General features: G+C 65.2%; 76 protein-coding genes, 1 tRNA gene, 2 pseudogenes and 1 riboswitch. Of the genes and pseudogenes, 45 read left to right on the top strand and 34 right to left on the bottom strand.

Annotation, left to right across the window (positions count from 1 at the left end):
* From VAE53_RS07690 to VAE53_RS07675, 4 genes and pseudogenes are all read right to left on the bottom strand, one after another.
* Nucleotides 1-300: pseudogene (locus tag VAE53_RS07690) on the bottom strand (hypothetical protein); the annotation flags it as partial.
* A 51-nt stretch (nt 301-351) separates the two neighbouring features.
* Nucleotides 352-1116 carry an alpha/beta hydrolase gene (locus VAE53_RS07685; protein WP_322818784.1) on the bottom strand — a complete coding sequence of 255 codons (765 nt, stop codon included), beginning with the start codon at nt 1114-1116 and terminating at the stop codon, nt 352-354.
* A 9-nt stretch (nt 1117-1125) separates the two neighbouring features.
* The gene (locus tag VAE53_RS07680) at nt 1126-2538 is read right to left on the bottom strand and encodes an alpha/beta fold hydrolase (RefSeq protein WP_322818783.1); all 1413 of its coding nucleotides are present in this window, start codon (nt 2536-2538) and stop codon (nt 1126-1128) included.
* Between the two features lie 84 nt (nt 2539-2622).
* Nucleotides 2623-3258, bottom strand: coding sequence for a transglycosylase SLT domain-containing protein (locus VAE53_RS07675; RefSeq protein ID WP_322818782.1), 636 nt, complete (start codon nt 3256-3258; stop codon nt 2623-2625).
* A 117-nt stretch (nt 3259-3375) separates the two neighbouring features.
* Between VAE53_RS07675 and VAE53_RS07670 the strand changes: the two genes are divergently transcribed.
* Nucleotides 3376-3864: a DinB family protein gene (locus VAE53_RS07670; protein ID WP_322818781.1), complete on the top strand. Its 489-nt coding sequence runs from the start codon at nt 3376-3378 to the stop codon at nt 3862-3864.
* Nucleotides 3865-3871: 7 nt separating this feature from the next.
* Here the strand turns inward: VAE53_RS07670 and VAE53_RS07665 are convergent, their stop codons facing one another.
* The 6 genes from VAE53_RS07665 to VAE53_RS07640 form a co-directional block, all read right to left on the bottom strand.
* Entirely contained in the window at nt 3872-4456 is a 585-nt protein-coding gene (locus VAE53_RS07665; RefSeq protein ID WP_322818780.1) for a DUF6282 family protein, read from the bottom strand.
* A gap of 3 nt (nt 4457-4459) precedes the next feature.
* A complete protein-coding gene (locus VAE53_RS07660; protein WP_322818779.1) occupies nt 4460-5359 on the bottom strand; it encodes a LysR family transcriptional regulator in 900 nt (299 codons plus the stop codon).
* 115 nt (nt 5360-5474) lie between these two features.
* The gene (locus VAE53_RS07655; protein ID WP_322818778.1) at nt 5475-6005 is read right to left on the bottom strand and encodes a CBS domain-containing protein; all 531 of its coding nucleotides are present in this window, start codon (nt 6003-6005) and stop codon (nt 5475-5477) included.
* A gap of 97 nt (nt 6006-6102) precedes the next feature.
* Nucleotides 6103-7143: a 2-oxoacid:ferredoxin oxidoreductase subunit beta gene (locus tag VAE53_RS07650; protein WP_322818777.1), complete on the bottom strand. Its 1041-nt coding sequence runs from the start codon at nt 7141-7143 to the stop codon at nt 6103-6105.
* 1 nt (nt 7144) lies between these two features.
* Nucleotides 7145-9055, bottom strand: a complete 1911-nt coding sequence (locus VAE53_RS07645; protein WP_322818776.1) for a 2-oxoacid:acceptor oxidoreductase subunit alpha — start codon at nt 9053-9055, stop codon at nt 7145-7147.
* A 12-nt stretch (nt 9056-9067) separates the two neighbouring features.
* Nucleotides 9068-9541 (bottom strand): CBS domain-containing protein, encoded by a 474-nt coding sequence (locus VAE53_RS07640; RefSeq protein ID WP_322818775.1) that lies wholly within the window; start codon nt 9539-9541, stop codon nt 9068-9070.
* A gap of 250 nt (nt 9542-9791) precedes the next feature.
* Here VAE53_RS07640 and VAE53_RS07635 point away from each other — a divergent pair, with 250 nt between their 5' ends.
* From VAE53_RS07635 to VAE53_RS07615, 5 genes are all read left to right on the top strand, one after another.
* Nucleotides 9792-11135: an HD domain-containing phosphohydrolase gene (locus VAE53_RS07635; protein ID WP_322818774.1), complete on the top strand. Its 1344-nt coding sequence runs from the start codon at nt 9792-9794 to the stop codon at nt 11133-11135.
* A 137-nt stretch (nt 11136-11272) separates the two neighbouring features.
* Nucleotides 11273-11920, top strand: a complete 648-nt coding sequence (locus tag VAE53_RS07630; protein WP_322818773.1) for a cytidylate kinase-like family protein — start codon at nt 11273-11275, stop codon at nt 11918-11920.
* 191 nt (nt 11921-12111) lie between these two features.
* Nucleotides 12112-12459, top strand: a complete 348-nt coding sequence (locus VAE53_RS07625) for a hypothetical protein (protein WP_322818772.1) — start codon at nt 12112-12114, stop codon at nt 12457-12459.
* 40 nt (nt 12460-12499) lie between these two features.
* Nucleotides 12500-13786 carry a hypothetical protein gene (locus tag VAE53_RS07620; protein ID WP_322818771.1) on the top strand — a complete coding sequence of 429 codons (1287 nt, stop codon included), beginning with the start codon at nt 12500-12502 and terminating at the stop codon, nt 13784-13786.
* Nucleotides 13787-13859: 73 nt separating this feature from the next.
* Nucleotides 13860-15389, top strand: a complete 1530-nt coding sequence (locus VAE53_RS07615; RefSeq protein ID WP_322818770.1) for a YifB family Mg chelatase-like AAA ATPase — start codon at nt 13860-13862, stop codon at nt 15387-15389.
* Here the strand turns inward: VAE53_RS07615 and VAE53_RS07610 are convergent.
* Complete coding sequence (locus tag VAE53_RS07610) at nt 15386-15667, bottom strand: hypothetical protein (RefSeq protein WP_322818769.1); 282 nt, start codon at nt 15665-15667, stop codon at nt 15386-15388. The genes VAE53_RS07615 and VAE53_RS07610 overlap by 4 nt on opposite strands.
* Before the next feature lie 337 nt (nt 15668-16004).
* Nucleotides 16005-18269, bottom strand: coding sequence for a bifunctional (p)ppGpp synthetase/guanosine-3',5'-bis(diphosphate) 3'-pyrophosphohydrolase (locus tag VAE53_RS07605; protein WP_322818768.1), 2265 nt, complete (start codon nt 18267-18269; stop codon nt 16005-16007).
* On the opposite strand from VAE53_RS07605, the gene hisS reads away from it, so the two are divergent.
* Entirely contained in the window at nt 18169-19623 is a 1455-nt protein-coding gene (gene hisS / locus VAE53_RS07600; protein ID WP_322818767.1) for a histidine--tRNA ligase, read from the top strand. The two genes, VAE53_RS07605 and hisS, sit on opposite strands and share 101 nt — an antisense overlap.
* A gap of 48 nt (nt 19624-19671) precedes the next feature.
* Entirely contained in the window at nt 19672-20412 is a 741-nt protein-coding gene (locus tag VAE53_RS07595; RefSeq protein ID WP_322818766.1) for a DnaJ domain-containing protein, read from the top strand.
* 295 nt (nt 20413-20707) lie between these two features.
* On the opposite strand, the gene VAE53_RS07590 is transcribed toward VAE53_RS07595, so the two are convergent.
* Genes VAE53_RS07590 through fliM form a run of 3 tightly spaced genes read right to left on the bottom strand, consistent with a single transcriptional unit; the run spans nt 20708 to nt 22672 of the window.
* A complete protein-coding gene (locus VAE53_RS07590; RefSeq protein WP_322818765.1) occupies nt 20708-21229 on the bottom strand; it encodes a chemotaxis protein CheX in 522 nt (173 codons plus the stop codon).
* A gap of 50 nt (nt 21230-21279) precedes the next feature.
* Nucleotides 21280-21630 carry a hypothetical protein gene (locus tag VAE53_RS07585; protein ID WP_322818764.1) on the bottom strand — a complete coding sequence of 117 codons (351 nt, stop codon included), beginning with the start codon at nt 21628-21630 and terminating at the stop codon, nt 21280-21282.
* Complete coding sequence (fliM, locus tag VAE53_RS07580; RefSeq protein ID WP_322818763.1) at nt 21623-22672, bottom strand: flagellar motor switch protein FliM; 1050 nt, start codon at nt 22670-22672, stop codon at nt 21623-21625. Before fliM ends, VAE53_RS07585 begins: the two co-directional genes overlap by 8 nt.
* Before the next feature lie 221 nt (nt 22673-22893).
* On the opposite strand from fliM, the gene VAE53_RS07575 reads away from it, so the two are divergent.
* From VAE53_RS07575 to VAE53_RS07545, 7 genes are all read left to right on the top strand, one after another.
* Nucleotides 22894-23394, top strand: a complete 501-nt coding sequence (locus VAE53_RS07575) for a chemotaxis protein CheW (protein ID WP_322818762.1) — start codon at nt 22894-22896, stop codon at nt 23392-23394.
* A 69-nt stretch (nt 23395-23463) separates the two neighbouring features.
* Nucleotides 23464-25569 (top strand): chemotaxis protein CheA, encoded by a 2106-nt coding sequence (locus tag VAE53_RS07570; protein WP_322818761.1) that lies wholly within the window; start codon nt 23464-23466, stop codon nt 25567-25569.
* Between the two features lie 30 nt (nt 25570-25599).
* Nucleotides 25600-26193, top strand: coding sequence for a chemotaxis protein CheC (locus VAE53_RS07565; RefSeq protein WP_322818760.1), 594 nt, complete (start codon nt 25600-25602; stop codon nt 26191-26193).
* A complete protein-coding gene (locus VAE53_RS07560; RefSeq protein ID WP_322818759.1) occupies nt 26190-26696 on the top strand; it encodes a chemotaxis protein CheD in 507 nt (168 codons plus the stop codon). The genes VAE53_RS07565 and VAE53_RS07560 overlap by 4 nt, the downstream gene beginning before the upstream one ends.
* A gap of 10 nt (nt 26697-26706) precedes the next feature.
* Nucleotides 26707-27063, top strand: a complete 357-nt coding sequence (locus VAE53_RS07555; protein WP_322818758.1) for a response regulator — start codon at nt 26707-26709, stop codon at nt 27061-27063.
* A gap of 13 nt (nt 27064-27076) precedes the next feature.
* Complete coding sequence (locus VAE53_RS07550) at nt 27077-28156, top strand: chemotaxis response regulator protein-glutamate methylesterase (protein ID WP_322818757.1); 1080 nt, start codon at nt 27077-27079, stop codon at nt 28154-28156.
* Nucleotides 28153-28950: a protein-glutamate O-methyltransferase CheR gene (locus tag VAE53_RS07545; RefSeq protein ID WP_322818756.1), complete on the top strand. Its 798-nt coding sequence runs from the start codon at nt 28153-28155 to the stop codon at nt 28948-28950. Before VAE53_RS07550 ends, VAE53_RS07545 begins: the two co-directional genes overlap by 4 nt.
* On the opposite strand, the gene VAE53_RS07540 is transcribed toward VAE53_RS07545, so the two are convergent.
* Complete coding sequence (locus tag VAE53_RS07540) at nt 28925-29896, bottom strand: phosphatase PAP2 family protein (protein ID WP_322818755.1); 972 nt, start codon at nt 29894-29896, stop codon at nt 28925-28927. The genes VAE53_RS07545 and VAE53_RS07540 overlap by 26 nt on opposite strands.
* Nucleotides 29897-29967: 71 nt before the next feature.
* Here VAE53_RS07540 and VAE53_RS07535 point away from each other — a divergent pair, with 71 nt between their 5' ends.
* Nucleotides 29968-30987 (top strand): lysylphosphatidylglycerol synthase transmembrane domain-containing protein, encoded by a 1020-nt coding sequence (locus VAE53_RS07535; protein ID WP_322818754.1) that lies wholly within the window; start codon nt 29968-29970, stop codon nt 30985-30987.
* A 4-nt stretch (nt 30988-30991) separates the two neighbouring features.
* Here VAE53_RS07535 and VAE53_RS07530 read toward each other — a convergent pair whose 3' ends face one another.
* Nucleotides 30992-32461, bottom strand: coding sequence for an acetyl-CoA hydrolase/transferase C-terminal domain-containing protein (locus VAE53_RS07530; RefSeq protein ID WP_322818753.1), 1470 nt, complete (start codon nt 32459-32461; stop codon nt 30992-30994).
* Nucleotides 32462-32615: 154 nt separating this feature from the next.
* Here VAE53_RS07530 and VAE53_RS07525 point away from each other — a divergent pair, with 154 nt between their 5' ends.
* The 6 genes from VAE53_RS07525 (at nt 32616) to VAE53_RS07500 (ending at nt 40090) form a co-directional block, all read left to right on the top strand.
* Nucleotides 32616-33821: a CoA transferase gene (locus tag VAE53_RS07525; protein ID WP_322818752.1), complete on the top strand. Its 1206-nt coding sequence runs from the start codon at nt 32616-32618 to the stop codon at nt 33819-33821.
* Nucleotides 33818-35143 (top strand): CoA transferase, encoded by a 1326-nt coding sequence (locus VAE53_RS07520; RefSeq protein ID WP_322818751.1) that lies wholly within the window; start codon nt 33818-33820, stop codon nt 35141-35143. Before VAE53_RS07525 ends, VAE53_RS07520 begins: the two co-directional genes overlap by 4 nt.
* Before the next feature lie 70 nt (nt 35144-35213).
* Entirely contained in the window at nt 35214-37178 is a 1965-nt protein-coding gene (acs, locus tag VAE53_RS07515) for an acetate--CoA ligase (RefSeq protein WP_322818750.1), read from the top strand.
* Between the two features lie 12 nt (nt 37179-37190).
* Nucleotides 37191-38411: an acyl-CoA dehydrogenase family protein gene (locus tag VAE53_RS07510; protein ID WP_322818749.1), complete on the top strand. Its 1221-nt coding sequence runs from the start codon at nt 37191-37193 to the stop codon at nt 38409-38411.
* A gap of 249 nt (nt 38412-38660) precedes the next feature.
* Nucleotides 38661-39140 (top strand): hypothetical protein, encoded by a 480-nt coding sequence (locus VAE53_RS07505; RefSeq protein WP_322818748.1) that lies wholly within the window; start codon nt 38661-38663, stop codon nt 39138-39140.
* Between the two features lie 131 nt (nt 39141-39271).
* Complete coding sequence (locus VAE53_RS07500; protein ID WP_322818747.1) at nt 39272-40090, top strand: matrixin family metalloprotease; 819 nt, start codon at nt 39272-39274, stop codon at nt 40088-40090.
* Nucleotides 40091-40097: 7 nt separating this feature from the next.
* Here the strand turns inward: VAE53_RS07500 and VAE53_RS07495 are convergent, their stop codons facing one another.
* The 3 genes from VAE53_RS07495 to VAE53_RS07485 are packed head-to-tail and all read right to left on the bottom strand — an operon-like array spanning nt 40098 to nt 42160.
* On the bottom strand, nt 40098-40430 hold the full coding sequence (locus VAE53_RS07495) for a zinc ribbon domain-containing protein (RefSeq protein WP_322818746.1): 333 nt from the start codon (nt 40428-40430) through the stop codon (nt 40098-40100).
* Between the two features lie 31 nt (nt 40431-40461).
* Nucleotides 40462-41106, bottom strand: a complete 645-nt coding sequence (locus tag VAE53_RS07490; RefSeq protein ID WP_322818745.1) for a DUF402 domain-containing protein — start codon at nt 41104-41106, stop codon at nt 40462-40464.
* A 40-nt stretch (nt 41107-41146) separates the two neighbouring features.
* On the bottom strand, nt 41147-42160 hold the full coding sequence (locus VAE53_RS07485) for a peptidoglycan DD-metalloendopeptidase family protein (RefSeq protein WP_322818744.1): 1014 nt from the start codon (nt 42158-42160) through the stop codon (nt 41147-41149).
* Nucleotides 42161-42604: 444 nt separating this feature from the next.
* Here VAE53_RS07485 and VAE53_RS07480 point away from each other — a divergent pair, with 444 nt between their 5' ends.
* Both VAE53_RS07480 and VAE53_RS07475 read left to right on the top strand, forming a co-directional pair.
* Nucleotides 42605-43798 (top strand): LLM class flavin-dependent oxidoreductase, encoded by a 1194-nt coding sequence (locus VAE53_RS07480; protein WP_322818743.1) that lies wholly within the window; start codon nt 42605-42607, stop codon nt 43796-43798.
* A 56-nt stretch (nt 43799-43854) separates the two neighbouring features.
* A complete protein-coding gene (locus VAE53_RS07475) occupies nt 43855-44574 on the top strand; it encodes a TIGR01906 family membrane protein (RefSeq protein ID WP_322818742.1) in 720 nt (239 codons plus the stop codon).
* On the opposite strand, the gene VAE53_RS07470 is transcribed toward VAE53_RS07475, so the two are convergent.
* The 3 genes from VAE53_RS07470 to VAE53_RS07460 are packed head-to-tail and all read right to left on the bottom strand — an operon-like array spanning nt 44563 to nt 45898.
* Nucleotides 44563-44775 carry an FmdB family zinc ribbon protein gene (locus VAE53_RS07470; RefSeq protein ID WP_322818741.1) on the bottom strand — a complete coding sequence of 71 codons (213 nt, stop codon included), beginning with the start codon at nt 44773-44775 and terminating at the stop codon, nt 44563-44565. The genes VAE53_RS07475 and VAE53_RS07470 overlap by 12 nt on opposite strands.
* A gap of 29 nt (nt 44776-44804) precedes the next feature.
* Nucleotides 44805-45062 carry a hypothetical protein gene (locus VAE53_RS07465; protein ID WP_322818740.1) on the bottom strand — a complete coding sequence of 86 codons (258 nt, stop codon included), beginning with the start codon at nt 45060-45062 and terminating at the stop codon, nt 44805-44807.
* Between the two features lie 47 nt (nt 45063-45109).
* Complete coding sequence (locus VAE53_RS07460; RefSeq protein ID WP_322818739.1) at nt 45110-45898, bottom strand: alpha/beta fold hydrolase; 789 nt, start codon at nt 45896-45898, stop codon at nt 45110-45112.
* 87 nt (nt 45899-45985) lie between these two features.
* On the opposite strand from VAE53_RS07460, the gene VAE53_RS07455 reads away from it, so the two are divergent.
* The 4 genes from VAE53_RS07455 to VAE53_RS07440 all read left to right on the top strand — a co-directional run bounded on the left by VAE53_RS07455 (nt 45986) and on the right by VAE53_RS07440 (nt 51062).
* On the top strand, nt 45986-46918 hold the full coding sequence (locus VAE53_RS07455) for a TIGR03564 family F420-dependent LLM class oxidoreductase (protein ID WP_322818738.1): 933 nt from the start codon (nt 45986-45988) through the stop codon (nt 46916-46918).
* Between the two features lie 38 nt (nt 46919-46956).
* The gene (locus VAE53_RS07450; RefSeq protein WP_322818737.1) at nt 46957-49311 is read left to right on the top strand and encodes an endonuclease MutS2; all 2355 of its coding nucleotides are present in this window, start codon (nt 46957-46959) and stop codon (nt 49309-49311) included.
* Between the two features lie 76 nt (nt 49312-49387).
* Nucleotides 49388-50737, top strand: coding sequence for a replication-associated recombination protein A (locus tag VAE53_RS07445; protein WP_322818736.1), 1350 nt, complete (start codon nt 49388-49390; stop codon nt 50735-50737).
* Nucleotides 50721-51062, top strand: coding sequence for a hypothetical protein (locus VAE53_RS07440; protein WP_322818735.1), 342 nt, complete (start codon nt 50721-50723; stop codon nt 51060-51062). The genes VAE53_RS07445 and VAE53_RS07440 overlap by 17 nt, the downstream gene beginning before the upstream one ends.
* A gap of 138 nt (nt 51063-51200) precedes the next feature.
* Here VAE53_RS07440 and VAE53_RS07435 read toward each other — a convergent pair whose 3' ends face one another.
* The 6 genes from VAE53_RS07435 to VAE53_RS07410 all read right to left on the bottom strand — a co-directional run bounded on the left by VAE53_RS07435 (nt 51201) and on the right by VAE53_RS07410 (nt 57465).
* Nucleotides 51201-54440 (bottom strand): VWA domain-containing protein, encoded by a 3240-nt coding sequence (locus tag VAE53_RS07435; protein ID WP_322818734.1) that lies wholly within the window; start codon nt 54438-54440, stop codon nt 51201-51203.
* A gap of 72 nt (nt 54441-54512) precedes the next feature.
* A complete protein-coding gene (locus VAE53_RS07430; RefSeq protein WP_322818733.1) occupies nt 54513-55130 on the bottom strand; it encodes a YfcE family phosphodiesterase in 618 nt (205 codons plus the stop codon).
* Nucleotides 55131-55139: 9 nt separating this feature from the next.
* On the bottom strand, nt 55140-56027 hold the full coding sequence (locus tag VAE53_RS07425; protein WP_322818732.1) for a CbbQ/NirQ/NorQ/GpvN family protein: 888 nt from the start codon (nt 56025-56027) through the stop codon (nt 55140-55142).
* Nucleotides 56028-56030: 3 nt separating this feature from the next.
* A complete protein-coding gene (coaE, locus tag VAE53_RS07420) occupies nt 56031-56651 on the bottom strand; it encodes a dephospho-CoA kinase (protein ID WP_322818731.1) in 621 nt (206 codons plus the stop codon).
* A 69-nt stretch (nt 56652-56720) separates the two neighbouring features.
* Nucleotides 56721-56945, bottom strand: a complete 225-nt coding sequence (locus VAE53_RS07415; RefSeq protein ID WP_322818730.1) for a hypothetical protein — start codon at nt 56943-56945, stop codon at nt 56721-56723.
* A gap of 19 nt (nt 56946-56964) precedes the next feature.
* The gene (locus tag VAE53_RS07410; RefSeq protein WP_322818729.1) at nt 56965-57465 is read right to left on the bottom strand and encodes a DUF402 domain-containing protein; all 501 of its coding nucleotides are present in this window, start codon (nt 57463-57465) and stop codon (nt 56965-56967) included.
* Nucleotides 57466-57520: 55 nt separating this feature from the next.
* Here VAE53_RS07410 and VAE53_RS07405 point away from each other — a divergent pair, with 55 nt between their 5' ends.
* From VAE53_RS07405 to VAE53_RS07385, 5 genes are all read left to right on the top strand, one after another.
* Nucleotides 57521-58309, top strand: coding sequence for an enoyl-CoA hydratase-related protein (locus VAE53_RS07405; protein ID WP_322818728.1), 789 nt, complete (start codon nt 57521-57523; stop codon nt 58307-58309).
* 2 nt (nt 58310-58311) lie between these two features.
* Nucleotides 58312-59679, top strand: coding sequence for a hypothetical protein (locus tag VAE53_RS07400; RefSeq protein ID WP_322818727.1), 1368 nt, complete (start codon nt 58312-58314; stop codon nt 59677-59679).
* Between the two features lie 71 nt (nt 59680-59750).
* A riboswitch (SAM riboswitch) is annotated at nt 59751-59859 on the top strand.
* Between the two features lie 188 nt (nt 59860-60047).
* Nucleotides 60048-61292 carry a threonine synthase gene (gene thrC, locus VAE53_RS07395; protein WP_322818726.1) on the top strand — a complete coding sequence of 415 codons (1245 nt, stop codon included), beginning with the start codon at nt 60048-60050 and terminating at the stop codon, nt 61290-61292.
* A complete protein-coding gene (locus VAE53_RS07390) occupies nt 61292-61534 on the top strand; it encodes an NIL domain-containing protein (protein WP_322818725.1) in 243 nt (80 codons plus the stop codon). The genes thrC and VAE53_RS07390 overlap by 1 nt, the downstream gene beginning before the upstream one ends.
* A 57-nt stretch (nt 61535-61591) precedes the next feature.
* Nucleotides 61592-61873: a ubiquitin-like small modifier protein 1 gene (locus tag VAE53_RS07385; protein ID WP_322818724.1), complete on the top strand. Its 282-nt coding sequence runs from the start codon at nt 61592-61594 to the stop codon at nt 61871-61873.
* A 9-nt stretch (nt 61874-61882) separates the two neighbouring features.
* Here VAE53_RS07385 and VAE53_RS07380 read toward each other — a convergent pair whose 3' ends face one another.
* Both VAE53_RS07380 and VAE53_RS07375 read right to left on the bottom strand, forming a co-directional pair.
* A complete protein-coding gene (locus VAE53_RS07380; protein WP_322818723.1) occupies nt 61883-64333 on the bottom strand; it encodes an AMP-binding protein in 2451 nt (816 codons plus the stop codon).
* A complete protein-coding gene (locus tag VAE53_RS07375) occupies nt 64330-65100 on the bottom strand; it encodes an MBL fold metallo-hydrolase (RefSeq protein WP_322818722.1) in 771 nt (256 codons plus the stop codon). The genes VAE53_RS07380 and VAE53_RS07375 overlap by 4 nt, the downstream gene beginning before the upstream one ends.
* 311 nt (nt 65101-65411) lie before the next feature.
* On the opposite strand from VAE53_RS07375, the gene VAE53_RS07370 reads away from it, so the two are divergent.
* The 3 genes from VAE53_RS07370 to VAE53_RS07360 all read left to right on the top strand — a co-directional run bounded on the left by VAE53_RS07370 (nt 65412) and on the right by VAE53_RS07360 (nt 69404).
* On the top strand, nt 65412-66569 hold the full coding sequence (locus tag VAE53_RS07370; RefSeq protein ID WP_322818721.1) for an acyl-CoA dehydrogenase family protein: 1158 nt from the start codon (nt 65412-65414) through the stop codon (nt 66567-66569).
* 98 nt (nt 66570-66667) lie between these two features.
* Nucleotides 66668-67897 carry a glycosyltransferase family 2 protein gene (locus tag VAE53_RS07365; protein ID WP_322818720.1) on the top strand — a complete coding sequence of 410 codons (1230 nt, stop codon included), beginning with the start codon at nt 66668-66670 and terminating at the stop codon, nt 67895-67897.
* The gene (locus tag VAE53_RS07360; protein ID WP_322818719.1) at nt 67872-69404 is read left to right on the top strand and encodes a hypothetical protein; all 1533 of its coding nucleotides are present in this window, start codon (nt 67872-67874) and stop codon (nt 69402-69404) included. The genes VAE53_RS07365 and VAE53_RS07360 overlap by 26 nt, the downstream gene beginning before the upstream one ends.
* An 11-nt stretch (nt 69405-69415) precedes the next feature.
* Here VAE53_RS07360 and VAE53_RS07355 read toward each other — a convergent pair whose 3' ends face one another.
* Both VAE53_RS07355 and VAE53_RS07350 read right to left on the bottom strand, forming a co-directional pair.
* On the bottom strand, nt 69416-70723 hold the full coding sequence (locus VAE53_RS07355) for a polysaccharide biosynthesis C-terminal domain-containing protein (protein ID WP_322818718.1): 1308 nt from the start codon (nt 70721-70723) through the stop codon (nt 69416-69418).
* 25 nt (nt 70724-70748) lie between these two features.
* Nucleotides 70749-71843, bottom strand: coding sequence for a glycosyltransferase family 1 protein (locus VAE53_RS07350; RefSeq protein ID WP_322818717.1), 1095 nt, complete (start codon nt 71841-71843; stop codon nt 70749-70751).
* A gap of 92 nt (nt 71844-71935) precedes the next feature.
* Between VAE53_RS07350 and VAE53_RS07345 the strand changes: the two genes are divergently transcribed.
* A tRNA-Gly gene (locus VAE53_RS07345) sits at nt 71936-72009 on the top strand.
* Nucleotides 72010-72166: 157 nt separating this feature from the next.
* On the opposite strand, the gene VAE53_RS07340 is transcribed toward VAE53_RS07345, so the two are convergent.
* Entirely contained in the window at nt 72167-72751 is a 585-nt protein-coding gene (locus tag VAE53_RS07340) for an isoprenylcysteine carboxylmethyltransferase family protein (RefSeq protein WP_322818716.1), read from the bottom strand.
* Between the two features lie 403 nt (nt 72752-73154).
* Between VAE53_RS07340 and VAE53_RS07335 the strand changes: the two genes are divergently transcribed.
* From VAE53_RS07335 to VAE53_RS07300, 8 genes and pseudogenes are all read left to right on the top strand, one after another.
* A complete protein-coding gene (locus VAE53_RS07335; protein ID WP_322818715.1) occupies nt 73155-73340 on the top strand; it encodes a Flp family type IVb pilin in 186 nt (61 codons plus the stop codon).
* A 96-nt stretch (nt 73341-73436) separates the two neighbouring features.
* Entirely contained in the window at nt 73437-73943 is a 507-nt protein-coding gene (locus VAE53_RS07330) for a TadE/TadG family type IV pilus assembly protein (protein WP_322818714.1), read from the top strand.
* Nucleotides 73944-73977: 34 nt separating this feature from the next.
* Nucleotides 73978-75486, top strand: a complete 1509-nt coding sequence (locus VAE53_RS07325; protein ID WP_322818713.1) for a vWA domain-containing protein — start codon at nt 73978-73980, stop codon at nt 75484-75486.
* Nucleotides 75487-75617: 131 nt separating this feature from the next.
* On the top strand, nt 75618-76517 hold the full coding sequence (gene cpaB, locus VAE53_RS07320; RefSeq protein ID WP_322818712.1) for a Flp pilus assembly protein CpaB: 900 nt from the start codon (nt 75618-75620) through the stop codon (nt 76515-76517).
* Nucleotides 76518-76600: 83 nt separating this feature from the next.
* Nucleotides 76601-77860 carry a P-loop NTPase gene (locus tag VAE53_RS07315; RefSeq protein WP_322818711.1) on the top strand — a complete coding sequence of 420 codons (1260 nt, stop codon included), beginning with the start codon at nt 76601-76603 and terminating at the stop codon, nt 77858-77860.
* 446 nt (nt 77861-78306) lie between these two features.
* Complete coding sequence (locus VAE53_RS07310; protein ID WP_322818710.1) at nt 78307-79572, top strand: CpaF family protein; 1266 nt, start codon at nt 78307-78309, stop codon at nt 79570-79572.
* 5 nt (nt 79573-79577) lie between these two features.
* Nucleotides 79578-80528 carry a type II secretion system F family protein gene (locus VAE53_RS07305; protein WP_322818709.1) on the top strand — a complete coding sequence of 317 codons (951 nt, stop codon included), beginning with the start codon at nt 79578-79580 and terminating at the stop codon, nt 80526-80528.
* 4 nt (nt 80529-80532) lie between these two features.
* Nucleotides 80533-81144: pseudogene (locus tag VAE53_RS07300) on the top strand (hypothetical protein); the annotation flags it as partial.

The raw sequence follows: 81144 nt of genomic DNA, 5'->3' as shown, positions 1-81144 counted from the left end.
GGTCCCATCGAGCCCGGGGGTCGGCTTTGCGGTGGGCGATGGGGTGGGTGTCGGGTCAGCGGGGGTCGTGGCTGGAGGCGCGGCGGGGATCTGGCCGTCGATGCTACCGCTGGGTGGGCCGCCGGAGGAGGGGCCGCCGCTGCTGAGGCTATCGGCCGAGACGAAGACGAGGACGGCGATGGCCGCGATGACGGCGATGACCGATGCGAAGAAGAGGCCACGTCCGGCATTCGGGCTCGACTTCGCACCGACAGTTCGGTCTTTCCGCTCCGCGGGCCGCCTTCCTGAGCGCGCTGCCATGAGAGTTACCTTACTGCCGATCCCGCCGAGTGCCTACCGAAGCCAACCCGTTCACCGGATTCGCGGGTCGCTCGCGACGTCATCGAGGAACGCGCGGAGGAGGGCGATGGTGCGCTCTGGCTGCTCGAGTTGGAAAAAGTGACCGGTGCCGGGCAAGGGCTCCTGCCTGGCGAAGCGGCTGACGCGCCGGAGCCAGGCAGGGTCGCCGAGTGGGCGCTCCGCCCAGATTGCCATGAACGGTTTGGTATCGGCCGCTTGGATGAGCTGGGGCAAGCGGGACAGCACGTCGGGCGCATCTTCGAGCATTCCAATTGCAACTTCGGGTGGGCAGCTGTACATGACGCGCTCGGCGTACTCGCGGGCGGCTGGCGACGATTCCGGCGTGAAGAAGGATTCGATGAGTGGGCGCAGCCCTTCGCGGGTTCCGAACTCCTGGATCCGGTGGACGAGCGGGGCCGTGACTTCTCGGCGCGGCTCTGCGATGGGCGAGTCGCCGGTGACGATTCCGAGCACCAAATCGGGTCGAAGTTCGTTGATGACGAGTGCCGTGATGCCGCCGAGGCTGTGGCCGATCACCACGGCGGGGCCGACGCCCAATCGGTCGACGAGTTCGGCGATGTCGCGGGCGGCTTGTTGAATGCCGAACGGGGGGTGGGGTGGTGTTTCGCCCCGGCCACGTAGGTCGACGGCGATGCAGCGATGGTCGCGGCTGAGGTCGGCGACCTGCGGCTCCCATGCGTGTCGGTCACAGCAAAGGCCGTGGACAAAAACGATGGGGGGCACACCGGTGCCCGTATCGGAGTGGGAAAGGTGCACGCGCACAGGTTAGCGGAAGAGCGGAAGCCGACGCGAGCGCTCTCGCCGCCACGGTGCTGGGAGGAACCGGGAAACCCGGTCGACAAGCGCCCGTCGTCGACGGCGGCGGGTGGCGGCCTCCACTCGGTGGACGGTTTGGCGGACGGCCTCCGGCGCGTGGCGGCCCGTCTCCGAAAGGGCCGCGAGCACTTCGGCGGCAGCCGCGCGAGCTCGGGACAGGTCGACCTCGTCGATGCTCTTGCGCGCACGGCGAGCGCTGCGTGTGCCGACTTCGGCGAGCCGGGCGACGGTCTCGGCGGCGCGTGCCCGCGCGAGTTCGAGGTCGACGACGCTCGAGGCGGGGGTGGCCGAGCGGACGGCAGTTGTGACACGGCGCGACGGACGGCGCTTTTCTTCCCGTCGCTGGGCGGCAGCCTTGAGAAGGAAGCCCGCTGCGGCGAGTGCGATCACCGCGCCGGCACCGACGAGTACGAGGGCGAGTGTGCCCGGCCCGCGCCGGTCAGAGGATTCGTGTTCCGAGACGAGTTGGCGAAGGGCTGGCTCCGCGTCGGTGGTCTGCCGGGGGAATTCGCCCCGCTCTACTTCTGCGAGGAAGCTGGCGACGGCCTCGGTGAAGGCGTCGGGATTGTCGCCGGGAACGCTATGGCCAGCGCCCGGGATAGTGACGAGCCTCGCGGCCGGCATTTCGTGGACGACGCGTTCGGCGACTTCGGGAGCGAGGACGTCGCTTTCGGCGCCGCGAACGAGAAGGGTCGGCACGTCGATACCGCGGAACAGGCCCCACAGCTCGTCGCTGCTCAACTGCCAGCCGACGGTGAGTCCGCTATCGGGCTGACGGAAGCGACGGTCGAACTTCCAGGTCCATTTGCCGCTCTCCGTGGGTTTGAGGCGGTGTCGCATCCGTTCGCGGATGTTCTCGATGGTGCGACGCGGATTGAAGCGATGCGCCATCTGGACGAACTCTTCGAACTCGAGCTCGTCGGGACCGCGGGTGAAACGAACGATGTTGTCGACGCCTTCTTTCGAGGATTCGGGGCCGACATCGACGAGGACGAGTGCGGTGACGTGGCCGGGGTAGCGGTTGACGTAGGAAACCGCGTTGAGGCCGCCCATGGAGTGACCGATGAGCACGAATTTGTCGAGGCCAATCGCTTTGCGGAAGCCTTCGAGGTCTTCGACGAACGCTTCGCGGGAGTAGTCGCCGCTTTCGGACCAGTCGCTATCGCCGTGGCCGCGCTGGTCGAGTGCGAGGAGCCAATAGCGGTCCTGCATGCGCTGGGCGAACTCGTCGAACATGTGGCCCGAAACTCCGAAGCCGTGGAGCATCACGATCGGTGTCGCGGAAGGGTTGCCCCACTCCTGGTACGCGAGCTTGAGGCCGTTGACGTTGACAGAGCGTTCGATATACCCGGCCGTTACCATGGGTCACCTCCCGGTTGCGGCGTGCGGGGCGACGCCTGAATCGATGATACCACCGGGAAATGGGCGAGAGCGGGTGCGGCGGTTTCAGGCGAGTGGTGGGAGACCCTGGGCGGCGAGCAATCGATTGTAGGTCCGCACGAGGGCATCGCCCTGGTGGGCGAAGCCGCCGCCCGGATTGAAGGTATCGTCGTAGGCTGCGCGGACGGCGTACTCACCGATGTAGCCGGCTGCGGTGACTTTGTGCCAGGAGGAGGCGAGCCCGCGGGCGGCGCGTTCGGCATTGGCCTCGGGGTCGTAGCGGAGGTCGCCCATGCCGTGGCCGTAGCCTTGGTCGTGGAGTTGGAACAACCCCACGGAATGTCCACCATCGCCGATGGCGTCAGGCCGGCCTCCGCTCTCGATGAGCATGACCGCTTTGAGAAAGAGGGGCGGGACGTTGTACTTTCGGCCGAGTCGGTCGAGGAGGGGGTCCCAACGGTCGGGGTCGGCTGGTGCGCCAGCAGAGGCGACAGGTGTGTGAGGTATGGACAGACCCGCTGTCGTCGCCGGGCGTTCGCTGGGGTGGTGGGGAGCGCGCCGTGGTTGCGGGAGGTCGTGCTGGGCAGCTTGGAGCAGGTCGGCAAAGGTGCCCGAGCGCAAGGAACGAGCGTTACGGCCGGCTTCGGGGAGGGATACATGGAGGGCGGAGGGGATGCCAGCGGCGAGGGGGTCGATCGCCATAGGTCGATGGTAGTACGCTCGCGGATGCGTGCCGCCGGGGGATCCCCCGAAGTTGCGGTGCAAAATCCCGGTTCCTAGGTGGCCTCGATGGAACGTCGCATTCCGGACCCTACGTTGATGGCCAGGTTGCAGCTGAGCGTCAAGGGTGTGGACTGGGCCTCGGGCCTGGTCCGGCCGTGGCAGCACCGGAGGCCGGGCGATGGTGGCTGGACGCCGCATCAGCACGTTGCGCATTTGCTGGCCGTGGAAGAGAACGTTTTCCACGTTCGCATCCCGCGGATGCTCGTCGAAGATAGACCGGTGTTCGAGGCCTGGGACGAGGGGAAGCATATCAGCGAGGAGTACCGCGCGGAGGGTGATATCGAGGAGCTCGCCGAGGCATTCATGCGGGCGCGCGAGAAGACGGTCGGGTTTTTCAAGGATCTCACCTCCGAGCAGTGGACTCGTGTTGCAGTCTGGCCGAATGGCTCGGAAGTGGACGTGGCGTGGGTGGCGGAGCGTGCCCTCGCCCACGCGCTGGAGCACTTCGTGGCCCTGTTGAATCTTCACCAGGAGTTCGACAAGCGGCACGCGCGGACGTGGCTCGAGGGTCCGACCAGGGCGTAGGGGAGCCTCAACGCAGGATGGCTTCGTAGCGCCCGGTGGCGAGCGCTTCGAGCAGGTCGGTGTCGGTGCGGAGCGGCATGTGGAAGCGCGTGGCCGCCCGGCCTACTTCTGCTTCCGTGTGCGCATCGGAGCCACCGATGCCTGGGAGCCGAAATCCCTTGGCGAGCCCAGCTGCTGCGATGTTCTGGATGCGCGAATCTGAGCCGTTGGCGGCTTCGACCGAGACGAAGTACTCGACGGTTTCACGGGTGACGCGGAGGAGGCCATCGCGGGCGGGGTGGGCCAGATACAGCAGAGCCCCGCTGCGCTGGGCGGCGCGGGCAATTTCAGCGGCAACAGGGGAGTATTGTTGCGGCGGGAGTCCGAAGGCGAGCACGTGGCCGAGGTCGGTGGTCAGCTCGACGCCGTGAAAGACGGGTATCGGCGAGGCTGCTCGGAGTGCTGCGAGGGCCTCTTCGTCCCACGCCCGGTCGTGCTCCGTTAGGCAGATGGCATCCAGGCCGCGCTCGGCTGCGAGCCGGACGAGTTGGCCGGCTTGAAGGGCGCTGCACGCGGACCGTGGGTGGGTGTGGCAATGGAGGTCGACAAGCACGGTTCAACGCGGGAGGCGCACGCCGTAAATCTCCCCGAGGAGGTCGAGGAAGCCGGCCATGGGGCCCGATTGCGGCTTGTTGCGGCGGTACATGACGGCGATGTCGCGTTGGACCGGCTCGGCAGCTTCGATGTGGACTTTGTGGAGGGTGCCCAGGCGGATCTCGCGCTCGACGGAGACTTCGGGAAGGAGGGCGATGCCGAGGTTCGCTTCGACCATCTTCTTCGTGGCTTCGATGGAGTCGAGTTGCATTTGCTGATGTGGTACGACTCCGAGTTCGCGGAAGAGCCCCATGATCATGCCGTAGTAGCCGGAATCTCTGTCGAAGAGGATGAGCGAATCTTCGGCGAGGTCTTCAACGCGGACCGAGCCCTTCTTGGCGTAGCGGTGCTGGGCAGAGACCACGAGGACGAGCTCATCGCGGTAGAGGACGACGGTGCGGACGTCGGGGTGGTTGATCGGTCGACCGAGGCCGATCTGGACGTCGTCGTCGAGCACGAGCTGGAGGATCTCGTCGCTATGGCCGGTGCGGACGAGCACGTCGACGCCAGGGTGGTTATCGCAGAACACCTTGAGGAGCCTGGGGAGGACGTAGGTGCCTACCGCAGGGGCGGTGCCGATGAGCAGGCGGCCCGCTGTGCCGTCGCGGGTGCCCTCGAGCATCATGAGTCCATCGTTGAGTGTGCGCATGACGCGCTGGGCATAGGGGAGGAATGCGCGGCCGGCGTCGGTGAGTTTGACGCCGCGTCCCATTCGCTCGAAGAGTGGCTGGCCGACTTCGCGCTCGAGGGCCTGGATGCGGTTGCTCAGGGATGGCTGAGCGACGTTGAGGAGTTCGGCGGCGCGGCTAAAGCTGCCGCAGTCGGCAGCGGTGATGAATGCTTCGAGCTGCGCCAGTTCCATATACGTTTCTCGTGATCCATAGGGTGCGACTATGGCTTAGCATACGCCACGAGAGAGCCATCAGCTACGGGCATAGTTCTATTGGCTTCGACGACGGGCAGGGCGGCGATGGAACTCAATCGAAGTAGCGACCCATGAGCCAATTGAGCACGTCCCGCCCGGTGAGGATTCCGATGAGCTCTCCGTCGCGGACGACTGGGATATGGCGAAATCCTCCGACTCCCATTTTGTTGAGGGCGTAGGCCATCATGTCGTCTTCGCGGAGGACGACGGGGTCGGGGGTCATGAGTTTCTCGAGAGGCTCGTCGAGCGTGGCGAGATCGGGGGCGACGCGTTGGAGGACGTCGCGATCGGTAAAGATGCCGACGATGCTGCGTTCACGGAGCACGACGACGGCTCCGGAGCGTTGTTGCTGCATGAGCTGAATCGCCTCACGAACGGTCGCGGTGGCCTGAATCGAGACTGGCTTGCTCCAGCGAACGGCCGCAATCGGAAGGGTGAGGTCGGACTCTTTGAGGAGTTGTGCGGCGTCGGGGACGTCGATGCTGCTGAGGTCCATCATGCAGCGTTCGCAGGTTTCGGCGCCCTCGATGTTCTCGGCGCCGCAGCTCGGACAGACGATGACGTTCGCGGGCTCGTGCGGCATGGTTCCCCCGTTCGCGCGTTGCGAGACGCATTCGGGCCCTCCCAGCTGGGAGGGCTCGAAGATAGCAGAAACGGTGAAGTGCCGATACGTGGCCCGCTTATTCTACGACCCAGGTCTCGCCGGTGCGGAGGGCTTGCTCGAGCGACCCTTTGCCGCGGGCGATTGCCTCGTCGACTTGTTGTTGGACGAGCTGGTCGAAGGTCGGAGCGTCGATATCGCGGAAGACGCCGACGGGGACGGGGTATTCGGGGTAATCCATCCCGACGAGGATGTTGGCGAGGGTGATGTTCTCGGCGTGGGCGTCGTGCACGAGGAGGCCTTCGTCGGTCTCGGCATTTTCGACGATTTCTGGTGTGAAACCGTTCAACCGAATGCCGTGCTCGTTATTTTTGCCGAATCGGAGCGGTTTGCCGTGTTCGAGGTAGACCATGCGTTCGGCGCGCACTTCTTTTTCGGCGAATGCGGCAAAGGCGCCGTCGTTGAAGATGTTGCAATTCTGGTAAACCTCGACGAAGGAGACGCCGCGGTGCTTGGCAGCTCGGTACAGGGTCTCTTCGAGGTGTTTCGTATCGCGGTCGACGGAGCGCGCAACGAAGGTTGCGCCGGCAGCGAGGGCGATGCGGATGGGGTTGAGCGGACGTTCGGTGGTGCCGTACGGCGAGGATTTGGTGATTTTTCCGAACTCGGACGTGGGTGAATACTGCCCTTTGGTGAGGCCGTAGATGCGGTTGTTGAACAGGATGATGTTGAGATCGATGTTTCGTCGCATCGCGTGGAGGAGGTGGTTGCCACCGATGCTGAGGCCGTCACCGTCGCCGGTGATGACGAAGACCGTGAGCTCTGGCCGCGCCGTCTTGAGGCCGGTGGCGATGGTGGGGGCGCGGCCGTGGATGCTGTGGAATCCGTAGGTGTTGACGTAGTAGGGGAAGCGGCTGGAGCAGCCGATGCCGCTGACGAAAACGATGTTTTCACGGGCGATGCCGAGGTCGGGGAGCATCTTTTGCATTTGGGCGAGAATGGAGTAATCGCCACACCCGGGGCACCAGCGCACTTCTTGGTCGGTGACGAAGTCCTTCCTGGTGAGGACCGGGAGGTCGGCGGAGATAAGGCCATCGTTGGGAGCGGCAGAAGTTGTCATGTCAGCCTCCACTGACGCCGGCGCTGCGGGTGAATTCGAGGACGTATTCGTCGCGAAGGCCGAGGACTTCGTCGATCTTGCCTTCGATTTCGGCGATTTTGAACGGTTGCCCGGAGATTTTGTTGAAGGGGACGGCGTCGACGAGGAAGCGCCCGCGAACGAGGAGCGCGAGCTGGCCAGTGTTGAGCTCGGGGATGAGTACCTTCCGGTACCGTTTCAGGACGTCGCCGAGGTTGGCGGGGAAGGGGTTGAGGTAGCGAAGGTGTGCCGATGCGACGCTGAGGCCGCGTTTGCGGGCGTTGTCGCAGGCGCTGGTGATGGAGCCGTAGGTCCCGCCCCAGCCGAGGACGAGGAGGTCGCCCTCCTCGGGGCCGGTGACTTCCAGGGGTGGGATGTCGTTGGCGATCCGTTCGACTTTGGCTTTGCGGGCGAGGGTCATCTCGTGGTGGTTGCGGGGGTCGTAGCTGATGTCGCCGGTTTCGCCCGATTTTTCGAGGCCGCCGATGCGGTGCTCGAGCCCTTTTTGGCCGGGCACCGCCCATGGGCGGGCGAGGGTGTTGGGATCGCGCAGGTATGGGTTGAACTTTCCGTTCTGGGGTTCGGCGTATTTCCACTCGATGCGCGGCAGCTCGGAAAGGTCGGGGATGCGCCATGGTTCGGAGCCATTTCCGAGGTATCCGTCGCTGAGGAAAACGACCGGAACCATGTGCTTCAGGGCGATGCGGAAGGCTTCTATGGCCATGTAGAAGCAGTCGGAGGGGGTGCAGGGCGCGACGATGGCGACGTAGCTATCGCCGTTGCGCCCGAACATTGCCTGGAGGAGGTCGGCCTGCTCGGTTTTGGTTGGCATGCCCGTGGAAGGACCGGCCCGCTGGACGTCGATGACCACGATGGGGAGTTCGGTCATGACGGCGAGGTTGAGCGCTTCGCTTTTGAGGGCGAGCCCTGGCCCGCTCGTTCCGGTGAGCCCGAGGTGGCCGGCGTAGGCGGCACCGATCGCGGCGCCGATGGCGGCGATTTCGTCCTCGGCTTGGAAGGTTTTGACGCCGAAGTTCTTGAGCTTGGAGAGTTCGTGGAGGATGTCGCTGGCGGGGGTGATCGGGTAGCTCCCGTAGAAGAGCGGGAGACCGCTGAGGACGGAGGCGGCGACGAATCCGAGCGCCGTGGCCTCGTTACCGCTGATGTGGCGGTAGGTGCCGGGGGGCACTTTGGCCGGAGGAACGCGGTATTGGACGCGGAAGAGCTCGGTGGTCTCGCCGAAGTTGTAGCCGGCGCGCAGGGCGCGGAGGTTGGCCTCGAGGATATCGGGGCGCCGTTTGAACTGTTCCGTTGCCCACTTGATGGTGGTATCGAGCGAGCGGCCGTAGAGCCAGAGCACGAGGCCGAGGGCGTAGAAGTTTCGGCTGCGGAATTTGTCTTTGGCGCTGAGTGGCAGGCCTTCGAGCGCGAGTTCGTTTTGCCGCGTGATGGATATGGCTACGACTTGGTACCCGGCGAGGGAGCCATCTTCGAGTGGGTTGGTGTCGTACGCGGCCTTCTTCAGGTTGGTGGGTTCGAATTCGTCTTTGTCGACGATGAGGAGGCCGCCGGGCTTGAGGTCGCCGAGGTTCGTTTTGAGTGCGGCGGGGTTCATGGCGACGAGGACGTCGGGGCGGTCGCCCGGCGTGTAGATTTCGGTACTCGCGAAGGAGATCTGGAACCCGGAGACGCCAGGCAGGGAACCGGCTGGGGCGCGGATTTCGGCGGGGAAATCGGGAAGGGTGGCGAGGTCGTTGCCGAAGACCGCAGCGGTTCGGGTGAACTGGGTACCCGTGAGCTGCATGCCGTCGCCGGAGTCGCCGGCGAACCGGATGGTGACTCGCTCGAGCTCCTCGATGTGATGTTCGGGTTTGAGCTGGGTTTGGGTAGTCATGAATCTCTGCTCTTATCCACCCTCGGCTTGCTCCATCACCTGGTGAGGGCGAGGAGGCAGGTTCAGGACGTCTTCGGGATAGGCCTCTGCGAGGTCGCGGAGGAGATCGCCCAGGCGCAGGACCCCGACCACGCGGCTGCCCTCCACCACGGGCAGGTTCCGGTAGTGATGTTGTTGCATCATGGCGATTGCTTCGGCCACCGTCCCTGTGGAGGCAATCACCCGGGGCTGCTTCGTGAGCACCGAAGCCTCGAGCGGCTGGTCCCAATCGAATCCATCCACCATGCATTTCGTAAGGACATCGCGTTCTGTGAAGATCCCGTGGAGTTCGTCCTGCTCGATGGCGAGCAGGCACGAGGTTCGGTACCGGAGCATGGTCGCGATGGCCTGTCGAACGGGGAGGGTAGGCGAGACGGTAGCAGGCTCGCTGAGGGTGACCTCTGAGAGGCGCTGATTGACGAACCGGCTCAGCCGGGTGCGATCCATGTGCGCTTTCGTTCGCCTGTGTGGGTTACCGCGGCGCGGGGGCACTCGGGCTCACCGTGCACTGCATCCCAAGTGTACGCCCTTTGTTCGTGTCTTGCAGGAAGGTTTCGGTCGATCGGCTTGGGTCCACCTGATATGCGGTACGACTGTTCCTGATTTCTCCTGGACGTCACTCGGCGGTCCCTGCACGGCCACCTTTTGCGGGCCGATATTCGGAATACGCCCTGCTACCTGCGGGACACGGGGAAAGATGGCTTCCAAAGCGCAGATCCAGACCGTCAAGGCGGATTTTCTCGATCCTTCGCTTTACGAAGATGCCGGGCTCGCTGGGGTGCCACGCCTTAGCCGAGGGACCGTGCTCGGTGCACTGAGCCGGGCGTTCGATCTCGGCGAGGGACGAAAGCCCGGGCACGCGCAGCGGGTGGCGTATATCGGTGTGTATCTAGCGAGCGAGGTCGGGCTGGAACCGGCGCGCATCGAAGAGGTGTACTTTGGCTGCCTGCTGCATGACGTGGGGATGGCAGTCATGGAGCCGGTATCTCCGCCGGTGACCCGGCTCGTTTCGGGCTGGGGGCATGCGATACGGGCGGTCGATCCGGTGCGGCCGGCCCCGGCGGCGGGCTGGTCGGAGGTTATCGAGGCGATTGCCCGGCACTGCGAAGCTGGGGCAGATGTTGCCCGGCGCATGGGGTTCAGCGAGTCGGTTGCGCGGGCGGTGCTTACTCATCATGACTGTTGGGATGGCTCGAGCAGGCCGGGAGCCGCGCCAGGGGAACATACGCCGGTCGTCGGAAGAATCGTCGCACTGGCCGACCGGTTCGAGTCGTTGCTGGATGCCGAAGCGCCGCCGCTGGCGCTGCGAAGGAACGGGCCGCGGCTGTTGCGGGAAATGGCGGGACGCGAACTCGACCCGGACTTGGCAGAACGGATGGCGGCCATTGCCTCACGGGACGAATTCTGGCTGGGCCTTTATGACAACGACCTCGGCGCGGGGCTGATGGCGCTGAATTATGGCGGAGTCATGGGCCGAGACGAGCTTTTCGAGTTGCTGGGGGTGATTTCCGACGTCATCGACGTTCGGAACGGTCGGTCCGAGGGGTCGGGCCGGCGCATTGCCGAGCTTGCCCGGCGGGTTGCCCTTTACTGCGATATGACGGAGCGACGAGCGGACCTCGTGAAGGTCGCGACGCTCCTCCACGACATCGGGACGCTGGGAGTGCCTGCCCGGTTCCTGCGGAAGCCCGACATTCTCAGCGTGGACGAGATGGCGACCGTTCAAATGCACCCTATCTATGCGCGGGACATTCTCGGGGAGATCCCGGGTTTTGGTGCCGCTGCGTGGTGGGTTGGCTGTCATCATGAGCGGATCGATGGCAAGGGATACCCGGGGATGCTGGAGGGGAGCGAGGTCCCGGTCGAGGCCCAAATCATTGGCATGTGCGAGACGTACGACGCTCTGACGAATGACCGCCCGTACCGGCGGGCGCAGCCGCGCTCGGAAGCGTTGGAGATCCTCCGGGGGCTTGCTGGCAACCGGTTCGACGCGCATCTCCTCGCCCGCTTCGAGAGCGTGGCGGGCCCGTTCGACGCCTGAGACGGGCGCCAACCCGTCCGCATAGGCGCCTCCCGCGGAGACGGGGCCCGGCAAATCGGGCCCCGTCTTTCGTGACCGCTCATAGACCGGCGCTACAATGACGGCCCGCGGAGCCTTCCGCGAAGGGGGAACGGACGGTGACGACGCGTGTAGTTTCCATCTCCCGGCAGGTGGGCACGGCGGGCGAGGAGGTCGCTCGGGCGGTTGCCGACCGGCTGGCGTTTCGTTATGTGGACTATCAGGTGATTCAGCAGGCGGCGGCCGAAGCCGGCGTCTCTCCAGAAACGGTGTCCGAGGCGGAGCACACGCCGTCGTTGTTGACGCGGATCCTGGAGGCGCTGGCCCGCCATCCGTCGATGCCAGCGGCGGGGTGGGCGGACCCGATACCGTTGACGACGAGCCCGCTATACACGTCCGCGGATTACCGGCGATTCGTGGAAGACGTCATCCGTGATCTTGCCGAGCAAGGTCATTGTGTGATCGTGGGCCACGCGTCGCAGGTCATTCTTCGCGAGCGTGAGGATACCGTCCGGGTGCTCGTGACGGGCTCGCCCAAATTTCGCGCTCGCCGCATCATGACGGGGATGGGCGTCGACGAGAAGGAGGCGCTCAAGATCATCGAAAGGACCGACAGCGAGCGAGTGGAGTACTTCCGCCGCTTTTACGAAACCGGATGGCTGAACCCGAGTACGTACGATTTGTGCATCAACACCGACCACCTCTCTCCTGGGCAGGCCGCCGAGGTGGTCGTGCAGTTGGCCACGTTGCCGCGGGCATTTTCCTGATTTTCGGTCTTTGGGCGGGAGCCTTCCTCGGCTGCGGGGGAGGGGGTGAGACACCTGAACAGGGGAGTGGCCCCGTTGCTGCGACGGCGGCGGACCTCGTCCCCGACCTTTCCGACCAGGGCTTTCGGCTCGCTTCGAGCGGTGCGCTGCCATCGCTGGGCGACGAGCAGGATAGCTTCCTCGCCATTTATGTGGCCACGGGCGCGGTTTCGAGCATTCGGATCGAACTCAGCCTGCAGTCGTCATCCGATTCGGCGGCAGCCCGGTTCGGTGCGATCGCCGAGGCCTTGCGCAATCCGCCGCCGGACCTCTTCGGTCCGGGCACGAGCCAGGCACCAGGGGAATCCGTGTACGACGCGGACGACGAGCGAAGCTATGTGACTGCTCGTCCGGATGGACAAGGGAATCTGGTGTATTCGGATGCGTACCGGATGGGGAGGGCGATCGTCATCGTGTACACCTTGGGCAACGACGCGGAGGCGGCCCGAACTGTGCGTGAGCTCGTGGCGAGGCGGATCGATGCGCGGGCGCCGCGCTGACGGCTGATCGGGCTGCCACGGGGATGCTAGGATGCGCCGCATGTCGCCCCGATCCGAGCAGCGGCTGCGCCGCCTTCCGTTCGCCTTTACGTCGCTGGACCCGGCGGTAAGCCGAGAACCGGTGTACCTCGAAGCGAGCGACACGGGGCAGAGCTTCGGCATTCTGTATTGCCCGCCGGGACGCCGACCGAAAACGGTGTTCTATCTGATGCATCCTCGGGGTGAGTTCAGTCGGCATTATGTGGTTCCGGGGCTGACGGCACGTGGCTACGCCGTGTTCGGCCACAACAGTCGCTACCTCAACAACGACACGGACATGGTTCATGAGCGGCTACTGTTCGACATCGCGGCGGGCATGCGGTGGCTCCGGGAGCGGGGGTTCGAGCGCGTTGTCCTTCTTGGCAACTCTGGAGGGGGCTCGCTGCTCGCTTTCTACCAGGCGCAGGCTTCGCTCACGCCCAGTAGCCGATTGAAGCTGACCCCATCGGGTGAGCGCATCGACTTGGCCGGGGAGGCGATGCCCCCGGGCGACCTGTACATTGCCGTCGCGGCTCACCTTGGCGAGGGGCGTTTCATGTTGAACGTGCTCGATCCGAGCGTGGCCGACGAGCATGACCCGACGAGTTACGACCCGGCCTGGGACATGTACAACCCGGACAACGGCTACCGACCGTTTCCTGAGCCGAGCACGTACGACCGGGGTTGGCTGGCTGAGTATCGGGCTCGGCAGCGGGAACGGAGCCGCCGGATCGACGCGATCGCGCGGGAGTACCTCGCCGAGCACGCGTTCTTTCGCGGTGAACTGCGGGCGGAGGGCTTCGCGGCTTTATCGGGGTGGGCGCGATCGTTGGTTGCGAGGAGGGCAAGGCTCGGGCGGTACATGGTGATCTATCGAACGTTGGCGAACCCGGCCTATCTGGACCCGACTATCGACCCGAGCCGTCGGCCGCTGGGGAGCATCTTTTCGCCCGGCGACCCGATCATCGGGAACTATGGCTACGGTGGCCTCGCGCGGGTGATGACGCCGCGCGGTTGGCTGAGCACGTGGAGCGGTACCAGTTCTCAGGCGGACCTGCCGGATTCGATTCAGAAGGTGACCGTGCCGACGCTGATCGTGTTCGCGGATGGGGACTGCGACATCTTTCCTTCGGAACAGCGGGAGCTTTTGGAGAAGTCCGGGGCCTCGGACAAGCAGCTGGTGACGCTGGAATGGGCCGACCACTATTTGAATCCGGTCGGGGAAGCGGGACAGCGGCTCGGCGATCCCCGTGAACGGCTGAACGACCTGATCGTGCCGTGGGTGGAAGAGCGGCTGGGCGGGCCGTGACGTGCCCCGGTGGTCGCGCGGGTGCCACGAATGGGGTTGACCGCGGCTGATCCCGACGGCCTACAATCCGGCGATGCTCGCCCGTGTCCTGAGCTGTGCGGTCGTCGGGCTCGATGGCGAGCTCGTCGAGGTCGAAATCGATATTACCCGGGCCCAATTACCGGGCGTGACGGTGGTGGGCCTCCCGGACGCGGCCGTTCAGGAATCGAGGGAGCGGGTGCGGGCGGCGATTCGGAACAGTGGACTGGCGTGGCCGGCGAACAACCGCCTTACGGTGAATCTGGCGCCGGCCGATCTGCGGAAGGAAGGGCCTGCGTACGACTTGCCGATTGCGGTAGGTATCCTGGCGGCTTCGGGACAAGTCGAGGCCGGGCTCGGCGATGCGGCTTTCGTTGGCGAGCTAGCCCTGACGGGAGATGTGCGCCCCGTCCGCGGGGTGCTTCCGATGGCGATGACGGCCGCAGAACGCGGGATTCGAAGGCTCTTCGTGCCGCCGGACAACGCGGCGGAAGCCGCGCTCGTCGAGGAACTCGCGGTGTACCCTGCTCCATCCCTGGCAGCGCTGGCTGCGCACTTGAACGGCGGGCCAGCGCTTTCGCTGTTCCGGTCATCTGGTCAATCGCCGGGCGACCCTTTCGCAGGGCTCGTGACCGACTTTGCCGATGTGGTGGGGCAGGAGCACGTGAAGCGGGCGCTGGAGGTGGCGGCAGCGGGTGGGCACAACGTGGTGATGAAGGGGCCGCCGGGGAGCGGGAAGACGCTGCTGGCCCGAGCCGTGCCGGGGATCTTGCCACCGCTCTCGAGCAGCGAGGCGATGGAGGTGACGCGCATTTACAGCGTGGCGGGGCTGTTGCCGCCGGGGGCGGGGTTGGTGGCGTCGCGGCCGTTCCGGGCCCCACATCACACGATCTCGAACGCGGGGTTGGTCGGCGGCGGATCGGTACCGCGCCCCGGCGAAATTACGTTGGCGCACCGAGGCGTGCTGTTCCTGGACGAGCTCCTGGAGTTCGACCCGCACGTTCTCGAGATGCTCCGACAGCCGCTAGAGGACAAGTCGGTCACCATTTCGCGGGCGAAGCAGGCGGTGACCTTTCCCGCGAGCTTCATGCTGTGCGCGGCGCTGAATCCGTGTCCGTGCGGCTATCTGGGCGACCCGGACCGGCCCTGTACCTGCCCGCCGCCGCTGGTTCAGCGGTATCAGCGACGACTCAGCGGGCCTTTGCTCGATCGCATCGACCTCTTCGTGGACGTCCCGCGGGTTCCGTTCGACAAGCTGAGTGCGGCGACGCGTGGTGAGTCGTCGGCGGCCGTCCGGGAGCGGGTAGCTGCGGCGCGCGTGCGACAGGCGACGCGATTCGTCGGTACGCGAACATCGACGAACGGCGAAATGAGCCCTGCTCAAGTCCGGGATTTTGCCCAAGCCTATCTGGACGCGGCCGCGGCGGAGCTGCTGAAGCGCGCGGTGGACCGGCTGAACCTCTCCGCCCGGGCGTACCACCGGGTGTTGAAAGTGGCACGCACGATTGCCGACCTTGCGGGCTCCGACCAGATTGCCGCCCAGCACATGGCCGAGAGCATCCAGTACCGCGCTCGTATCGATTAAGGTGTGCTTTTTCCGCTGGTGGGCATGAAGGTTTCGACGAAGCGCCGGAACGTCTCGGGCCCAGCCCAGGCGAAAGGGGCTTCTCGGGCCCGTTCGACCCAAGCCTCGAATTCGCCTGCGGCGTCTGCGGCCAGCTCTCCGAGACGAACGTTCGCCTCGGTCAGCGCGGCAGCGGCAGCGAAGAGCTCGGACCACCGTTGGAGGACGATTGCGTACTGGCGCCCGAACGCGAGCGCTTGTTCCGAGGGGGCAAGGAATGGGGAGCGCCGCCGTGGCATCGGCTGGGAGTATACGGGAACTGGTCAGCGGGCGCCGGGGCGGCTTTCCGAACATTTGTGTTGACAGTCGCACATGCGTTCGCATATGCTTCGTTCGATTTCCGAACGGATGTGCGAATGATGGTCAATCCCGTGCTCACTGTGATCGTCGATCTGGTGCTCATCGGGTCGGCGCTTTGGATCCTTTCGGCGATGTTGACGGAAGCGCTAGGCGAGCGGCGCCCGTCGGTCGGCATGCGGCGGCCGGCGGCCCGGGGCGATACTGTGCGGCATCGGTCGCCAAGGCGAGCTCGTACGGTGCGGCTCACCGTTGGGGCCCGGCGGGCGGCTTGAGGCGTCAGGGCGCGGCGCGGCGAAGGGGGACGGGGGATTCTTCGGGCAGCGGTTTGCGCCTGCGCTCCTGAACTCTTTCGACGGAGCGAACCCCACGGATGATTTCGATGCGCGCGAGGAGCCGGGAAAGCTGCTCGATACCGGTCGTTTCGAGTGTGGTGGTGATGGTGACGGAGCCTTCGCCGTGTTCGCTGGTGCGGACGCCGACCATGTTGACCTTTTCTTCGGTGACAACGGTCGTGATATCGCGGAGGAGGCCGACGCGGTCCCAGGCTTCGATTCGAATCGATACGGGATAGGTGCGCGTGACGGTGCCCCACTCGACCTCGACGATTCGTTCGTGCTCTGCCTCGTTGAGGATGTTGAGGCAGTCAGCACGATGGACGGAGACTCCGCGGGACCGGGTGACGTAGCCAACGATTTGGTCGCCGGGGACGGGGTTGCAGCAGCGCGCCATGGTGGTGAGCAGGTTACCGACGCCGAGGACGCGCATCCCCGGTCCGCCCAGCTTGGCTGGTTCCTGTTTTTGGGGTAGCGGTGCGGGCGGCTCGTTCTCGGCCTCTTCCCGCTCGATCTCGGCCGCAACCTTGCGCGCGATGCTATTGGTACTGACCCCGCCGTAGCCGATAGCAGCGAGGAAGTCTTCCCAGTTGGTGTAATTGAACAGCTGAAGGAGTTGTTCCTGGCGTTCGGCGATGTCCCAGCCGAGTCGTCGCAACTCCTTCTCGAGCATTTCTCGTCCGCGTTCGATGTTCTCGGCGCGCTCCTGTTTTCGGAACCACTGGCGAATTTTTTCGCGAGAGTGGGCGGTGCGGATGTAGCCGAGGTTCTGGTTGAGCCAGTCGCGCGAGGGCCCTTTGCTGGCGCGGCTGCGGAGGATTTCGACGACGTCGCCGGTTTTGAGGGGCGAGTTGAGGGCCACCATTCGACCGTTGACTTTGGCGCCTACGGTCTGATGGCCGAGGTCGGTGTGGATGCGATAGGCGAAATCGAGGGGCGTGGCGCCGGCTGGGAGGTCGAGTACGTCTCCTTTCGGCGTGTAGACGAAGACCTGGTCGTGGAAGATATCGGTTTTGACGGATTCGATGAATTCGTCGGCACCAGCGAGGTCGCGTTGCCACTCGATGAGCTGGCGGAGCCAGGCAATTCTTTCCTCGTCGCGACCAGCCTGGCGGTTGCCCTCTTTGTAGCGCCAATGGGCAGCGACGCCGTATTCGGCGACGCGGTGCATTTCCCATGTTCGAATTTGGATCTCGAGAGGCCTGCCGCCCGGGCCGACGACGGTGGTGTGGAGCGACTGGTACATCGAGTCTTTCGGGTTGCCGATGTAGTCGTCGAATTGGCCGGGGATGGGGCGCCACAGTGCATGGATGACGCCAAGCGCATGATAGCATTCGGAAACGGTATCGACGAACACCCGGACGGCCAGGAGATCGTAGATCTGGTCGAAGCTCTTGGACTGTGCGGAGTACCGCTTCATTTTTTGGTAGATGCTGTAGATATGCTTGGCACGCCCGGTGACTTCGGCCTTGATTCCAGCTGCTTCGAGGTGTGTTTTCAGCGTGTCGGAGGCTTCGGCGATGATCCGCTCGCGCGTCGTGCGTTTGGAGGCGAGGAGCTCGGCGATTTCGCGGTATTTATCGGGTTCGAGGTAACGGAAGGCGAGGTCTTCGAGCTCCCACTTGATTTGCCAGACGCCGAGGCGGCTGGCGAGTGGGGCGAAGATCTCTTGGGTCTCGAGGGCGATACGGCGCTGTTTTTCGGGCGGAAACGCCCAGAGGGTCCGCATGTTATGGAGGCGGTCGCAGAGCTTGATGAGGACGACGCTCAGGTCCTCGGCCATTGCCAGGAACATTTTTCGCAGGTTCTGCGATTGGGTGGTGCCGCGCGATGGGTCGAGCTCGCGGACGTTCATGGGGAGCTTTTCGAGCTTGGTGAGCGCCTCGACGAGCCGTGCTACGCGAGGTCCGAACCGCTCCGCGATCTCGTCGTTCTTGACGCCGCAGTCTTCTTGGACGTCGTGGAGGAGGGCTGCCGCGATGGCGAGATGGTCGAGCTCGAGATTCGCGACGAGTTCGGCGACGGCGAGTGGATGGGTGATATAGGGGTCTCCGGTTTTTCGGAGTTGCCCTTCGTGATGCTTCGCGGCGAATTCGAAGGCTTCGCGGATGATGCCGAGTCGGTCTTCGGGAAGGTATTGCCGGGCGCGCGTCAGGAGGCCGTCGATGGAGACGCTAGCTACGGCGGGCTCTCCAGGGCTGAGTGACATTGGCGGCGGCCTCTTTGCCGGGGCGATCCCTTTCTATATCTTAGCATGCAACCAGTTCCCCTCGTTAGGACCACCGATGGCTCGATTTCAGGCTCCACGCGGCACACAGGATGTGCTGCCGGCGATGCAGCCGTACTGGCAGGCCGTGCTCGATGCTGTGCGCGAGGTCGCCCGGCTTCACGGTTTCCAACGGATCGACACGCCGATGTTCGAAGACGCCGCCGTTTTCGAGAAGGGCAGCGGCGACACGACGGACATCGTCGAGAAGGAGATGTATGTCTTCGAGGATCGCGGCGGCGATCGGCTTGCGCTCACGCCGGAGGGGACGCCTGCCATCATTCGCGCGTACCTGGAACACGGGATGGGCAGCTGGCCGCAGCCGGTGCGCCTGTATACGACGCATCCGATGTTTCGCTACGACAGGCCCCAGAAGGGCCGCTATCGACAACACACGCAGTTCGATTGCGAAGTACTTGGCTCGTCGGACCCGCTCGTCGATGCCGAGGTCATCACGATGCTCTGGCGGCTGTATGCGATGCTGGGGATCCGGGGGGTGACCGTGCGGCTCGGGTCGCTCGACGATCTCGAGCCGCGCCGGGCCTATGTACAACGCCTGAAGGAGTATTACCGGCCGTATTTGGACCGCCTTTCGGAGGATAGCAGGAGACGGTTCGAGCGAAATCCGCTCCGGCTCCTGGACAGCAAGGACGAGCGTGACCTGCCGTACAAGGACGGGGCGCCGAAACTGATCGATCAGCTCAGCCCGGCGGCCCGGGAACACCATGAGACGGTTCAGGCAGCTTTGGCGGCCGCGGGCGTGAAGTTCGTGATCGACCCGCTTCTGGTGCGGGGGCTGGATTACTACAACCGAACGGTGTTCGAGGTCGTGCCCGACGATGATGAGCGTGCGCAGGGCACGATTGGCGGCGGTGGCCGCTACGATGGGTTGGTCGAATTGCTGGGTGGTCCTCCGACGCCGGGGATTGGCTTTGGCACGGGCATCGAGCGGATCATCCTCGAGATGCAGAAGAACGGGGTGACCTTCGAGCCTTGGCCGGCTGCGGAGGCGTTCGTTGTCCACCGAGGGGAGGGCTCGAGCCCGGCGGCCATCCGCCTGGCCGCAGATCTGCGCGAGCGCGGTGTCGCGACGGTCATCGGGGAGAGCGGCCGCTCGCTCAAGGCGCAGCTTCGCTCGGCCAATGCAGCCGGGGCCAGCGTCGCGCTGATCCTCGGCGAGGACGAACTCGCGAGTGGGTCGGTGGTGATCAAGCCGTTGCGGGGTAACTCCGAGCAGGTGAAGGTTGCGATGGCGCAGGCGGGCGACGTGGTGCTGACGCACGTTCGCGGCGGCTGAACCGGGACTTTCTGTTTCGCTTTACCTCGGGCGCGGTACGATCGAGGGGTGGCGAGCGATGACCCGGGAACCGCGACGGACTGGTACGAGGTTCTGGAGGTTTCCCCGAATGCGAGCCGGGAAGTGATCGAGGCGGCCTATCGCAGCCTCTCGGCCCGCTATGGTGCGGATCCCGATCCGGCGGTTCGCGAACGACGCCGAGAGCTCGATGCGGCCTGGGCGATACTCGGCGACCCAGCCCGGCGCGCAGCGTACGACGCGGGCCGCGCGGGACCGGCGAGCGTCGCTCCGGTGCCGGAAGCTCCGCCGCCTGGGACCATCGTGGCTTGCCCGCGCGACCCGGGGGTCGAGACTGCCCTTCGGTGCAGCCGCTGCGGTACGCCGATTTGTCCGCGGTGCCTCGTTCAAACGCCGGTGGGGGCGCGGTGCCGGGGTTGCGCGCGGATTGCCCGCAATCCGATCTACACGCTCTCGGCCGGTGGCATGGCGCGCGCAGCGGCGGCCTCGCTGGTCGGTGGCCTCGTGATGGGCCTCGCGTGGGGACTCGTGCTGCTGCCGTTCACGTTCGGCTTTTTTGCGATTTTCGTGGGAGCGGGTCTCGGCTACGCCTTCACGCGGGTGCTCGAGTTCGCGACGGGGCGGAAGCGAGGACCTGCCGTGGTGGCCTTTGCGATCGCGGGTATCCTCGTCGCTTGGGGGGTGATGGCTATCCTCGTGCCGGAGGTGTGGCTCTATGGTGCCTTACCGGCTGGCATTGCTGCCTACCTTGCGTACGCCAATCTGCGCTGAGGGTGGGACGGGCCGCTACTGGACGAGGAAGCTCATGACCCCGATGAACCCGAGGCTGATGAGGCCAGCCAGGAGGATTCCGAGCAGGTCCCGGGGTACGTAGGCGTAGTCCTTGGTGACGTGGTGTGCGCGCACGTGAGGGACATGCTGCCTTTGCGGCTTGGGCTGGGGAGCCTCTCCGGTGGTAGGGCGGGGAAGGGATGCGGCCGGGGCGTCGAGCCGCCGCCTTCGCCGGGGACGTTGGTTGGTCACGACTGCATGCTAATGGGCGGCGGGGGAACGCTCCACTCGCTGCTCAGACTTCTTTGATGGCGATGTCGATGGTGAATTCGCCGAACGAGACGACGAGCGGGATGACGAGCCGGGTGAGATTGAGCGTGGCGATGCTGCTGCCTTTGCCGAGGAGCAGTACGGGCGGCGACATGTCGCTGGGGAAACCGTTGCGCTCCAGGGCGATGCCGGCTTGGCCGGTGATCATGTTGGCCAGCTCGGCGATGGCGCTTTGGGGCAGCGAATCGAACTCGACGACCTCTTCGCCCATCATGCGGGAGGCGAAGGCCTTCGCGGTTGTTTCGGACATGGAGTAGATGACGAGGCCGGCAACTCCGCCTGTGATGGCGATCAGGACGGAAACGTCGTTCGAGGTCTGAGGCGAGCGGACGCGGTGGAGCTGGCCGCGAGTGACTTTTTCGCCGCATTCCTGCTGGATGACGCGGGCAGCAGCTTCGACGAAGGGGGCGACGAGTTCGACTCGGGCCCGGTCCCCGGCTTCTGCGGCCGCCTGTGCAGCTTCGGCGACGGTGATTTTGGCGTGCATTCGTTTCCTCCTGGGCTGTGGGGCGGGCCGGGAGGGCCCTCGGTGGGCGCTCAGCTGACCTGCAGCGCTCGGCCGAGGTCGGAGGCGTAAGCGCCGAAGTCGTCGATGTCGCGGGATGTGATGGTGACGGTGGGCGGAAGCATGCCGTGATCTTCGAGACGCATGGCGAGCTCCCAGCGAGCCCATGTCTTGAGGAGGGTCGATCTTTCGACGGGTGCGAATCGGGCACGGGTCATTTGCTGGACGAGTTTGCGGTGGGCGTCTTGGGAGATCAGGACGGTCACGGTCGTCATCCCGGCCCGGCCACCATCGACCTTGAAGACGAGGCGGTGGAAGCCGGTCCCCCCGTTCATGATCTCGGATGACATGAGGACGGCCCGAATGGGGAGGGTGCTAGCCATTGGCGTCATCCTCGAAGGGTCTCACCCACCCATCATCGTCAACGATGCCGGTCACCTGTAGGGCCAAACGGCGGCCCCGGGTGCCGGGGACGCCGGCGAAGCGTTCGCAATTGCCGACCATGACGCGTAGCGGTTCGTCGACTTCGCGATCGAGCACGATGATGTCACCCGGCTCGAGGCGAGCGAGGTCGGTGGCGGAAACTCGCGCAGAGCCGAGGATGGTGCGTACGAGGACGTTCATCGGGAGGATTTGCTCTTCGCGGACGCGTTGTTCTTCCTTGGCTTTTCGGCTCGGCCGGTTATCGAAGAGGCTTTGGCCGGTGAGCTTGGGGAGGATCTGTTCGAGGATCGTGAGCGGGAAGCAGAGCGAGATGCCGCCTGTCTGTTCGGCGAGGCGGATTTCGTACCAGGCGGTGATGACGAACTCCGAGGGCGGGATGGCGTGCATCACCTGGGGGCCGAGCGCGAGCTCGGAGACATCCGGGGTGAGCTCGACGATGCGCGCCCAGGGCTCGATGAGCGACCGAGCGACGTCCATGCCGATATGGCGAATGAGTGCGATTTCGATATCGGTGAGGTCGCGATTGAGGGTGCGGGGCGGCTGCTTGCCCTTGCCGCCGAGCAGGCGGTCGATGATGCCGAAGGCGACGTCGAGCCCGAAGGCCGTCACGGCATAGCCTTGGAGAGGTGACATGTCGATGATGATGACGATCGACTGGGTGCCGAGCTGGCTGACGTATTCCTCGTAGATGCCGCGCTCGAGGGCGCTCAGGCGGGACTCGACTGGGGCGCGGAGCCGGGCCGAGAAGTTCGCGGCCATGGCGCTCGCGACACCCTGCTGGATGATCTGGAGACCGCGGAGCTGTTCTTTGGAGAGTTTTTCCGGGTGGCGGAAGTCGTACGGCTTGACGCGCCGTTCGCCTCGGTCTTTGCGAGGGGGCGGGGGCATGGCGACGATGCTGTCGGCGTCGAGCTTGCTGACGTCGGCGCTGAGGAGCGCGTCGATTTCGCGCTGAGTGAGCACGGCGTTGTCGGATGCCATTGGTGGCCTGCCCTTCTCCCGCAGTGTCTCTGTTGTGACTATCGGCACGAAATTGGCGGATTCCCTAGGGGGCGGTGCAGAAATCCCGACCCTTTGGGAACGGGTCAGGGAAGATCCGGGGACGCATCGGGGAAGCGGCGGATGCCCGGCGCCGGCGACTGGTCCGTAGCTTGTGATAGCGCCCCGGCTCCCGCCGGGACAGCCCACAGGAGGACCGACTCGTGGCCAGGCTGGATGCCGTTTCCGAATCTTCATCTCTCCCTGCGAGTGAAGAGCACGTCGTTATTTTCAAACTCGCCGACGAGTACTACGCGCTGGATATTCAGACGGTGCAGGAGATTGTCAGGATGCAGAGCATCACGGCCATTCCTGGCGCCGACTTTTGGGTGGAGGGGATCACGAACCTGCGTGGCCGGGTGGTGCCGGTGCTCGATCTTCGCAAGCGGTGTGGGGTACCAGCGAGCGAATACACACCGGAGACGCGCATCGTGGTGGTCAGCAGTGCGACGGGGATGGTGGGACTTATCGTCGACGCGGTGAGCGAGGTGATGCGGATCCCGAGCGACCAGGTGGAGCCGCCGAGCGCGATCGTTGCGGGGCCGGAGAACGGGTACCTGCGCGGTGTGGCGAAGCTGGAAGACCGGCTGGTTTCATTGATGGACCTGGAGGGCGTCCTGCCGAATCCAGCCGACGACTACAGCGCGTACTCGCACGCCGCCTGAGGTGCGCCGAACGCCGAGGAGCCATTTGCGCTCCGCCAGCGAATCCCCGATAGCGAGGAGTGCCGCCGGATGGCCAGCACGAAAGGAAAACCGCTCCACTTCGACCTCGACGATGAGGACCTGAGGCTCTTTCTCGAGGAGGCGGAGGAGCAGATCGAACTACTCGATCAGTCGCTCGTTCAGCTGGAGGGCGAACCAGACCCCGCGCTCGTCCAGCGCATTTTTCGCGCGGCCCACACGTTGAAGGGCTCGAGCGCGACCATCGGGCACAAGAAGATGGCGTCGCTGACGCATGCGATGGAGACGGTGCTCGATGCCGTACGCCAGGGGCGGCGAGCGCCCACCTCCGACGTGGTGGATGCGTTGCTGGCCGGGCTCGATGCGTTGCGTCTGCTCGCGAACGAGGTGGTGACCCGGGTGGATTCGGGGGTGGAGACGGAGCGGCTCGAAGCGGACCTGATGGCGGTGCTCGAGAGCGATGGGCCGGCGATTAGCCTGCCGATGGAGCCGGAAGTTCCGGTTTACGAGGTGCCGGAGCGGGCGCTAGACAGCTGCAAGGAAGAGCTTGCTCAAGGGTATGGTGTTTATCTGCTCGATGTGACGATTGCGAACGACTGTCAGCTCCCCTCCATTCGCTGCTATCAGGTGCTCCAGGAGATGGAGAGCATCGGCCGGGTTGCGATCATGTGGCCGGACCGGGAGGTGATCGAGTCGGGGGGCGGCGAGTATCGAATGGCGGCGCTGCTGGTGACGCGCCAGACCGACGAGCAGATCGTGGCGGCGCTCCAGTCGGTGAGCGACGTTGGTACGGTGCGAACCCGTCACGTTGCCGCGGGCGAAGCTGTCGGCAAGATCGAGGGCTTTCGCGAGGAGCCGCGTTCGGCGGCTGCGGGCGCGGCGGCGGTGTCGGAGGCCGCGGACGAGGGACCGAGTAACGTGCCCCGTGTTGCAGCCGGCCGGAAGGCTGCGCAATCGGTGCGAATCGACGTCGAGCGGCTCGACGGGTTGATGAATCTCGTCGGCGAGCTGGTTATCGATCGAACGCGGCTCCAGCAGGTGCGCGAGCAGCTCAAGAGCGTTCTGCGCGATTCGAGCCTGAGCGAGTTGATGGACAATTTCGAGGAGACGACAGCGCACCTGGCACGGGTGACCGATGAGCTGCAGGAGCAGATCATGCGGAGCCGCATGTTGCCAGTGCGGTCGGTGCTGTCGCGCCTGCCGCGACTGGTGAGGGACGTTGCGGTGAAGTGCGGCAAGCGGGTCGATTTGGTCACTGCCGGCGAGGAGACGGAGCTCGACCGATCGGTGATCGAGGAGATCTCGGATCCGCTGGTTCATATCCTCCGCAACGCTGTGGACCATGGCATCGAGTCGCCTGAGGAGCGGCGCGCGGCTGGAAAACCGGAAACGGGCACCATATCGGTGACGGCGTGGAATCAGGAAACGTATATCTACCTATCGGTGCGCGACGATGGGCGAGGGATCGACACTGTGGCGCTACGGCGAAAGGTGGTGGAGAAGGGGTTGATGAGCCGGGAAGCGGCGGAGGCTGCATCGGACGACCAGGTCGTGCAGTGGATTTTCATGCCGGGGCTTTCGACGGCGAAGGAAGTGACGGATGTCTCTGGGCGGGGAGTGGGGATGGATATCGTTCGTACGAACATCGAGCGGCTGAACGGGCAGATCACGGTGAGCAGCGTTGCGGGCAAGGGTACGGAGGTCATCATTCAACTTCCGCTCACGCTGGCGACGACGAAGGCGCTGATGGTCTCGGCGAATGGGACGGTGTATGCGATCCCGCTGGTATCCGTTACCGAGGCGCTAGCGGCTCACGAGGCGGACACCCACGTCGTTAGCGGGCGGAAGACGCTTCGGTTGCGGCAGCGCATTTTGCCGATGATCGACCTTGCGTTGGCGCTGGGCGACACGCGGCCTCGCGTGTTGCCGACGGACGGTTATTTCGTCGTGGCTGCGCGCCATGGTGACCGGCAGGCAGCGTTCATTGTCGACCGGCTGCTCGGCGAGCAGGACGTGGTGGTGAAGTCGCTCGGGGATCTGCTGGGGGTCCGAAAGGGGTTGACCGGTGCGACGATCCTGGGCGATGGGACGCTCGGACTCATCGTCGACATTGCGAGCCTGGTGACGGAACAGGCTGCTCTTGCGGTGCCGGCATGACGGTATTTGCCACCAACAGGGGGAGCATCGATGCCCGTTGAAGAGTTGATTCCGATTCTGACTTCGGTGGCCAACGATGGCGCTGCGCGTGCCGGCCGGGGGCTCAGCGGTCTGATGGGGCAGGAAATTGCGATTCACGTTCCGAACATTCGGGTGGGGACGAAGAACGACGCGTGCGACGCGGTGGGTGGGGAGGAGGCGGTCGTCATCGGCTCGTATCTTTCGATTTCTGGCGACATTACGGGGCACGTGATGCTTCTTTTTCCGGAGCCGCGGGCGCTCGAGTGCGTCGACCTGATGGTTGGGCAGGCGCCAGGAACGACGACCGAGCCGGACGAGATGGCGTGTTCGGCGATAACGGAGTTGGGCAACATCGTGGGCTCGGCCTTCGTCAATGCCCTGGCGGATCACTTGAATTTGGTGCTGCATCCGAGCCCGCCGCAACTGCTTCACGATATGGCGATCGCACTTGTCGAGTCGGTCTACGCCGAGGTGCTCTCGCAAGACGGCGACGTGGTGATGATGGATGCGGTGTTCGAAGACCAGAAGGGCAGAACTGCTGGTCTGTTGATCGTGGCTCCGGATCCGGTCTCGCTGAGCGCGCTCGAGAGGGTGGCGGCATGACGACGCTGACCGCCGAGGGGCGGCGCATTTCGGTGGGCATCGGCCAGCTTGCAATCAGCCGCGACGCTGGGGACATCCTCGTCGCTTATGGGCTCGGGTCGTGCGTCGGGGTTGCCTGCATCGACCCGGAAGCTCGGGTCGCCGCGCTGGCCCACGTTCTCCTGCCTTCGTCGGAGGGGCGGAGGCCGGACGACCGCGAGCCGGCACGGTTTGCCGATACCGGCATCGACCTGTTGCTCGAGCGACTGGTGGAGGCGGGAGCGGTGAAACGGAGGCTTGTCGTGAAGGTCGCTGGCGGAGCCGCGGTTCTCGGGGCGGCGAACGCGGAAAAGTTCAAGATCGGCGTCCGGAATGCCGAAGCCATAACCGAACGGCTGAGATACCACGGGCTTCGTGTGGTGGCCGCCGACCTGGGAGGCACCAAGGGCCGCACAATGGAAGTGCACGTGGCTACCGGAAAAACCTTTGTCCGAACGGCCGCCTCGCCGGCCAGCGAACTGTAGGAGATTCACGATGGCAACGATTCTCGTCGTCGACGATGCCGCTTTCATGCGGATGCGGATGTCCAAAATTCTGACCGAGGCTGGGTACGAGGTGATTCAAGCGGAGAACGGGCTCGAGGCGGTGCAGAAGTACCAATCAGCCCGGCCGGACGCGGTGCTGATGGACATCACGATGCCGGAAATGGACGGGCTGACCGCGCTGAAGGAGATTCGGAAGGTGGATCCCAACGCGAAGGTTGCGATGGTGACGGCGCTCGGGCAGCAGCAGATCGTGTTGGAGGCGGTGAAGAACGGGGCGAAGGACTTCCTCGTGAAGCCGGCCGAGGCCGACCGGGTGCTCGCAGCCGTGAGCAAACTCTGCGCTTAGCGAGGGACGGACGATGGCGTTCCCTGCCCAGTCTCCTGCGCGGCCGATCCGGGTCCTGGTCGTCGATGACTCGGCGTTCATGCGGCGGGCGATCGAGCGGCTGTTGACGGCCCACCCGGGCGTGACTGTCGTCGGCCAGGCGGCCGATGGCATGGAAGCGGTTCGGAAGGCGCTCGAACTCCGGCCCGATGTCATCACGATGGACGTCGAGATGCCGCGGATGGATGGTGTTTCGGCGGTCGGGGAAATCATGCAGACGATTCCCACGCCGATCGTGATGGTTTCGACGTTGACGCACGAGGGCACTGCAACGGCGATCCGGGCGCTCGAGGCGGGGGCGGTCGAGTGTGTCGGTAAGCCATCAGGTTTGAGCACGGACCTGGTGAATGTAGGCGAAAGGCTGTACGAGGCCGTGCATCGGGCGAGCCAGGCGAGGCTGGCCCGGCGGCGCCCGGTGGCCCTGCCCACCACGGCGCCTGGCCCCGCGGCGCGCCCGCCGGCGCACGCTCCGGCCACGCCGGCCCGGCACGTGGTGGTCATCGGCTCCTCTACTGGCGGGCCGCCAGCGCTGACTCAGGTTGTGCCGCAGTTGCCAGCGGGGTTGAATGCTGCAGTGGTCGTCGTCCAGCATATGCCCCCAAGCTTCACGGGGGCATTGGCACGGCGATTGGATGGTCTTTCGCCGCTTCCCGTCAGCGAGGCTGCGGAGGGCGATCTGCTCGCGGCGGGCCGAGTATTGGTTGCGCCGGGTGATTACCACCTCATCGTCGGGAGGGACCGTCGCGTTCGACTCGACCATGGGCCAACGGTGCACGGTGTGCGGCCAAGTGTCGACGTGACGCTCTTTTCCGTGGCCGAGGTGTTCGGCGGTGCCGTTAGCGTGGCCATCCTGACGGGGATGGGCCGAGACGGAGCGGATGGGGCCGCTCGTGTGGAGGCAGCCGGGGGCCAGGTGTTCGCGCAAGACGAGACCACGAGCGTGGTGTACGGGATGCCGCGGGTGACGATGGAGCGGACGAAGCATGCGAAGCAGCTCCCGATCGACCGTATCGCTGGGGCACTGGCGGCGAGCGTGCCGGGGAGGCAGGGATGACGCAGCAGCTCGAATCGGACCCTCAGTGGCTTTCCTTCCGGCGGGCGCTGGAGGCCGCGATCGGGGTGCCGCTCGCGCAGTACAAGGAGCCCCAGATGAAGCGACGGCTGGCGAGCCTCATGACGCGACGAGGGATTTCTTCTTGGGCGGCGTTCAGCCGGGCGATCGCCGGCGACCCGAAGCTGCTCGCCGAGGTTCGCGACACGCTGACGATCAATGTGAGCGAGTTCTTCCGTCAGCCGGAACGGTTCCGCGATTTGGAGGTGAGGTGGTTTCCGCAGCTTCTCCGCGAGCGCCGCAGTCTCAAGATCTGGAGCGCGGGCTGCTCGATCGGCTGCGAGCCGTACACGATTGCGATGATCCTCGACCGCATCGACCCGCAGGGACGGCACAGCATTCTGGCAACGGACGTGGACATGCCGATCCTGTCGCGGGCCAAGGATGGCGCTGGATACCTCCCATCGGAAGTTCGTTCCGTTCCGCCCGACTATTTGAAGCGGTATTTCGTGAAGGAAGACGGTACGTTTCGGGTCATCGATGAGATTCGGCGGAAGGTGACGTTCCGCCGCCACGATCTCTTGACGGATGCGTATCCGAGCGACCTCGACCTGATAGCCTGCCGGAACGTGGTCATCTACTTTACGGACGAGGCGAAGACGCACATTTACGCGGGTTTCAGCCGATCGCTTCGTCCGGGGGGCGTGTTGTTCGTGGGCGGGAGCGAGATGATCATGCGGTCGGGCGAGATCGGGCTTCGGACCGCGGGCGTCAACCTCTATCAGCGGGCTGCGTGACGGGTTCGGACAGTTCTGGGGCAACTTTCAGGGCGATTGCCCAGGCAGCGAGGGCGCAGGCCATGCCGACGATGAGGTCCGCGACGTAGTGTTCGCCGAGGTAGACGAGGGCGAGCGCCATGACGGCGGTATAGGCGAGGAACCAGCCTGCGAGACGAGGGAGGTGGCGCCGAGCCCAGAGGTACAAGGCGAAGGTCACGGCCATGTGGATCGAGGGCATAGCTGCGACCGAGTTGGGCTCTCCGAGCGCGGCGTAGAGGGATGAGTAGGCGCTGCCGTGGATGGAACCACCGACGTAATCCATGATGCGGCGAACGCCAGCGAGCTGGCCGATTTCGCCGGCGAACCATGGCGGGGCCGTGGGTACGATGAAGAAGAGGACGAGTCCAAGCCACATGGTCCCGACGACGAGGACCGCGAAGCGGGGGAAGTGGCGACGTTGCAACAGAAAAACGCCGATCGCGACGGCGTGAGGCGTGATGAAGAAGGACCAGTGGGTCGCAACGGCGAGGTAGTCCGCGAGGCCGATTTCGCGCGGGTCGAAGAGCTGGCGCTGGAGCCATACGGTTGGGTCCGTCCCTAGGAACAACCAGCGGTCGAACGCTATCGGATAACCGACGCGAACGGGTATGTCGGTCTCGTCGGCGAAGGCACGCAGCAAGGTGTAGACGAAGATGCCGGCGACGTAGACGAACCACCAGGTACGCAATCGCCGGTGGCGCAGCTCGGGGAGCCAGGCGATGGCGGTGGCGCCGATCAGGAGGAGGCCGAACCAGATGTGATCCTGCCAAGTCCGCGTGGCCACCGAGAGCGTCATCGCGAGGAGGAGGGCTGCCTGGCCCCCCAGGAGCAGACGCCCGGATAGCGTCGAGGGAGGGTCGGGCAGGGGCGGGATTCGCAACGGTCCCCAGCGACGGTAGGCAGCGGTCTCGGCAGCAACCGACACGACTACCAGCGTAGCGGGCGGATTTCCCTTGGGGAAGGCTTGTGGCACGCTATAGATGGAAGGGCAGGGCAGTGATTCGTTCGCTCGCCGGTTCGTTGCCTGGGTTCGCCTTGACCGTGGTGTCGGTGGCGCTCCTTTGGCACGTGATTCCTTGGACGCCTACGTTGGCATCGCTCCGGGCGGCCGATCCGCTGTTCGTGACGCTTGCGGTTGCCTGTCTGCTGGGGTCGATCATCGCGAAGACGGTGCGCTGGCGCTTGCTCCTTCCCGAGACGTCTCCTGTGACGACGCAGGGGCTCTATCGCATTCTCCACATCAGCTTTTTGCTGAACAACGTGTTGCCTGCACGGCTCGGTGATGTTGCCAGGGTCGCGATGACCGCACGCCAGCCCGGGATTCGGATTGGCCATGTGCTCTCCTCGTTGTTGACCGAGCGGGTGACCGACACGGTCACGCTAATGTTCTGTTTCCTCGTCGTGAGCCCATTTCTTCCGATTCCGGCGAGGTACGAGGAGCTGCGTTCCGTAGCGTGGGCTGTCGTCGCAGCGGTCGGGGTCGTGACGATTCTCGGGGCACTGTTTCGTGCGCGGCTCGGGGCTTTTGCACGCTCCGAGCGGCTTCGACGGCGGATGCCAGCGAGTCGCCGTGTGCGGGCGGAGGCGGCCTCGTTTGCCGATGGCTTGGCGCGACTCTTTGCGCGTGAGCGGGCGGTCGGGATTTGGGGATGGTCGTGGACGGCGTGGGTGGGCGCGTTCGCGATCAATTATTTGTTGATGCGTGCCCTGAACATCGAGGCGCCGGTTGCCGTAGCGGTCCTGCTCACGTGCACGACCAATCTTGCGATGTTGCTTCCGAGCTCTCCTGGCGCCATCGGGGTGTTCCATATCGCGGCGACTGCATCCTTGCTGCCGTTCGGTGTGCCGGAGACGCGGGCTCTCAGCTTCGCCATTCTTGCGCATCTGGTGAACGTTGTTCCGGTGAGCCTCATCGGTGTCGCGCTCCTTTTGGTGGGGCGCGAGCGGCTGCCGCTTTTGTGGCAGCGCCGCGAGTACGACAGGGAGTTCGCGGCGCTGCCGGTTAGCGACGCCTGAGGGTTCAGCCCCAGAGCTCTTGCGCTTCGCGCCTGAGTTCGGCGCGGAAGTCTGGGTGTGCGATGGAGATGAGCTCCTCGGCGCGTTGGCGATGGTTCTTGTCGAGGAGCCGCGCGACGCCGTACTCGGTGATGATGGTGTCGGCGAGGTAGCGGGGAATGGTGACGAGGGTGCCGGCTTCGTGCTTGGCGACGATTTTGGAGATGGTCCCGTCCATGGCGGTCGACCGCATGACGGTGATGGCGCGACCGTTCTTGCAGATGGCAGCTGCGAGGTGTGTGTCGGGCTGGCCGCCGGTGCCGTTGACCATGTGACCTCCGAAACGGTCTTCGCTGGCGATCTGGCCGAGGAGGTCGACGGCGATGGCGCTGTTGATGGATGTCATTTGGTTGTTCTGCGACATGAGGGCTGGATTGAGGATGATGTCGTGCTGGTGGAGTTCGAACGCCGGGTTGTCGGCGATGATCTTGAGGTCTTCGCCGTCGCAGCCGGTCCAGGCGACGGCCACTGCCTTTCCCGGGAAGAGCGTCTTTTTGGAGCCATCGATGATGCCCCGCGCCCAGAGCTTGGCCAACCCGGGGGAGCCGAGCTCGGTGTGGACGCCGAGGTGTTTTGCATCGTCGAAGGCGCCGGCGAGGAACATGAGCTGGCTCGGCTGCCCGACGCCGACCTGGATGGTGTCACCGTCGCGGATGATTTGGCGGAGGTTGTCGGCAATGGCCTGGGCTGCTGGGTCGACTTCCTGAATTCCGAGGGCCGCTCCCAGCAGGGATGGCGGGAAGGTGTGGAAGGTGTGTTCCACGAGAGCAAGCTGATCGGGCGTCGCTCGCTTCATGATGGCGAGTAAGGCCTCGCGGTCTTCTTCTTTCGCCTGCGTGCGGACCCGTTCTTCGATCGCGGGAACGTCGACGGGTTTCATGACGCCGTCGATGAAGGTTTCGATTTCGGAGACGTGCATCCATACGTCGCCGTGGACGGGGGTGATGTTGGGGTCGACGATGGCGATAGTGTGTTTGCAGCGCCGGGCGTAGCTTTTGCGTTGCCACATGTGGGGTCCGAAGTGGACGTAGCCGTGCTCGTTCGGGGGGCTGCAGGGGGTGAGGAAGACATCTGGGATGCGGGCTTCGGGCCTGCCGTTGTCGAAGGCCTTCATGCCGAGCATGAAGGTATTGGGCAGGTAGGTAGCGATCTTGGCATCGTGGGCGGGCCGCATGGCATCGCCGATGAAGAGCTCGATCTCTCGCTCGCCCTTGAACAGCTCCGGATTGAAGAGGTCGGGATAGTTGGGTGCGAGGGTACGGACGCTGACGTTGCCGAGCTGTTTGGCGCGCTCGATGAAGGCCTGGAGCAAGGGAGCGGGACAGAGGATGGTGACACCGACGAGGTCGCCTTCTCTGATGACCTCCATCGCCTCGGAGAGCGATTTCTGGCGGGAGCGGTACTCGTCACGCCAGTTCTGGTAGCGGATAGCCATGAGAACCCCCGGTGATGGATTCGGATGCGTAGCCCAACGGGCTGACCGGGGATTCTACCTGCCCGCTTCGAAAGGGGCAGTTCACTCGCGATCGCAGCTCTGGTAGAGTTCCGCGGTGCCGCAGGGCAGGCGGCAAGCGTAGGAGGTGGGACTCATGCAGGCGCTGGATGATTTGCGCATCCTCGACCTGACGCACCATATCGCTGGCCCCTATGCGACCCGGCTCCTCGCCGATCTCGGGGCGGACGTTATCAAGGTCGAGAAGCCCGGTGGGGACGTGGCGCGGAGGCTGCCGCCGTTCAAGGGTGGCGAGCCACACCCGGAGCGGAGCGGGCTCTTTTTTTACCTGAACTGCAACAAGCGCTCGGTGGTGCTCGATCTTCGAGAGCCTGAGGGTCGGGCCGCTCTCGAGGCCATTGCGCGGCGCTGCGACGTCGTCGTCGAGAACTTTGCGCCGGGGACGCTGGATCGTCTCGGTGTGGGGATCGACTTTTTCCGCGGTATCGACCCGGCTTTGCCGGTGGTGTCGATTTCGAATTTCGGTCAGACCGGGCCGTATCGCGACTTCCGGCTGAGCGAGCTGACGCTGTATAGCTTCGCGGGGGAGATGTATTCGATGGGGCTCACGGAGCGGGAGCCGGTGAAGATGGCCGGTACGGCGGCGCTGTTCGAGTCGGGTGCAGCTGCGGCTGTGGCGATCATGGGGGCTCTTTGGGCCGCGAAGCGGTTCGGCATCGGCCAGCACGTCGACGTTTCGCTTGCGGAGACGCATTTTGGCGGTGTCGATCGGCGACACGCGACAGCCATCGCGTATCAATTCAGCGGACGGAAGACGTTGCGGGCTGCCGGGGGTGGGGCGGGCATGCCGATGGGCATCTACCCTTGCGCCGACGGGTACGTCGAGTTCACGAACGCTTCGCTCCGGCCGGACCGTGTGGATGACATGCTGGGCCACCCGGACTGGAATCAGGATCCGCGGTTCAACGACCCAGTCCAGCGACTGGACCCGTATGTCATCGAGGAGTGGAACACGTATTTCCTGACCTGGTGCCTCGAACGGACGAAGCGCGAGATTTGGGCGGAGGCTCGGCGGGCGAAGGTGCTGTGTGGGCCGCTTTTCACGATGGAAGACCTTTTCGAGGATGAGCATTTCCGGGGACGGGGTTTCTGGGCGCGGGCCGAGCACCCCGAGCTCGGGGAGGTCGAGTTCCCGGGGAGGCCGTTCATCATGGGTAAGGGAGGCTGGCAGCTTCGTCGCGTGGCACCGCTCTTGGGGCAGCACACCGAGGAGGTACTGCGCGAGTCGGGCGTGGACGGAGCCATCATCGAGAGGGTGCTCGCTGCTGGGGGTTCGCGATGACACACAAACCGCTCGAAGGTATCCGCGTTGTCGATCTGTGCGTCGTGTGGGCTGGGCCGTTCGCGACGATGTTGCTCGGCGACCTCGGAGCGGAGGTGATCAAGCCCGAGAATCCGTTCGTCTTCCAGCCGATGACGCGAGGAGCGATGGCGCGGCCGCCGCAGATTCTGCTGGAGCGCAGCATCGCGTGGAGCGGGGGCCTGCCGCGAAACGAGGTGGGGCCGCGGCCATGGAACTACAACCCGACTTTCGTGAGCCTGTACCGCAACAAGAAGAGCTTTACGGTCGACCTGCGGCGGCCGGAAGGCAAGGAGATTCTGCGCCGGCTGGTGGCAGTTTCGGATGTGGTCTACGAGAACAATGCCGTTGGGACGTTGGAGAAGCTCGGAATCACGGAATCGTGGCTACGGGAAGCGAATCCTCGGGTCATTCTGGTGCGGGTGCCCGCGTACGGCCTGACCGGCCCGTACCACAATGCGCGTGCCCTCGGCGTCCATCTGGAAGCCGTGATGGGACACACCCTCCTGCGAGGGTACGATGACGCTGACCCTTCAGCGAATACGGCCATCTATTCGGGCGACTATATGGCGGGCGCCCAGGGCGCGCTGGCGGTGATGGCTGCGCTCTGGTACCGGGAGCGAACGGGCGAGGGGCAGACGATCGAAATCGCCCAGGCCGAGAATGCGGCGGCGATGTTCACCCACGCGATCATGGACTACTCGCTCAATCGGAACGTGCAGAGCGCCATCGGCAACCGGGATGTGCACGGGCGTTACCCCTGCGGCGTTTACCCGGCACGGTCGCCTGGGGACGCCACGACGATGGACGACCACTGGATTGCCATCCACGTGGAGAACGATGAGCAGTGGCAGCGCCTCGTGGAGGCGATGGGTTCGCCGGACTGGGCGCGCGACGAACGCTTCGCAACCAACGATGGGCGGGCTGCACACTACCGAGAAATCGACGAGGGCATCGCGGCGTGGACACGGGAGCGCGACGATTACGAGCTCATGCACCTTTTGCAAGGGTTTGGCATTGCGGCAACGCCCGTCCTCGAAGCGTCACGGATGTTCGGAGATCCACATCTCAGGGCGCGCAATTTCTTCCGCAAGCAGACTGTCCGCGACGCGGGAACCCACGAGTACGTGGGGCCGCTCTGGCAGTTCGAAAAGACGCCGGTGGAGTTTTACCAGCCGCCGGTCTGTTTCGGCGAACACAACGAGTACGTGTACCGCGAGTTGCTGAAGCTGAGCGATGAGGAGTACGAGGCGTTGAAGGCGGGCGGCCATATCGCCGAGGAGTACGACCCGAGCGTGCCGTGATCAGCGCGGTGGGTAGCGTGGGCGGGTAGAATGCCCCCGAGCACCTGAGCCCCTGCACGGAGGATGACCTATGGCCGACGTTGGCCTTCCCGTCGACGAACGCTACGAGCCGCCGACCCATGCCCGGGAAGGAGCCCTCGTCGCTGACATGGCGACGTACGAGGAGATGTATCGCCGGAGTATCGAAGACCGGGACAATTTTTGGCGCGAGATGGCTGGGCGGTTCCTGACGTTTTCGAAGCCGTTCGACCGCGTGGTGGAAGAGGATTTGCGCGCCGGGCGCATCGCCTGGTTCGTTGGCGGCAAGTTGAATGCGTCGGTCAATTGTGTCGATCGCCATCTTGCCGAGCGCGGCGACAAGGTCGCGATCCTCTGGGAGGGGGACGAACCGGGGACCAACCGTCGGGTTACCTTTCGAGAACTTTCGGAGATGGTGAACCGGCTCGCCAACGTGCTGCGTCGCAAGGGCGTGAGGAAGGGCGACCGTGTGGCTATCTACATGGGCATGGTCCCCGAGCTCGCGGCTGCGATGCTGGCCTGTGCGAGGATCGGGGCGATTCACTCGGTGATCTTTGGCGGATTTTCGCCACGTTCGATTCGGGACCGTGTGGATGATTCGAGCTGCAAGGCGATCATCACGCAGGACGAGGGCCGCCGGGGCGGCCGGCCGGTGCCGTTGAAGGCGAACGTGGACGAGGCGCTCTCGGAGCCCGGCCACTCGGTCGAGTTCTGTATTGTCTACCGCCACACCGGTACGCCAGTGAACATGGTTCCGGGGCGGGACACCTGGTGGCACGACGAGGTCGCGAGTGCGTCCGTCGACTGCCCTCCGGAGGAGATGGATAGCGAAGATCCGCTCTTCATCCTGTACACGTCTGGCTCGACCGGGAAGCCGAAGGGCGTGCTCCACACGCACGCCGGGTATCTGCTACACGTGATGGCGAGCCACAAGTACGTGTTCGATATTCGGGACGACGACGTCTATTGCTGCGCGGCCGATGTTGGCTGGATTACCGGCCACAGCTACATCGTTTATGGGCCCTTGGGCAACGGCACGACAACGGTGATGTTCGAATCGGTGCCGACCTACCCGGACGCTGGTCGCTACTGGGACATGGTCGACCGGCTTGGCATCAATGTGTTCTATACGGCGCCGACGGCGATCCGGGCCATCGCCCGGGAGGGCAATGCCTTCGTGACGAAGTACCGGCGCTCCTCGCTTCGGGTGCTGGGTACGGTTGGCGAGCCGATCAACCCCGAGGCCTGGCGGTGGTATTTCAACGTAGTCGGCGAGGGGCGATGCTCGGTTGTCGATACGTATTGGCAGACGGAGACGGGCGGGCACATGATCACCGGGCTGGCCGGCTGCACACCGATGAAGCCGGGCTCTGGCTCGCTTCCATTCTTCGGTGTACAGCCGTGTGTGGTAGACGAGGCGGGGAACGAACTCGAGGGGAACGGGGTGACTGGCCGACTGTGCATGAAAGCGTCGTGGCCGGGGATGATGCGGACGGTATACGGGGACCATGAGCGGTTCGTGCAGACGTACCTGACCACCTATCCGGGGAAGTATTTCACGGGTGACGGGTGTCATCGCGACCAGGACGGCTATTACTGGATCACGGGCCGCGTCGATGATGTGCTCAACGTCGCAGGGCACCGACTGGGCACGGCCGAGATCGAGGGTGCACTGGTCGGGCATCCGGCGGTAGCGGAGGCAGCGGTGGTGGGGTATCCGCACGACGTGAAAGGGACCGGGATTTACGCCTATGTGCTGCTGAAATCCGGGTATTCCGGCTCGCCGGAGCTGGCCCGGGAGTTGCGGGACGCCGTTCGGAAGGAGATCAGTCCGATTGCGACCCCGGACCGGATCCAGTTCGTCGAAGGGCTTCCGAAAACGCGCTCGGGGAAGATCATGCGCCGCATTCTGCGAAAGATTGCCGAGGGCGAGCCAGAGAACGTGGGGGACGTGACGACCCTCGCGGACCCGGCCGTGGTGCAGGACATCATCGCCGGGGCTGCGACGGCCGATTGAGGGGCCGTTCGCTTGGGCGGAACGTTCCTGTTACAATCCGGCCGCAAGAAGGATGCCGGCCCGAATCGGGTTCGGCGGGCCGCGACCGACGCGGTCACGACATATGAAAGGGACGCAGAACGAATGGACCTTGGCCTCAGCGAAGAACAGGAACTGCTGAAGAACTCTGCCCGGGAATTCCTCGAGAAGGAGTGCCCGGAAGAGCACGTCCGGGCGATGGAAGAGGACGAGAAGGGCTATAGCCCCGAGCTTTGGAAGAAGATGGCCGACCTCGGATGGCAGGGCCTGATGATTCCGGAGGAGTACGGCGGCGCGGGCTTCTCTTTCCTCGACCTTTGCATCCTGGTCGAGGAATTTGGCCGAGCGCTGGTTCCGGGTCCGTTCATTCCGAACGCGGTCTGTGCGGCCGAACTGGTCCTGGCTGGCAGCGATGAGCAGAAGAAGAAGTATCTGCCGAACATTGCCAACGGGACGGCGATCCACACCTACGCGATCACCGAGCCTTCGGGCCGCTGGGATCGCGAGGGAATCGAGATGAAGGCGACGCAGAGCGGCAGCGATTATGTGCTCAACGGGACGAAGCTGTTCGTTCCCGATGCCCACGTTGCCGACTACCTACATGTCGTGGCCTGGAAACCCGACGGCCGGCTGAGCACATTCATCGTCCCGCGGACTGCGGAGGGGATCAGCATCACGGTCCTGAAGACGATCGCGAGCGACAAGCAGTGCGAGGTTGTGTTCAAGGACGTCAAGGTGCCGGCTTCGGACGTCATCGACATGGACGACAAGACCGCGGCGCGGCTTCGGAACATGGCAACGTGCCTCGAGTGCGCGTACCTCGTCGGGCTGGCGCAGCGGGACTTCGAGATTTCGGTGAACTACGCGAAGGAGCGTGTCCAGTTCGGCCGGCCGATTGGCTCCTTCCAGGCCATTCAGCACAAGGCTGCCGACATGGTGACCGATGTGGATGGCATGCGCTTCATTATGTACAAGGCGGCGTGGGCCACGAGCGAGAACGAGGACTCGCAGGACATGGACACCGCTATGGCAAAGGCGTGGTGCTCGGATGCGAGCCGGCGCGTCGTGGCGCATGGCCAGCAGATTCACGGCGGCATCGGCTTCACGAAGGATTACATCATCCAGCTGTATTTCCGTCGGCAGAAGCGGGCCGAGCTGTTCTGGGGCGACGGCGATTATCACCGCGAGCGCGTCGCTCAGATGCTGGAAATCTAGCGAATTTCGTCAAATTGGATTGACGCGCGGGGGCCGCGACCGGCCCCCGCGATTTTTTGTCAATTTTTGGCGGTTGGCCGGTGGACTGATGGTCGTTCTGGACGAATATCTCTGGGAATCACTTTTGTTCCTCGCTCGTGGAAGTTGAACGTCGAAGAGCCGCCCGGGAGTATTTTGGCGCTTTGCATCTACCAAGAGCGCGTTGGAAACTCTGGCGGTCGGGATTCGAAATGTTGGGAGAACGACAAGATGGTTGACAAAGGAAATTTGCGGGCAGCGTTTCTGCTCGCGCCGGCGCTGCTCGTCGGGCTTTTGCTCAGCGCATGCGGTGGGGGCGATGGCGGATCTGGTGGAGGAACCGGGACCGACGAATCGTTTGTCGCTTCGGTTTGCCAGGCTGGAGCGAAGTTCCAGGATGATTTGCTCAAGGCGATTGGCGAGATGTCGAGCTCGGACAGCGAAAGCGAAGCCGCAAAGGCGGTGGCGAAGCCGTTCAAGGAGTTCGCGACGTCATTCAGGAAGGCGAATCCGCCGGCTGACCTGAAGGACTGGCACTCGGAGGCCTCGAAAAAGCTAGACGACGTTGCCTCGGCACTGGAGAAGGGCAATGTCGACGCGTTGAGCGGTGATAGCATCTTTCCTGATCCGCCGCAGGGTGTGGCCGATCGGCTGAGCGCTGTGGCGGAGAAAAACGCCGACTGCCAGAAGGCATCGCTGTTCGCCCAGTAAGGCCGCGGTGAGCGCGCCATCGGCTCGGAGGGCGTGTTTCGGTTGTCCGCGACCATCTCCGGTGGCCGGCCGTTGTCCGTTGGGGCGACGGGCGGGTGGCCTCGCCTCCGTTGTTCCGTCATAGTGCACTGGTGAGCGTCGAAGGCGTCGTAGCGATGTTCGGGCGAGCCAGGATCGTGCTCGGGCTCGCCGTCGTTTTGGCAGCCGCTTTTGTCTGCGGGGCGGACGAGCCTCGCGAACCCGTTCCGTCGATGGTGGCCGTCCACGTCCTCACGTGGGCAACCGATGGTGAGGCGCACGAGGATGTCCCGGACGCGACAGCAGCCTACCGGCTCAACCCGAACCGGTGGCCGTTATCGGCGATGCCTGTCCGTGTGTGGCTCAATTTGGAGGGTGCACCTCCGGGGCTCGCTGTCGAAGGGATGGTCCGCGACGCGGTCGACCAGTGGTCGAACGTCTCGGGATCGGCGTTCGCGTATCGGTTCGAGGGTACGACGACGGCGCGAGCCGGGAGCTGCGACCGGCTCGACCCGGAGTTCGACGGACGCAACACCGTCACCTTTTCCGAGAGTTTGTCACCCGGCACGTTGGGGGTTACGTGTACACGGTGGACGGGTGGACCGTCGGGCAACCTGGTCGAGTTCGACATCGAGCTGAACGCGAGCATCGCATGGGGGGCAACCGATAGTCTCGGGCCGGGCCAGTTCGATCTTGCGTCCACGATCCTCCACGAGCTGGGACACGGTATCGGGCTCGGACATCCATGCTCGGGGGGCGCGAGTTGCACAGCAGACGAACGTGTGTCGGTGATGTACCCGGCGCTCAAGGCGCGGGAGATTCGCAATGTCCTGACGGTGGATGACCGTGCGGCAGTTGTCGAGGCGTATCCCGCGCCGGGGTCGCAGCTGCCTGGGACAACGCTCTTCGTCGCTGGCGTAGCGAGGGATTGAGGCGCGGTCAGTCGTCGTCGAGGCCGAGGTCGTCCCAGCTGTGCGAGTGGGAGTGGCCGCCCGGGCCGTGGCTATGGGAGTGGCCGCCATGGCTGTGGCCGCCCCAACTGTGGCTGTGGCCGTGGCCTTCGCCTTCGGCGGTCTCGCCAGCATCTTCCCACGGCGCTGGCCCATCCTCGACCCCGGGCTGAGCCACCCCGACGAGGGCGAAACGGCCGAAGGCCTTATGGGCCTGTTTCCCACACTTCGGGCAGGGAACGACCTGGAGGACGTCGGACATTGGCATTCGCTTTTCGGTGCGGGTCCCGCAGGAGGCGCAGACGTATTCGTAGAGTGCCATATGGTGATCGTCGTTCGCTGGGACTTGTCCGTCAACGCGCGAGCTCGGGCCGGTAGGCCCAATGGCGTCGCTCCCAAGGGACGGGCGGTGCGACGTTCCACTCGGGCGGGAGTTCGGGCACGGTCCAGCTGTCCGGTGGCCGCCAGTCCGGCCAGTCTCCGGCAAAGGGCGCGGCTCGGCGCTCGATGGTGTGGATGACGCTTTCGGCTTCGGCGAGGACGGATTGGGCAAATGCACGGGTGAATACGCCCTGTTCGACGAGGGCATCGAACTCGTCGCGGTCCTTCCACTCCCATCGGAGATCGGGCCAGACGATGATGTCGAGGGTTTGGTCGTTGGTATCGAATCCGATAGGGGTGCGGCGAAAGGGCTCTTCGAAGTTGACGTAGTACATCCGAAATGCCCTCGCGGGGCCCTCCCACGAGCACCAAATGGAGTGCGCGGCGCCTGGGAACATGAGCCGGAGCGTCTCGCGGCGCCACCTGGCGGGGACGAGCCGCCGGGGCTCTCCGGGGGGTCGATGCCATGCTCGATATTCCGCGCCTTCGGGTATCCAGAGCGCCACGAGGCTTTCGTCGTCGCGAACCACGCGGGCTGGCCACGTCATACCGACGGTGGCGTCGGCGCGAGTGATGTAGCGCAGGGCGACGACGTCGCCGGGGGCGAAACGTTCCATGCCGAGAGGGATCGTCGGTCGTGGCTGGCGCCGTCGCAAGTCAGTAGGCGCGGGGCAGGGGAGTGGGGGTGGCCTTGGGCGGGACTGGCGTTCGGGTAGGTGTTGGCGTGCGCGTTGGGGTCGGTGTGATGGTTGGCGTGGGCGTCGGGGGCTCGGGTGTCGGCGTGGCGGTCGCAGGGGCGGGTTCCGTGGGTTCTGGTGCGGGCGACGCACCGCCATTGCCTGGGCCGGCACTGCCTGGTCCCGTGCCGCTGGGAGCGGGCTCTGTTGGGTCGGGCGTGGGAGTGGGAGACGGAGTGGGCGAGGGTGTTGGCGTTGGGGTCCAGGGGACCACCTCGCGCCCGGGGATCTGGACAAAGTCGGCGGGGTCGACGGGGACGCCCTGGTAGCGGATTTCGAAGTGGAGGAATCCGCCGGGCTCACCGGTGCCGACGACAGTCGACTTGCTGACCAGGTTGCCCCTGGCGACGCGGAGTCCCTGGAGCCAGCCGTACACCGTCGTGAAACCGGCGCCACAATCGACGATGACGTACGTGCCGTAGAGCTCGTTGCTCCCGGTCTCGGCGACCTGGCCGTCGCAGGCTGACTGGACGGTGATGTTCTTGAGACCGACGAGCGAGAAGTCGACTCCGGCATGCCGGAGGCCGTTGCCCCGGTCGGTGCCGAAATAGTCTTCGACGCCTGCGTGGGCGGAGAGGGGGAGTGCGAACCGATTTCCGCCCGCGATGAGGTATTCGCGGATGTCCGGTTTGGGCGCCTTGTCCGGCGGGCGGTAGGTGCCCTCCGCCATGCCGCCGGTACGCGAGGAGGGATGACGGGTCGGCGCCGGGGTATTCGTTGGCGGACTCGACTTGCCCGAGGCGGTGCTCGTCTCGTTTCCCGACGTGCCGCCGGAAGTGGGTGGTCGCTCGTCGCCGGGGCCGGTGAGCATCATGGCAACCAGGGCGAAGAGTCCGAGGACGGGAAGTGCCGCCAAGAGGTAGAAGGGAGCGAGCCGGCGCTCGTTCCGGCGTGACCGAAAATCCCGACCGTAAAATCCGCGACCTGGCGGCATGTGTCCTCCTTGTCACCGCTCGCGGCCCGGCGGGGGCCGGCAGTGACACTCCTGTGGAGAGATATCGGCCGTCGGCGGGGAGAGGCACAGGTCAGACGACGACGGGCGCGGTCGAAACGACGGGGATGGGCCCTGGTCATACCGGGAGCGAATGCGGGCCGGGTGACTCGTTCCCGACACGCGCAGCAGCGCGGGCGCTCGGGTGATGGCCGGAAGGTAGCCCCTAGGATGGCGGGGGGATTCGGGTCGCGGCGCCAAAAGTGGTCGTGACCGGGTTGTTTGGCTGCGCGGGGGTGTGCAGGTTCCGCGATGGAAGGGCTTCGCGCCATCATGCACGGGCCAGGGGTTGCGAGGAGTGCGCGGAGCCTGTCCATTTCCGGTACTATTTTGGCCAACGCTAAGGACCCGTCGTCTCGGAGCGGCGGGGGAGGAGAGGGAAGGACCATGACCTACCGGCCTGCGCGGATGCGCTTCGGTATTTTCCTGGCTCCGTTTCACCGACTGGGCGAAAACCCGACGGTTGCCTTGCAGCGGGACCTCGAACTGGTGGACCACCTGGACCGGCTCGACTATGACGAAGCCTGGTTCGGCGAGCACCACAGCGCGGGGTGGGAGCTTATCGCATCGCCCGAGCTGATGATCGCGGCTTCGGCCCAGCGGACGAAGCACATCAAGCTCGGGACCGGCGTCAGTTCGTTGCCGTACCACCACCCATTCATGCTGGCTGACCGGATGGTTCAGCTTGATCACATGACGCGCGGGCGGGCGATGTTCGGCGTGGGGCCGGGAGCGCTGACTTCGGACGCGTATATGCTGGGCATCGACGCGATGACGCAGCGGGCGCGGATGGACGAAGCGCTCGGCGTCATTCTCCGGCTATTCCGCGGGGAGACGGTGACGATGGAGACGGAGTGGTTCACGTTGCGGGACGCTCGGCTTCAACTCGCACCGTACACCCATCCCCACATGGAGGTGGCGGTGGCGAGTACCTTCTCCCCGGCGGGGCCTGTTACGGCCGGGAAGCACGGAGTCGGCATTTTGAGCGTGGCGGTGTCCCAGCCGGGCGGGCTCATTTCGCTATCGAAGACGTGGGAGATGGCGGAGGAAGCTGCGGCGAAGGCGGGGAAAACGGTCGATCGCGACAAATGGCGGCTCGTGATGCCGATCCACCTGGCGGACACGCGTGAGCAGGCGTTCGCCGATGTGGCCGAGGGGATGCTTCGCTGGAACAAGGAGTATTTCGAGCAGACGCTCGGGCGGCCCGCAGATCCCTCCAACCCCGGGGATGTGGAGTCGACGGTGGCGCGGGGCGGCGCGATCATTGGCACGCCTGACGATGCCATCGAGGCTATCGAGCGGCTGCTGGAGCTATCGGGCGGTTTCGGTTGCTTGCTCGGGCTTGCGCACGAATGGACGACGTGGGAGAAGACGCTCCACAGCTACGAGCTGTGGGCTCGGTACGTGGCCCCGCGGTTCCAGGGACAGTACGAACGCATCGCGGCAAGCCAAAAGTTTGTCGCCGACAATCGCACGACGATTTTCGGTCCGAATGCAGCCGCTATCGGGAAGGCGTTCATCGACGCCGGGGTGCAGTTGCCCGCCGAGATGGTGAACCGGATGCAACGCGGCAACGTCTGACGGCCCCCGCCTTGCCGGCCCTTGCCGGTGTGGCGAGAATCGGCGGGGGAGGCGCGATGGCCCGCATCGTTCGAGGTGCAGCCGCGGCGGCGTTCGCTGTGGCGTTGCCTTTGCTGATTGTGACGAGCGCTGTTCGGTGGCTCGCGAGCGATATTGCCTACTATCGCCATGGGTTTCGGACGTACGATGCGTCGGAGCGTACCGGGCTGCCATTGCGCGAGTTGGACCGAGCTGGCCAGGAGATCATCGACTACTTCGAAAACGATTCCGACGTTCTGCGTGTGGTGGTCACGGTAAACGGTGGTGAGGAGCCACTCTTCGACGACCGCGAAGTGGCCCACATGCGCGACGTGAAAGCGCTGATGCGAGCGCTCTTCCGCGTCAACGAGGTATCTGTCGTCGTCGTGATGGGCTATGTCGCTTTGGTGGTCCTTTGGGCAGGTGAGCGGAGCGTGCGGGAGCTGGCCGCGCTGGCCCTGGTCGGGCTGGCGGCCGGGCTCGTGGTGGTCGGTGTCATCGCCGTGTTTGCGGTTACTGGGTTCGACCGAGCGTGGACGACATTCCACGAGGTGGCATTTCGCAACGACCTTTGGCAGCTCGACCCGGACCACGACCGCCTCATCCAGATGTTTCCGGAGCCTTTCTGGCAGGAGGCTACGTACCTGGCCGGGGCGATCATCGGGGCGCAGTCGGTCGTTGTCGCGGCAGTAGCGGCTCTCTACGTGCTGCGAACCCGCGTGCGAACCCGCGGGGAGGGTGGCAGACTAGCGAGCTGAGGAGCAGGCACAGGCGCCGCCACTGCAGCATCCGCCGGCGGCCTCCGAAGCGGCGGCGCCGCGCGGCGCGGCGAACATCGAGAGCACGCGCTCTGCGCGGTGACCGCGGGGACAGCTGGCCGGCGCCGAAGCAGAAGCCATCGAACGACGTTCTTCGAACTTCTCGCGACAGGTTGGGCAGTAGAATTCGTAGATCGCCATGGGAGGAGTATAGAGCGGTCGGAGGACCCTTATGCAGCGCTGGCTCGGCGCCGACGGACGCGTTGGGCGGTTCTCGTCGGTGGTTGCTGGCGGGCGTTGAGCGCGATGACGCTGGCCGTTCGCCTTTGGCGACGAACCGGAGGCTCGATCGCCGGGAGCGCGATGGATGCGGAGGCGGCGAGGACTGCCCGGGTTACGGTATTGGACGGCTCGACCCATCCATCATCCGTTTGGCGGCGGAGGAGGACGTCGACGACTGCGCGAAAACAACGGAGCAACCACGCCATGGGAGGATGACGATAACCGGGCTATTCACCTAATCGCAACGGTTCATTCACTCAGCAGTTTTCCCTTGGATCTCGTGGAGGAAGCGCTCGACAACGGCGTTCCATTCGTCTGGGCGTTCGAAGTAACAGGAGTGGCCTGCTCCGGCGATGACGTGGACCTTGGCGCCGGCGACGAGAGAGGCAGCCTCGTGAATCATCTCCGGGGGAGTTATCGTGTCGTGTTCTCCGACGATGTAGAGAATGGGCACGCGGAGGCTACTGAGAAGCTCGTGCATCGAGCCGCGGTAGCCCGGGGGTGGGGGGCCCAGCAATCCGCGCGGTCTCGGGGGATTGAGTGCGTTGATCTGGCGGTAGAGAAGGGCGAGCGCGGGCTCGCGTTGCTCGAATTCAGGTGCGAGGGCGTGATCGCGGAGGTTGGTCCCGTCGCGGGCCTCTCGGAGCCGCGCTTGCATTTCGCGGATGCGGTCGTTGGTGGCGCCGGCGGTGGTGCCGCAAAGGACGAGGGATGCGATGCGCCCTGGTGCGAGGCGGGCGAGGCCAGCGACGGCGCGGCCGCCCATCGACTGGGCGACGATGTGTGCGCGGTCGATGCGGAGGTGTCGAAGAAGGGCGAGGAGGTCGGTACCGAGCGTAGCGCGGGCGACGGCGGTCTCACCGCGGGAGAGACCCCATCCGCGGGCGTCGTACACGGTCACGCGGTAGTTTCGGGAGAAGTGGGCTGTCTGTTGCCACCAGGCGAGGTGGTTGCCCCCGGCACCATGAACGAAGACTACGTTCGGGCCGCGCCCATACTGGCGGTAGTGGAGGCTGGCGCCGTTGACCTGTGCGTATGGCATCGGTTCGCCAGTCTACCGTCTGGAGCGCCTTCACCGGAGTGGAGAGAGTGCGTAGGCTGCAGGGGCGGAGAGGAGGTGTTCGACGATATGAGAATCGGCATCGGTATCGGTATCACTGGGGGAGAATCGCTGGGCGACGTGATACGGCACATCCAGCGGGCGGAGGAGAACGGGTTCGATTCCGTCTGGCTGCCGAATATCTTCGGGCTGGATGCCATCACGACGGTCGCGCTGGCTGGCCGGGAGACCTCGCGGATCGAGCTGGGGACGTTCGTGGTGCCGACCTATCCGCGCCATCCAGTGGCGATGGCGCAGCAGGCGCTGACAGCCTCGGCGGCGGCGGGCGGGCGTTTTTGCCTTGGCATCGGGCTGAGCCATCGCGTCGTCATCGAGGGGATGTTCGGCCTCGACTATTCGAAGCCTCTCCGGCACATGCGGGAGTATCTTTCGGTGCTCGTTCCGCTGGTGGAGGGCAGGGCTGTGCAGTTCCGTGGGGAGGAGTTTCGGGTCCAGGCTCAGCTGACCGTAGCAGGTGCTCCGCGGCCGCAGGTGGTGGTGGCCGCGCTGGGGCCGCAGATGCTGAAGCTCGCGGGCCGGCTGGCGGATGGTACTGCGACGTGGATGGGAGGCCTGGCGTATCTGCGCGATACGGCGATTCCGAGCATTCGCGCGGCCGCCGAGGCTGCGGGCCGGCCCGCGCCCCGGGTGGTATCGGGGTTCCCGGTGGCGGTGACGGCGGACAAGGAGCGGGCGCGGGAATCGGCTGCGAAGATCTTCGCGGTCTACGGCACTCTTCCCTCGTATCGGGCGGTGCTCGACGTGGAGGGTGCGGCCGGGCCAGCCGATGTGGCCATTCTCGGGTCGGAGGCGGAGGTAACGGCCCAGCTTCGGGCGCTGGCTGCCGCCGGTGTGACGGACTTCAATGCGTCACCGTTCCCGGTCGAGGGCGATCCGGGCGCCGTTGGGCGAACGATCGAATTCCTCGCCGGTCTGCGGCGGAATGGCGAGGTCGAAGCGTAACTATCGCCGGCTCCCCGCGTTCGCTACGCTGGAAGCGCATGAACGACCACACGCTGCGGGTGCTCGAATTCGGCCGCGTGCTCGATCGGCTCGCGGCCGAGGCGGCGTTCAGCCTTGGCGCGGAACGGGCGCGCGCCTTGCGCCCTGCGACCGACTTCGCAACGGCGCACGAGCTCATCCGGCAGACGGCCGAGATGAGGCTTCTCGACCAGCTGGGCATCGACATTCCTTTCTCGGGCGCTCGTGACGTCCGGCCTTCTATCAAGGCCGCCGCGATCGGTCAGTTGCTGGAAGCGGGGGCGTTGCTCGAGTGCGCACAGGTGCTGACAACGGCCCGACGTGCGCGGCTCGTGTTGGAGAAGGTGCGGGACCGGGTTCCTCTGCTGGCGGCCGTTGGCGATGCGATCGGGGACTTTCGCGGGTTCGCCGACGAGGTGGAGCGGGCGATTTCTCCTCGTGGCGAGGTGCTCGATGGTGCGAGCGACCAGTTGGCCCTGGTTCGGCGCGAACTCCGGGCTGCGGAGGCGCGACTCGAGCAGCGGGCCCAGGCTGCGCTGGCCGACGCTCTCCGGAAGGGTGCAGCGCAGGAGGGGCTTTTGACGGAGCGGAACGGCCGCAAAGTCATCCCGGTGCGCTCCGACAGCCGTTCGCTCGTGCCGGGCATCGTCCACGACGTCTCGTCCAGCGGGGCAACCCTGTTCATCGAACCGTTCGCGGTCGTGGAAGCTGGGAATGCGGTGCGTGAGCTCCGGTTAGCGGAGGAGCGGGAGGTTCGGCGGGTTCTTCAGCGGCTGACGGACCTGCTCGGGGCACGGGCAGAAGAGGCAATGCGCTCAGTGGAGGCGTTGGGAGAGCTGGACCTCATCCACGCGAAGGCGAAACTGGCGCGGAAGATGCAGGCCGCATTGCCGCCTCCTGGGGACGTCGACGGGTGGTTCCGTAGGGATGGTGCCACTCGGCTCGTCCGGGCGCGGCATCCACTGTTGCGAGGTACGGTGGTGCCGATCGATGTGGAGGTGGGCGACTCGCCGCTCGGAATTCTGATCACTGGGCCGAATACCGGGGGCAAGACGGTCGCGTTGAAGACGGTCGGGCTGCTGACGGCGATGGCGCAAGCAGGGCTTGGAGTGCCCTGTGACGATGGAAGTCGGGTGCGATTCTTTCGGAAGGTTTTCGCGGATATCGGGGATGAGCAGTCGATCGAGCAGAGCCTTTCGACGTTTTCCTCGCACCTTCGGAACATCATTGCCATCCTGGGCGAGGCCGACGCGGAAACACTGGTGTTGCTGGACGAGCTTGGCGCGGGTACCGACCCGGCGGAGGGTGCTGCGATAGCTCGGGCGGTGATCGAGGAGCTCCTGGATCGTGGCACGACGGTGGTGGCGACGACGCACCACGGGGAACTCAAGCTGTTCGCGCACGGCGACCCGCGGCTGGCGAATGCGTCGGTGGAGTTCGACTTGGAGACGCTGAGCCCGACATACCACCTCGTCGTCGGCTTGCCAGGGCAGTCGAACGCTCTGGCTATCGCGCGCCGCCTAGGCCTCGACGAGCGGGTGGTGGAGCGAGCCGCGGACCAGCTGGCCCCGGGCCACTTCGAGCTGGAGGCGCTACTGGACGAAATTCGCGCGCAACGTCGGGAGGCGGAAGCGGCGAAGGCTGCCGCTGAGCGAGCCCGAGAGGAGGCGGAGCGGCTTCGTCGGGAGCTTGCCCTGGAGCGGGAGCACATCGAGGAGGAGCGCGCAGCGGTGTTGGCCGAGGCACGGCGTGAGGCGGACGATGCGCTGGCGCGGATGCGGCGTGAGATCGAGCAGCTACGCCGTCGGAGCGCGGAGCGACGATTCGACCCGGTGGCTGCGCAGGAGGCGATACGACAGGCGGAAGGCGAGCGGGCACGCCTCGCGCGTTCGGCGGCTCCTCGGCGGCCGGCGGCGGCGCCCGTCATCAGTCGGGAGATCGAGCCCGGAGACTTGGTGCACGTTCGTGACATTCCCCAGCTCGGTGAAGTCTTAGCGGCGCCTGGTGAGGATGGGCGACTGGATGTGCAGTTCGGCAGTATCCGGATGAAGGTGAGCATCGACCGGGTGGACCGTGTCGAGAAGCGGAGGTCGGACGGTGACCGAGTGGTGGTCCCGGTTGGACCGCCGGTGAGCCATGAAATCGATCTCCGGGGCCAGCGTGCGGAGGCTGCTCTGGAGCGGTTCGAAACCTACCTCGACGCGGCTTTCCGGGCTGGTCTGCCGTTCGTGCGAATTATCCATGGCAAGGGCACGGGTGCATTGCGGGCTGCCATCCGCGAAGCGTTGGCACGGCATCCACTCGTGCGGGGGTACGAGTCGGCGCCAGCGGCCGAGGGCGGCGACGGGGTCACGATTGCTCTCTTGGCGGGCTGAAACGATGGATGGACGACCGCTGCAGCCGGGCTTCGCGTTCGGTGGAGAGGAGCTCCCCGAACGCCAGGCGGTCGCCATGCCTGACGCCCCGCTCGCGGCCCGCATGCGCCCGCGATCGCTCGAGGAGGTGGTGGGACAGGACGCTGCCATAGGGCCGGGCTCGATGCTCCACGCCATGATTGGCCGGGGACGCCTCCCGTCGGTCATCCTATGGGGGCCGCCGGGCTGTGGGAAGACAACGATTGCGCGGCTGCTCGCCTCGTCGGTCGAAGCGGCGTTCGTGCCACTCTCGGCCGTGACCTCTGGGGTGGCCGAGCTTCGGGGTGTCATCTCCGATGCCGCCCGTCTGCGCCGTGGAGGCGGGCGCACGGTGGTCTTCATCGACGAGATTCACCGATTCAACCGGGCGCAGCAGGATGTGGTTCTCCCGCATGTGGAGGAGGGAACGGTCACGTTGATCGGCGCGACGACGGAGAATCCGTCGTTCGAGGTCGTGGCGCCCTTGCTGAGTCGGGTGCGGGTCGTGCGGCTCCAGCCGCTCGACGAGCGGGCTATCCGGGAGCTCGTCGAGCGGGCTCTTCGCGACGAGGAGCGAGGATTGGGGCGGCTGCAGTTGACGATGGATGAGGGCGCCGTGACGTGGCTGGCTCGGTCGGCGAACGGTGACGCGCGGGCCGCTCTGACGGCATTGGAAATCGCTGCCGACCTCGCCGCGGGGCGGGGGAGTGGAAGGATCGAACGTGGCGATATCTCGGCGGCGCTGCAGGACCGCAGACCGTACTACGACCGCGCGGGCGATATGCACTTCGACACGATCTCGGCGTTCATCAAGTCGATCCGGGGGAGCGATCCGGATGCGGGGCTTTACTGGCTCGGTCGGATGGTGGACGCCGGGGAGGATCCGCTGTTCATTGCGCGGAGACTCGTGATTCTGGCCGCCGAAGATGTGGGGCTCGCGGACCCGCAAGCGCTGCCGCTGGCCGTTGCGTGCGCGCAGGCCGTGCAATTTCTGGGGATGCCGGAGGGCGCAATTCCGCTGGCGGAATGCGCGATCTACCTGGCGCTCGCGCCGAAGAGTAACAGCGCTTACGCAGCGCTCGGGCGCGCTCTCGAGGATGCGCGAGCGACGGCCGCGGAGCCGGTCCCGTTGAACCTTCGCAATGCCGCGACGGGCCTGATGGCACGCTTCGGGTACGGGGCAGGTTACCGGTATGCACATGACGAGCCCGGGCACGTGGCCAGTGGCCAGGCGTATTTGCCCGAATCGCTCGTGGGCAGGGAGTATTACCGAGAGGGGCTATTGGGCGCGGAAGCGAGACTCGCCGCCCGCTGGCGAGCCGCGACTGGACGAGAACGGGCAATTCAGGCGCCGGGTGAACTGGACGAGGAGATGACGGAGGTAGTCGACGATGGCGGTGAAGGTTGAGTTTCTGTACGCGAAGTCGGCAGGGCGGAGTCCCGAAGCAGAGGAGGCGCTGCGGCTCGCTCTCGAGGCGACCGATCCCACGATCGAAGTCGAGTACATCGAGGTCGAAGGAATGGAAGATGCCCGCGCGAAACGGTTCTTGGGTTCGCCTTCGATCCGGGTGAATGGGGTGGATGTCGAGTATGGCGAGCGCGAGCCGGACGAGTACCAGAGCGGGACGCGCTATTACAACACACCGGAGGGCTGGAAGCCGTATCCGCACGCGAGGCTGATCGCGAACGCTATCGTCGAGCAGCAGGCGAAGTCGGAACAGGGCCCGCGGTGAGGCGGGCGTCCGGCGGCTGGCGGGTGGAAAAATCGGGGTGATGAGGCGCGTCGCGCCGTAAATTCCCTTGTCCCAGCCCAGCTCTTGGCCGTCGGCGACTCTGGCGCTGCGGTTCGCGCGGGGTGGTTGGGAGCGGGGCTATTCGGTGAGTCGACGGTAAAGGGTGGGGAGGCGGCTAGGGAGGGACTCGATATCGGCGACGACCTCGTACCCCATATCCTCGCACATGGTTTTGAGGTAGTCGTGGCCGGCGCGGTCGACCGTGAGGGCGAACGGGGTGATGCCCTCGCGTTTGGCTTCGTTGAGAGCCTGTTTGGTGTCGTGGATGGCGTATTCCTTTTCCGTGCGGTCGCGGCCGTAGCCGTGGTCTTGGGGGCGGCCATCGCTGAGCAGAAAGAGGATTTTCACCTTGGCGTCGGTTTGCATGAGCTTGTAGGTGGCGTGGCGGATAGCCGGGCCCATACGCGTGGAGCGGATCGGGGTGATTTTGTCGAGGCGATGTTTGATTTTTTCGTCGAGGTTCTCGTCGAAATCTTTGATGACAAAGAACTCGACGTTGTCTCGCCCGTATCCTGAAAATCCGTAGATGCCGTACTGGTCGCCGATCGTTTCGAGCGCGGTCATGAGCAGAACGGTCGACTCTTTCTCGAGATCGATGATGCGTTTAGGCGGCGAGGTTAGCTCTTGCCGGCGTTTCGAAACCCACCAACTGAGATATTTTCGTGGATCGTCATCGTAGTCATCGTCGTACTTTTTGTCTCGCTTATTGATCTCTTCATCAGTGCTGGCGGACATATCGATCAGGAAGGCAACTGCGACATCGCGCTCGATCTTGTTTCGGCGCCAGTAAATTTTCTCGGTCGGGTTAGCTCCAGCGCGCTTTTCGACCATCCATTCGATGGCGGAGTCGAGGTCGAAGTCTTCGCCATCGGGGAGACGTTTGATCTTGCGGAACATTTCGGGCTTCATCAGCTCGAACTGTTTGCGGGTTTGGGCGACGAGCCCGGCGTGTTCGCGGAGGGCTTTTTCGTAGAAGCCCTCGTCACCTTCTTCGAGTTTGGCCTCTTTGACGGCGCACCAACGCGGTTTGTAGTCCTGCGCGCGGAAGTCCCATTCGTCGTAGTAGTAGACGGTGACCACCGGTTTGAGCGGCTCTTCGCCCTGGCCCTCGCCGGTGGACTGGTCGCTGGTCGGCTGGCCGCCTTGGTCGCCTTTTTCGGAGGCGGGGGTACCGGCTTCTTTCAGGAGATTGGAGAGGAACATGCCGGTGGATGCGTCGAGGTCGCCCTCGTCCATGGCGTCGAGGTCGATCTCGACGCTTTTTGCGAGGAGTTCGGCCAGTTGTTCGGGGGTGAGCGGCATGGTGTGCTGTTCGCCGGCCTGACCGCCTTGAGCGTTTTCGCGGAGCTTCATGAGGAGGTCGACGAGCTCGGGTTTGAAGTCGCCGCGGAAGTCGATTTCCTGGGGGCTTTCGTAGTCTTCTTCACCTTGGCCGCCGCCTCCGAGCTGCGCTTGGTTGCCCTGCGCTCCGCCTTCGCCGGCGGCCTCCATGGGCATCGCCTGCCCGGCCTCCATCGGCTCGACGGAATCCCACGAGTCTGGGGCGGCGTCCTCGAGGATGTTGGGGATGGAGATAGCGATTTCGTAGAGTGCGAGCGCGGCTTCGGCGGCGTCTTCGACGGTTGCGCCGGGCTGCTGCACGGCGGCGAGGATGCCGAGCGCCCGGCTCATCGCCTGGCTTCGGTCACGCGGCCAGCGAACGAGGTGGATGCCATCGAGGCTGGCACGCACGAGGTTTTCGACGAAGGCGTTGCGGAGGGGCATGAGCTCGACGGCCGGCCGACGTTCGAGCTCTTCGGCTTGCATTCGCACCAGTTGGCGACGGATGCCGCCATATTCATCTTTGACGCGGGCGTCGATGCGGGCGTCTTCGGCGATGGTGAAGAGATCGCTGGCGAGTTGCCTGTCTGGAAACAGGTCGAAGTAGGCCTCCATGTCGGTGGTGGCGGGGCGTTCGCGGTCGCGAAGGAAGGCATGCCGTCGGGTGGGGAAGATGGCGCCCGGTCGGTCGAAGTCGAACGTGAAGCTGCCGAACTCGATGTGCGCTGCCTGGTGGGTAGCGAACACCTTCATGGCGGCGAAGTTGTCTTCCTTGTTGGGGAATCGTTCCATGAGTTCGGGGAGGAAAATGGTGCTTCCGTCGGTGCTGGCCCGATGCTCGTCGACCCAGCCGATCCCTTTTTCGGCGAGGGATTCGGCGGTCTGGATGCTGACGTTGCGGCCGGTGAGCGCTTTGCAGTAGAGGCGGAGCACCTCGCCGATGCGCGAGAGTTCGACCCGCGAGGAGAGGTTTTCGAGGATGTCCTCGGCCCGGGTGGACTGGAGGCGGAAGTAGGCCTCGCCGCCTTCGGCGCTGGTCTGAAGGATGCGCAACCCGGCTTGCTGCCATGCTTCGAGTTCGTCGACCCGGATGCGCTGTAGGACGGTGGGCATCGAGGTGATGAAATCGAGCGCTGCGAAGGGGGAGTAGGGCGCGAGCTGTTCGGCGAGCATGATGACTTGCTGGTGGTCGGTCGGTTCGAGTTCGCCGAGGGCGTTCGCAGCATCTTCGAGGTATTGGAACGCGGAGCGCTGGTGGTGTCCGCGGGCAGCCTGAGCGGCGAGGAGGAGGAAGCGTTCGCGGAGGGGGGCATGGACTTTTTCGAGGAGGGCAACTCCGCGGTCGAAGTAAAGCCGGGAGTCGGCCCAGGAGGTTTGCGCGAGCTCGGTGGCGAAGGTGATGAACGGGAGGCGGTCCTCGTCTTCGAGGCGAGCGAGCACCTGGGGGGCGCTGGCGAGGCAGGCCGAGGCTAGTTCGTAGCTATGGCGGGCGAGTTCGTCGATGAAAATGACGAGGCGCGATGCCTGGCCGATGCGGAGCACTCGGAAGAGCTCGGGAGTGACCTCGTAGAATTGCGCGGCGAGGGAGGAACTCTTCCAGTTGCCCTTGTAGAGGCGGCGTCCGAGTTCGGCCCAGGCGTGTACGTTATGAGGGCCGAGGGTGCTCATGGCACCCGGTGCGGCGCGGAGGAATGAGACGGCGAGGGGAGCGGATTCGGCGGCCAGCTGGAGGGCATCGCGGCCGACGGTTTCGATGGCGTCCCAGGTTGCCTCGGGCGGATAGGTCGCGCCGGCTTTGAAGTATTCGAGCGCGGCCTCCCATGACCGGAGGCTCAGCGCGGTGAGCTCGACGCCTGTTTCGGCCCAGGACTGGAGCTGGGATGGCGTGAGGCGCCCGGCGAGGCCGCGGAGGCCGGCTTCGAACTGCTGACCGAGCGGTGCGGGGAACCCCGAGAGGCGCTCCTGGTGGCGGGCGAGGAGTTCAGTCACGATCGACATGGGCGTGGCTCAGGGACCTCCTTGCCCGTAGGCATCCAGTTTCGTGGACGAGTGGGCGCATCGTCGAACCGCTCAGGCTCGCTGCTCTCCCGAATGGCGAACGAAATGTCGCGTCGGGTCGGGGTAATCGTAAAAGACGACTTCGCCGGTTGTCGTGTCCCAGGTGGCGCAGGAGAGTTGAAAGTCGTTGCGATGGTCGCGCGGGTCGCCGGCCGAGCCGGGGTTGATGACGAGGACGCTCCCGACGCGGAGCGCCATCTTGTAGTGGGTGTGGCCAACGATGAGTGTGTCGCAATCGAGTTCGGCTGCGCGGGCCCAGATGGGTTCGTGTGGATAATGGTAATCCTTCCAGGGCTCCCATGGTGAGCCGTGTGTCATGACGACTTTTTTCCCGTCGATGATGCGCTCGGTGCGGTAGGGCTGTTGCCGTAGCCAGGCGACGAGGTCTTGGTCGACCTTGGGATTGGAGAGGGCCCGTTGGCCGTCGGGGCCGAGAAGGGTCTCTTCGTGGTTGCCGAGCACGACGACTGCTTGGAGGTCCCGCAGGCGCCGGACGACTTCGTTGGACCAACGGAACTGGAAGACGCTGTCGCCGGCACACCAGAGCTGGTCGAACGGTGCCATGAGGTCGAGCGCGCGCTCGAGGCCCTGGATGTTGCAGTGGATGTCGGAGACGATGCCGAGTCGCACCGGCACTCCTTACTCGAAGATGCTCGTGACGACCTCTTCGATGGAGCGCTGGACTTCGGCATCGTCGGTGAGCGCCCAGGTGATGGCGACTTGGCAGGCGCGGCGGGCGGGTATCCCTTGCGCGATGAGTTTGCCGGCGTAGACGAGCAAGCGGGTGCTGACGCCTTCGCCGAGGCCATGCTCCTTGAGGTTTCGAACTTTTTCACCGAGGCGGGCGAGGTCCATCGCGGTCTTTTGGTCGCAACCGGCCTCATGGGCGATGATCTGCGCTTCGGCGTCGCGAGGGGGATAGTCGAATTCGATCGCGATGAAGCGCTGGCGCGTGGAATGCTTGAGGTCTTTGAGGGCGCTTTGGTAGCCGGGGTTGTAGCTGATGACGAGGAGGAAGCCATCGGCAGCTTCGACGACCTGGCCGAGTTTTTCGATAGGGAGTAGGCGGCGGTAGTCGGTGAGGGGGTGGATGAGGACCGTCGTGTCTTTCCGCGCCTCCACGACTTCGTCGAGGTAGCAGATGGCTCCGACCTTGACTGCGCGCGTGAGGGGGCCATCGACCCAACGGGTACCGTCGGTATCGAGGAGGTAGCGTCCGACGAGGTCGCTGGCGGTGAGGTCTTCGTGGCAGGCGACGGTGATGAGCGGCATTCTGTGTTCGACTTCTTGGCCGGTGCGCGAGGAGACTTTCATCATGGGTCGGCCGAGCCGGTAGGCCATGTATTCGACGAAGCGCGTTTTCCCTGCTCCGGTAGGCCCCTTCAGGAGGACGGGGATGCGCTGGCGGTAGGCGGTTTCGAAGAGTTCGACCTCGTCTCCGATGGGGAGGTAGTAGGGTTCTTCGTGGACGGCGTATTCTTCGACGGCGTAGATGGTTGCGCCCTGAACGGACCCATTGTCTGCCACTGGCTAGTTCCTCCCGGCTGTTCGCTGCAGCCGCTTTTGAAGTGCTTCCCAGGCCTGCTGGATTCGCCCGTGGAGCTCTTCCAGCGTTCCATTGTTCTCGATGATGACGTGGCCTCGGCGGATCCGCTCGTCGTTGCTGAGCTGTGACGCGATGCGGGCGCGGGCGGCTTCGGCGTCGAGTCCGTTTCGGGCCGCGAGCCGCTGGACGGCGATTTCTGGGTCGACGACGACGACCCAGATTTCGTCGACGAGGTCTTCCCAGCCGGCTTCGAGGAGGACGGCGGCCTCGAGGACGGCGATTTGGTTGCCAGCGGTTTCGAATTCGGCGAGGCGCTCGCTCGCGAGGCGGCGAATGCCGGGCCAAACGATGTCGGTGAGTTTTTTCAGTTCCTCGGGCTTGCCGAACACTTTGCTGCCGAGGACCTTGCGGTCGATGGTGCCGTCGGGTGCGACGACGTCACTGCCGAAGGTTTCCACGACTTTTCGGAAGGTTTCGGTGCCGGGGTCGTAGGTTCGGTGGCCGAGCTGGTCGGCGTCGATGACGGGGATACCGCGTTCGCGGAAGAAGCTGGTCACGGTCGACTTGCCGCTGGCGATGCCGCCCGTCAGCCCGATGACATGCACGAGGGACTCCGGCGCTGGTGGTCTGAACTTACAGTGTACGCCGGGGCGCGGGGGGTCACAAACTGCGCGTCAGCGACGAATCGGGTTGCCGTCGCGGTCGTACACGACTTCTGGCTCGCCGAACTTCCGGGCGAGGTAGATGTAGGAGAAGAGGAGTGCGACTCCTCCGATGGCTGCGATCACGAGCCCGAGGACGATATCGGCGGCGTTGAAGCGGATGAAGAGGTAGACGACGAACGTGACGATGAAGCCGATGAGGAAAGCATTCAGGTAGGGCCGCAGGGCTCGAAACATGGGCGGGATTGTACACGATTTAGGCGGGGCGAAGGTGTCGGAGCTCGATGCGGGCAGCCTCGTCGATGAGGTGTCGATAGCGGGCGTGGATTATCCGGTCGGCCGCTCGTGCCGCTTGGATGTCCTTCGGCGAGAGGGCGCCGGAGGCTGCCAGCCGTTCGAAGTCGTCACGGTCCTCCTCGAGGAGGATGTCGCCGGGAAGCACCCACCAGTCGAGGACGAGGTCGCGGTATTCGACGCGCTGGGGTTCGATGCTGACGTCGGTGACAGCATCGAATCGGTGGGCGATGACGTCACCGGCCGGGCTGCGCCAGCGGTAGAGGTTGAAGGGCCGCCGTGCCCAGAAATATCCGAGAGAAATCGAACCGGGTGTTACGGCCACCGGGATATCCGGCGGGCCTCCGCCGCGGGCCATCCGGAAGCGGACCAAGACGAAGCCAGGCTCCCGATGGACCAGCTCGGTGGTATAGGTGTGGACTTCGCCGCCTGGCTTGTACTTGATCTCGAGGTACTCGTTCATGCGGGGGGACCTGTTGCGGGGTATTCTGCCGTCGAGATCGACAAGGAGCCCGAGGATGACTGAAGCCGGATTTTCGAACATTCGTTATGAAAAGCGTGAGGCGATCGCGGTGATCACCATCGACCGGGAGGCGGCGCTGAACGCAATCGACGCGAAGACTTCGAGCGAGATGTACCGCGCGTGGTGCGATTTTCGCGACGACGACAACTTGCGGGTGGCCATCCTGACGGGGACGGGTAGGAAATCGTTTTCGACAGGGATGGATCTGGTAGCGACGGCGCGTGGGGAGAACCAGTTCGAGGGTGGGAGGCCCGTGCCCTTCGGGGGCTTTACGAAGCGCATGACGATCGACAAGCCGATCATTGCGGCAATCAATGGCTACTGCCTGGCTGGGGGACTCGAATTGGCGCTCGCCTGCGACATTCGGATTTGCACGCCGGAGGCGCGGTTTGGGCTGCCGGAGGTGCGCTGGGCGATCATGCCGGGCGCGGGGGGTACGCAGCGGCTTCCCCGGGCGATCCCGCAGGCATGGGCGAATTACATGATTCTCACCGGCGAGCAGATCGATGCGGAGACAGCGATGCGAATCGGCCTCGTGTCGCACATCGTGCCGCAGGACGAACTGCTGGACCGGGCGTTCGAGATCGCTCGGGTGATCTGCGAGCGCGGGCCGCTGGCGGTTCGTGCGGCGAAGGAGGCGATCCGGCGAGGACTCGATATGCCGCTGGAGCACGGGCTTGCGTTCGAGGACCTGCTGCTCGGGCGGCTATTCGCGACCGAAGACGCAAAGGAGGGGCCGCGGGCGTTCGCCGAGAAGCGGAAACCGAATTATCGGGGGAGGTAGGGGTGTCGAGGGGCCTTCGGCTCGGCCTGCTGGTTTGCTGCGGGCTGCTGGCCGCGGGGGCGGCTGGCTGCTCGGGCGGGGAGCCGGCGAGGCGAGCGCCGGGGGTTGCCTCGGTCGAAGTGGAGCGTGTGCGCGAGAACGGCCTCGCCACCACCCGCACGCGGCTGACGGTCGTGTTCGAGGGCCCGGTCGAGCTACGCGAACGCAGGGTCCCGCTGGCGTCGCATTTCGAGATTCGCCTTTTGCAGGCCGACGGCACGTCGACGCGTGTTTTGGTGAGGACGGCCGCGCGAAGCGAGAGCAGCCGCCGCGAGGTTCTGCTCGACGTGGATACGTTGGTTACGAACGGAAGCACGCTCCTGATTTCCCGTCGGTTGTTCGAGCCGCAGGCGACCGGGACGATCGATGTGCCTATCGAGGGTGCGCTCGAGCCGGCCATTGCCGTGCTCGCCTCGCGGCCGTTGGCTCCGGCCGACCCGGCGTTTTTCGACCCGCCTGAAACGGCAGCCCCTGACCCGTTCGCCGATGACCAGGCAACGATGCGCGAGCGACTCAGGGCGCATTTGAACACTCGCGGCGTCGACGGGAAGACGCTGAACGAGGCGCTGGAGATTTTCGATGCTATTCCTGAGGCGCAGGTTCCTTCGCCGAAGCTGCGGGCGGCGCTGGCCGCGCTAGTGGGTACGTTCGCGGAACCAGCGATCGGAGATCTCCTGACGAATCGGAATTGCACTGGGCTGCCGGCGCTCCGCATCGCCTTCGAGCGGCCGCCTGGTGAGGAGCGGCTCTTCGCCCGTGTCACCTACGCCGGCTCGGGCGCGCGTGTGGTATCCATCGACCCGACCTTGAGCGACGAACGATTCGAGCTCCTGATGCCGCTACTGGCCCACGAGGCAGTGCATTGTGACCAACTGGACAGCAAGGTCGAAGAGGTGGCGGCCACGGCGTTCGATACGCTGCTCTATCTTCGGTTGCTTGCAGCCGACCCTACGCTCGCGAAGCAGCGGACCCGGCTGGCGCGGGAGCTGCGCATCGATGCTCTTGCGATGGTCAACAGTGGGGGGACGTGGCCCGAGTCGGTCGGGGTATTGCGCTCGCCGGGCGTGTCGGCTGCGCTGCCGGGGACGAACGCCCGTTTTCCTTCGTTCGGGGAGCTCGCGGCGGCCGCCTACCCGTCGGTGGCGGCACTGCGCTCGCCGACGGAGCCGCTCGCGACGGCTTACGTGGCGCTCTTGGCGGCGGAGGTAGCGAGGGGCGCCGAGGACGCGTTCGACCTTCGTTATCTCGATGCGCTGCTCGGTGAGGCGTTTTCGCTCCGTGAGCTGTTCGCGGTGATCGAGGCGTTCGGGCTCGAGCCTGTCAGCGAGTAGGTGCGAAGGCGAGGATTCACGGAAATGAGTTTCTCGTGCTAGCATGGTGCGAGATACCGCGAACGTGGCCGCTCGTATCGAGATGGGGTCGAGGGACCGGCCCGATGAAACCCCGGCAACCTGCCAGGCGGTAAGGTGCCAAATCCGGCCTCCGGTTCGAGCCCGGGGGAAAGATGAGAGCGACTTCGCTCCGAAACACGGCCCACGCGGAACGAGGAGATGCCGAGATGGTTGAGTTCCTGGGCCGAATGCTCATGCGCTAGCCCCTCACCAGAAGGGGCCTCCCGTGACCGTTGTCGACGTTGCCTGCCGCGCCATGGATGGCGTGCGCGCGCGGCAGGCCCAGAATGCCGAAGGGAGACACGAGCATGAGCTTTGCGAGAAATCTTCGATGTCGGGAATGTCATCGAGAGTACGCGCTCGAAGCGCGCCATGTCTGTGACTTCTGCTTCGGGCCGGTGGAGGTGACGTACGATTACGACGCTATCCGCCGGGCCGTGAGTCGGGAGCGCATCGAGCGTGGGCCGGCTTCGCTCTGGCGTTACCGCGATTTTCTTCCCTGCGACGCTGAGTCGGCGATCGATATCGGTGCCGGCTTTACGCCGCTCATTCGGGCGAAGAACCTCGGGCGTGTCCTTGGATTGAACAATTTATACATCAAGAACGACACGGTGAACCCGACATGGTCGTTCAAGGACCGCGTGGTGGCGGTGGCGAGCAGCCGCGCCCGGGAGCTTGGGTACGACAAACTCGCTTGCGCGAGCACGGGCAACCTCGCCAATAGCGTCAGTGCGCACGCTGCGGCGGCTGGCATGGAGGCTGTCGTCTTCATCCCGCACGACCTCGAGCTTGGCAAGGTGCTCGGTTCGAGCATTTATGGGCCGACGCTGGTGAAGGTGCGCGGTAACTACGATGCGGTGAACCGCCTTTGCGCCGAACTCGCTGGGGCGTACAACTGGGCGTTCGTGAATGTGAACGTTCGGCCGTACTATTCGGAGGGCTCGAAGACGCTTGGCTTCGAAGTCGCGGAACAGCTGGGCTGGCGGGCGCCGGACCATTGCGTGGTTCCGATCGCGAGTGGTTCGCTTTTCGTGAAGATTCGGAAAGGTCTACACGAGCTCTGGAAGGCGGGGTTGATCGAAGAGCCGAAGACGCGAATGAGCGGAGCACAGGCGACTGGCTGCTCGCCGGTGGCGACTGCCTGGCAGGAGGGCTCGATGAACTTCCGACCGCAACGGCCGAATACGATCGCCAAGTCGCTGGCGATCGGGAATCCGGCCGATGGGTATTACAGCCTCGTCCAACTGAAGGAGACCGGTGGTGCGTGCGGTAGCGTGAGCGATGAGGAAATCGTCGCTGGGATGAAGTTGCTGGCGGAGACGGAGGGCATTTTTGCGGAAACGGCGGGCGGGGTGACGGTCGCTTCGCTCAAGCAGCTTGCGGAGCGTGGTCAGATCCATCCGGACGAGCTGACGGTTGCGTTCATCACCGGGGCGGGTTTCAAGACGGTCGAGGCGGTGGCGGAGGCGCTGAATCCACCGCTCGAAATCGATGCGACGATCGAGAGCTTCGAGGCGGCGTACAATGCCCGTGCTGCCGAGGGGGTTGCCTGATGGCTGTGAAGCGGGTTCGGTTCACATTTCCCGAGAATCTCATCCGCGAGCCGATCATTTATCGGCTGGGGCACGAGTTTCAGGTCATCACGAACGTCCGTATGGCGGATGTCGACGAGAAGACGGGGTGGGTGATTCTGGAGCTCGAGGGCGACTCCGACGAGATCGAGCGGAGCATCGCGTGGGCGCAGGAACGCGGCGTCCGCGTGGATCCAGTTACGGGAGACGTCGTCGAGGGCTGACCTGGTCATCGCTTGGGCGCACCACATTGGAAAATTCCGGAGAGGAAGGAACTAGCCGTGCCTATCAACGTCCGCATTCCACAGCCGCTCCGCCCGCTGACTGGCGGGCAGTCGACCGTGACAGCCGACGGGTCGACGCTCGAAGCGCTGATGACGAGCCTGGAGGCTGCCTACCCGGGGATCAGGGAGCGGCTGGTCGACGAGAGCGGCCAGATTCGACGCTTCGTCAACATTTATGTGAATGGCGACGATGTTCGGTTTCTGGAGGGCACGCAGACGGCGCTGAAGGACGGTGACGAGGTGAGCATCGTCCCTGCCGTTGCTGGGGGAGCGGTCTGAGGGGCTGCATCAGGCGTTGCGGACCGCTTCTTCGAGGCGGGTTGTGGCCTCTTGGTACGAGGTTCCGGGCGGGAATCGGATGGGCTCGCCGATGCTGACGCGGACGCGCGCGCGCGGGTGGGGGAGCCATTTGCCCTCGTAGAAGCCCGGGCGGAGGACGTCGATTCGCATTGGAAGGACGGGCACGCCGGTTTCGACGGCGAGCAGGCCGGTGCCGGATTTGAAGGGTTGCATGGGACCGACCACGGTTAGCTTGCCTTCGGGGAAGATGAGGACGTTCCAACCTTCGCCGAGCATCTTGGCGACGTACTCGAGGCTTTCGCGCACGCCCGAGCCCTCTTTGGCGAAGGGGAAGGCGTTGCCGAGCAGGCTGGCGAAGAAACCCCGTAGGCGGTTTCCGAATATGTCGCTGGCGGCTGCGGCGATGGCGATCCGGCGCCTGAAGTCCGGCGGCATGCTGCGCAGGAGCATTGCCTGGTCGAGGTGCATGTTGTGGTTGGAGATGACGAGGCAGGGTTGCTGGACGGAAGCGAAGCGCTCGCGCCCGCGGACTTCGACGCTGTAGCCCAATTTCAAGAGGGGGAAGACGAAGAACGAGAGCAGGGCATGGCGAAGCCACTGGACTGTCCGCCAGCGCGGCCAGGTCGGGAACCGGCGAATCCGGACCTTGCGTTCGCCTTTGGCTACCATGCGCCGGAGATCACCGATGGTAGTCTGCGGGCCGACGGCGGCATCGTCTACGTAGACGCCGAGATCATCTTCGATCGCGGAAAGGAGCTCGACCCGCGCGAGGGAGTCGAGTCCAAGGTCGGGACCGAGGTTCGTCGCGTCGTCGAGGGGGGCGTCGGTGCGGCCGAGCGAGCCGATGATTCGGAGGAGGGGGTCGTCGCTTTCGACCGTGCGGGCGACTGGCGGCGGCGCTTGTTCTCTGAGGTAGGCCTCCACGAGGGGCCGGCGAACCTTGAGCGTGTGGGTGCGGGGGAAATCGGGCTCTGGCCAGGCAGACCACGCGAGGATCTGCTGGCGCGCGTCGAGCTGCTGGTTGGCGTTTCGCACGGCGGTGGCGGCGGCACCCGGTTGGGATTCGGCGATGACCGCGTGGAGGCGGACGGTGCCTTCGGAGGGCACGCCAAGGACGACGGCATCGTTGACGCCGGGCTGGCGCCGCAATACGGCCTCGATGTCCTCGGGGTACACGTTCTGGCCATCGGCGAGGACGATGAGGTCTTTCTTGCGCCCTTTGAGGTAGAGGTAGCCATCCTGCAGCTGGCCGAGGTCGCCTGTTCGGTACCAGTCGCCATCGAAGGCGGCTGTGGTCGCCTCGGGAGCTTTCCAGTAGCCGGCGAACACGTTTTCGCCACGGGTAAGCACTTCACCGTCGTCGGCGATGCGAATCTGCTGTCCGGGCAGAGGGCGCCCGACGCTGCCGAGGCGCCGGTCGTCGCGGGGGTTGATGGTGACGATGGGGGAGCACTCGGTGGTGCCGTAGCCTTCGACGACGGCGATACCCATGGCCTCCCATTTGAGCTGTACCTCGGGGTCGAGGGGGGCGCCACCGCTCGCGACGAAGTCGAGTTGGCCTCCGAAGCGGGAGAGTACGGGGCGAAAGACGATTCGTCGGCCACGCTCGGGGAGCGGCTGGGCAATGCGCCTGAGGAATCGGAGGAGGCCGCTGCGATGGTGGACGGCGGCTTCGCGTTCGATGCTTGCCATGAGAAGGGCCAATACTTGGGGGACGGCGACGATAATGGTCGGTCGCCATTCCTGCATGGTGCGGCTGAGGGCTGCGGGCTGACGGCTCGACGGGTAGCACACGGCGGCTCCGGCGGCGAGCGGAGCGAAGCATCCGGCCGTCTGCTCGAACATGTGGCTGAGGGGCAGGAGCGAGAGCAACCGTGAGCCGGGGGTGATATCGATGACGGAAAGCCCCGACTCGATGTTGGCGGTGATGTTGCGGTGGGTGAGCATGACGCCTTTGGGGTCGCCGGTGGTGCCGGAGGTGAAGATCACTTCGGCGAGATCGTCACCGCTGATGGACGGGCCTTCGAATGTCCCGTCGGTAGGAGGCCGCGCGCTTTCGAGGATGATGGTCGGGATTTCGAGGCGGGCGAGCTGTTCGGCTTGGCTCCTTCCGGCGAACGCGAGAACGGGTTCGACGCGTGCGAGGATGCGTTCGACGAACTCTGGCGCACTCCGGACGTCGAGTGGGACAAGGACCGCGCCGGCGATGAAGGCTCCGAACATGGCAGCGACCCACTCGGGCTGATTGGGTGCCCAGGCGATGACGCGGTCGCCTTTTCGCGCGCCATGTTCGGCGAAGAGGCGAGCGTAGGCGTGTGCCCTGCGCTCGAGCTCAGCGTAGGTGTAGCGGGTGGTGCGGACACCGGTTCGCATGGTCACGGCGAGCCGGTCGGGGTGGCGTTGAGCCGAGCGCTCGAGGAGCTCGACGAGCGTGTTCATGCGGTGAGTTCGCGGATGAATTCGCGGACGCGGAGGTCGGCATCGCGGACGATGGGGCGGAAGTGGCTGAAGCAGAGGGTGGCGAAGTCGAGTTCGGCGATTTTGCGAATCGATGCGATGGCCTGGGGCATGTCCTGGGTGAAGAGGCGATGCGGCGGCATGAGGCGACCGAAGCGGTACTGCATGGCATCACCGACGATGATGACGCCGAGCTCGGGGAAGTGGAGAGCAACGGAACCCGGGGTATGGCCGGGGACGTGGACGATGCGCATTCCGCCGAGGACGGGGAGTTCGTCGCCATCGCGGAGGTGGACGTCGATGCGTGCCCTACCAGGGTCGACCCACTGGAGGTATGGCTCGCAGATGCGCGCGAGCACGGGGTGGGTGAAGGGGTTGGGAAGTGGCTCGTCGCTCTCGATGTGATGGGCCTCGGCGAGGTGGATGCCGGTACGCGCCGAGACCCAGCGTTGCAGCTCGGGCAGCCCGCCGACGTGGTCGAGGTGACTGTGGGTGATGATGATGTCGCTAATGTTGTCGGGGGAGCGGCCGAGTTCGCGGACTGCGCCGAGGATGCGCTCGCTGGAACCGGGTGCGCCGGTGTCGATGACCGTGATGTGGGTATCGACGGCGAGGTAAGTTCGGGAAGCGCGAGTCCGCACTTGGTAAAGGCCGGGGACGACTTCGACGAAAGGGCGTAGGGGCAGCGGGCGGAGCTCCTGCCACCGGTCTTGCCAGGCGGTTCGGCGAGCGAGTTGCGACGAGGGCATGCGCGGAGAGGGTAACAGAAAAAGGGGGCGGTGCGGTGGCCGGCCGGAGGGCAGATGGAAGCAGAGCAGATGGAGAAGGGACAGAACCGAAGCCGGCCACCGCACCCGGGTGGGACAATGTGAAGGCTATCACGAGCGAATGGGCTTCGGGAAGGCCCGAATCATCGAAGTTTTCGCGGGGAGGCATCGATGCGATTCGGGATAAGGCCGAATGCCATTCGCTTGCGGCGCCGGGAGGGTTCGCGCACAATCGTGGGGGTGGTTCCGTGCCCCCGGAGCCAAAGACAGCGACTAACGAGAGTAGGGAATCCATGGCCATCAATCTCGGCGACAACGAACGCGAAGCCGCGTGGCGGCGAGAGGTGCGAGAATTCATCGAGAAGGAGGCGCCGGCGGCGCTTCGCTCGGGTGGAGAGGGGGGCGAAGGCGGTCTCTTCGCACGCATGGGCGCAATCAAGGAGTGGCGCGACAAACTCGCGGCGAAGGGCTGGATTGCCCCGGCCTGGCCCAAGAAATATGGCGGCGCCGACATGACGGTGGTCGAACAGTTCATCATGAACGAAGAGTTCGCCGAGGCGGGTGTGCCGTCGAATGTGGGCGGGTTCGGGGTCATGATGATCGGGCCGACGCTCATCGAGCACGGCACGGAGGAACAGAAGGAAGAGCATCTGGGCAAGATCCTTCGCGGCGAAGTGATCTGGTGCCAGGGGTATAGCGAGCCGGGAGCGGGTTCCGACCTCGCCAGCCTACAGACGCGGGCTGTCCGGGATGGCGACGATTACGTCATCAATGGTCAGAAGATTTGGACGACGGGCGCCCAGTTCGCCGATTGGATGTACATGCTGGTCCGAACGGACCCGGATGCGCCGAAGCATCGGGGCATCACGTATCTCCTCGTCGACATGAAATCGCCGGGGATTACGGTCCGGCCGCTGACGACGCTCGCCGGTACGCAGACGTTCAACGAGGTGTTTTTCGAGGATGTTCGAGTCCCGGTGAAGAACCGCGTCGGGGAGGAGAACCGCGGCTGGTACGTGGGGACAACGACGCTGGACTTCGAACGGTCGTCGATTGGCTCGGCCGTCGGCATCCGCAAGCAGCTGGAGGGGCTGATGCGGCAGGCGAAGGAGGGCAAGGAGGCGAAGTTCCGCAGCGAATCGGTGCGCCGGGAGTTCGCCGATCGATGGATCGAGGCCGAGGTGGCGAAGATGCTGAGCTACCGGGTGGTTTCGATGCAAGCTGCGGGCAAGATCCCGAACCACGAGGCGAGTATGTGCAAGTTGTTCACGAGCGAACTGAGCCAGCGCATCGCGAACCTCTCGATGCATCTTTACGGGATGTACGGTAACGTCCGGAACCGGGCTTCGATGGGTTACATGCAGGCGGTTTCGGCGACGATCGCCGGTGGCACGACCGAAGTACAAAAGAACATCATCGCTACCCGCGGCCTTGGCCTCCCGCGCGGCTGACGGGAGCTGCCGAACGAGGGATACCGCGCCCCGGGGCAACCCGGGGCGTTGTGCGTGTTCGATTCGACGGGAATTTCGGGCACCGCATAATGGCCTGCATGGCGGCTGTCGGTGAAGCGCTCAAGTGGCTGTGGCGGGCTGGGGAGACCGCTGCTCTGGCGTTATCGGTTTATCAGTCGGGGGTGACGCTCGCGGGCTATCTACGCGGTCACCCGAAGGAACGATGGGACCCGGACGCCCGGTGGAGGCCTCGATTCGCGCTGGTGGCGTGCGCGAGGAACGAAGAGGCGGTCATCGGGCGGTTGGTTGGCGACTTGTTCGCGCAGGATTACCCGGCGGAGCTTCGGGATGTGTTTGTGGTCGCCCACAACTGCAGCGACGGAACGGCGGCTGCTGCCCGGCGGGCAGGGGCCCGCGTGATCGAAACGCAGTCGGAGGCGCCGGGTAAGGCGTGGGCGATCCGGGCAGCACTCGACGTGCTAGGCGACGCTTACGATTACGTCGGCGTGTTCGATGCGGATGCTCGCGTGGAGCCTGGGCTGCTCGCTGCGGTGGCGCGGCTAGGCCCGGGGTGTCCTTGTGTTCAGGCGGAGACCGTCCCGATCGGCGACCCCGAGTGGATAGCAGAAGGCTATGGATTCGGGCGGAAGGCTCGGAATCTGTTCTGGTGGCGGCCTCGAGAGGCGCTGGGGCTGGGGACGACGATCAGCGGTTGCGGATGGTTCATCTCACCTTCGCTGCTGCGGGAGGAGCTCGCAAACATCGAGACCCTTACCGAGGATCTCGAACTCACGGTGAGGTTGGCGCTGCGGGGGGTCCGGGTTACGTACGTGTCTGCCGCGCGGGTGGCGGTCGGTGAAGCCCGCGATCTGGGCGCGTCCGTCCGGCAGCGGTTGCGGTGGGTCCGCGGTCACCTGCTGGTCGTTTTCGCGCTGTGGCCAGCGCTAGCCCGGCGGGCCGTGGCGGGGGACTGGCAGGCCTTGGATCTCGCCGCGTACTTGGTGGCGCCGACGCGCATGCTCACGAGGTTGGGGGCAACGTTGGCCGCCATCCACTCGGTGTTGCGATTCGGGGGTGCGTTGCCGCCCTGGGCGACGTTACCGATTGCGGCCGCAGAGTGGGGCATCCCCGCCATCATTGCGTGGCGCGAGCGGCTCCTGCCGTTGGGCCGGCGGGGGTTCGGGCTGGCTTTTCGCCACAGTCTGCTGAGCATGCTCTGGTTCCCGATCGGGGCATGGGCGTTGCTGACGGCGCGTGTTCAGGCCTGGGCGCCGACCGAACGCATGGAGAAGGAGGTGCCCGATGGCGAACCGGCCGCGGGCGGTTGAATCGGCAGGTATCGAGCGGGAGGCGTGGATCTTCTGGGGGGCGGCGCTTCTGCTTGCGGCCACGCTGTTCTTCGGCATCGCTACCCGGGTGAGTCTGGCGAACGACATCGACGTGGTGGCGCGCGCGGGCATTTCCCGTGTGCTGCGCGGCGGCATCCGCGATCTCGTCGACACCTTTCTGCTCATTGTGGTGATGTTTTCGGCCTATGCTGCGGCGCTCTGGGCGCTTGCACGGGGGTTCCGTCGTGCTCTGGCGGCCGCCGTGGGGGCGACCATCCTGGGCTGCCTCGCGATGCTGCCGGCGATGCCGCTGACCTCACCCGATGCGGTCCATCTTGCTGCGGATGTGCGGACGTTCTGGCTCCACGGGAAGTGGCCTGCCGAATTCTCGGGGACGCCGGACAAGGTAGACGACCCGGTGGCGAACGAGGTGCGTGTCTATCGTTCGAATCCGAGCGGCTATGGACCGCTGGCGTACGTGATTGGCGGCGCTGCGCTGCCGTTCGTCGGCGATGGGTTTCGGGCGAATCTTCTCGGGCAAAAGGTGATTGCCGGGGTGTTCCTCATCGGAACTGCGGCAGCGGCTGGTCTGGTTGCGCGACGGCTGGGAGGAAATGGGGCGTTGGCTGCGGGGTTCGTCGGGTTGAATCCGATGATGCTCTGGCAGTATCCGGGCGATGGGCACAACGATTCGCTGATGGCATTTTTCGGGGTAGTCGCTCTCGGGCTTGCGGTCGGGAAGGGGTGGCAAATGCGGGTGGGCAGTATCACTGCCGGGGTAGCCTCGGTGTTGTGCAAGTACGCGCTGCTCCTGGTGGCGCCGCTCCTGGCCGCGTTCTGGTTTCCTCGCTGGCGGATGGTGGTGGCGATCGGTGCAGGGGCTGTCGGTTCCCTCCTGGTGCTGGCGTATGCGCTGGACGTTGCGGCGGTCAGAAATGGGACGCTGGGGCCGGCGACGGCGGTTGCGCCAACGACGCCGCTCGGGGTCGTGTCGGGAATTCTGGGCTTGGGCGAGCGGGCGCAAGATCGGCTGGTGTTCTTTGGCTATGTGGCTGGTATCGGGCTGCTGGCTGCGGTTGCAGCATGGCATCCGCTCGGGACGGGCCGGGACCTTGCTCGTGCAGTTGCGCTGGTGATGGGGGGCTTTCTGTTCGTTCTCTTCCCGGGCTATCTGCCGTGGTATCTCGTTTGGTTTTTGCCGTTCGCTGCTATCGGCGCGAGCCGCTGGCAGCTCTGGTGGGCGGGGAGTTGGAGCGCGACGGCGTTCCTTCCGCTTCTTGCGTTGAACTGGCAGATTTCGATCGGGCGGGCTTGGAATATCTCGCAGCCGGTTCGATGGTCGGTGGTGGTTGCGTGGCTGCTGACGCTGGTGGCGGTCTGGTTGGGGCCTCGGCTTTTCCCGGGTGAGCCAGGGCGGCGGTCTCGGGTCGTGGCGCGGGCGGGGCGGGTGAGGGGACGCGGCGCATCCCCGCCGGCGGGGCGGGCCGAGCGTCGCGGTAGGGCCTGAGGTGCGACCGCCTATGCTCCGCCTCGCCGAACGCGGAGGAGCAGGTCGCGGGCCAGCGCCGGGTAGCGCTCGAGGTCGGCGCGTCGAACCCGCCAGAGGTCGCGAGCGGAGACAGGCGCGAGCCACAGGAAAAGGGCGATGGCAGCTGCGCCGGAGGTAAGGTAGCTCGCGGTGGTTGCCCAGGCGGCGCCGACGTAACCGAACGTCGGGATCAGGAGTGCCCCGGCGGCCACGCTGATAGCGAGTGCGAGCAGACCAAGGACGAGGGCGATGCCGGGTCTGCCGAGCTGATTGGCGAAGTAGTTGTTGAGCAACGCCTGGGGGGCATAGAGGAGGGTCCCGATGCAGAGGATGCGCAGGGGCAAGGCGGCGGGCGCGTAATCGGGACCGAACAGGGCCACGACCGCCCAGGGTGCGATTGCGACGAGGACAGCGGCACCGCACGTGACCATGAGCAGGGTGTGGCGTACGCCCAGGGCCGTGATGCGAGCGGCTTCCGGACGCGACTCGGCGCCAACCCGGGCAAAGGAGGCCATGGCGATGGAGGATGAGAAGAGCCACAGGGCTTCCGCGCCGGCGATGGCTGACGCGTAAATGCCAGCACTTTCGCGACTGTCGAGCGTTACCACGAGGAGGAGGTCGATTCGGTAGTTGAGGAGACCGACAACGCCGGCGAGTCCGCTCACGAGCGTGAATCGGAGCAGGCCCCGGAGAAGCGCTGGGTCGGGGCGGTGGCGGAGGAGCCACGTCCACCAGCCTGGGCTGCCGAGTGCGAACGGGAGGAGGGAGAGGTACTGTGCGACGGCCCAGGCGCCGAGCGCGGCCAGGGCTGTCCGGTTGCCCGAACCGAGTAGCACGGCGGTGAGGAAGGCGAAGCCGATGACGACGGGCAGGTTGCCGATGAGGTTGTGTCTGGCGACTCGTCCTTCCCCGAGGACGATGCCGTTGAGGGTGTTGCGGATGATGTTGGGAGGGAGGAGGAGCCCGGCCATCAACCCGAGGCGGCCTGGTTCGCCCGGGAGTAGGAGCCATACGGCAAGGCCGCCGATAAGTGCGAGGGATGCCGCCGCTCCCGAGAGGAGGAGCGCGTTGCCGCCAACCTCGGCTGGCGCCCGGCGGCGATTGGCCACGAAATAGCCGGTGGCTGCACCGAGGCCGGTAATCCCGCCAACAGCTGAGGTGAAGACCACCGCAGACGCGTAGGCGCCCCGCTCCTCGACGGTGAGTGTCCGGGCGGTGAGGATGCCGATGGCTGCCCAGAGGAAGGTGGACCCAAAGCGGAAGGCGAGCGTCAGGAGACTGCCGGCGGCGATACCCACGGCGGCATCGTAGCGCGGTCGGCCGTTACGCCATCGACGTGTAGGCAGCGAGCAGGCGGCGGCCGGTAACTTCTGGAGCGAAGGCGGCCGCCCGTTTCCGGCCCTGGACGCGCATGGAATCGGCGAGGCTCGGTTCGGACAAGACGCGACCGAGCGCGGCGGCAAGCGCGCCGGGGAAATCGTTGGCCGCGAGGGGGACGAGCAGTCCGGCGTCCTCGACGATTTCGGGCAAGGCGCCGCCATCGCTGGTGACGACCGGGAGCCCCATGGCCATGGCTTCGAGCACGGGATACCCAAATCCTTCGGCGAGCGATGGCTGCGCGAGAACATCCGCGGCGGCGTAGAGTTCACGGAGTACGTGGTCTTCGACGGCCCCGAGTTCGATGAGTCGAGCTCGATGGGAAAGCGTTCGGGCGGAAGGGAAGCGGCGTGGCGCGAGGTATGGGCCCACCCGCACGAGCGTGGCGGAGGCGAGAGGCGGGCGCTCCATCGCGGCGAGAAGCGCTGGAAGGTTCTTGTAGCGTCCGGTGTGTCCCACCGAGAGTATGAGCGGCCGGTTGGGGAGCGCGATGCCGCGGCGAGCGAGTCGCGCTCTGGCTTCCGTTCGGTCGATGGGGACGAAGGCGGGGTCGAGCGGGCTGGGGACCGTGACGATCCGGCGAGGGTCGATGTTCGGGAAGTTCGCGAGTTCACGGGCGGTGAATTGGGATGGTGTCACGAGGAGGTGGGCGACGGGCAGGCTGCGGAGCGGCTTCCGGATGAGCAGGCGCTTCAGGGGTGCGGCCGGGCCACGGTAGTAGGCGGGAAGGGTTTGCGAGAGGAGGTCGTGGACGGTGACGGCCGTGGGTACGAGACCTGCGAACCGGCGAGCATGGTGGCCGAGGGCCTGATCTACGATGTGCACGAGGTCGACGTTGCCGGTGAGGGCTTCGCGAACCTGCGGGGATCGATGCCATTGGCGGGCGATGCCGGCGAGCAGCGAGGGGGGATTCCACCAGGGAGCCTGCACGCGTTGGACGGAGGCGCCGGCGGCCCGGAGCGCGGTATCGATGCCCTGGGCGTACCTGGCGATGCTTCGCCAGCGGGCGCCGGGGAAGGGCTCGATGATGAGGACTCGCACGGCCGAACAATGATAACGGGAGTGCGCGATTCGGGAACGAACGGTGATGCTCTGGTAGGATGATGACGCGTGGGCGGCGCACCGGCAGGAGTGCGGGCGTGGCGTAGTGGTAGCGCGCGACCCTTCCAAGGTTGAGGTGCGGGTTCGATTCCCGCCGCCCGCTCCAGGAATCTGGCCCGGCTGATTTTAGGGGCGAACTGGCCGCACAGGCGCCATCGACTCGGGCGTGGCGGCAGAGACGGTTCCGAGGGGGTACATCTCGCGGTGCCTCGACACGGGCGTTGGCGGGCCGCGAACATTGGCGTGGTTACGGCGAGGCGCGGTCAGTACAGGCCGGGGAGGAGGCGCCAGCGGACGCGTCGAGCGTATGAGTCGTACTCGCTGGTAGCGCGCAGGACGCGCTCTTCGGCCTGGATGCGCAGGACCTGGAAGACGAGGACGGTGGCGAACACGAAGGCGTTCCACCACCAAAGGTTGGCGAGCAAGAACCCGGCGAGGGTGATGTTGTGGCCGAGATAGATGGGGTGGCGGACAAGGCGGTAAGGTCCGGCGGTTTTGAGCCCCCGATTGGCGGCGACGACGCCAAAGCTCCGGCCGAGGGTCGCGAAGCTGACGATGACCCAGGTAAGGCCGACGACTTGGAGGCCGATGCCGTACGCCTCGAGGATGCCGTCGCTCGGGGCGGGGCGGGAGGCGAGGGCGAACCACCCGCCGACCGTTGCGATGCACCAATCGTAGAAGCGCGTGGAGGTGTAGATGGGCCGACGACGGGTGAGGAAGATGCCGACGAGCAGCGCTTGTTCGACGGCGAAGAAGGCGCTGGCCGCCGAGTGGCCTTCGAGGGCGGAGCGGCCGTGGGCGTAGAAGAAGAGGGCGCTGACGACGACAAGTGCGGCGTCTTGGGCCATCGAGAGGCGCCGGCGCCAGGGTGACGGTGGTGGCGGAGGCGTGGCGTCTCCAGTTGTGGGCATCCGTGGTCCTCGGTGATTCGAGATGTGGGGGGCCGTCACTAGGAAAGGTCGGCAGGGGGCAGCCAAGCGTGCAGGGCGTAGATGGCGACGGTGGGTGAGAGAAGATGGGGTTGCACGTGGGTGACTGGCCTTTTGGGCGGTTTGGGGGCCGCCGAAGTTGCGAGTAGCTCCACCGATGGTGGCGCCCCGCCGGGAAGCGACCGAGGCGACGGCCAAACCCGCAAGGGGTTCGCGAAGGTTCGCAGAACGGCTCCGGGCCGGACGGCCCGTAGTTCGGACGCTGACATCGAGGGGGACACACCCGGGGCAGGGACCCCACAAGGAAGGTAGGAGTACCGACATGTCGAAGCTTCGCAACTGGGCCGTCAGCAAGGTCGTCGCCTGGCAGGCGCGCGACGAGGAAGGCCAGGGTCTCGCCGAATACGGCCTGATCCTCGCCCTCATCGCGATTGTCTGCATCGGCGCCCTCACGCTCCTTGGCGGCAACATTGCCAACGCGCTGAACAACGTCGCTGGCAGCATCTAGGCGCTGGGCCGGGTGAACCGGCATGGCACACCGCAGCGAAGGGGTGGGGCACGCCAGTTCCCCACCCCTTCGGGCATCGAGGAGGAGTCCGCAACGATGAACGTGGCGGGAATGGAAGCCCCTGGTGGGGCGATGGGTGAGCCGGGGGAGCCCCGGCGTTCGGCGTTGCGGCGGTTGCTGCGGCGCTTCCGGGAGACGGAGACCGGGCAGTCGCTCGTGGAGTTCACGATGATTCTGCCGCTCTTCGTGTTGCTGTTCATGAGCATGGTGGAGTTCGGGCGGGCGTTTCACACCTGGCTTTTGATCACGAATGCGGCACGTGAAGGTGCGCGAGTGGCAGCGGTGCAGTCGGATCTGACGACCGTGCAGAACCGGGTGTACGACAGCTTCTGCGCCAACTATCCGAGCCAGTGCAACATCGATCCATCGAGAGTAACGATCACCACGACGAATGTTCAGGGTTCTCGCGGTTCGATGGTTGAAGTCGATGTGACGTACGACTTCGAATGGGTTACGCCGATTGGCGACATGGTGAACTTGGTTTCGGGCGGCAATCTCGCGAATTTGACGATTCGATCGCATGCATCGATGCGCCTGGAGTAGCGCCCGGGAGGTATCGACGAGGAAGGGGGCGAGCATGAACGGTTCGCTGATCAAGGTCGTGGCGCGGGGGGAGCGCGGGCAAGCGCTGCCCCTTTTTGCGCTTTTTCTACTCATCTTTCTCGGGTTCGTGGCGATGAGCATCGATGTTGGCCGCTACGTGTGGGCGCGTACGCAGATGCAGGCGGCTGTCGATGCGGCGGCGCTCGCCGCGGCCCAGAGCATGCCGAGTCAAACCGACGCGGCTGCGAAGGCGACCGAGTATTGGATGGACAACAGCGGCTTCATTCGGAGCCAGGGGACCAACGTTCAGTTCGCGGTGACGTACCCCGAAGGGAACAAGGCGGTGCGGGTGGAGGCGCGAGCGGACATTCCGACCTGGTTCGCCCGGCTCTTCGGGGTGGACCACTGGCAGGTTTCGGCATCCGGCGATGCGGAGTCTCAGGTGCTGGACATTGTCGTGGTGTTCGACATTTCCGGGTCCATGTGCTTCGACAGCTTCAGGCAGACGGAAACCTCTGGGGCGTACATGATGAGTCCTGGCCGACTGACGCCGGCGGGCGGCTTCAATTTCCCGCGGCTGGCGGCCAACATCAATGCAACGCAGACAACGATCCAGCTGAACGACGTTCGGATCTTCACGAGCACGAATGCTTCGACGAATCGAAGCAATTTCGGGACGACGTTCAATTCGACGACGCCGTACTGGCAGCGATCTGCCTCTGGGCTGCGGGCGGGCATGATCATGATCGATAACGAGCTGATGCGCATCACCGGGGTGAACGTCTCGACGAACACGCTGACGGTTCAGCGCGGCCAGCGGAACGATGCGACCGGAGTCATGACGACGGCGACCTCGCATGCGGCCAATGCGGAGGTATGGGCGAACCGGACGGGCTACAGCTCGACAAGTGATTACTGCCAGCTCGCGAGCTACTACACGCCGACGACAACGCAGAACGGACCCGCCCAGCCGTTCGATGCGGCGATCGATGCGGCGAAGTACTTCACGACGCTGTTCGATCCGACTTACGACAAGATCGGCGCCGTTCGGTATTCGACGACTGCGGCTATCAGCCAGAATCTGACCTCGAATTTTTCGGCGGTCCGGGGAAGCTTCGATGCGATTCTCTGGCCGGCGGGGGCCACGAACATCCCTCATGGGCTGGCTGTTGGCCGGCAAGTGCTGGACGGGCCCGGGAAGCGGGCAAACGCCGTACGGGTGCTGGTGCTCGTTACGGACGGCATCGCGAATACGTACTGCGGGAGTGCAACCTACAGCGCCGCGAACTACAACAGCACCTCGTGTTCGACGGGGAGCGGGGTTTCGACGGCGGAGAATCACGCCCGCCAGGAGGCGCAGCGGGCGGCCAACGGCGACATCATTATCTTCACGATTGGACTGGGTGACGACCTGAACCGCCAGTTCTTGCGGGACATCGCGGCCATTGGCGGCGGGCAGTTCTACGAGGCACCAACGACTGCGCAGCTCGACGAGGCATTCGAAGCGGTCGCCGAGCAGACGCACATTGCGCTCGTGCGGTAGGGCGCAGGGCTTGGCGCGCTGTGGGCGTCCCCGCCTTCCTTGGGCGGGGACGTCGCTTTCTCGAGCGTTTCGAGGGGCGGCCTGTAGGGGAAGCGTTAGACCGCCGATATTGCAAAGGGAGGAGTTCTCACGTGAACAGATCGATTGCGGCAGCTACCAGTGGTTCGAATCGGAACAAGGGCGTGCTTCTGCTCGCCTGCGCGTTCGGTCTCCTGAGCGCATTGCTCGTCTTTGCCTTCCTGAACAGCCGGGGGGACAGCAAAAACGTCGATGGCCAGATTTTTGCCGGCGAGGGGGCGGAGACGGTCGTGGTGCTCACGCGGGACGTGGCGGTGGGGGAGAAGATTACGTCGGACATGCTGGCGACCCGGACCATTCCGGCGACGGCCCTCCTGCCGGGGCGGGTGAAGGACAGCGAGCTTTCGACGCTGGTGGGGAAGGTGGCCACGGCGCCGATGTTCGCGGGGGAGCAGGTGATCGATGCGAAGGTGACGACCTACGTGGGGCAGGACACACTGGCATACAAGGTTCCGCAGGGGATGCGGGCGATTTCGCTGCAGGTTCCCCACGAGGCGTGGATCGCGGCCGGGCTCCCTCAGCCAGGCGACCGCGTGGACATTCTGGGCATCACGACGCTGAGCAAGGTGGACCCGCTGACGGGGGAGGAGAAGCCGAACGTTGTCGCTGGGTACATCGCGCAGGACGTCGAGGTGCTGGCGGTGGCGCAGACGGTGGTGAAGACCGTCCCGAAGGTCGATGGCGCGAGTGGCTCGGGCGGGGGCGCCGGGACGGGCTCGCCGGCGAGTTCGGCGACGAGCTCGGGCGCGGTGAAGCAGGATGCTGCCACATACGAGAAGGCGATTTCGATCACGCTTGCGCTGCCGCCGGACCTGGCGGCGAAGGTCGCGCTGATCGACGCGATGCGTGACGACGTGGGCCAGTATCGGATTCTGCCACGGCAGAAGGGCGACGCCGATCCGATTACAGGGAAGCAGGTGTGGACGTACGACGACCTCTTCCCAGTGCGGTGATGGCCTTGGCCTGAGGCGCACAGCGCGCGGGGGCACGCTGCCCGCGGCCCCCGCGATTCGAAAACGACGACGAAGGCTCCCTGGTGGCCGCCGGGGTGCAGACGGTGGAGGAACTGACGACGATGGCACGAGTACCGCAGCTTCTCGTGATTGACCCGGACAGGGAGAGCTCGGCCGAGCTGGCGAAGACGCTCCAGATGCTCGGCTTTGGGATCCTGGGTACGGCCGGCTACGGGGTGGAGGCCTTCGCGCTCTGCTTCCAGATGCGACCTGACTTGGTGCTGATGCGGATCGACGAGCCGCTCGTGCGGCCGATCCAGACGCTTTCACGCATTAATGACGGCCTGCCGGACCTGCCGGTGATCGTGTTCTCGACGGAGGCGAATATCCGGCTGATGCGGCAGTCGATGGTGGGCGGGGCCTCGGACTACCTGGTGGAGCCGCTGAACGCGGAGGAGCTCGAGGCTTCGATCATGAATGTCCTCGAGAAGAAGGAGCGGGCGGCGATGCGTCGGCGGGGTGAGCTTGCGGACCCGGTGGCGCAAGGGACGGTGATCACGGTCTTTGGGGCGAAGGGCGGGATCGGCAAGACGACGATTGCCTCGAATCTCGCGGTGGCGCTGGCGACGGAAGCGCACCAGACGGTGGCGCTCGTGGACATGGACACGCGCTTTGGCGATGTGGCCATCACGATGGATATCCCGGTGGAGCGCTCGATTGCGGACCTGGCGCGCAATCTCGACAACGTGGACCGGAATACGTTGCGGGAGTACCTCGTCGAGCACGATTCGGGGGTGCGGATTTTGCCGGCGCCGACGCGACCGAGCGACTGGCGAAATTTGAGTTCGGCGCACATCAGGGACGTGGTGGACATTCTTTCGCAGACGCACGACTTCGTGATTCTGGATACCCCGGGGACGTTCAACGAGATTGTGGCGGCGGCGATCGAAGTCGGCACGATGATTCTGCTGATCACGACGCTGGACATGGCGAGCATCAAGGACACGGTGCTGGCGCTCGAGATGCTGTACGAGCGCTTCGGGCACGATGACGAGCGGATCAAGGTGGTGTTGAACCGTGCCGGGGTGGACACGGGTGTCCGCGAGAAGGATGTGGAGCGGACGCTGGATACGGACCTATGGTGGAAGATTCCGCAGGACACGGAGGTCGTGAAGGCGGCTCAGCTGGGCCGGCCGATCGTGCTGAGCCGGCCGAACAGTCGTGTGGCGACGGAGATTCGAGAGATTGCCAGGGCGTTGGCTGGGATTCGGGCGCGGTCGAGGGCGCGCAAGAGCGGGGGCTTGGGCGGGCTGCTCGGCGGACTGTTCCGGAAGAGCGCGTAGCGAGTTGACCTTTCATGGAGGATGGGGCCATGCCGGATGACTTTCGCGATCGAAGAGCAGCGGGAGACGAGGAGCGCCCGGCATTTGGCTGGGGCGCGCGTCGCCGAATTCTGCCCGGGGGGCCATCGGATGGGCCGAGGGCGCAGCCGCCGCGCGGGAGTGACGACACGACTCCGCCACCGGGCAACCCCGAGGCGCTGAAGCTGCGCCCATCGGGCCAGTTTGGCGCGGCGAGGGGTAGTGGGAGGCCATGGGGGCAGGTGGAGCCAGCCACTCCCCCGACGCCGCCGGGCATTCCCGGGCAGGGGCGTTCGGGTGGCCTGCTTCGCTCCGGTGGCAGCCAGCAGTCGGGGCCGCCGGCTGAACCCCCGGGCGGGCCGCCGCTGCGGCCGGTACGGCCTGTTCAGGTGGATGCGCCAGGGGGGCGGGCGCAAGGGGTCAACGCGGTGGCCGAGGCGACGAAGATTCGCCTGCACGAACTGCTCATCGAGGAACTCGAACATGGTGCGCTCGAGGGGTTGGCGCCGGAGCAGCAGCGCGAGGCGGTGATCAAGGCCGCGCGCGAGTTGCTCGTGCAGGAAGGGCTCCAACTGGGTGGGATGTCGCGCGATGAGCTGCTAGAGGCGGTGGCGGACGAGGCGCTGGGGCTTGGGCCGCTGGAGCCGCTTCTGCGCGACCCCTCGATTTCGGAAGTGATGGTCAACGACGTCGACAAGGTGTACTTCGAGCGGGAGGGCCGGATTTTCCGGAGTCCGGTACGGTTCCGCGACAAGCAACACGTGATGCGGATCATCGAGCGGATCGTGGCTCCCCTGGGCCGGCGGATCGACGAGTCGAGCCCGATGGTGGACGCCCGTTTGCCGGACGGCTCGCGCGTGAACATAACGATTCCGCCCGCCTCGCCGAAGGCGCCGACGATCACGATCCGGAAGTTCCGCGCGGACAAGATGCGGATGGCGGACCTCATCGCGGTGGGGGCGCTGAGCGAGCAGACGGCCGAGTTCCTGGCGATGTGCGTGCGGGCGCATCTGAACATCATCGTCTCGGGTGGTACGGGCACCGGGAAGACGACGCTCCTGAATGCGCTGTCGGCATTCATTCCGAATACGGAGCGGATCATCACGATCGAAGACCCGGCGGAGCTCCGGCTTCAACAGGATCATGTGATTACGTTGGAGGCACGGCCGGCGAGCATCGAGGGGAAGAATCAAATCAAACAGCGCGACCTTGTGAGGAACTGCCTCCGCATGCGTCCCGACCGAATCATCGTTGGCGAGGTGCGCGGTGAGGAGGCGTTCGACATGTTGCAGGCGATGAACACGGGCCACGACGGTTCGATTTCGACGATTCACGCGAACAATCCGCGCGAGGCGCTATCCCGTCTGGAGAACATGGTGTTGATGGCTGGGATGGACCTTCCGTCGCGGGCGATACGGGAGCAGATCGCCTCGGCGATTCACATTTTCGTCCAGCTGAGCCGCCTGCAGGACGGCTCGCGCAAGGTGACGCACGTGACAGAGGTGAGCGGTATGGAGGGGGAGACGATCACGCTCCAGGACATTTTCCTGTTCAAGCTGGACCGGGTGGACGAGGACGGGAAAGTGCATGGTTCGATGCGGCCGACGGGTATTCGGCCGGGGTTCGCGCACAAATTTGCCATCGCGGGTATCGAGCTGCCGAGCAATCTGTTCGGCGGCGGGGAAGGCTGGTAAGAGCGATGCTGATTCTTGCCGCGATTTCGACTGGGGTATTCGGGACGCTGTTTTTGCTGTGGCTTTTCGGCTACGGCGGGAGCAGCGTGGAGGCGTCGGCGAGGCTGAAGCGGCTGCGCGAGACGGAGGCCCAATTGCCGCAGGAAACCCGCGCGCGGCTTCGGCGCCGAGCGTCGGTCAACTTCGGTGGGATTACGCTGATCTCGGGAAATTTGGCGGCCAACTGGTCGCGCGATTTGGAGCGTGCGGGGCTGACGCTGAATGCGAAGGAGCTCTTCACGCTCCGCGTGGTGGTTTCGGTGCTGTTCGCGTTCGTGGGCGTGGTTCTGCTGCCGCTCCCGATTCTGGGAATGATGTTGGCGCCTTTGGGTTGGGTGCTCGTCGGTTTTTGGCTGAAGCGGCGGATTGCGAGCCGGCTGCACAAGATGGAAGGCCAGCTGGTGGAGCTGCTGCAGATGCTTTCGAGTGGGCTGAGGGCTGGTTTTGGCCTACTCCAGGCGATGGAGGCCTCGGCTGAGCAGATTCCTGCGCCGCTTTCCGTGGAGATTCGGCGGACGCTGCGCGACGTGGCGATGGGGGCGAGTGTGGAGCAGGCGCTTGCGGCGCTGAACGAGCGGGTCGGGAGCCCCGACTTCGACATTGTCATCACGGCGATTCTCATTCAGCGGAGCGTGGGCGGAAATCTGGCAGAGATTCTGGACAATGTGGCCCACACGATGCGGGAGCGTGAGCGCATCAAGGGTGAGATTCGCACGTTGACGTCGCAGCAGCGGATGACGGGGTACGTCATTGGCGGCATCCCGATTGGTCTTTTGATCATCTTTTACATGATCAGTCCGGATTTCACGGGGCTTCTGTTCACCGATCCGCTCGGGCGTCTGATGCTGATGGGCGCGTTCGTGAGCGAGGTTATCGGTTATCTGATCATCCAGCGAATCGTGAACATCGAGGTGTAGTGCGATGGAGCTCCTGATCGCCTTCAGTACGTTTCTGTTCATCACGCTGATGACCTACGGGTTAATGTACCGCTCGGCGGGGAACTCGGCGATGGATGTCCGCCTCAGCGGGCTGCGCTACAGTCGGCCGGCAAAGGAGGCGTTACCGGATCCTGAGGCGGCGTTCAGTCAACGGGTGATCAAACCGCTTTTGCGGAGCATCAACCGACAGATCAACTCGATCCTTCCATCGTCAATCGAGGAGCGGGTGGAGCTGGCGCTCGTGCAGGCCGGACTGCGGTTAAAGCCGGGCCAGTTCATCGCGATGGTTGCGGTGTTCGCGGGGCTGCTTCCTCTCCTCGGGCTTGTGTATTCGCTCGGGGCGGGGCTGGATGCGCAGCGGACGTTGCTCGTGTTCACGGTGCTGACGGGGCTGGGTCTCTACGCGCCGCGCATTTTTCTGCTCGGGCGCATCCGGCGACGGCAAAAGGAGATTTGGAAGTCGCTTCCGGATGCGTTCGATTTAATCACGGCGTCTGTGGAGGCGGGACTCGGTATCGATGCGGCATTTACGCGGGTGATCGAGAAGGTGAAGGGGCCGTTCGCGGAGGAGCTGACGCGAACGATGCGCGAGGTG

This window comes from Tepidiforma sp., assembly GCF_034432735.1.
Classification (GTDB): domain Bacteria; phylum Chloroflexota; class Dehalococcoidia; order Tepidiformales; family Tepidiformaceae; genus Tepidiforma.
The sequence above is the reverse complement of the archived record's forward strand: the minus strand, read 5'-3'. Positions and strand labels throughout refer to the sequence as shown.

Bases quoted from the DNA above. Each gene is read 5' to 3' on its own strand.
- VAE53_RS07675 (WP_322818782.1), bottom strand. From the start codon at position 3,258: ATGGCGATCGACCCCCTCGCCGCTGGCATCCCCTCCGCCCTCCATGTA.
- fliM (WP_322818763.1), bottom strand. From the start codon at position 22,672: ATGGCATCCGACAACGCCGTGCTCACTCAGCGCGAAATCGACGCGCTC.
- VAE53_RS07525 (WP_322818752.1), top strand. From the start codon at position 32,616: ATGCAGGCGCTGGATGATTTGCGCATCCTCGACCTGACGCACCATATC.
- VAE53_RS07370 (WP_322818721.1), top strand. From the start codon at position 65,412: ATGGCCATCAATCTCGGCGACAACGAACGCGAAGCCGCGTGGCGGCGA.
- VAE53_RS07455 (WP_322818738.1), top strand. From the start codon at position 45,986: ATGAGAATCGGCATCGGTATCGGTATCACTGGGGGAGAATCGCTGGGC.
- hisS (WP_322818767.1), top strand. From the start codon at position 18,169: ATGATGCCGAGTCGGTCTTCGGGAAGGTATTGCCGGGCGCGCGTCAGG.
- VAE53_RS07375 (WP_322818722.1), bottom strand. From the start codon at position 65,100: ATGCCCTCGTCGCAACTCGCTCGCCGAACCGCCTGGCAAGACCGGTGG.
- VAE53_RS07650 (WP_322818777.1), bottom strand. From the start codon at position 7,143: ATGACAACTTCTGCCGCTCCCAACGATGGCCTTATCTCCGCCGACCTC.
- VAE53_RS07480 (WP_322818743.1), top strand. From the start codon at position 42,605: ATGACCTACCGGCCTGCGCGGATGCGCTTCGGTATTTTCCTGGCTCCG.
- VAE53_RS07380 (WP_322818723.1), bottom strand. From the start codon at position 64,333: ATGAACACGCTCGTCGAGCTCCTCGAGCGCTCGGCTCAACGCCACCCC.
- VAE53_RS07410 (WP_322818729.1), bottom strand. From the start codon at position 57,465: ATGAACGAGTACCTCGAGATCAAGTACAAGCCAGGCGGCGAAGTCCAC.
- VAE53_RS07635 (WP_322818774.1), top strand. From the start codon at position 9,792: ATGGCTTCCAAAGCGCAGATCCAGACCGTCAAGGCGGATTTTCTCGAT.
- VAE53_RS07655 (WP_322818778.1), bottom strand. From the start codon at position 6,005: ATGCCGCACGAGCCCGCGAACGTCATCGTCTGTCCGAGCTGCGGCGCC.
- VAE53_RS07475 (WP_322818742.1), top strand. From the start codon at position 43,855: ATGGCCCGCATCGTTCGAGGTGCAGCCGCGGCGGCGTTCGCTGTGGCG.
- VAE53_RS07545 (WP_322818756.1), top strand. From the start codon at position 28,153: ATGACGCAGCAGCTCGAATCGGACCCTCAGTGGCTTTCCTTCCGGCGG.
- VAE53_RS07495 (WP_322818746.1), bottom strand. From the start codon at position 40,430: ATGGCACTCTACGAATACGTCTGCGCCTCCTGCGGGACCCGCACCGAA.
- VAE53_RS07330 (WP_322818714.1), top strand. From the start codon at position 73,437: ATGAACGTGGCGGGAATGGAAGCCCCTGGTGGGGCGATGGGTGAGCCG.
- VAE53_RS07645 (WP_322818776.1), bottom strand. From the start codon at position 9,055: ATGACTACCCAAACCCAGCTCAAACCCGAACATCACATCGAGGAGCTC.
- VAE53_RS07485 (WP_322818744.1), bottom strand. From the start codon at position 42,160: ATGCCGCCAGGTCGCGGATTTTACGGTCGGGATTTTCGGTCACGCCGG.
- VAE53_RS07570 (WP_322818761.1), top strand. From the start codon at position 23,464: ATGGCCAGCACGAAAGGAAAACCGCTCCACTTCGACCTCGACGATGAG.
- VAE53_RS07405 (WP_322818728.1), top strand. From the start codon at position 57,521: ATGACTGAAGCCGGATTTTCGAACATTCGTTATGAAAAGCGTGAGGCG.
- VAE53_RS07440 (WP_322818735.1), top strand. From the start codon at position 50,721: ATGGCGGTGAAGGTTGAGTTTCTGTACGCGAAGTCGGCAGGGCGGAGT.
- VAE53_RS07325 (WP_322818713.1), top strand. From the start codon at position 73,978: ATGAACGGTTCGCTGATCAAGGTCGTGGCGCGGGGGGAGCGCGGGCAA.
- VAE53_RS07340 (WP_322818716.1), bottom strand. From the start codon at position 72,751: ATGGCCCAAGACGCCGCACTTGTCGTCGTCAGCGCCCTCTTCTTCTAC.
- VAE53_RS07585 (WP_322818764.1), bottom strand. From the start codon at position 21,630: ATGGCTAGCACCCTCCCCATTCGGGCCGTCCTCATGTCATCCGAGATC.
- VAE53_RS07335 (WP_322818715.1), top strand. From the start codon at position 73,155: ATGTCGAAGCTTCGCAACTGGGCCGTCAGCAAGGTCGTCGCCTGGCAG.
- thrC (WP_322818726.1), top strand. From the start codon at position 60,048: ATGAGCTTTGCGAGAAATCTTCGATGTCGGGAATGTCATCGAGAGTAC.
- VAE53_RS07360 (WP_322818719.1), top strand. From the start codon at position 67,872: ATGGCGAACCGGCCGCGGGCGGTTGAATCGGCAGGTATCGAGCGGGAG.
- VAE53_RS07550 (WP_322818757.1), top strand. From the start codon at position 27,077: ATGGCGTTCCCTGCCCAGTCTCCTGCGCGGCCGATCCGGGTCCTGGTC.
- VAE53_RS07620 (WP_322818771.1), top strand. From the start codon at position 12,500: ATGTCGCCCCGATCCGAGCAGCGGCTGCGCCGCCTTCCGTTCGCCTTT.
- VAE53_RS07445 (WP_322818736.1), top strand. From the start codon at position 49,388: ATGCCTGACGCCCCGCTCGCGGCCCGCATGCGCCCGCGATCGCTCGAG.
- VAE53_RS07460 (WP_322818739.1), bottom strand. From the start codon at position 45,898: ATGCCATACGCACAGGTCAACGGCGCCAGCCTCCACTACCGCCAGTAT.
- VAE53_RS07450 (WP_322818737.1), top strand. From the start codon at position 46,957: ATGAACGACCACACGCTGCGGGTGCTCGAATTCGGCCGCGTGCTCGAT.
- VAE53_RS07605 (WP_322818768.1), bottom strand. From the start codon at position 18,269: ATGTCACTCAGCCCTGGAGAGCCCGCCGTAGCTAGCGTCTCCATCGAC.
- VAE53_RS07565 (WP_322818760.1), top strand. From the start codon at position 25,600: ATGCCCGTTGAAGAGTTGATTCCGATTCTGACTTCGGTGGCCAACGAT.
- VAE53_RS07660 (WP_322818779.1), bottom strand. From the start codon at position 5,359: ATGGAACTGGCGCAGCTCGAAGCATTCATCACCGCTGCCGACTGCGGC.
- VAE53_RS07610 (WP_322818769.1), bottom strand. From the start codon at position 15,667: ATGCCACGGCGGCGCTCCCCATTCCTTGCCCCCTCGGAACAAGCGCTC.
- VAE53_RS07490 (WP_322818745.1), bottom strand. From the start codon at position 41,106: ATGGAACGTTTCGCCCCCGGCGACGTCGTCGCCCTGCGCTACATCACT.
- VAE53_RS07590 (WP_322818765.1), bottom strand. From the start codon at position 21,229: ATGCACGCCAAAATCACCGTCGCCGAAGCTGCACAGGCGGCCGCAGAA.
- VAE53_RS07640 (WP_322818775.1), bottom strand. From the start codon at position 9,541: ATGGATCGCACCCGGCTGAGCCGGTTCGTCAATCAGCGCCTCTCAGAG.
- VAE53_RS07670 (WP_322818781.1), top strand. From the start codon at position 3,376: ATGGCCAGGTTGCAGCTGAGCGTCAAGGGTGTGGACTGGGCCTCGGGC.
- VAE53_RS07680 (WP_322818783.1), bottom strand. From the start codon at position 2,538: ATGGTAACGGCCGGGTATATCGAACGCTCTGTCAACGTCAACGGCCTC.
- VAE53_RS07615 (WP_322818770.1), top strand. From the start codon at position 13,860: ATGCTCGCCCGTGTCCTGAGCTGTGCGGTCGTCGGGCTCGATGGCGAG.
- VAE53_RS07560 (WP_322818759.1), top strand. From the start codon at position 26,190: ATGACGACGCTGACCGCCGAGGGGCGGCGCATTTCGGTGGGCATCGGC.
- VAE53_RS07520 (WP_322818751.1), top strand. From the start codon at position 33,818: ATGACACACAAACCGCTCGAAGGTATCCGCGTTGTCGATCTGTGCGTC.
- VAE53_RS07305 (WP_322818709.1), top strand. From the start codon at position 79,578: ATGCTGATTCTTGCCGCGATTTCGACTGGGGTATTCGGGACGCTGTTT.
- VAE53_RS07465 (WP_322818740.1), bottom strand. From the start codon at position 45,062: ATGGCGTGGTTGCTCCGTTGTTTTCGCGCAGTCGTCGACGTCCTCCTC.
- VAE53_RS07415 (WP_322818730.1), bottom strand. From the start codon at position 56,945: ATGTTTCGAGCCCTGCGGCCCTACCTGAATGCTTTCCTCATCGGCTTC.
- VAE53_RS07470 (WP_322818741.1), bottom strand. From the start codon at position 44,775: ATGGCGATCTACGAATTCTACTGCCCAACCTGTCGCGAGAAGTTCGAA.
- VAE53_RS07365 (WP_322818720.1), top strand. From the start codon at position 66,668: ATGGCGGCTGTCGGTGAAGCGCTCAAGTGGCTGTGGCGGGCTGGGGAG.
- acs (WP_322818750.1), top strand. From the start codon at position 35,214: ATGGCCGACGTTGGCCTTCCCGTCGACGAACGCTACGAGCCGCCGACC.
- VAE53_RS07505 (WP_322818748.1), top strand. From the start codon at position 38,661: ATGGTTGACAAAGGAAATTTGCGGGCAGCGTTTCTGCTCGCGCCGGCG.
- VAE53_RS07435 (WP_322818734.1), bottom strand. From the start codon at position 54,440: ATGTCGATCGTGACTGAACTCCTCGCCCGCCACCAGGAGCGCCTCTCG.
- VAE53_RS07530 (WP_322818753.1), bottom strand. From the start codon at position 32,461: ATGGCTATCCGCTACCAGAACTGGCGTGACGAGTACCGCTCCCGCCAG.
- VAE53_RS07555 (WP_322818758.1), top strand. From the start codon at position 26,707: ATGGCAACGATTCTCGTCGTCGACGATGCCGCTTTCATGCGGATGCGG.
- VAE53_RS07390 (WP_322818725.1), top strand. From the start codon at position 61,292: ATGGCTGTGAAGCGGGTTCGGTTCACATTTCCCGAGAATCTCATCCGC.